The sequence below is a fragment of the Alicycliphilus denitrificans genome (genome assembly GCF_044792555.1).
GTDB classification, from domain to species: Bacteria; Pseudomonadota; Gammaproteobacteria; order Burkholderiales; family Burkholderiaceae_C; genus Alicycliphilus; species Alicycliphilus denitrificans_A.
Window position 1 is genome coordinate 1,123,268 of the sequence record NZ_CP126238.1, and the last position, 110,701, is coordinate 1,233,968.

General features: G+C 65.7%; 108 protein-coding genes and 1 riboswitch (2 of these 109 cut by a window edge). Of the genes, 68 read left to right on the plus strand and 40 right to left on the minus strand.

Going from position 1 to position 110,701, the window contains the following annotated elements; genetic code table 11:
- The 10 genes from P7644_RS05275 to P7644_RS05320 all read left to right on the plus strand — a co-directional run.
- Positions 1 to 142: the final stretch of a TatD family hydrolase gene (locus tag P7644_RS05275; protein WP_404303128.1), read on the plus strand. The gene continues 692 nt to the left of window position 1, outside the view; only the last 142 of its 834 coding nucleotides appear in the window; the start codon falls outside the window, past its left edge; its stop codon occupies positions 140 to 142.
- Between the two features lie 72 nt (positions 143 to 214).
- On the plus strand, positions 215 to 772 hold the full coding sequence (locus P7644_RS05280; RefSeq protein WP_404302037.1) for a DNA-deoxyinosine glycosylase: 558 nt from the start codon (positions 215 to 217) through the stop codon (positions 770 to 772).
- Positions 769 to 1,530 (plus strand): spermidine synthase, encoded by a 762-nt coding sequence (locus P7644_RS05285; RefSeq protein ID WP_404302038.1) that lies wholly within the window; start codon positions 769 to 771, stop codon positions 1,528 to 1,530. The genes P7644_RS05280 and P7644_RS05285 overlap by 4 nt, the downstream gene beginning before the upstream one ends.
- 29 nt (positions 1,531 to 1,559) lie before the next feature.
- Positions 1,560 to 3,353, plus strand: a complete 1,794-nt coding sequence (locus P7644_RS05290; RefSeq protein ID WP_404302040.1) for a GspE/PulE family protein — start codon at positions 1,560 to 1,562, stop codon at positions 3,351 to 3,353.
- Positions 3,354 to 3,491: 138 nt separating this feature from the next.
- Positions 3,492 to 3,980 (plus strand): tripartite tricarboxylate transporter TctB family protein, encoded by a 489-nt coding sequence (locus tag P7644_RS05295; RefSeq protein ID WP_404302041.1) that lies wholly within the window; start codon positions 3,492 to 3,494, stop codon positions 3,978 to 3,980.
- Positions 3,981 to 3,996: 16 nt separating this feature from the next.
- Entirely contained in the window at positions 3,997 to 5,508 is a 1,512-nt protein-coding gene (locus P7644_RS05300; RefSeq protein ID WP_404302043.1) for a tripartite tricarboxylate transporter permease, read from the plus strand.
- Positions 5,509 to 5,604: 96 nt separating this feature from the next.
- A complete protein-coding gene (locus P7644_RS05305; RefSeq protein WP_404302044.1) occupies positions 5,605 to 6,891 on the plus strand; it encodes a DUF3422 family protein in 1,287 nt (428 codons plus the stop codon).
- Positions 6,892 to 6,912: 21 nt separating this feature from the next.
- Entirely contained in the window at positions 6,913 to 7,743 is an 831-nt protein-coding gene (locus P7644_RS05310) for an SDR family oxidoreductase (protein ID WP_404302046.1), read from the plus strand.
- Between the two features lie 65 nt (positions 7,744 to 7,808).
- Positions 7,809 to 8,840 (plus strand): TRAP transporter substrate-binding protein, encoded by a 1,032-nt coding sequence (locus P7644_RS05315; protein ID WP_404303130.1) that lies wholly within the window; start codon positions 7,809 to 7,811, stop codon positions 8,838 to 8,840.
- A 46-nt stretch (positions 8,841 to 8,886) separates the two neighbouring features.
- Positions 8,887 to 11,493, plus strand: coding sequence for an EAL domain-containing protein (locus tag P7644_RS05320; protein WP_404302047.1), 2,607 nt, complete (start codon positions 8,887 to 8,889; stop codon positions 11,491 to 11,493).
- Here the strand turns inward: P7644_RS05320 and P7644_RS05325 are convergent.
- Positions 11,482 to 12,381 (minus strand): DMT family transporter, encoded by a 900-nt coding sequence (locus P7644_RS05325; RefSeq protein ID WP_404302048.1) that lies wholly within the window; start codon positions 12,379 to 12,381, stop codon positions 11,482 to 11,484. The two genes, P7644_RS05320 and P7644_RS05325, sit on opposite strands and share 12 nt — an antisense overlap.
- A 98-nt stretch (positions 12,382 to 12,479) precedes the next feature.
- Here P7644_RS05325 and P7644_RS05330 point away from each other — a divergent pair, with 98 nt between their 5' ends.
- The 3 genes from P7644_RS05330 to P7644_RS05340 all read left to right on the plus strand — a co-directional run bounded on the left by P7644_RS05330 (position 12,480) and on the right by P7644_RS05340 (position 15,311).
- Positions 12,480 to 13,466: a quinone oxidoreductase family protein gene (locus P7644_RS05330; protein WP_404302049.1), complete on the plus strand. Its 987-nt coding sequence runs from the start codon at positions 12,480 to 12,482 to the stop codon at positions 13,464 to 13,466.
- The gene (locus tag P7644_RS05335) at positions 13,463 to 14,278 is read left to right on the plus strand and encodes an NUDIX domain-containing protein (RefSeq protein ID WP_404302051.1); all 816 of its coding nucleotides are present in this window, start codon (positions 13,463 to 13,465) and stop codon (positions 14,276 to 14,278) included. The genes P7644_RS05330 and P7644_RS05335 overlap by 4 nt, the downstream gene beginning before the upstream one ends.
- Before the next feature lie 64 nt (positions 14,279 to 14,342).
- Positions 14,343 to 15,311: a bile acid:sodium symporter family protein gene (locus P7644_RS05340; protein ID WP_404302053.1), complete on the plus strand. Its 969-nt coding sequence runs from the start codon at positions 14,343 to 14,345 to the stop codon at positions 15,309 to 15,311.
- Positions 15,312 to 15,317: 6 nt separating this feature from the next.
- Here the strand turns inward: P7644_RS05340 and P7644_RS05345 are convergent, their stop codons facing one another.
- From P7644_RS05345 to P7644_RS05390, 10 genes are all read right to left on the minus strand, one after another.
- Entirely contained in the window at positions 15,318 to 16,988 is a 1,671-nt protein-coding gene (locus P7644_RS05345) for a Na/Pi cotransporter family protein (RefSeq protein WP_404302055.1), read from the minus strand.
- Positions 16,989 to 17,016: 28 nt separating this feature from the next.
- A complete protein-coding gene (locus P7644_RS05350; RefSeq protein ID WP_404302056.1) occupies positions 17,017 to 17,856 on the minus strand; it encodes a phosphodiesterase in 840 nt (279 codons plus the stop codon).
- Positions 17,853 to 18,914, minus strand: coding sequence for an ABC transporter ATP-binding protein (locus tag P7644_RS05355; protein WP_404302058.1), 1,062 nt, complete (start codon positions 18,912 to 18,914; stop codon positions 17,853 to 17,855). Before P7644_RS05355 ends, P7644_RS05350 begins: the two co-directional genes overlap by 4 nt.
- Positions 18,904 to 19,704 (minus strand): ABC transporter permease, encoded by an 801-nt coding sequence (locus P7644_RS05360; protein ID WP_404302060.1) that lies wholly within the window; start codon positions 19,702 to 19,704, stop codon positions 18,904 to 18,906. The genes P7644_RS05355 and P7644_RS05360 overlap by 11 nt, the downstream gene beginning before the upstream one ends.
- Before the next feature lie 23 nt (positions 19,705 to 19,727).
- Positions 19,728 to 20,537 carry an ABC transporter permease gene (locus P7644_RS05365; RefSeq protein WP_404302062.1) on the minus strand — a complete coding sequence of 270 codons (810 nt, stop codon included), beginning with the start codon at positions 20,535 to 20,537 and terminating at the stop codon, positions 19,728 to 19,730.
- The gene (locus P7644_RS05370; protein WP_404302064.1) at positions 20,534 to 21,547 is read right to left on the minus strand and encodes an ABC transporter substrate-binding protein; all 1,014 of its coding nucleotides are present in this window, start codon (positions 21,545 to 21,547) and stop codon (positions 20,534 to 20,536) included. Before P7644_RS05370 ends, P7644_RS05365 begins: the two co-directional genes overlap by 4 nt.
- A 47-nt stretch (positions 21,548 to 21,594) precedes the next feature.
- Positions 21,595 to 22,602: a LacI family DNA-binding transcriptional regulator gene (locus tag P7644_RS05375; RefSeq protein WP_404303132.1), complete on the minus strand. Its 1,008-nt coding sequence runs from the start codon at positions 22,600 to 22,602 to the stop codon at positions 21,595 to 21,597.
- Between the two features lie 103 nt (positions 22,603 to 22,705).
- Complete coding sequence (lspA, locus tag P7644_RS05380) at positions 22,706 to 23,203, minus strand: signal peptidase II (RefSeq protein ID WP_404302065.1); 498 nt, start codon at positions 23,201 to 23,203, stop codon at positions 22,706 to 22,708.
- Positions 23,203 to 26,058 (minus strand): isoleucine--tRNA ligase, encoded by a 2,856-nt coding sequence (gene ileS / locus P7644_RS05385; protein WP_404302067.1) that lies wholly within the window; start codon positions 26,056 to 26,058, stop codon positions 23,203 to 23,205. Before ileS ends, lspA begins: the two co-directional genes overlap by 1 nt.
- Before the next feature lie 93 nt (positions 26,059 to 26,151).
- On the minus strand, positions 26,152 to 27,195 hold the full coding sequence (locus P7644_RS05390; RefSeq protein WP_404302069.1) for a bifunctional riboflavin kinase/FAD synthetase: 1,044 nt from the start codon (positions 27,193 to 27,195) through the stop codon (positions 26,152 to 26,154).
- A gap of 163 nt (positions 27,196 to 27,358) precedes the next feature.
- Here P7644_RS05390 and P7644_RS05395 point away from each other — a divergent pair, with 163 nt between their 5' ends.
- Positions 27,359 to 27,916: an HNH endonuclease gene (locus P7644_RS05395; protein ID WP_404302071.1), complete on the plus strand. Its 558-nt coding sequence runs from the start codon at positions 27,359 to 27,361 to the stop codon at positions 27,914 to 27,916.
- Positions 27,917 to 28,248: 332 nt separating this feature from the next.
- On the opposite strand, the gene P7644_RS05400 is transcribed toward P7644_RS05395, so the two are convergent.
- The gene (locus P7644_RS05400) at positions 28,249 to 28,935 is read right to left on the minus strand and encodes a YceH family protein (protein ID WP_404302073.1); all 687 of its coding nucleotides are present in this window, start codon (positions 28,933 to 28,935) and stop codon (positions 28,249 to 28,251) included.
- A gap of 20 nt (positions 28,936 to 28,955) precedes the next feature.
- On the opposite strand from P7644_RS05400, the gene purN reads away from it, so the two are divergent.
- Positions 28,956 to 29,534, plus strand: coding sequence for a phosphoribosylglycinamide formyltransferase (purN, locus tag P7644_RS05405; RefSeq protein ID WP_404302074.1), 579 nt, complete (start codon positions 28,956 to 28,958; stop codon positions 29,532 to 29,534).
- A gap of 99 nt (positions 29,535 to 29,633) precedes the next feature.
- The gene (locus P7644_RS05410; RefSeq protein ID WP_404302075.1) at positions 29,634 to 30,905 is read left to right on the plus strand and encodes an RsmB/NOP family class I SAM-dependent RNA methyltransferase; all 1,272 of its coding nucleotides are present in this window, start codon (positions 29,634 to 29,636) and stop codon (positions 30,903 to 30,905) included.
- 113 nt (positions 30,906 to 31,018) lie between these two features.
- Here the strand turns inward: P7644_RS05410 and rpmG are convergent, their stop codons facing one another.
- From rpmG to trxB, 3 genes are all read right to left on the minus strand, one after another.
- Positions 31,019 to 31,189 (minus strand): 50S ribosomal protein L33, encoded by a 171-nt coding sequence (gene rpmG, locus P7644_RS05415; protein ID WP_013518066.1) that lies wholly within the window; start codon positions 31,187 to 31,189, stop codon positions 31,019 to 31,021.
- Positions 31,190 to 31,209: 20 nt separating this feature from the next.
- Complete coding sequence (gene rpmB, locus P7644_RS05420) at positions 31,210 to 31,443, minus strand: 50S ribosomal protein L28 (protein WP_003058229.1); 234 nt, start codon at positions 31,441 to 31,443, stop codon at positions 31,210 to 31,212.
- A gap of 158 nt (positions 31,444 to 31,601) precedes the next feature.
- Positions 31,602 to 32,555, minus strand: coding sequence for a thioredoxin-disulfide reductase (trxB, locus tag P7644_RS05425; protein WP_404302076.1), 954 nt, complete (start codon positions 32,553 to 32,555; stop codon positions 31,602 to 31,604).
- Positions 32,556 to 32,741: 186 nt separating this feature from the next.
- On the opposite strand from trxB, the gene P7644_RS05430 reads away from it, so the two are divergent.
- Positions 32,742 to 35,078, plus strand: a complete 2,337-nt coding sequence (locus P7644_RS05430) for a DNA translocase FtsK (RefSeq protein WP_404302077.1) — start codon at positions 32,742 to 32,744, stop codon at positions 35,076 to 35,078.
- A gap of 11 nt (positions 35,079 to 35,089) precedes the next feature.
- Complete coding sequence (gene lolA, locus P7644_RS05435) at positions 35,090 to 35,722, plus strand: outer membrane lipoprotein chaperone LolA (protein WP_404302079.1); 633 nt, start codon at positions 35,090 to 35,092, stop codon at positions 35,720 to 35,722.
- Here lolA and P7644_RS05440 read toward each other — a convergent pair.
- From P7644_RS05440 to P7644_RS05485, 10 genes are all read right to left on the minus strand, one after another.
- Complete coding sequence (locus P7644_RS05440) at positions 35,712 to 37,658, minus strand: FAD-binding oxidoreductase (protein ID WP_404302081.1); 1,947 nt, start codon at positions 37,656 to 37,658, stop codon at positions 35,712 to 35,714. The genes lolA and P7644_RS05440 overlap by 11 nt on opposite strands.
- Positions 37,659 to 37,670: 12 nt before the next feature.
- On the minus strand, positions 37,671 to 39,101 hold the full coding sequence (locus P7644_RS05445) for a cbb3-type cytochrome c oxidase subunit I (protein WP_404302083.1): 1,431 nt from the start codon (positions 39,099 to 39,101) through the stop codon (positions 37,671 to 37,673).
- Positions 39,098 to 39,601, minus strand: coding sequence for a hypothetical protein (locus P7644_RS05450; protein ID WP_404302085.1), 504 nt, complete (start codon positions 39,599 to 39,601; stop codon positions 39,098 to 39,100). The genes P7644_RS05445 and P7644_RS05450 overlap by 4 nt, the downstream gene beginning before the upstream one ends.
- Positions 39,601 to 41,181 carry a hydrogenase iron-sulfur subunit gene (locus tag P7644_RS05455; RefSeq protein ID WP_404302087.1) on the minus strand — a complete coding sequence of 527 codons (1,581 nt, stop codon included), beginning with the start codon at positions 41,179 to 41,181 and terminating at the stop codon, positions 39,601 to 39,603. Before P7644_RS05455 ends, P7644_RS05450 begins: the two co-directional genes overlap by 1 nt.
- A 14-nt stretch (positions 41,182 to 41,195) precedes the next feature.
- Positions 41,196 to 41,975, minus strand: coding sequence for an SCO family protein (locus P7644_RS05460; RefSeq protein ID WP_404302088.1), 780 nt, complete (start codon positions 41,973 to 41,975; stop codon positions 41,196 to 41,198).
- 93 nt (positions 41,976 to 42,068) lie between these two features.
- Positions 42,069 to 42,968, minus strand: a complete 900-nt coding sequence (gene cyoE, locus P7644_RS05465) for a heme o synthase (protein WP_404302089.1) — start codon at positions 42,966 to 42,968, stop codon at positions 42,069 to 42,071.
- Positions 42,969 to 42,985: 17 nt separating this feature from the next.
- The gene (locus P7644_RS05470) at positions 42,986 to 44,680 is read right to left on the minus strand and encodes a cbb3-type cytochrome c oxidase subunit I (protein ID WP_404302091.1); all 1,695 of its coding nucleotides are present in this window, start codon (positions 44,678 to 44,680) and stop codon (positions 42,986 to 42,988) included.
- 13 nt (positions 44,681 to 44,693) lie between these two features.
- A complete protein-coding gene (locus tag P7644_RS05475) occupies positions 44,694 to 45,233 on the minus strand; it encodes a cytochrome C oxidase subunit II (RefSeq protein ID WP_404302092.1) in 540 nt (179 codons plus the stop codon).
- Between the two features lie 13 nt (positions 45,234 to 45,246).
- Positions 45,247 to 45,402 carry a hypothetical protein gene (locus P7644_RS05480; RefSeq protein ID WP_404302094.1) on the minus strand — a complete coding sequence of 52 codons (156 nt, stop codon included), beginning with the start codon at positions 45,400 to 45,402 and terminating at the stop codon, positions 45,247 to 45,249.
- Between the two features lie 265 nt (positions 45,403 to 45,667).
- Positions 45,668 to 46,264 (minus strand): uracil-DNA glycosylase family protein, encoded by a 597-nt coding sequence (locus P7644_RS05485; RefSeq protein ID WP_404302095.1) that lies wholly within the window; start codon positions 46,262 to 46,264, stop codon positions 45,668 to 45,670.
- Positions 46,265 to 46,345: 81 nt separating this feature from the next.
- Here P7644_RS05485 and P7644_RS05490 point away from each other — a divergent pair, with 81 nt between their 5' ends.
- From P7644_RS05490 to P7644_RS05515, 6 genes are all read left to right on the plus strand, one after another.
- Positions 46,346 to 47,656, plus strand: coding sequence for a replication-associated recombination protein A (locus P7644_RS05490; protein ID WP_404302096.1), 1,311 nt, complete (start codon positions 46,346 to 46,348; stop codon positions 47,654 to 47,656).
- Between the two features lie 231 nt (positions 47,657 to 47,887).
- Positions 47,888 to 48,817: a branched-chain amino acid ABC transporter permease gene (locus P7644_RS05495; RefSeq protein ID WP_404302097.1), complete on the plus strand. Its 930-nt coding sequence runs from the start codon at positions 47,888 to 47,890 to the stop codon at positions 48,815 to 48,817.
- A gap of 12 nt (positions 48,818 to 48,829) precedes the next feature.
- Positions 48,830 to 49,906, plus strand: a complete 1,077-nt coding sequence (locus P7644_RS05500) for an ABC transporter ATP-binding protein (RefSeq protein WP_404302099.1) — start codon at positions 48,830 to 48,832, stop codon at positions 49,904 to 49,906.
- Between the two features lie 21 nt (positions 49,907 to 49,927).
- Complete coding sequence (locus P7644_RS05505; protein WP_404302100.1) at positions 49,928 to 50,710, plus strand: ABC transporter ATP-binding protein; 783 nt, start codon at positions 49,928 to 49,930, stop codon at positions 50,708 to 50,710.
- Positions 50,711 to 50,722: 12 nt separating this feature from the next.
- Positions 50,723 to 51,451, plus strand: a complete 729-nt coding sequence (locus tag P7644_RS05510; protein WP_404302101.1) for an ABC transporter ATP-binding protein — start codon at positions 50,723 to 50,725, stop codon at positions 51,449 to 51,451.
- A gap of 114 nt (positions 51,452 to 51,565) precedes the next feature.
- Positions 51,566 to 51,928: a DMT family protein gene (locus tag P7644_RS05515; RefSeq protein WP_404302103.1), complete on the plus strand. Its 363-nt coding sequence runs from the start codon at positions 51,566 to 51,568 to the stop codon at positions 51,926 to 51,928.
- Positions 51,929 to 51,954: 26 nt separating this feature from the next.
- On the opposite strand, the gene P7644_RS05520 is transcribed toward P7644_RS05515, so the two are convergent.
- A complete protein-coding gene (locus tag P7644_RS05520; protein WP_404302104.1) occupies positions 51,955 to 52,545 on the minus strand; it encodes an outer membrane beta-barrel protein in 591 nt (196 codons plus the stop codon).
- Positions 52,546 to 52,783: 238 nt separating this feature from the next.
- On the opposite strand from P7644_RS05520, the gene P7644_RS05525 reads away from it, so the two are divergent.
- The gene (locus tag P7644_RS05525) at positions 52,784 to 53,431 is read left to right on the plus strand and encodes a DUF47 domain-containing protein (protein ID WP_404302105.1); all 648 of its coding nucleotides are present in this window, start codon (positions 52,784 to 52,786) and stop codon (positions 53,429 to 53,431) included.
- 31 nt (positions 53,432 to 53,462) lie between these two features.
- A complete protein-coding gene (locus P7644_RS05530) occupies positions 53,463 to 54,473 on the plus strand; it encodes an anion permease (protein WP_404302106.1) in 1,011 nt (336 codons plus the stop codon).
- A 55-nt stretch (positions 54,474 to 54,528) separates the two neighbouring features.
- Here P7644_RS05530 and P7644_RS05535 read toward each other — a convergent pair whose 3' ends face one another.
- Positions 54,529 to 54,975, minus strand: coding sequence for a hypothetical protein (locus tag P7644_RS05535; protein ID WP_404302109.1), 447 nt, complete (start codon positions 54,973 to 54,975; stop codon positions 54,529 to 54,531).
- A gap of 22 nt (positions 54,976 to 54,997) precedes the next feature.
- On the minus strand, positions 54,998 to 55,519 hold the full coding sequence (locus P7644_RS05540) for a GNAT family N-acetyltransferase (RefSeq protein WP_404303134.1): 522 nt from the start codon (positions 55,517 to 55,519) through the stop codon (positions 54,998 to 55,000).
- 122 nt (positions 55,520 to 55,641) lie between these two features.
- Between P7644_RS05540 and rpsP the strand changes: the two genes are divergently transcribed.
- From rpsP to P7644_RS05570, 6 genes are all read left to right on the plus strand, one after another.
- Positions 55,642 to 55,893 (plus strand): 30S ribosomal protein S16, encoded by a 252-nt coding sequence (rpsP, locus tag P7644_RS05545; RefSeq protein ID WP_404302111.1) that lies wholly within the window; start codon positions 55,642 to 55,644, stop codon positions 55,891 to 55,893.
- A 93-nt stretch (positions 55,894 to 55,986) separates the two neighbouring features.
- Positions 55,987 to 56,559, plus strand: coding sequence for a ribosome maturation factor RimM (gene rimM, locus P7644_RS05550; protein ID WP_404302113.1), 573 nt, complete (start codon positions 55,987 to 55,989; stop codon positions 56,557 to 56,559).
- An 8-nt stretch (positions 56,560 to 56,567) separates the two neighbouring features.
- Complete coding sequence (gene trmD / locus P7644_RS05555; RefSeq protein ID WP_404302115.1) at positions 56,568 to 57,335, plus strand: tRNA (guanosine(37)-N1)-methyltransferase TrmD; 768 nt, start codon at positions 56,568 to 56,570, stop codon at positions 57,333 to 57,335.
- A 129-nt stretch (positions 57,336 to 57,464) separates the two neighbouring features.
- Positions 57,465 to 57,848 carry a 50S ribosomal protein L19 gene (gene rplS, locus P7644_RS05560; protein WP_404302117.1) on the plus strand — a complete coding sequence of 128 codons (384 nt, stop codon included), beginning with the start codon at positions 57,465 to 57,467 and terminating at the stop codon, positions 57,846 to 57,848.
- 119 nt (positions 57,849 to 57,967) lie between these two features.
- Positions 57,968 to 58,654 (plus strand): CoA pyrophosphatase, encoded by a 687-nt coding sequence (locus tag P7644_RS05565; protein ID WP_404302118.1) that lies wholly within the window; start codon positions 57,968 to 57,970, stop codon positions 58,652 to 58,654.
- Between the two features lie 46 nt (positions 58,655 to 58,700).
- On the plus strand, positions 58,701 to 59,687 hold the full coding sequence (locus P7644_RS05570) for a CobD/CbiB family protein (protein WP_404302120.1): 987 nt from the start codon (positions 58,701 to 58,703) through the stop codon (positions 59,685 to 59,687).
- Positions 59,688 to 59,755: 68 nt separating this feature from the next.
- Here the strand turns inward: P7644_RS05570 and rsgA are convergent, their stop codons facing one another.
- From rsgA to P7644_RS05585, 3 genes are read right to left on the minus strand one after another with little or no spacing between them, the layout of a single operon-like run.
- Positions 59,756 to 60,721 (minus strand): ribosome small subunit-dependent GTPase A, encoded by a 966-nt coding sequence (gene rsgA, locus P7644_RS05575; RefSeq protein WP_404302122.1) that lies wholly within the window; start codon positions 60,719 to 60,721, stop codon positions 59,756 to 59,758.
- A complete protein-coding gene (locus tag P7644_RS05580; RefSeq protein WP_404302123.1) occupies positions 60,718 to 61,059 on the minus strand; it encodes a 4a-hydroxytetrahydrobiopterin dehydratase in 342 nt (113 codons plus the stop codon). The genes rsgA and P7644_RS05580 overlap by 4 nt, the downstream gene beginning before the upstream one ends.
- Positions 61,056 to 62,375, minus strand: coding sequence for a M48 family metallopeptidase (locus tag P7644_RS05585; protein WP_404302124.1), 1,320 nt, complete (start codon positions 62,373 to 62,375; stop codon positions 61,056 to 61,058). Before P7644_RS05585 ends, P7644_RS05580 begins: the two co-directional genes overlap by 4 nt.
- Before the next feature lie 32 nt (positions 62,376 to 62,407).
- Here P7644_RS05585 and orn point away from each other — a divergent pair, with 32 nt between their 5' ends.
- The 4 genes from orn to P7644_RS05605 all read left to right on the plus strand — a co-directional run bounded on the left by orn (position 62,408) and on the right by P7644_RS05605 (position 67,917).
- The gene (gene orn, locus P7644_RS05590; protein ID WP_404302126.1) at positions 62,408 to 62,986 is read left to right on the plus strand and encodes an oligoribonuclease; all 579 of its coding nucleotides are present in this window, start codon (positions 62,408 to 62,410) and stop codon (positions 62,984 to 62,986) included.
- Positions 62,987 to 63,108: 122 nt separating this feature from the next.
- Positions 63,109 to 64,242: a branched-chain amino acid ABC transporter substrate-binding protein gene (locus P7644_RS05595; RefSeq protein WP_404302127.1), complete on the plus strand. Its 1,134-nt coding sequence runs from the start codon at positions 63,109 to 63,111 to the stop codon at positions 64,240 to 64,242.
- A gap of 267 nt (positions 64,243 to 64,509) precedes the next feature.
- Positions 64,510 to 66,333: a DEAD/DEAH box helicase gene (locus P7644_RS05600; RefSeq protein ID WP_404302128.1), complete on the plus strand. Its 1,824-nt coding sequence runs from the start codon at positions 64,510 to 64,512 to the stop codon at positions 66,331 to 66,333.
- 120 nt (positions 66,334 to 66,453) lie between these two features.
- Positions 66,454 to 67,917: a diguanylate cyclase domain-containing protein gene (locus P7644_RS05605; RefSeq protein WP_404302129.1), complete on the plus strand. Its 1,464-nt coding sequence runs from the start codon at positions 66,454 to 66,456 to the stop codon at positions 67,915 to 67,917.
- A 135-nt stretch (positions 67,918 to 68,052) separates the two neighbouring features.
- On the opposite strand, the gene P7644_RS05610 is transcribed toward P7644_RS05605, so the two are convergent.
- A complete protein-coding gene (locus tag P7644_RS05610; protein ID WP_404302131.1) occupies positions 68,053 to 68,355 on the minus strand; it encodes a c-type cytochrome in 303 nt (100 codons plus the stop codon).
- Positions 68,356 to 68,463: 108 nt separating this feature from the next.
- Here P7644_RS05610 and P7644_RS05615 point away from each other — a divergent pair, with 108 nt between their 5' ends.
- Positions 68,464 to 68,706, plus strand: a complete 243-nt coding sequence (locus tag P7644_RS05615) for a TIGR04438 family Trp-rich protein (protein WP_404303136.1) — start codon at positions 68,464 to 68,466, stop codon at positions 68,704 to 68,706.
- Positions 68,707 to 68,794: 88 nt separating this feature from the next.
- On the opposite strand, the gene ilvD (P7644_RS05620) is transcribed toward P7644_RS05615, so the two are convergent.
- Positions 68,795 to 70,522: a dihydroxy-acid dehydratase gene (gene ilvD, locus P7644_RS05620; RefSeq protein ID WP_404302132.1), complete on the minus strand. Its 1,728-nt coding sequence runs from the start codon at positions 70,520 to 70,522 to the stop codon at positions 68,795 to 68,797.
- A 225-nt stretch (positions 70,523 to 70,747) separates the two neighbouring features.
- On the opposite strand from ilvD (P7644_RS05620), the gene ilvD (P7644_RS05625) reads away from it, so the two are divergent.
- Positions 70,748 to 72,604, plus strand: a complete 1,857-nt coding sequence (ilvD, locus tag P7644_RS05625) for a dihydroxy-acid dehydratase (RefSeq protein WP_404302133.1) — start codon at positions 70,748 to 70,750, stop codon at positions 72,602 to 72,604.
- A 127-nt stretch (positions 72,605 to 72,731) separates the two neighbouring features.
- On the plus strand, positions 72,732 to 73,160 hold the full coding sequence (locus tag P7644_RS05630) for a PaaI family thioesterase (protein ID WP_404302134.1): 429 nt from the start codon (positions 72,732 to 72,734) through the stop codon (positions 73,158 to 73,160).
- 4 nt (positions 73,161 to 73,164) lie between these two features.
- On the opposite strand, the gene bfr is transcribed toward P7644_RS05630, so the two are convergent.
- Complete coding sequence (gene bfr / locus P7644_RS05635) at positions 73,165 to 73,635, minus strand: bacterioferritin (RefSeq protein WP_404302135.1); 471 nt, start codon at positions 73,633 to 73,635, stop codon at positions 73,165 to 73,167.
- Positions 73,636 to 73,732: 97 nt separating this feature from the next.
- Here bfr and lgt point away from each other — a divergent pair, with 97 nt between their 5' ends.
- Positions 73,733 to 74,542: a prolipoprotein diacylglyceryl transferase gene (gene lgt / locus P7644_RS05640; protein WP_404302137.1), complete on the plus strand. Its 810-nt coding sequence runs from the start codon at positions 73,733 to 73,735 to the stop codon at positions 74,540 to 74,542.
- Positions 74,543 to 74,649: 107 nt separating this feature from the next.
- On the opposite strand, the gene P7644_RS05645 is transcribed toward lgt, so the two are convergent.
- Positions 74,650 to 75,468: a type IV pili methyl-accepting chemotaxis transducer N-terminal domain-containing protein gene (locus P7644_RS05645; protein ID WP_404302139.1), complete on the minus strand. Its 819-nt coding sequence runs from the start codon at positions 75,466 to 75,468 to the stop codon at positions 74,650 to 74,652.
- A gap of 219 nt (positions 75,469 to 75,687) precedes the next feature.
- Complete coding sequence (locus P7644_RS05650; RefSeq protein ID WP_404302141.1) at positions 75,688 to 76,611, minus strand: pirin family protein; 924 nt, start codon at positions 76,609 to 76,611, stop codon at positions 75,688 to 75,690.
- 509 nt (positions 76,612 to 77,120) lie between these two features.
- Here P7644_RS05650 and P7644_RS05655 point away from each other — a divergent pair.
- Genes P7644_RS05655 through P7644_RS05675 form a run of 5 tightly spaced genes read left to right on the plus strand, consistent with a single transcriptional unit; the run spans position 77,121 to position 82,711 of the window.
- Complete coding sequence (locus P7644_RS05655) at positions 77,121 to 77,789, plus strand: GntR family transcriptional regulator (RefSeq protein ID WP_404302143.1); 669 nt, start codon at positions 77,121 to 77,123, stop codon at positions 77,787 to 77,789.
- Positions 77,786 to 79,246 (plus strand): malonyl-CoA decarboxylase, encoded by a 1,461-nt coding sequence (locus P7644_RS05660; RefSeq protein ID WP_404302144.1) that lies wholly within the window; start codon positions 77,786 to 77,788, stop codon positions 79,244 to 79,246. The genes P7644_RS05655 and P7644_RS05660 overlap by 4 nt, the downstream gene beginning before the upstream one ends.
- A 38-nt stretch (positions 79,247 to 79,284) precedes the next feature.
- Positions 79,285 to 80,307 carry a Bug family tripartite tricarboxylate transporter substrate binding protein gene (locus tag P7644_RS05665; RefSeq protein WP_404302145.1) on the plus strand — a complete coding sequence of 341 codons (1,023 nt, stop codon included), beginning with the start codon at positions 79,285 to 79,287 and terminating at the stop codon, positions 80,305 to 80,307.
- On the plus strand, positions 80,307 to 81,131 hold the full coding sequence (locus P7644_RS05670; protein ID WP_404302147.1) for an enoyl-CoA hydratase/isomerase family protein: 825 nt from the start codon (positions 80,307 to 80,309) through the stop codon (positions 81,129 to 81,131). The genes P7644_RS05665 and P7644_RS05670 overlap by 1 nt, the downstream gene beginning before the upstream one ends.
- A gap of 20 nt (positions 81,132 to 81,151) precedes the next feature.
- Positions 81,152 to 82,711: a malonyl-CoA synthase gene (locus P7644_RS05675; protein WP_404302149.1), complete on the plus strand. Its 1,560-nt coding sequence runs from the start codon at positions 81,152 to 81,154 to the stop codon at positions 82,709 to 82,711.
- A 105-nt stretch (positions 82,712 to 82,816) separates the two neighbouring features.
- Here the strand turns inward: P7644_RS05675 and P7644_RS05680 are convergent, their stop codons facing one another.
- Positions 82,817 to 83,260, minus strand: coding sequence for a universal stress protein (locus tag P7644_RS05680; protein ID WP_404302150.1), 444 nt, complete (start codon positions 83,258 to 83,260; stop codon positions 82,817 to 82,819).
- Positions 83,261 to 83,371: 111 nt separating this feature from the next.
- Between P7644_RS05680 and P7644_RS05685 the strand changes: the two genes are divergently transcribed.
- From P7644_RS05685 to P7644_RS05725, 9 genes are all read left to right on the plus strand, one after another.
- On the plus strand, positions 83,372 to 85,768 hold the full coding sequence (locus P7644_RS05685) for a heavy metal translocating P-type ATPase (RefSeq protein WP_404302151.1): 2,397 nt from the start codon (positions 83,372 to 83,374) through the stop codon (positions 85,766 to 85,768).
- 2 nt (positions 85,769 to 85,770) lie between these two features.
- Positions 85,771 to 85,908, plus strand: a complete 138-nt coding sequence (ccoS, locus tag P7644_RS05690) for a cbb3-type cytochrome oxidase assembly protein CcoS (RefSeq protein ID WP_404302152.1) — start codon at positions 85,771 to 85,773, stop codon at positions 85,906 to 85,908.
- Between the two features lie 63 nt (positions 85,909 to 85,971).
- Complete coding sequence (gene ccoN, locus P7644_RS05695) at positions 85,972 to 87,411, plus strand: cytochrome-c oxidase, cbb3-type subunit I (RefSeq protein WP_404302153.1); 1,440 nt, start codon at positions 85,972 to 85,974, stop codon at positions 87,409 to 87,411.
- A gap of 19 nt (positions 87,412 to 87,430) precedes the next feature.
- Positions 87,431 to 88,063 (plus strand): cytochrome-c oxidase, cbb3-type subunit II, encoded by a 633-nt coding sequence (ccoO, locus tag P7644_RS05700; RefSeq protein ID WP_404302154.1) that lies wholly within the window; start codon positions 87,431 to 87,433, stop codon positions 88,061 to 88,063.
- A 12-nt stretch (positions 88,064 to 88,075) separates the two neighbouring features.
- Positions 88,076 to 88,216, plus strand: coding sequence for a cbb3-type cytochrome oxidase subunit 3 (locus P7644_RS05705; protein ID WP_404302156.1), 141 nt, complete (start codon positions 88,076 to 88,078; stop codon positions 88,214 to 88,216).
- A gap of 29 nt (positions 88,217 to 88,245) precedes the next feature.
- Positions 88,246 to 89,160, plus strand: a complete 915-nt coding sequence (ccoP, locus tag P7644_RS05710) for a cytochrome-c oxidase, cbb3-type subunit III (protein WP_404302157.1) — start codon at positions 88,246 to 88,248, stop codon at positions 89,158 to 89,160.
- 86 nt (positions 89,161 to 89,246) lie between these two features.
- Entirely contained in the window at positions 89,247 to 90,689 is a 1,443-nt protein-coding gene (gene ccoG, locus P7644_RS05715) for a cytochrome c oxidase accessory protein CcoG (RefSeq protein WP_404302158.1), read from the plus strand.
- A 73-nt stretch (positions 90,690 to 90,762) separates the two neighbouring features.
- Positions 90,763 to 91,041, plus strand: coding sequence for a FixH family protein (locus P7644_RS05720; RefSeq protein ID WP_404302159.1), 279 nt, complete (start codon positions 90,763 to 90,765; stop codon positions 91,039 to 91,041).
- Positions 91,042 to 91,286: 245 nt separating this feature from the next.
- Entirely contained in the window at positions 91,287 to 91,574 is a 288-nt protein-coding gene (locus P7644_RS05725; RefSeq protein ID WP_404302161.1) for a hypothetical protein, read from the plus strand.
- 47 nt (positions 91,575 to 91,621) lie between these two features.
- On the opposite strand, the gene fnr is transcribed toward P7644_RS05725, so the two are convergent.
- Positions 91,622 to 92,362 carry a fumarate/nitrate reduction transcriptional regulator Fnr gene (fnr, locus tag P7644_RS05730; RefSeq protein ID WP_404302162.1) on the minus strand — a complete coding sequence of 247 codons (741 nt, stop codon included), beginning with the start codon at positions 92,360 to 92,362 and terminating at the stop codon, positions 91,622 to 91,624.
- Between the two features lie 170 nt (positions 92,363 to 92,532).
- On the opposite strand from fnr, the gene hemN reads away from it, so the two are divergent.
- From hemN to P7644_RS05750, 4 genes are all read left to right on the plus strand, one after another.
- Positions 92,533 to 93,915, plus strand: a complete 1,383-nt coding sequence (hemN, locus tag P7644_RS05735) for an oxygen-independent coproporphyrinogen III oxidase (RefSeq protein ID WP_404302163.1) — start codon at positions 92,533 to 92,535, stop codon at positions 93,913 to 93,915.
- A 3-nt stretch (positions 93,916 to 93,918) separates the two neighbouring features.
- On the plus strand, positions 93,919 to 94,641 hold the full coding sequence (locus tag P7644_RS05740) for a sulfite exporter TauE/SafE family protein (protein ID WP_404302164.1): 723 nt from the start codon (positions 93,919 to 93,921) through the stop codon (positions 94,639 to 94,641).
- A gap of 184 nt (positions 94,642 to 94,825) precedes the next feature.
- Complete coding sequence (locus tag P7644_RS05745) at positions 94,826 to 96,064, plus strand: HD-GYP domain-containing protein (protein ID WP_404303138.1); 1,239 nt, start codon at positions 94,826 to 94,828, stop codon at positions 96,062 to 96,064.
- Between the two features lie 2 nt (positions 96,065 to 96,066).
- Positions 96,067 to 98,541: an EAL domain-containing protein gene (locus P7644_RS05750; RefSeq protein WP_404303140.1), complete on the plus strand. Its 2,475-nt coding sequence runs from the start codon at positions 96,067 to 96,069 to the stop codon at positions 98,539 to 98,541.
- A gap of 253 nt (positions 98,542 to 98,794) precedes the next feature.
- Here P7644_RS05750 and P7644_RS05755 read toward each other — a convergent pair whose 3' ends face one another.
- Complete coding sequence (locus tag P7644_RS05755; RefSeq protein WP_404302165.1) at positions 98,795 to 99,157, minus strand: cell division protein ZapA; 363 nt, start codon at positions 99,155 to 99,157, stop codon at positions 98,795 to 98,797.
- Positions 99,154 to 99,375 (minus strand): DUF904 domain-containing protein, encoded by a 222-nt coding sequence (locus P7644_RS05760; protein ID WP_404302166.1) that lies wholly within the window; start codon positions 99,373 to 99,375, stop codon positions 99,154 to 99,156. The genes P7644_RS05755 and P7644_RS05760 overlap by 4 nt, the downstream gene beginning before the upstream one ends.
- Positions 99,376 to 99,411: 36 nt before the next feature.
- Positions 99,412 to 99,658, plus strand: a riboswitch (cobalamin riboswitch).
- Positions 99,659 to 99,741: 83 nt separating this feature from the next.
- Here P7644_RS05760 and P7644_RS05765 point away from each other — a divergent pair.
- The 10 genes from P7644_RS05765 to P7644_RS05810 all read left to right on the plus strand — a co-directional run.
- Positions 99,742 to 101,640 carry a TonB-dependent receptor domain-containing protein gene (locus P7644_RS05765; RefSeq protein ID WP_404302167.1) on the plus strand — a complete coding sequence of 633 codons (1,899 nt, stop codon included), beginning with the start codon at positions 99,742 to 99,744 and terminating at the stop codon, positions 101,638 to 101,640.
- A 7-nt stretch (positions 101,641 to 101,647) separates the two neighbouring features.
- The gene (locus P7644_RS05770; protein WP_404302169.1) at positions 101,648 to 102,991 is read left to right on the plus strand and encodes a cobyrinate a,c-diamide synthase; all 1,344 of its coding nucleotides are present in this window, start codon (positions 101,648 to 101,650) and stop codon (positions 102,989 to 102,991) included.
- Positions 102,988 to 103,572 (plus strand): bifunctional adenosylcobinamide kinase/adenosylcobinamide-phosphate guanylyltransferase, encoded by a 585-nt coding sequence (locus P7644_RS05775; RefSeq protein ID WP_404302170.1) that lies wholly within the window; start codon positions 102,988 to 102,990, stop codon positions 103,570 to 103,572. The genes P7644_RS05770 and P7644_RS05775 overlap by 4 nt, the downstream gene beginning before the upstream one ends.
- Positions 103,569 to 104,471, plus strand: coding sequence for an ABC transporter substrate-binding protein (locus tag P7644_RS05780; RefSeq protein ID WP_404302171.1), 903 nt, complete (start codon positions 103,569 to 103,571; stop codon positions 104,469 to 104,471). Before P7644_RS05775 ends, P7644_RS05780 begins: the two co-directional genes overlap by 4 nt.
- Positions 104,468 to 105,574 (plus strand): FecCD family ABC transporter permease, encoded by a 1,107-nt coding sequence (locus tag P7644_RS05785; RefSeq protein ID WP_404302172.1) that lies wholly within the window; start codon positions 104,468 to 104,470, stop codon positions 105,572 to 105,574. Before P7644_RS05780 ends, P7644_RS05785 begins: the two co-directional genes overlap by 4 nt.
- Positions 105,575 to 105,648: 74 nt before the next feature.
- On the plus strand, positions 105,649 to 106,356 hold the full coding sequence (locus P7644_RS05790; protein ID WP_404302174.1) for an ABC transporter ATP-binding protein: 708 nt from the start codon (positions 105,649 to 105,651) through the stop codon (positions 106,354 to 106,356).
- Positions 106,357 to 106,365: 9 nt separating this feature from the next.
- A complete protein-coding gene (gene cobO, locus P7644_RS05795) occupies positions 106,366 to 106,935 on the plus strand; it encodes a cob(I)yrinic acid a,c-diamide adenosyltransferase (protein ID WP_404302175.1) in 570 nt (189 codons plus the stop codon).
- Between the two features lie 22 nt (positions 106,936 to 106,957).
- Entirely contained in the window at positions 106,958 to 107,485 is a 528-nt protein-coding gene (locus P7644_RS05800) for a methylated-DNA--[protein]-cysteine S-methyltransferase (RefSeq protein WP_404302176.1), read from the plus strand.
- A gap of 207 nt (positions 107,486 to 107,692) precedes the next feature.
- Entirely contained in the window at positions 107,693 to 109,222 is a 1,530-nt protein-coding gene (gene gshA / locus P7644_RS05805; RefSeq protein ID WP_404302177.1) for a glutamate--cysteine ligase, read from the plus strand.
- A gap of 36 nt (positions 109,223 to 109,258) precedes the next feature.
- A protein-coding gene (locus tag P7644_RS05810) for an FUSC family protein (RefSeq protein WP_404302178.1) crosses the window boundary here: on the plus strand, positions 109,259 to 110,701 show its 5' portion. 738 nt of this gene lie beyond the right edge of the window; the window shows 1,443 of its 2,181 coding nt (coding positions 1–1,443); the start codon lies at positions 109,259 to 109,261; its stop codon lies beyond the right edge, outside the window.

The following is a 110,701-nucleotide window of genomic DNA, read 5'->3' on the forward strand; positions in this document are numbered from 1 at the left end:
CGCACGCAACAGCCCGGCCGAGCTGCCGCGCATCGCCGCCGTGGTCGCCGGGCTGCGCGGCATCTCCAGTGCCGAACTGGCGCGTGCCACGCGCGCCAACGCCTGTGCAGCGCTGCCGCGGCTGGCGCCGCTGCTGGTTTAGGTGTTTTTGGGCTCAAACGCTTATGCTAAAAGCGTTAACAGCTATGAAATTTATTGTGAACGGCAGGCAAACATGGCGCGTTCCGCATTGAGGGTACCCGCCACAGAGCGGCTGGTGGGCCTGCCGCCCGTGGTGGGCGCGGGCACGCGTGTGCTGGTGCTGGGCAGCTTTCCCGGCGTGGCCTCGCTCGCCGCGCGGCAGTACTACGGCCATGCGCGCAACCATTTCTGGCCCATCCTGGCCGCGCTGTGGCCGCAGCACCCGCTGCCGGGGCCGGGCGCATACGCGGCGCGCTGCGACTGGCTGCTGGCGCGCGGCCTGGGTCTGTGGGATGTGTATGCCGCCTGCGAGCGCGCGGGCAGCCTGGACAGCAGCATCCGCCACGCCCGGGTGAATGACTTTGCCGGGCTGCAGGCGCAGGCGCCGGGGCTGGCCGCCATCGCACACAATGGCGGGGAGAGCTTCCGCCATGCCGCCGCCGTGCGTGCCGACCTGGGGCTGGATGCCGGTGCGCGCATTCCATCGCTGCGCCTGCCGTCCACCAGCCCGGCCAACGCGTCGTGGAGCTTTGACAGAAAACTGCAGGCCTGGGGCCAGGCCCTGGCCGGATTTGGATTGATAACGCCTTGACTCGCAAAAAGAACCCCGCCGCCGAACTGCCCGAGGTCAGCGTCTCCGACGATGGCGAGGTGCGCCACCTGCACCTGGGCACGCCCTGGATCCAGGGCTCGATGCGCATAGCCGCGCCGTTTGACCTGGAACTTGAATATGTGCAGCGCATGATGGCCTGGCTGCTGTTCGTGCCGCCCCAGAGCGTGGCCAAGCGCCACGCCATGCAGCTGGGCCTGGGGGCTGGCGCCATCACCAAGTTCTGCCGCAAGAAGCTGCGCATGTGCTGCACCGTGGTCGAGCTGAACCCGCGCGTCGAGGCCGTCTGCCGCGCCTGGTTCAAGCTGCCGCCCGACGGCCCCATGCAGCGCGTGGTGCTGGCCGATGCGGCCCAGGAGATCCAGAAGCCGGAATGGCGCGGCATGGTGGATGCGCTGGCCGTGGACCTGTACGACCACCAGGCCGCCGCGCCCGTGCTCGACAGCGCCGAGTTCTATGCCGACTGCCGCGCCCTGCTGACCGAGGATGGCTGCCTCACCGTGAACCTGTTCGGCCGTTCATCGAGCTACGAGCGCAGCGTGGAACAGCTGGCCACGGCCTTCGGCGAGGATGCGCTGTGGGCCTTCAAGCCCACGCGCGAGGGCAATACCGTGGTGCTGGCCCAGCGCACGCCCACGCGGCCCAAACGCGCCGAGCTGCAGGCCAGGGCCGAAGCCCTGCAGGAGCGCTGGGGCCTGCCGGCCCCGAAGTGGCTGCGGGTCTTCAAGCCCGTGGCCTGATTAACACCACTTTTCCCCGTCCGGACTCCATGACCACAGCCACACGCCACGCCAGCGCCGACGCACCGGCCGACAACCAGGGCCCGCTGCAGTGGCGCCGCATCGTGGACTGGCTGCGCGCCGATGGCGTGATCAGCGCCGAGCAGGCACAGCGCACGATTGCCCGCTGCGCGCACGCCGAGAGCAGCCAGCACCCGCTGGTGCGGCTGGGCAACCTGAGCATGCTGCGCGCCAGTGACGGCAAGCCGCTGGACGTGGACCTGCTCACCGAATACCTGGCCCGGCGCTGCGGCCTGGCGTTTTTGCGCATCGACCCGCTGAAGGTGGACGTGGGCCGCGTGGCCGATGCCATGAGCGCCAGCTACGCCGAGCGCCACAAGGTGTTGCCGGTGCAGGTGAGCGGCAGCGAGCTGGTGGTGGCCACGGCCGAGCCCTTCGTCGACGACTGGGTGGCCGAGGTGGAGCGCCAGTCCCGGCGCAGCGTGCGCCGCGTGCTGGCGAATCCGCTGGACATCACGCGTTACACGGCCGAGTTCTACGCCCTGGCGAAGTCGGTGCGCGAGGCGCAAAAGAGCGGCGCCGGCGCGGGCGGCAGCAGCTTCGAGCAGCTCGTCGAGCTGGGCAAGACCAACAAGCAGCTCGACGCCAACGACCAGGGCGTGATCCGCGTGGTGGACTGGCTCTGGCAATACGCCTTCGACCAGCGCGCCAGCGACATCCACCTGGAGCCGCGGCGCGAGCAGGGCGTGATCCGTTTTCGCATCGACGGCGTGCTGCACAGCGTCTACCAGATGCCCATGGGCGTGCTCAGCGCCATGGTGGCGCGCGTCAAGCTGCTCGGACGCATGGACGTGGTGGAGAAGCGCCGCCCGCAGGACGGCCGCATCAAGACGCGCAACCCGCGCGGCGACGAGGTGGAAATGCGCCTGTCCACCCTGCCCACGGCCTTCGGCGAGAAGATGGTGATGCGCATCTTCGACCCCGACAACGCCGTCAAGGACCTGGACGCGCTGGGCTTCACGGCGCACGACGCCGAGCGCTGGGAGCAGCTCGTCAAGCGCCCGCACGGCATCATCCTGGTGACCGGCCCCACGGGTTCGGGCAAGACCACCACGCTGTATTCCACGCTCAAGCGCGTGGCCACCGAGGCGGTGAACGTGAGCACGGTGGAGGACCCGATCGAGATGATCGAGCCCAGCTTCAACCAGACCCAGGTGCAGCCGCAGCTCGATTTCACCTTTGCCGAGGGGCTGCGCGCCCTCATGCGCCAGGACCCGGACGTGATCATGGTGGGCGAGATCCGCGACCTGCAGACCGCCGACATGGCGGTGCAGGCCGCGCTCACCGGCCACCTGGTGTTCTCCACGCTGCACACGAATGACGCGCCGAGCGCCGTCACGCGCCTCATGGAGCTGGGCGTGCCGCCCTACCTCATCAACGCCACGCTGCTGGGGGTGCTGGCGCAGCGCCTGGTGCGCACGCTGTGCAAGCAGTGCCGTCAGGCCGACGAGGCGGCCAAGCCCGAGGCGCTGGCCGACATGATCCGCCCCTGGAAGCTCAATGGCGGCTACCGCGCCTACAAGCCCGTGGGCTGCGTGGACTGCCGCATGACGGGCTTTCGCGGCCGCATGGGGCTGTACGAGCTGCTCACGGTGAGCGAGGCGCTCAAGGGCCAGATCCACCAGGCGCCGTCCATAGACGCGCTGCGCCGCCAGGCGGTGCAGGACGGCATGCGCCCGCTGCGCCTGGCCGGCGCCCTGCGCGCGGCCGAGGGCCTGACCACGCTCGAAGAGGTCATTGCCGCCACCCCGCCGCTGGAGTGACGCGCCAGCCGCCATCGGCCCATGGGGCCGGGCGGGGCTATTGGGGAAAACTTGTAGCTGCCGGTAGGTGGAACCCACATCGAGACGCGGGGCACGCTACCCGACAATCGCCCGTCGCGTTCCTTTTGGGAGACATTTGTGAATATCAAGAGTCAGAAAGATTTCTTTTCCGGCCTCATGTTCCTTGCGGTGGGTGGTGGTTTCGCCTGGGGCGCTACCACCTACAGCGTGGGAACGGGCGCCCGCATGGGCCCGGGCTATTTTCCGTTGATGCTGGGCGTGCTGTTGGCCATCATCGGCGCCATCATCATGTTCAAGGCCGTCGTCGTGGAGACGGTGGACGGTGACAAGGTCGGAAAATGGGCCTGGAAGCAGATCTTCTTCATCATCGCCGCCAACCTGCTGTTCGGCGTGCTGCTGGCGGGCCTGCCCAGCCTCGGCGTGCCGGCCATGGGCCTGATCGTTGCCATCTATGGCCTGACCTTCGTGGCCAGCCTGGCGGGCCATGAGTTCCATTTCAAGGAAGTTTTCATCCTGGCTACCGTGCTGGCCGCTGGCAGCTATGTGGCTTTCGTGTGGGCGCTGAATCTGCAGTTCCCCGTCTGGCCCAGCTTCATCGTCGGTTGAATGGGAGACCTAGACCATGGAATTGCTTGAACATCTGTCGCTCGGTTTTGGTGTCGCGTTTACGTTCCAGAACCTCATTTACTGCTTCGTAGGCTGTCTATTGGGCACGCTGATCGGCGTGCTGCCCGGCGTGGGCCCCGTGGCCACCATCGCCATGCTGCTGCCCGCCACCTACGCGCTGCCGCCCGTGGCCGCACTGATCATGCTCGCCGGCATCTACTACGGCGCGCAGTACGGCGGCTCCACCACCGCCATCCTGGTGAACCTGCCGGGCGAATCGTCCTCGGTGGTCACCGTGATCGACGGCTACCAGATGGCGCGCAACGGCCGGGCAGGGCCGGCGCTGGCGGCTGCCGGCATCGGCTCGTTCTTCGCCGGTTGCGTGGGCACGCTGATCCTGGCTGCCTTTGCGCCGCCGCTGACCGAGGTGGCCTTCAAGTTCGGCCCGGCCGAATATTTCTCGCTGATGACCCTGGGCCTGATCGGCGCCGTGGTGCTGGCCTCGGGGTCGCTCCTCAAGGCCGTGGCCATGATCGTGCTGGGACTGCTGATGGGCCTGGTGGGCACGGACGTGAACTCGGGCGTGGCGCGCTACAGCTTCGATATTCCCGAACTGACCGACGGCATCAACTTCGTCGTGATCGCCATGGGCGTGTTCGGCTACGGTGAAATCATCGCCAACCTGTCCAAGTCGGACGAGGAGCGCGAGGTGTTCACGGCCAAGGTGCAGGGCCTGTTCCCCACGGCCGAGGACTTCAAGCGCATGTTTCCGGCCATGATCCGCGGCACGGCCCTGGGCTCGGCCCTGGGCATCCTGCCCGGCGGCGGCGCGCTGCTGTCGGCCTTCGCGGCCTACACCATCGAGAAGAAGACCAAGCTCAAGCCCGGCGAAGTGCCGTTCGGCAAGGGCAACATCCGCGGCGTGGCCGCGCCCGAGTCGGCCAACAACGCCGGCTCGCAGACCTCCTTCATCCCGCTGCTGACGCTGGGCATTCCGCCCAACGCCGTGATGGCGCTGATGGTGGGTGCCATGACCATCCACAACATTCAGCCCGGCCCGCAGGTGATGACCAGCAACCCCGAGCTGTTCTGGGGCCTGATTGCCTCGATGTGGATCGGCAACGCCATGCTGGTGATCCTGAACCTGCCGCTGATCGGCATGTGGATCAAGCTGCTGACGGTGCCCTACCGCTGGTTGTTCCCGTCCATCGTGCTGTTCTGCGCGATCGGCGTGTACTCCACCAACAACAACACCTTCGACGTGTGGCTGGTGGGTGCCTTCGGTTTCATCGGCTACCTGTTCTACAAGCTGGGCGTGGAGCCGGCACCGCTGCTGCTGGGCTTCATCCTGGGCCCGATGATGGAAGAAAACCTGCGCCGTGCGCTGCTGCTGTCGCGCGGCGACTGGAGCGTGTTCCTGACGCGCCCGCTCTCCGCCGGCCTGCTGGCCGCGGCAGCCCTGCTGCTGGTCATCGTGCTGCTGCCCGCGGTGAGCAAGAAGCGCGAAGAGGCTTTCGTCGAGGATTGATGCAGTCCTTCTGACGCGCCCCTGCATGCACGGCACCTTCGGGTGCCGTGCTGCGTTATGCGGGCTGCGTTGCGCAGACAATAACGGCCCATGCCCATGGATCACCTTCTTGCACAGCACCCGCAGCGCGCGCAGCTGCACAACGAAATTCATGCCCGTCCGCCCGAGGCGCTGGGCACGGCAGTGGCCATTGCGCATGTCGTGATGTGGGCCGATGCCGCGCAGCGCGAGGCCAGCCGTGCGCACCTGGCAAGCCTGCTGCGCGACCAGCACCAGGCCCTGCCGGATGCGCACAGCACGCATCTGCGCGCCAACCTGGGCGGCTTTCGCCTGCGCTGGGAGCTGCACACCGAGTTCGTCACCTGGACCTTCAGCGTGCCGCTGGCCGGTGAGGCCTGGAGCCAGGGCATGCCGGCGCCAGCCACCGCCGCCGTGCCGCGCGAGTGGCTGTCGCAGCTGCCCGGCCAATGCCTGTGCCAGCTGCAGCTGTGGGTGCTGCCCACGCGCGGGTTCGATGAGCCGCCGCAACTCTCCGAGCTGCTGCGCGAGGATTCCCTGGTGGCCTCCAGCGTGGCCCATGGCCATGGCGAGGTGTTCACCGACTTCTGCATCCATGCCGATGGCAGCTCGCGCATGCTGCTGCTGGCGGGCAGCATGGCGCCGCGGCGCCTGGGGCGGCTGGTGCAGCGGCTGCTGGAGGTCGAAACCTACCGCATGGCGGGCCTTTTGGGCCTGCCCGTGGCGCGGGAGGCGGCGGCCGTGCTCGGGCAGGCCGAGCATGAGCTGGCGGCGCTGGCCGACGCCATCCGCTCGGCCGACCGCGACATGGAGCCCGAGTTGCTCGACCGCCTGACGCGGCTGGCCGGGCAGGTGGAGAGCCAGTACGCCGCAACCCAGGCGCGCTTTTCCGCCAGCAGCGCCTACTTCGAGCTGGTGGACCGGCGCATACGCGACATTGCCGAATCGCGCCTGGGCGGCATGCAGACCATTGGCGAATTCATGGAGCGGCGCCTGAGCCCGGCGCGCAGCACCTGCGAGTGGGTGGCGCGCCGGCAAAATGCCCTGAGCCAGCGCGTCTCGCGCATCAGCAACCTGCTGCGCACGCGCGTGGAGATCGAGCAGCAGCAAAGCAGCCAGGCCTTGCTGGCCACTATGAACCAGCGTCAGGACCTGCAGCTCAAGCTGCAATCCACGGTGGAAGGGCTGTCGGTGGCGGCCATCACCTACTACATCGTCGGCCTGGTGAGCTACCTGGCCAAGGGCGCGCAGGCGCTGGGCTGGCCCTGGTCGCCCGAAAGCACGGCGGCCGTGGCCATACCGCTGGTGGCGGGCAGCGTGTGGTGGTCGCTGCGCAGTCTGCACCGGCGCATGTTCAAGCATTGACCATCAATCAAGGAGCGAAGAATGGACTTGGGGATAGCAGGCAAATGGGCCCTGGTATGCGGCGCCAGCAAGGGCCTGGGACTGGGCTGCGCCCAGGCCCTGGTACGCGAGGGCGTGAACCTGGTGATCGTTGCGCGCACGCCGGGGGCGTTGCAGGCGGCTGCTACGCAATTGATAGCTATAAGTGCTGATGCAGCAAGCGTAAGAGGCCAAAATGACTTAAAATCCAAGGTGCTCGCCGTGGCCGCCGACATCACCACGCCCGAGGGGCGTGCGGCGGCGTTTGGCGTGGCCGGCGGCCCGGGCAAGGACTTTGACATCGTCGTCACCAACGCCGGCGGCCCGCCGACCGGGGATTTCCGCGACTGGGACCGCGATGCCTGGATACGTGCCGTGGACGCCAACATGCTCGCGCCCATCGAGCTGATCCGCGCTACGGTGGACGGCATGGCCGCGCGCGGCTTTGGCCGCATCGTCAACATCACCTCCAGCGCGGTGAAGGCGCCGATTGACATCCTGGGCCTGTCCAACGGCGCACGCAGCGGCCTCACGGGCTTTGTGGCCGGGCTGGCGCGCAGCAGTATTGCCGCGCGCGGTGTGACCATCAACAACCTGCTGCCGGGCAAGTTCGACACCGACCGCCTGGCCGCCACGCTCCAGGCCGCAGCCGCCAAGACGGGCAGGAGCGAGCAGGAGGTGCGCCGCGCCCAGCAGGCCGCCATACCGGCGGGGCGCCTCGGCACGCCGCAGGAGTTCGGCGCCATCTGCGCGTTTTTGTGCAGCACACACGCGGGGTACATTACGGGCCAGAATTGGCTGGCCGATGGAGGCGCCTATCCGGGCGTTCTGTGAATGGTTCATAGCGGCGTTGCAGGGCTTGGGGAGCGACCGGTATGGGGGTATCCGTGGGACTGAGAATGCTGTGGGCGGCCGCCTTGGCCGCAGCCCTGTGTGCGGCGCCGGCGCATGCCGCAGCGCCCGAATACGCGTTCCGCGTGGTGGGCGGGCTGGCCGGGGTGAACCAATACACCCAGTGGGAAGAGCCCTTCTGGACGCGCGAGCTGCCGCGCATGAGCGGCGGGCGCTTCAAGGCCGAGATCGTGCCCTTCGACCGCGCGGGCGTGCCCGCAGAGGACATGCTGCGCCTGCTGCAGCTGGGCGTGGTGCCCTTCGGCACCGTGCTCCTGAGCAGCTTGACGGCCCAATACCCGGAGTACACCGCCCCTGATCTTGCAGGGCTCAATCCCGACATGGCCAGCGCCCGTGCCAGTGTGCAGGCGTTCCGGCCTTTTCTGGAGAAGAACCTGCGCCAGCAGCATGGCGTGCAGTTGCTCGCCCTCTATGTGTATCCGGCCCAGGTGGTGTTCTGCAAAAAAGCGCTTGCCTCGCTGGCCGACCTGGCGGGGCGGCGCGTGCGCGTGTCATCGGCGGGGCAGGCCGATTTCGTCGAAGCCCTGGGTGCCAAGCCGGTGCATACCCCGTTTGCGCAGATCGTTGCCCATGTGGAGTCGGGCAGTGTCGATTGCGCCATCACGGGCACGCTGTCGGGCAATGGCCTGGGCCTGCACCAGGTCACCAGCCATTTGCACAGCATGCCCCTCAGCTGGGGGATGGCCATGTTCGTGGCCAACCAAAGCGCCTGGGATGCCTTGCCTGCCGATCTGCGTACCCTGCTCGGCCGCGAGTTGCCCAAGCTGGAGGCGGTCATCTGGGATCAGTCCGAGAGCGACACCAGTCGGGGCATTGCCTGCAATACCGGCCAGGCCGCCTGCTCCCAAGGGCGCAAGGGCGCCATGGTGCTGGTGCCGGCGACCCCCCGGGATGAGCGGCTGAGGCAGGATATTTTTGCCGCTTCCGTACTGCCGCGCTGGCTGCAGCGCTGCGGCCAGCGCTGTGCCGAGGTCTGGGACCAGACCCTCGGGCCTGCCCGCAGGGTGAGTGCGTACTGATTGGCATCGCGGCAGTTCCATGCGCTTGAATCCGGTCCGCATCCCTTTGTTGATCTGGTTGCTGACGACGCTGTTCGTTGCGGTGCTGGCGAGCAGCGCCATGGGGCTCGTCTGGTCCATGCGCACGACGGCCGTGCGCAGTGCGGAGGGCTTGGCTGAGCACATGGTCTCGGGCGTGGAGGCGACGCTCAACCGCAACCTGCTGTCCCTTGATTTGCTGCTTTCCGGGGTGCAGAACTTATTGCAGGCGGGCGCGACCAGCGATGCGCAGGCCGATGGGCGCATGCTGACCATGATCTCGCGCGATAACCTGCTGGTGGGGCGCCTGGCCTTGCTGGATGCCAAGGGGCGGGTGCGCGCAGTCTCCGGCAATTTGGGACCCTTGCAGGACTTTTCGCTGCCCCCGTCGTTTTGGGCCGAGATGACGGCATCGAATACGCAGCGTCTGCACGTCAGCGCAATGGTGCAAAGTTTTGCCACGGCCCAGCCGGTGCTGTTTTTTGCCCGGAGCCTGAGCCTGGACGACGGGCCGCATTGGGTGGTGGCCGAAGTGCCGCTGACCAAGTTCACGCCGCTGGTGCAACGCAGTGACCCGTCAGGCTTTGAGATCCTGCTGGAGAAAACCAATGGGCAGCGCCTCTTCGCCCTGCCCGACCTGCCTGAATCGGGGGGGCTGGGCTTGCAGGGCCGCGACATCCCTTTCCCGGAGCGTGCCTGGAATGTGCCGGCGCGCATCAGCGGCGTCCCGGCGCTGGTGCTTGGGCGCTCCTTGCTGTACCCCGAGCTGCGTGTGTCGGTCAGCCTTCCCGTGGCCGTGGCCCTGGCACGCTGGAACGCGGAGCGCAATGCCGTGCTGGTGGTGGCGCTCGTGTTGTGTGCCGTGCTGCTGCTGGTGGCTGCGGTGGCCGTGAAGGTTTTCCGGAATCTGAGTGCCGCACGGCAGACCGTGGCTGCCTCCAAGGCCATGCTGGACCAGGCCCTGGAGGCCATGGAGGGCGGCTTCGTGTTGCTGGACAGGGAGAACCGATTGGTGCATTGGAATCGGCGCTATGAGGACATCTTTCCTGGGATGCGCGCGTGCCTGGCGCCGCAGGTGCCGTTTCGGGAGGTGCTGGTGCATGGCGCGGCCATCATCCTCCCGGCGGGCAGCGACGCCGAACGCCAGCAGTGGGTGGCGCAGCGCCTGAGCTGGTATGACGCTCCCACGCAAGTCCATGAGCTGGTGATGCCCGATGGGCGCCATATCCATGCGATGGCGCGCCCCACGTCCGAAGGTGGCAGGGTCATCACCTACCACGACGTGACCGATCTGCACCGCGCCAAGGAGGAGATCGAGAACCTTGCCTTCTACGATGCGCTCACCGGCCTGCCCAACCGCCGCCTGCTGCTCGAACGCCTGGGCCAGGCCATCGTGCAGGCCCAGCGCTCGGGAAGTGTCGGCGCGCTCCTGTTCCTCGACCTGGATCACTTCAAGGTCATCAACGACACCAAGGGCCATGAAATGGGCGATGAACTGCTCAAGCAAGTGGCCCAGCGCCTGCTGGCCCATGTGCGCGTGGCCGACACCGTGGCGCGCCTGGGGGGCGATGAATTCGTCGTCATGCTCAGCGACCTGCCGGCCAACTCCCAGGAGGCGGCAGCACAGGCGCAGCGCATTGCCGAAAAAGTGCTGCACAGCCTGGGAGAGCCCTTCCTGCTGGGTGACTACGCGTACCAGGGCGCTGCCAGCATCGGCGCCACGCTGTTTGGCGCCAGCGTGCAAAGCGCCACCGAGCTGCTGCGCCGCGCCGATATCGCCATGTACCAGGCCAAGGCCCAGCGTGGCAACGCCCTGTGTTTCTTCGATCCCGAGATGCAGACGGCCATCAACGAGCGCGCGCAGCTCGAAGCCGACCTGCGCCAGGCACTGCACGGCGATCAGCTGGTGCTGCATTACCAGCCGCAGTGCAGGGTGAACGGCGAGGTGGTGGGGGCCGAATGCCTGGTGCGCTGGCAGCACCCGCAGCGTGGTCTGGTGCCGCCAGGGCAGTTCATCCCGGTGGCGGAGGACAGCGAGCTCATCCTGGACATAGGCCAGTGGGTGCTGCAGACCGCATGTCGGCAGCTCGCCACATGGCAACAGCAGCCGGGCTGTGCCGGCCTGAAACTATCGGTCAACGTGAGCGCGCGCCAGTTTCGCCAGACCGGCTTCGTGCACCAGGTCGTCGAGGTGCTGCAAGCCACGGGGGCGCCGGCCCACCTGCTGACACTGGAGCTGACCGAATCCATGGTGCTCGACAACGTGCAAGACGCCATCGAAAAAATGCACCAGTTGCGCATCAAGGGCGTGCAATTTGCGCTGGATGATTTCGGCACCGGCTACTCATCGCTGGCGTACCTGACGAGCTTGCCGCTGCACATGCTCAAGATCGACCAGTCCTTCGTGCGCCACCTGGGCGAGCGGCCTGCGGACGATGCCATCGTGCAGACCATCATTGGCATGGGGCGCAACCTGAACCTGGAAATCACCGCCGAGGGCGTGGAGACCCAGGAGCAAAAAGACACGCTTGCCGGCTATGGCTGCGATCTGTACCAAGGTTACCTGCTCGGGCGGCCCGCGCCGCTCGAGCTGCTGCAGGAGCGGCTGCAGGAGCCCTTGGCCTCAGCGGCGTGAAGACACCACGATCCCACCCACGATGAGGGCAAACGCGGCGGCGTGGTACAGGTGCGGCGCCTCGCCCAGAAAGGCCGCCGACAGCACGGCCGCGAACAGCGGCGTGAGGTTGATGAAAAAGCCCCCCAGCACCGGCCCCGCGCGCTGCACGCCCACGCCCCAGAAGCGGTAGGCCAGTATGGCCGGGCCGATGGCGATGAAGGCCAGGCCCGCGGCCAGCGGCCAGCCCCAGGCGATCTGTGTGCGGCCCAGCGACCATTCCGCGCCCGCAAACGCGCCCGACCAGCCCAGACCGAAGACCATTTGCGCCATCAGGAAGGCCGCCCAGTCGCCACGCAGCCCCTGCGGCTCGCTGGTGCGCACCAGCAGCCAGCTGTACAGCGCCCAGGAGATGGTCGCCAGCACCATGTACAGGTCGCCCGGCACCAGGCGCAGCGCCAGCAGCTCGGTGAAGCTGCCGCGGCTCAAGACCAGCAGCACGCCCGCCACCGACAGCAGCGCGCCCGCCACCTGCCGGCGCGTGGCCGGCACGCCGAAGCACAGCGCGCCCACGGCCAGCATCCACACCGGCATGCCCGAACCCACCAGCGTCACGTTGAGCGGTGTGGAGGTCTGCAGCGCCAGGTACTGCAGCGCGTTGTAGCTGCCAATGCCAAACAGGCCCAGGGCCGCATAGCGGCGCCAGTGCGGCCACAGGCCGCTGGCCGGGCGCAGCACCCGCCAGGCCAGCGGCAGCAGCAGCGCAAAGGCCAGCAGCCAGCGCGTGAAGTTCAGCGTGATGGGCGGGATCAGCGTGTGCAGCGCGCGCCCCACCACGGCATTGCCGGCCCACAGGAGCGGCGCGGCGGCAAGCATGGCGATGGTGCCCGGGGAAAGTCGTTGCGTCATAGGGGCTGCGACTGTACGGCAAGAGCCGAGCCCCGCGCACGGCAAGGGGCGGCAAAACATGGCACGATCGCGCCGCACTACCTTGGAGACTTGAACCCATGACCCTCGCCGTACAAATCCGCCAGCATGGCGGCCCCGAAGAACTGCAGATCGTCGACGTGCAGGTGGGCGACCCTGGCCCGGGCCAGGTGCGCATACGCCACCACGCCGTGGGCCTGAACTTCATTGATGTCTATCACCGCACGGGCCTGTACCCCCTGAGCATGCCGGCCGGCATAGGCATGGAGGCCGCGGGCGTGATCGAGGCCGTGGGGGAGGGCGTCACGCACCTCAAGGTGGGCGACCGCGCCGCCTATGCCAGCCAGCCGCCGGGCAGCTACTGCGAGGCGCGCGTCATGCCCGCCAAGTGCATCTGCCGGCTGCCCGACGCCATCAGCTTCGAGACCGGCGCGGCCATGATGCTCAAGGGCCTGACGGCCCAGTACCTGCTGAAGAAGGCGCGTCCCGTCGAGGGGCTGGAGCCGGGCGACTTCGTGCTGTTCCATGCGGCCGCGGGCGGCGTGGGCCTGATCGCCTGCCAGTGGGCCAAGGCGCTTGGCCTGCGCCTCATCGGCACGGCGGGCTCGGATGCCAAGTGCCAGCTGGCCCTCGCCAACGGCGCGGCCCATGCCATCAACTACGCCAAGGAAGACTTCGCCGCGCGCGTGAAGGAGATCACCGGGGGCAAGGGCGTGAAGGTGGTCTACGACTCGGTGGGCAAGGACACCTGGGACAAGTCGCTCGACTGCCTGCGCCCCTTCGGCTTGATGGTCAGCTTTGGCAATGCCTCGGGCCCGGTGCCGCCGCTCGCGCCCGGCATGCTGGGCGTCAAGGGCTCGATCTATATCACGCGCCAGACCCTGTTCACGCACATCAGCACGCGCGAGGCCACGCAGGCCATGGCCGACGACCTGTTTGCCGTGGTCGAGAGCGGCCAGGTGAAGATCCACATCGCGCAGCGCTATCGGCTGGCCGACGTGCAGCAGGCGCACCGCGACCTGGAGGCGCGCAAGACCACCGGCTCCACCATCCTCACGCTGCCGTGATAGCCAGCGCCGCGCCCGCCTGGGTGGCCGCGGCACGCGCGCGTGCCCTCTGCGCCCCGGCCGCGCCGCGCATGGCGCTGCTGGTGGGGGCTGAGCGCGTGGGTTCGGTGGATGGGCGGATTTTTGATCAAATAGACCCCCAGCGCTTATTGGATAAGCGCTGTCAGCTATCAATAGTGTTGCATGAAGGTGCCCCGGCCTGGGCCCTCCCGGCCGGCGATGCCACGGCCGCGCTGAATGCGCTGGCCCTGGCGTTGCGCGAGGCCGGCCGCTGCGGCCCCTGGCGCGATGAGCAGCTGGCCGTCCGCAGTGCGGGCGGCCGGCGCCTGGCCACCGTGGAGCGCGGCGCCGTGCGCGTGCTGGGCCTGGCCACCGAGGCCGTGCACCTGGTGGGCTGCACGCGGGACGGCGCCATGTGGGTGCAGCAGCGCGCGCGCACCAAGGCCAACCATCCCGGCATGTGGGACACGCTGATGGGCGGCATGGTCTCGGCCGCCGACAGCCTGCCGCAGGCGCTGGAGCGCGAGACCTGGGAGGAGGCCGGCCTGCGCCTGGCGCAGCTCGATGCCCTGGCGCCGGGCGGCCAGGTGGACTTTGCCCTGCCCAGTGATGAGGGCGGCGGCGCCGGCTACATGGTCGAAACCATCCATTGGTACCGCGCCACGGTGCCCGATGGCGCCATGCCTGCCAACCAGGACGGCGAGGTGGAGCGCTTCGAGCGCCTGACGCATGCACAGGTGCAGGCGCGCCTGGCCGGCGGCGCCTTCACGCCCGAGGCCGCGCTGGTGCTGGCGGCGTTTTACGGCTGGTAGCTGTTTCGCCCCCGCATGGGCCACAATCCTGGCCCTGCGCATCCTGTCTCCAGCCGCTTTCCCCATGGCCCGTTCCCGACTGCTTCCCGACAACTTCACCCTGGCCCTCGTCGCCACCGTCACGCTGGCCAGCCTGCTGCCCGCCTCGGGCGGCGTGGGGGCCTTCTTCGAGAAGGCCACCGTGGCCGTGGTGGCGCTGCTGTTCTTCATGCATGGTGCCAAGCTCTCGCGCCAGGCCGTGCTTGCGGGCCTGGGCCACTGGCGCCTGCACCTCTTGGTCGTGGCCAGCACCTTCGTGCTGTTTCCGCTGCTGGGCTGGCTGCTGCGGCCGGTGCTGCAGCCCCTGGTGACGCCCGAGCTGTACCTGGGCGTGCTGTTCCTGTGCGTGCTGCCGGCCACGGTGCAGTCGGCGATCGCGTTCACGGCCGTGGCGCGCGGGAATATGGCGGCGGCCATCTGCAGCGCCTCGGCCTCCACGCTGCTCGGGATCGTGCTCACGCCGCTGCTGGTGGGCGTGGTGCTGCCCGTTGCCGCATCGACCCCGCAGGACATCCTGGGCAGCATCGGCCGCATCATGCTGCAGCTGCTGCTGCCCTTCGTCGCGGGCCATCTGCTGCGCCCCCTTGTCGGTGGCTTCATCGCGCGCCACGCGGCGGGGCTCAAGTTCGTGGACCAGGGTTCGGTGCTGCTGGTGGTCTACACGGCCTTCAGCGCCGCGGTGGTCGCCGGGCTGTGGCGCCAGCTGCCGCTGTCCGCGCTCGCCGGCCTGCTGCTGGTGTGTGCGGTGATCCTGGGCGCGGCGCTCACGGCCACCACCTGGCTGGCGCGGCGCCTGGGCTTTTCCAAGGAGGACGAGATCACCATCGTGTTCTGCGGCTCCAAGAAGAGCCTGGTGAGCGGCGTGCCCATGGCCAAGGTGCTGTTCGCCTCGCAGGCGGCCGGCGCCATCGTGCTGCCGCTGATGGTGTTCCACCAGATGCAGCTCATGGTCTGCGCGGTGCTGGCCCAGCGCTATGCGCGGCGCGGCCAATGAAGAGCATTACAGCCGCTCGTTCGGTGTGACCGGAACCTCCGCCGCCGCCGGGTGCAGGCGGGCAATGGCGGAGTTGGCCTCCAGCACCGGGTAGGCCACCGAGCACAGCAGCGAATTGATGCGCTTGAGGTCGCTGATGATGTCGATGTGCAGGGAGCTGGTCTCTATGCTCTGTATGGTGTTTTCCGCCAGCCGGTTCAGGTGGGTGGCGGCGTAGGCCAGCTCCAGCTCGCGGAAGCGGTTCTTCTCCTCCAGCAGCTTTTGCGCGTCGCGCACATTGCTGGTCAGGAACACGCTCATGGCCAGGCGCAGGTTGGCCACCAGGTGGTCGTGCATTTCGTTGATTTCCAGCAGGCCCGCCTGCGAGAACTGGCGCCCCTTCTTGATCTTTTTGTCCTCCACGTCCTGCAGCACGCGCTCCACCAGGTCGCCCACCTGCTCCATGTTGATGGTGAAGCTGATGATTTCCGTCCAGCGCCGGCCCTCGCCTTCGTCCAGCTCGGAGCGCGAGATCTTGGTCATGTAGTACTTGATGGCCGAGTACAGGCTGTCCACCTGGTCGTCCATGGCGCGCAGCTCGCCGCTCAGCTTCTGGTCATCGGTCTGCCACACGGTCTTCAGGCCATTGAGCATGGTCTCCACCAGGTCGGCCAGGTGCAGGGCCTCGCGCGCGGCGCAGGAGATGGCCAGCGAGGGCGTGGACAGGGCCGAAGCGTCCAGGTGGTGCGGGCGCGACAGCGCGGCCGACACCTCTTCCTTGGGGGTGATCTTGGCCACGGCCTTGGCGATCAGGCCCGTGAGGGGCAGGCACAGCAGCGTCACCATGGCATTGAAGGCCAGGTGGAACAGCACCACCTGGCTGACCTTGTCCGGCACCAGGGCCTGGATATGGGTGTGCCACAGGCCAATCGCCGGAATCATGACCAGCGCGCCCACCATCTTGAACAACAGGTTGCCGATCGGCACCTGGCGCGTCTGCACGCTGGCCCTGAGCGTGGTCAGCACCGCTAGCAGGCCGCTGCCCAGGTTGGCGCCCACCACCAGGCCCAGGGCCACCTCGGTGGGAATGCCGCCCGAGCCCGCCAGCGTGGCCACCAGCAGCACGGTGGCCAGGCTGGAGTAGGAGACGATGGCGAGTATGGCGCCGGTCATGATCTCCAGCGTGATGTCGCTGGTCAGCGCCATGAGCAGGGTGCGCACCACCTCGGACTGGGTCAGCACCAGCGTGGCCTCGGTGATCAGGCGCAGCGCCAGCAGCATCAACCCTAGGCCGATGAGCACGCGCCCCACGCGCCCGGCCTTGCCGTCCTGGCGCGTCACATACAGCACTACGCCGACAAAAATGCACAGCGGCGAGAGCCAGGACAGGTCCAGGGAGAACACCACTGCCATCAGCGCCGAGCCCACATCGGCCCCCAGCATCACGGTCAGCGCCGCCATGAGCGAGATCATGCCCTGGCCGACAAAGGCCGAGACGATCAGCGCCGTGGCCGTGCTGGACTGCACCACCGCCGTCACCCCCACGCCCGAGAGCACGGCCAGGAGCTGCGTGCGCACGCCGCGCGCGATCAGCTGGCGCAGGTTGGCGCCAAACACGCGCAGGATGCCCGTGCGTACCATCTGGATGCCCCACACCAGAAGGGCAATGGCGGCCAGCAGATTGAGAAGGTGCTTCATGTGGGCGGTGGGCGGCGGTGGAACGCTATCAGTCTATGAGCATGCCATTCTCGTGGAAAGGATAGGGGCCTTCAAAGATTCCCGAGGCCGCAAGGTGTGAAACCAGCCGCTGCCCGTCCCAGGCATGGACGCGCAAGGCCGGTGGCTCCAGCATCCAGGCAGAGGCGGCGTCGGGCTGCAGGTCCAGCGCCACCTGGTGTCCCGGCGCGGGGCAGGTGCTGGCGATGCTGCCGCCAAAGCGCACGTCGATGGCGCGGTGCAGGTGGCCGCAGATGATGCGCTCAATATTCGGGTGGCGCGCCACGATGGCCTCGAGCCGCTCGGCACCCTCGAGCAGGCCGATCTTGTCCATGTGTCCTATGAGCGTGCGAAACGGTGGGTGGTGCATGGCGATCACCACCGGCTCGCCCCGGCAGGCTGCCAGTTCGTGCTCCAGCCACTGCAGGCGCTTCTCGCACAGCACGCCATGGCTCTGGCCCGGCGCCACCGTGTCGAGGGCGATCAGCCGCAGCGGGCCCACCTTCACGCTGTATTGCACGAACTCGCCGCCACCCTGCAGATAGTCGTGCCGCGCAAAGCTGCGGCGCAGCTGCGCACGCTCGTCATGGTTGCCGGGCAGCAGGTACAAGGGCAGGGCGCCGAGTGGCGCCAGCAGCTCGGCCAGGTGCGCATATTCGGCCTCACGCCCGAAGTCCGACAGGTCGCCGGTGATGACGACCGCGTCCGGCTTTTGGCGCAGGGCCAGCACGCTGTCGACCGTGCGCCGCAGGTAGGGCGCGGTGTCGATGCGGCCATAGGCCAGGCGGCCGGGCTCGCGGATATGCGGGTCGGTGATCTGGACCAGGAAGGTGTAGGAGGGGGCGTTCATGGCTTGGACTCTGCGGTGCTCATCAGGTGTTGCGGATCGATGTGGATGCCGACCTCGTCGCCGCAGCGGTAGGGTGCGTCGCGAGCGACGTCGGCCAGCAGCGTGCCGGGCACGCCGGCTGCGGCGAGGCGCAGCTGCACGCGGTCGCCGAGGAAGCTGCGCTGCTCGACCCGCGCCACGCCCCAGCCGTCCTGGCGCGGACCGACCTGTATGTCTTCCGGACGCACCAGCAGGGCGGGTTGGTCGAGCGCTGGCGGGCAGGTCAGCGTCGCGCCGCCTATCGTCAGCACGCCGCGGGCCAGTGACTCGGGCGAGCGCTCGATGCGGTTCACCCGGCCGAGGAACTCGGCCACGAACGGATGGGCGGGCGCGCGGTACAGGTCTTCGCCGCGGCCGACCTGCACGATGTGCCCGGCGCGCATCACGGCCAGCCGGTCGGCAATGGCCATGGCCTCCTGCTGGTCGTGCGTGACGTGGATGGCGGTGATGTGCAGGCGCCGCAGTAGCTCGGCCAGTTCCTCGCGCAGTGATTCCTTGAGCTTGGCATCGAGGGCTGCCAGCGGTTCGTCGAGCAGCAGCACGCGCGGGCGCACGGCCACGGCGCGCGCCAGGGCCACGCGCTGGCGCTGGCCGCCCGAGAGCTCGCCCGGGCGCTTGGATTCCAGGCCATTGAGGCGCGTGAGCTCCACCAGCTCGCCCACGGCGCGCCGTTCCTCGGCGGCGCTCACGCCGCGTATGCGCAGGCCGTAGCCGATGTTGGCGGCCACGCTCATCTGCGGAAACAGCGCGTAGCTCTGGAACACCATGCCCACACCGCGCTGCTCGACCGGGCGGTGGGTGACGTCCTGGTCGCCGAACAGGATGCGACCGCCCGGGTCCAGAGTCTCCAGCCCGGCGATCAGGCGTAGTAGCGTGGTCTTGCCGCAGCCCGAGGGGCCCAGCAGCGCGAGCACCTCGCCGGGCTCGACATGCAGGCTGGTGGGCTGCAGGCCGCGTGTGCCGTCGGCATAGGTTTTGGAGCAGTGGTCGATCTCGACCGGTATGCGTTCAAGTTCCATAGCGTTTTTGCATGAGCTGGGCCAGGGCCTGCAGGGCCCAGAGCACCGGAAGAATGACGATGAAGAACACCAGCGTGTAGGCCGAGCCGACCTCTATGCGCATGGACGCATAGCTGTCGGCCAGGCCCACGGGCAGGGTGCGGGTGAGCGGCGTGTGCAGCATCCAGGTCAGGTTGAATTCGCCCACCGAGAGGGTGAACACCATCAGGCCGCCGGCCACGATGGCCGGAAACACGGCCGGCACCAGCACGCCGAGAAAGCGCTGGGGAAAGCTCGCGCCCAGCGTGCGTGCGGCCTCTTCCAGCGCGACCAGGTCGTTGCGCTGGAAGGCTGAGGCCACGGTGCGCACCATGAAGGGCAGGGTGAAGACGATATGGCCCACGAGGATGAAGGCAAAGCTCTGGCGGAAGGCGGCGATCTGGCCGTAGGCCAGAATCAGCGCCAGCGCCGTCGCCAGGCCGGGTACGGCCACGGGCAGGGTCAGCAGTTCCTCGAAGGCACGCGCGGCGCGCGAGCGGCTGCGCGCCAGCGCGTAGGCGCAGGGCACGCCAATGGTGGCCGTGACCGCCACGCTGGCCGCGGCGATGACCAGCGACCAGCCGACCGTGCCGCCATAGACCTCCCACACCTCCTGCAGCCAGCGCAGGGTGAAGCCGCTCTTGATGCCCACGCTGTAGTTGTTGACCAGACCGGCCAGCACCGACAGCAGCATGGGGGCGATCATGAACAGGCTGGTGAGCGCGGTGACCGCGAACAGGAACGGCGCGCGGTTGTGCGTTGCTTGTCGCATGCGATGAGTCCTTTTCAGTGGTTTCAGCGCAGGGCCTGGCCGCCGCCGAACTGGCGCGTCAGGAACAATGCCAGCCAGGTGACGAGCCCCAGGGCGATGGACAGCGATGCGGCGAGCGCGAAATTGGCGTAGTTGGTGAACTCGTTGTAGATGGTGATCGGCACCACCTCGAACTTGCTCGCCAGCGTGAAGGCGGTGCCGAACGCGCCCATCGACGTGGCGAACAGGATCGCGCCGCAGGCCACGGTGGTGGGCGCGAGCTCGGGCAACCACACGTCGCGCACGATGCGCAGGCGCGATGCACCGAGCGAGCGCGCCGCCTCCTCGAGCTGCAGGTCCATGGCCTCGGCCGCGGCCGCATAGGTGGCGATGGCGCGCGGCAGCGAGAAGTACAGGTAGGCCAGGAACAGGCCCAGCAAGCCGTAGGCGAAGGTGATGCGCTCGCCCACGAGCTGGTTGGACAGGTCTGCCACCAGGCCCTGGCGCCCGCCCAGCAGGATCACGAAGAAGCCGATGATCACGCCGGGAAACGACAGCGGCAGCGTCAGCAGCGCCAGCAGCAGGCGCTTGCCCAGAAAGCTGCGCCGCGCCAGGTAGATGCCCACCGTGGCGCCGATCACGAGGGTGGCCAGCGTCACGGCCACCGACAGCAGCAGCGTGTTGAGCATGCTCTCCATGTAGCGGCCATCGGTCAGCACCACGAAATAGGTGGCCCAGCCTTTCTCGGCCGGCAGCGCCAGCAGGCGCATCACCGGCAGCAGCCAGAAGGCCAGGAAGAAGGCGCCCGCCGGTGCCGCGCAGCCGGCGAGCAGCAGGCGCTGGCGCGGGCTCAACGCACTTCCTTCAGGTAGCGGGCGGAGAAGTCCCGCTGCGCGGCGGCCATGCCGGCGTAGTCCACAGTCTTGGCGCGGGCGTATTCCGCCGCCGGCAGGAATTGGGCCTGCACTTCCTTGGGCATGGCGCTGGCGCGCACCGGGCGCAGATAGGCCTTGGCCCAGATGGCCTGGCCCTCGTCGGAGAGCACGAAGTCCAGCACCTTTTTGGCCTCGGCCGGGTGCGGGGCCTTGTTCACCAGGCTCATCACGTAGGGCACGACCACCGTGCCTTCGGTGGGAATGACGAATTGCACGTTGGCGCGGTCCTTGTACTTGGCGCGGTAGGCGTTGAAATCGTAGTCCAGCAGGATGGCGATCTCGCCCGACAGCACGCGTGCGTACGAGGTCTGCTTGGGCACAATGGGCTCGTTCTTCTGTAGCGCCTTGAAGTAGTCGATGGCCGGCGCGAAGTTGGCGAGTGTGCCGCCGCGCGCCTCGTTGACCGCGACCGCGCCCACATAGCCGACGAAGGCCGAGGCCGGGTCGAGGTAGCCGACCAGGCCCTTGTAGTCGGGCTTGAGCAGGTCGGCCCAGGACTTCGGCACGGGCTTGCCCTTGAGCGCATCCACGTTGACCATGAAGCCCAGCGTGCCCGAGTGGATGCTGAACCAGTTGCCCGCCGGGTCCTTCATGCCCTCGGGAATGTCCTTCCAGTGGGCGGGCTGATAGGGTGCCACCACGCCGTCCTTTTGCGCCTGGATGGCGAAGGTCACGCCCAGGTAGGTCACATCGGCCACCGGGCTGCCTTTCTCGGCCACCAGCTGCGCCAGTGACTGGCCCGAGTTCTTGTTGTCCGCCGGCACGGTGATGCCGGTCTTGGCCTTGATGGCGCGCAGCTGCGTGCCCCAGTCGGCCCATTCGGTGGGGCAGTTGTAGCAAATGGCGGTCTGTGCCCAGGCGCCGGTGGCTGCCAGGCCGGCAGCTGCCAGCACGCCGATGCGGGCGAAGCGTTGCAGAGTTGAGGTCATGGGGGTTCTCCTTGGGGTGGGACGGGACGGATCGGATGGTGCGGCGCTCAGGCCGCAGGGCCGTTGACGGCGCCGCAGGACTCGCCGTCATGAAACTGGTAGGGCAGGCACAGGCTGTCGCCGGCGCCGGATGGGGTGCCGCGCACAATGGATTGCACGAGCAGTTCCACTGCATGGCGACCCATGTCGTGGTTGGGCTGGGCGATGGTGCTCAGGGCCGGAGTGAGGTCCTGGCCGATGGCGATACCGTCAAAGCCGATGATGGAAAGGTCCTGCGGAACTGTCAGTCCCGTCAGGTGTGCGGCACGCATGCTGCGTATCGCCAGCAGGTCGTTGGAGCAGAACAGGGCAGTGGGCCGTGCACGGGCGCGCAGGTGGCGCGACAGGGCCTCGACGGCGCTGGTGACGAAAGGCACCTCCAATACGGGCGGCGCATCCAGCCCGGCGGCGGCCATGCCGCGCAGGTAGCCGCGATAGCGCTGCTGCGCCCGGTCGGAGGCCGCCAGCGTCCCGCTGACCATGGCGATGCGCCGGTGCCCCAGGGCCACGAGCCGCGCCACGGCCTCGGCCGCCGCGGCCTCGCCATCCACCGAAACGCAGGGGTGGTCAGGATGGGCGTTGTAGGCCAGCACATAGGGCAGGCCCGTGCCGCGCAGGCGCTGCAGCGCCTGCGAATCCGAGGGGCTGGAGACGACCAGGATCATGCCGTCCACGTTGGCGGCCAGCAGCTGCGCAACGGCCTGCTGCTCCTGCGCCTCCTCGTAGCGCGTCATCACCGGCACGATGGCGTAGCCGCTTGCGGCCGCCGCCTGTGCAATGCCCTGCAGGCACTCGGCAAAGACCGGGTTCAGCAGGGTGGGCAGCACCACACCCAGCACGCGGCTGCGCTGGGTGCGCAATGTGCGGGCGCTGGCGTTGGGCTGGTAGCCGAGTTCGCGCGTCGCACGCTCCACCAGCTCGCGCGTGGCGGGTGCCACCTTGTCGGGAAAGTTGAACGCCCGGGACACGGTCGCGGCAGAAACGCCAGCGCGTGCGGCAACGTTGTGAATGTTCAGGGATTCCTTTGACATGGAGCTATGAAAACGATTTCATTGCACCACGCGAGTATGACGCCGCGATGACATGCGGATTGTTCGGGTTAACCCTGAGAATTGGAGGTCAGCGCTCGCGCCGCACGCGCAGCAGCTCGTCGAGGATCAGGCAGGCTGCGCCCACGGTGATGGCGCAGTCGGCCACGTTGAAGGCCGGGAAATGCCAGCCGCGCAGGTGAAAGTCCAGGAAGTCCACCACGTAGCCATGCTGCAGGCGGTCCACCACGTTGCCGATGGCGCCGCCCAGGATGCTCGATAGCGCGAAGCAGAACAGTCTTTGCCCCGGATGCGCGCGCAGCTGCCACAGGATGAAGATCGCCACCACCAGGGCGATGCCCGTGAACAGCCAGCGCTGCCAGCCGCCCGCATCGGCCAGGAAGGAGAAGGCCGCGCCCGTGTTGTGCGCGCGCACGACGTTGAAGAAGCTGGTCACGTAGGTCGCGTCGCCCAGCCGGTAGTAGCCCAGGATCAGCGTCTTCGTGAATTGGTCCGCGATGATCAGCAACGCGGACCAGGCGAGCCAGGGCCACAGGCTGGCGCTGCTGCCTTTCTTGGCGCCCGCCATCAGGCGTGCACCCGGTTTTCGCCGGCGCCGTGCAGGTTGCTGTCGCAGCGTCCGCACAGCGTGGGATGCTGGGGGTTGCTGCCCACGTCGGCGCGGTAGTGCCAGCAGCGCTCGCATTTTTGGTCAGAACTGGCTGCAACGCTTACCTGTAGGGCGTCACCAGCTACCAATGTGATAGTAGAGACGATGAACACGAATTTCAGATCCTCGCCCAGGCCCTGCAGCAGCGCATGGTCCTCGGGGGCCGCGGCGAGCGTCACCACGGCCTGCAGCGAGGAGCCCACCTGGCCGGCGCTGCGCAGGTTCTCGATCTCCTTGTTCACCGCGTCGCGGATGGCGCGCAGGCGCTGCCACTTGGCCAGCAGGGCCGCGTCGCCCGCGGGCAGCGTCTGGTAGGTCTCCTGGAAGATGGAGGCGCTCTGGCCAAACACCTTCCACGCCTCTTCCGCCGTGAAGGACAGGAAGGGCGCCATCCAGCGCAGCATGGCGTGGGTGATCTGATAGAGAGCCGTCTGGGCGCTGCGCCGCGCCAGGCTCTTGGGCGCAGTGGTGTACAGGCGGTCCTTGAGCACGTCCAGGTAGAAGCCGCCCAGGTCTTCCGAGCAGAACAGCTGCAGCTTGGCGACCACGGGGTGGAACTCGTAGACCTTGTAATGCGCCAGCATGTCCTGCTGGAACTCGGCCGCGCGCGCCAGCGCCCAGCGGTCGATCTCCAGCATGTCAGCGTAGGCCACGGCGTCCTGGGTGGGGTCGAAGTCGCTCACGTTGGCCAGCAGGAAGCGCAGCGTGTTGCGGATGCGGCGGTAGGCGTCGACCACGCGCGCCAGGATCTTGTCGTCGATGGCCAGGTCGCCGGAATAGTCGGTGGCCGCCACCCAAAGGCGGATGATCTCGGCCCCCAGCTTGCCGCTGGCCTCCTGCGGCGAGACGGTGTTGCCCAGCGACTTGCTCATCTTCTTGCCCTGGCCGTCCACGGTAAAGCCGTGCGTCAAGAGGCCGCGATACGGCGCGCGGCCGAAGATGGCGCTGGCCAGCAGCAGCGAGGAATGGAACCAGCCGCGGTGCTGGTCGTGGCCTTCGAGGTACAGGTCGGCCTCGGGGCCTTCGTCGTGGTGCATGCCGGCGTGGGTGCCGCGCAGCACATGCCAGAAGGTGGAGCCGGAGTCGAACCAGACCTCCAGGATGTCGGTGCTCTTGGTGTAGGCCTTGGCCTCCTCGGCGCCGAGGATTTCCTCGGCCGTGGCGCGGCTCCAGGCCTCGATGCCGCCTTTCTCAACGATGGCTGCCGCCTGGTCGATGATCTCCATGGTGCGCGGATGCAGCTCGCCCGAATCCTGGTGCAGGAAGAAGGGCAGGGGCACGCCCCAGCTGCGCTGGCGCGAGATGCACCAGTCGGGCCGGCCGGCAATCATGTCGCGCAGGCGCGCCTTGCCGTTCTCGGGGTAGAAGTGGGTGTGTTCGATGGCGTCCAGCGCGATCTGGCGCAGCGTTTTGGCAGGCTTTTGCGCCGGGTCGGTGAACACGCCCTCGCCCTCGTCCATGCGCACGAACCACTGCGCGGCGGCGCGGTAGATCACCGGGCTCTTGTGGCGCCAGCAATGTGGGTAGCTGTGGCTGATGGTCACGCTGTCGAGCAGGCGGCCCGCGACCTTGAGCGCGTCGATGATGACGGGCACTGCCTTCCAGATATGCTGGCCGCCGAACAGGCCCAGCTCCGGCGCGTAGACGCCGTTGCCCTGCACGGGATTCAGGATGTCCTCGTATTTGAGGCCATGGGCCACGCAGGAGTTGAAGTCGTCCACGCCGTAGGCCGGCGCGCTGTGCACGATGCCGGTGCCGTCTTCAGCCGTGGCGTAGTCGGCCAGGTAGACGGGCGAGATGCGGTCAAAGGCTTTCTCCACATGCGCCAGCGGATGCCTGAAGGGCATCAGGTCGAGCTTCTCGCCCAGGGCCGTGGCGATGACCTGGCCCGAGAGCTTCCAGCGCTCCAGGCATTTCTCGACCAGGGCGCTGGCGACGATGAGCAGGCCGCGTGCGGTATCGACCAGGCTGTATTCGAGCTCGGGGTTGACGTTGAGCGCCTGGTTGGCGGGGATGGTCCAGGCGGTCGTCGTCCAGATGACGATGAAGGCGTCCTTGCCGAGCCGCTCCAGGCCGAAGGCGGCGGCGAGCTTGGCCGGGTCGGCGGCAGGAAACAGCACGTCCAGCGTCTGGCTCTGCTTGTCCTGGTACTCGATCTCGAACTCGGCCAGCGACGAGGCGCAGTCAAAGCACCAGTACACGGGTTTCAGCCCGCGGTAGACAAAGCCGCGCTCCATGACCTTCTTCAAGGCGCGCAGCTGGCCGGCCTCGCTGGCGAAGTTCATGGTCTTGTAGGGGTTGTCCCATTCGCCGAGCACGCCCAGGCGCTGGAAATCCTCCATCTGCTGCGCGATCTGCTCGGCGGCAAAGGCGCGACCGCGCGCCTGCATCTCGTCGCGCGGCAGGTTGCGGCCGTGCTTCTTCTCGATGGCGTTCTCGATCGGCAGGCCGTGGCAGTCCCAGCCGGGGGTGTAGAGCGCGTCGAAGCCTTCGAGCTGGCGGCTCTTGATGATCATGTCCTTGAGGATCTTGTTCATCGCGTGGCCGATGTGGATCTGGCCGTTGGCGTAGGGCGGGCCGTCGTGCAGGATGAACTTGGGCGCGCCGCGGCGCGCATCGCGCAGCTTCTGGTAGGTGCCCTGCTCGTTCCACTCCTTCACCCAGCCCGGCTCGCGCCTGGGCAGGTCGCCGCGCATCGGGAAAGGGGTGTCGGGCATGTTCAGCGTGGCGCGGTAGCTGCTCACGGGGGCGTTCTTGGAGGTGGGTTCGGACATCGGGGGAAACCTTCAAATCAAGGGCGTTCCGGGCGCTGGGCCTGGAAGGGCGGTGCGAAAGCAGGGCGGTAGAGCGGGGCGAAGGCGGCCCCGTCAAATTCGGTCGCGCGTGGTCTGGCGGCGGGTTTCGGCGTGCGCGGACGCGAAGAAGGCACGGGCGTCCTCACAATCCTTGGCGATGCCGGCCGTGAGGGCGGCCAGGCTGTCGTATTTCAGCTCGTCGTGCAGTTTGTGCAGGAGTTCCACGCGCACGATTTTACCGTAGGCCCCCTCGGCGCCCAGGTGGGCGGGCCAGGTGAGGCAATGGGTCTCCAGCAGCACGCGCCCGCCGTTCACATCCTGGGGGTCCAGGGACGGACGCACGCCCAGGTTCGCCACGCCGGGCAGGGGCTCTTCGTGCAGGCCATGGACGAGCACGGCGAAGATGCCGCTGGCGGCCGGTTTCCAGTGCGCAAAGCGCAGGTTGAGGGTGCGAAAGCCGTCCTGGTGCGCGCCGCTGGCGGCCGAGCGGCCCAGCGCACGCCCGAGCTTGCGGCCATGCACCACATGTCCCGAGATGGCGTAGGGGCGGCCCAGCAGGCGCGCCGCGTCCTGCATGCGGCCGGCGCCCAGGGCCTCGCGCACGGCCGAGCTGGACACGCGCAGGCCGTGCACCTCATAGCTGTTCATGCGCGCTACCTCGAAGCCCTGCGCGGGGCCGGCCGCGTCCAGCATCGCGTAGTCGCCCGCGCGCTGGCTGCCGAAACGAAAATCGTCGCCCACCAGCAGGTAGCGCGCGCCCAGGCCGCGCACTACCACGTCCTCGATGAAGGCCTGGGCCGATTGCTGCGCCAGCCGCTCGTTGAACGGCAGCACGATGGTCTGCTGCACGCCGCAGCGCGCCAGCTCGGCGAGCTTGTCGCGCAGCGTGCCGATGCGCGCGGGGGCGAGTTCGGGGCGCCGGTGCAGGCCGGCGAAGTAGTCGCGCGGATGCGGCTCGAAGGTCAGCACGCAGCTTTGCACGCCGCGGTGCTGCGCCTCGCTGTTCAGCAGCGCCAGCATGGCCTGGTGGCCACGGTGCACGCCGTCGAAGTTGCCTATGGTGAGGGCGCAGGCGGGCGCCACGTCGGGATGATGGAAGCCGCGGAAGATCTTCATCGCAGTGCTTTTCTTTTGATAGCTTTTAGCGCAAGTCCATCAAGCGCTTGCCGCCTGTTTGTGATGAAAAGAGTATATTGTGCGCTACCGGCCCCACCCACAAGCGTGCGGCCGGCGAGACGTCAACGTTCCGATGCTTGTGCTCAAAGGCAGGAGGCAGGTGGTGAAGGTCTTGAAGCTGTCGGCCCAAGGGCTGCCGCAATCGTGGATCACGCTGGAGCAGGCGGTCACGCATTACGCCGCGGGCGAGGTGCGCTGGGAGATCGGCGCCCAGGTGGCGCTGTTTCGCGGCGGGCACAACGCCATCACGGGCGTGCAGTCGCAGATCGCCGTGAGCAGCATCATAGGCACGCGCGGCGTGCCCCAGATCAACCCCTTCGACCTGCGCCCCAGCCTCACCAACGCCAAGCTGTTCACGCGCGACCGCAACATCTGCGCCTACTGCGGCGGGCATTTCGAGGAGCCTGAGCTCACGCGCGAGCACATCGTGCCCTTTGCCAGGCAGGGCCTGAACCACTGGATGAACGTGGTCACCGCCTGCCGCTCCTGCAACCACCGCAAGGGCCCGCGCACGCCCGAGCAGGCGCGCATGCCGCTCTTGTACACGCCCTACGTGCCCAGCCTGTGGGAAGACTTCATCCTGCGCAACCGGCGCATTCTGGCCGACCAGATGGAGTTCCTGATGGCCCATGTGCCCAAGTCGTCGCGGTTGCTGAGCTGAGAGACGGAGGGCCTTTCCTCCTATGCCCGCCTTGCACGTCAAAACATCCCCGCTCATCGTTGCAAATGCTCGCCATAGCCCGAGCTATGGCTGTGCTTTGCGCCTCGCGCGGGAATGTTTTGACGCGCCTTTCGGGCACGAGGGAAAAACTCGCAGCCTCTGACGCCGGGCCGTGGTGGCGTCGGCGACACCCCATGCCGCTGTTTCTCGTCGCGCATTTCATCGTGCGGGAGCTGCTGACCTTCGTGCCTGCGCTCTCCACCTGGCTGCCGCATACGCTGGGTTTTTAGGCCCCTCTCTGGCCTGGCCGCCCGCGGCGATGGCCCGCAGGGTTACGGCGCCACGGTTTCTTCGGCTGGTATGCCCAGCTGTTCGCACAGCCGCTGCACGGTGGCGCGCAGCGCGGCCACCTCGGATTCGAGCGCCTCCACGCGCGCCTGCAGTGCCGGGCTTGCGGGTGCGCCGGCGCTGGTGCTGGCTGCCTGCAGTGCCTGCGCGTCCACCGGGCCGCACAGCAGCTGCGCCCAGCGTGACTCGCGCGCGCCGGGGGCGCGCGGCAGCAGCGTGACCAGCGGGCCGCCCTTGTCCTCGCTGCGCTCGGCCAGCTCGTCCAGGAAGGCCTCGACCGAGGAGGTGTCGGCAAAGCGGTGCCAGCGCTCGGCGTTCAGGCGCAGCTCGGCGGCGGTCTGCGGGCCGCGCAGCATCAACAGGCCCAGCAGTGCGGCGGCCTGCATGGGCACGCCAATGCCGCGCTCGAAGTTGTGCTCCCAGCGCGCCACGCGGGCGCCGCCTATCTCCACCACCAGGGTCTGCTGGCGCAGCGTTTCCAGGGCCTGCAGCAGGTCGTTGTCAGAGAGCTGCATCACCGGCTCGCGGCTGGTCTTCTGGTTGCAGCCGGCCAGCAGGCTGTTCAGGGTCAGGGGGTAGCTGTCGGGCACGGTGCGGGACTTTTCCAGCAGCGTGGCCAGCACGCGGGCCTCGGGGGCGGAGAGGGGGCGCTGTCGGGGGTCGAAGGGCATGGCGGGATAATCCGGTCTACATGAAAAATATCGTGATTTTGATCTCTGGCGGCGGCTCCAACATGGCCGCCATCGTACGCGCTGCCCAGCAGCAGGACTGGGCCGGCCGCCACGGTATCCGCGTGGCGGCGGTACTGAGCAACAAGGCTGACGCCAAGGGCCTGGCGCTGGCGCGCGAGCAGGGCATTGCCACCCAGGTGCTGGACCACAAGGCCTACGCCACGCGCGAGGCCTTCGACGCCGCGCTGGCCCAGGCCATAGATGCGCACGACCCGGCCCTGGTGGTGCTGGCGGGCTTCATGCGTATTCTCACGCCCGGCTTTGTGGACCACTTCGCGGGCCGGCTGGTGAACATCCACCCCTCGTTGCTGCCGGCCTTCACGGGGCTGCATACGCACCAGCGCGCGATTGACGCGGGCTGCCGGTTTGCCGGCTGCACGGTGCACGAGGTCACGGCCGAACTCGATGTGGGCCCTATCCTGGACCAGGCCGTGGTGCCGGTGCTGCCGGGCGACACGGCCGACAGCCTGGCGGCCCGCGTCCTGACGCAGGAGCACCTGGTCTACCCGCGTGCGGTACTGGCGCATTTGCTTCGGTAAGCGTAGCTGCCTGCGCTTGATGGATAAGCGTTACAGCCCATTTTGTTCATAAGCCCTGCGGATCGGGCGGCAGCGCTGCAAGATGGGACAATCGCGCCTATGCATCCTAAAGCCCTTGTAGACGCCTGCGCCGACCTGCTGCAGCAGGTTTTAACCTTCGAGCACCCGGCCGACGCCGTGGTGTCCCGCTTCTTTCGCCAGCACCGCCAGCTGGGCCCGCGCGAGCGCGCCACGCTGGCGGAGACGGCCTATGCCGTGCTGCGCAAGAAGCCCTTGTTCGAGCAGCTGGCGCGTTCGGGCTCCGGCCCCAGGGAGCGGCGCCTGGCCATCCTCGGTTTCTACGGCCCGCGCGACTTTCTGAAAAGCGCCCTCACGCCGCAGGAAAAGGACTGGGTCGATGCCTGCGACGCCGTGCGCGAGGCCGACCTGCTCGAACCCCAGCGCCACAACCTGCCGCAGTGGCTGGCAGAGCCGCTCAAGGCGCAGCTGGGCGATGAGTTCTGGGCCCTGGCGCGCAGCCTGCAGGAGCAGGCGCCACTGGATCTGCGCGTCAACGCCCTGCAGGTCAGGCGCGAGGATCTGCGCAAGGAGCTGGCCCAGGCTGGCATCCAGGCCGCGCCCACGCCGTATTCGCCCTGGGGCCTGCGCGTGCAGGGCAAACCTGCGCTGAACAAGCTGGAGGCCTTCACGCGCGGCGCGCTGGAGGTGCAGGACGAGGGCTCGCAGCTGCTGGCCCTGCTGCTGGACGCCAAGCGCGGTGAGATGGTGGTCGATTTCTGTGCCGGCGCCGGAGGAAAGACCCTGGCCATCGGCGCGCAGATGCGCAACACCGGGCGGCTGTACGCATTCGACGTGTCGGGCCACCGGCTCGATGCGCTCAAGCCCCGGCTGGCGCGCTCGGGCCTGTCCAACGTGCATCCGGCGGCGCTGGCGCACGAGCGCGACGAGCGCGTGAAACGCCTGGCGGGCAAGATCGACCGCGTGCTGGTGGACGCGCCCTGCAGCGGCCTGGGCACGCTGCGGCGCAACCCCGACCTGAAGTGGCGCCAGAGCCCGCAGGCGGTGCAGGAGTTGACGGCCAAGCAGGCCGCGATCCTGGCAAGCAGCGCGCGCCTGGTGAAACCCGGCGGGCGCCTGGTCTATGCCACCTGCAGCATGCTGCCCGAGGAGAACGAGGCCATTGCCGAGGCCTTTGGCGCGGCCCACCCCGACTTTGTGCCGCTGGCGGCGGGCGAACTGCTGGCGCAGCTCAAGGTGGAGCAGGCGGCCAGCCTGTGCAGCGGCGGCGCGGACGGCCAGCGCTACCTGCGCCTGTGGCCGCAGCGGCACCAGACCGACGGCTTCTTTGCCGCCGTGTGGCAGAAAAAATAAGCAAAAAATGGCTTTGGCGCTTGCGGGGCAAGCGCCAACAGCTATCAAAAATGCATGAAAAAAACCGCCAGGGCCTGCGCCGTGGCGGTTTTTTTACAAGAGCCGGGCTGTAATTACTTCAGCTTGGCTTCCTTGTACTCGACATGCTTGCGAGCCTTGGGGTCGAACTTGATGATGCTCATCTTCTCGGGCATCGTCTTCTTGTTCTTGGTGGTGGTGTAGAAGTGACCGGTCTCAGCCGTGGAGACCAGCTTGATCTTTTCGCGTCCGCCTTTAGCAGCCATGGTGTTTCTCCTTGGGGAAATTAAGCTTGGCCACGGGCACGCATGTCTGCGAGCACGGAGTCGATGCCGTTCTTGTCGATCAGACGCAGGGCAGCGCTGGAAACACGCAGGCGCACCCAGCGGTTTTCGCTCTCCACCCAGAAACGGCGGTACTGCAGGTTGGGCAGGAAACGACGCTTGGTCTTGTTGTTGGCGTGGGAAACGTTGTTTCCCACCATGGGCTTCTTGCCCGTGACTTCACATACGCGTGCCATGAGGACACTCCGATAGTTGCACGGCCGCCGGCCCTGGTGGCCGGCAACCTCACCTCGCCAGTTGAATCGGGTGGCGGTAACCCGGCCGTCTCCGGCCGCCAGGGCGCCCGAATCCAGCAAAGCCGCGCATTATAGCGCGGCCGAAAACTCCCGGCCTCTTACTCCTGTTGCTCCAGGAAGCGCTGGGCATCGAGCGCTGCCATGCAGCCCGTGCCGGCGCTGGTGATGGCCTGGCGGTAGACATGGTCCTGCACGTCGCCGGCGGCGAACACGCCGGGCACGCTGGTCTGCGTGGCGAAGCCTTTCAGGCCGCCCTGGGTGATGAGGTAGCCGTTCTCCATCTCCAGCTGGCCCTGGAAGATCTCGGTGTTGGGCGCATGGCCGATGGCCACGAAGCAGCCCTGGAGCTGGATGTCCTCGGTATGCCCGTCCTCGGTGCTCTTGATGCGGATGCCGGTCACGCCGCTGGCGTCGCCCAGCACCTCGTCGAGCGTGAAGAAGGTCTTGAGAGCGATCTTGCCGGCGGCCACCCGCTCCATCAGCTTGTCCACCAGGATGGGCTCGGCGCGGAACTTGTCGCGGCGGTGCACCAGCGTCACCTTGCGCGCGATGTTGGCCAGGTACAGGGCCTCCTCCACGGCGGTGTTGCCGCCACCGATCACGCACACGTCCTGCTCACGGTAGAAGAAACCGTCGCAGGTGGCGCAGGCCGACACGCCCTTGCCCATGAAGGCCTCCTCAGAGGGCAGGCCCAGGTATTTGGCCGAGGCGCCGGTGGCGATGATCAGCGAGTCGCAGGTGTAGGTGCCGCTGTCGCCGGTGAGCGTGAAGGGGCGCTTGGACAGGTCCACCTTGCCAATATGGTCGAAGATGATCTGGGTCTTGAAGCGCTCGGCATGCTCCAAAAAGCGCTGCATCAGCTCCGGGCCCTGCACGCCGTTCACGTCGGCGGGCCAGTTGTCCACCTCGGTCGTGGTCATGAGCTGGCCGCCCTGGGCCATGCCGGTGATGAGCACCGGGTTCAGGTTGGCGCGTGCGGCATACACGGCGGCGGTGTAGCCCGCCGGGCCGGAGCCGAGGATCATGACTTTGGCGTGTTGGGTAGTGGACATGGCAGAAGGTAATTGTTCGTAGTGGCCCGTTGATGGGCCGTGGAGGGCTGTCAGCGCGGCCATTGTAAGAAGCCCGCAATCACGGTGGGCAGGCAGGTGCAATGCCGGCTCCCGCCTCGGCCCGGGGCCGGCTGCGCCAGGGCTTGGCGCCACCCGCCATGGGGTAAGCTTGCGCGCTCTTATCCCATGACCTACTCCCTCAATACCCTCAACGCCTCGGCGGCGGGCAGATCGGCGCCGCGCTCGGCCGCGGCGCGCTTTGGTCACGAGCTCTGCCTCATCATCGGCCTGCTGGCCCTGGTCTTCTGGCTGCTGGCTCTCACCAGTTATTCCGCGCAAGACGCCGCCTGGTCCACCTCCGGCGCGGGCGACGGGCGGCCGCTGACCAACTGGGTGGGGCGCCTGGGTGCCTGGCTGGCCGATGGCAGCTATTTCGTGCTGGGCTTTTCCGTGTGGTGGTGCGTGGCCGCGGGCGTGCGCGCCTGGCTGTCGTCCCTGGCGCGCTGGATGCGCGGCGGCGATGCCGGGGCATCGGCCCATGGACCCTGGCTGCGGCGTGCCATGTTCTGGGGCGGCCTGGCCGTGCTGATGAGCGCCAGCACGGCGCTGGAGTGGTCGCGGCTGTACCGCTTCGAAGACCTGCTGCCGGGTCATGCCGGCGGCATGCTGGGCTATGTGACGGGCCCGGCGGCCATGAAGTGGCTGGGCTTCACCGGTTCGGGCCTCGCCGGCGTGGTGCTGGTGGTGTTGGGGGCGGCGCTGGTATTCCGCTTTTCCTGGGGGCATCTGGCCGAGCGCCTGGGTGGCCGCATCGACGCCCTGGTGCAGACGGGCCGCGCGCAGCGCGAGAAGGCCAAGGATGTGGCCGTGGGCCGGCGCGCCGCGCGCGAGCGCCAGGAGGTGGTGCAGGAGGAGCGCCACGGGATCGAGGCGCAGCACCCGCAGCCGGTGCACATCATCGAGCCCGTGCTCGCCGACCCGCCGCAGAGCACGCGCGTGGTCAAGGAGCGCCAGAAACCCTTGTTCAGCGACATGCCCGACAACCGGCTGCCGCAGGTGGACCTGTTGGACGCGGCGCAGACGCGCCAGGAAACGGTGTCGCCCGAGACGCTGGAGATGACCAGCCGCCTGATCGAGAAGAAGCTCAAGGACTTCGGCGTGGAGGTCAAGGTGGTGGCGGCCAGCCCCGGCCCGGTGATCACGCGCTACGAGATCGAGCCGGCCACGGGCGTCAAGGGCTCGCAGATCGTGAACCTGGCCAAGGATCTGGCGCGTTCGCTGTCGCTGGTGTCGATCCGCGTGATCGAGACCATTCCGGGCAAGAACTTCATGGCGCTGGAGCTGCCCAACGCCAAGCGCCAGACGATTCGCCTGGCGGAGATCCTGGGCTCGCAGGTCTACCACGATGCCAAGAGCCTCTTGACCATGGGTCTGGGCAAGGACATCGTAGGCGCGCCCGTGGTGGCCGACCTGGCCAAGATGCCGCACTGCCTGGTGGCGGGCACCACCGGCTCGGGCAAGTCGGTGGGCATCAACGCCATGATCCTGTCGCTGCTCTACAAGGCCGAGGCGCGCGACGTGCGGCTCTTGATGATCGACCCGAAGATGCTGGAGATGTCGGTCTACGAGGGCATCCCGCACCTGCTTGCGCCCGTGGTCACCGACATGAAGCAGGCGGCCCACGGCCTGAACTGGTGCGTGGCCGAGATGGAGCGGCGCTACAAGCTCATGTCCAAGCTGGGCGTGCGCAACCTCGCCGGCTACAACACGAAGATCGACGAGGCGCGCGCGCGCGAAGAAATCATCCCCAACCCCTTCAGCCTGACGCCCGAGCAGCCCGAGCCGCTGGAGCGCCTGCCGCACATCGTGGTCGTCATCGACGAGCTGGCCGACCTGATGATGGTGGTGGGCAAGAAGATCGAGGAACTCATCGCCCGCCTGGCGCAGAAGGCGCGCGCCGCGGGCATCCACCTGATCCTGGCCACGCAGCGCCCCAGCGTGGACGTGATCACCGGCCTGATCAAGGCCAACATTCCCACGCGCATCGCCTTCCAGGTGTCGAGCAAGATCGACAGCCGCACCATCCTCGACCAGATGGGCGCCGAGGCGCTGCTGGGCATGGGCGACATGCTCTACATGGCCAGCGGCACCGGCCTGCCGATCCGCGTGCACGGTGCCTTCGTCTCGGACGACGAGGTGCACCGCGTCGTCAGCTACCTCAAGGAACAAGGCGAGCCCGATTACATCGAAGGAGTGCTGGAGGGCGCAAGCGTGGACGGAGAGGACAGCGGCTTTGGCCTGGATGATGGCGAGGGCGGCGGCGAGAAGGACCCCATGTACGACCAGGCCGTGGAAGTGGTGCTCAAGGACCGCAAGGCCAGCATCTCCTACGTGCAGCGCAAGCTGCGCATAGGCTACAACCGCTCCGCGCGCCTGCTGGAAGACATGGAGAAGGCCGGCCTGGTCAGCGGCCTCACGACCAGCGGCCAGCGCGAGGTGCTTGTCCCTGCGCGCAGCGAATAGGAGGCCGGGCCATGAAAAAGACGATCACTGCTATTTTGATAGCTACTGGCGCCCAGTGGGCAAGCGCGGACGGCCTGAAAAGCCTTGAGAATTTCATGAAGACCGTCCACAGTGGCCGGGCCGATTTCACGCAGACGGTGACGGCGCCGCCGAAGGATGGCCAGGAGCAGCGCCCCAAGCAATCGAGCGGCAGCTTCGAATTCCAGCGCCCGGGGCGTTTCAAGTTTGTCTACAAGAAGCCTTTCGAGCAGACCATCGTCGCCGACGGCAAGACGCTGTGGCTGTATGACGTGGACCTGAACCAGGTGACCGAGCGCGCCCAGGCCCAGGCGCTGGGCAGCACGCCCGCGGCGCTGCTGGCCTCGGCGCCCGACCTGGCGGCGCTGCGTGCGGATTACCGGCTTGAGGCCGCGCCCGCGCAGGATGGACTGCAGTGGGTGCTGGCCAGCCCGAAGGCCAAGGATGGCCAGCTCAAGAGCGTGCGCGTGGGCTTCGAGGGCGAGCGCCTCGCGGCGCTGGACATCCTGGACAGCTTTGGCCAGCGTTCGCAGATCCGCTTCACGGGCATGCAGGTGAACCCCGCGCTGCCCGCCGGCAGCTTCCAGTTCAAGCCGCCCGCGGGGGCGGATCTGCTCAAGCAGTAGCGGCGCCCAATCCCGAGGGGGGCTGCTGCGGGACGGGAGCGGCCATCACGAAGGCGTCGGAGAAGCAGAAGTTCTCATCCAGCCCATGGGCGATGAAGGCCGGAACCGCCGTCTCCACCATGCGTACCGAGCCGCACAGGTAGACCTCGTTGCCGCTCAAGTTGGGGAAGTCCGCCAGCATGGCCTCGTGCACTAGGCCGGTGCGCCCGCTCCAGCCGTCCTCGGGCGCAGGGTCGGACACTACGGGCACCACGGTGAAGTTGGCGTGCTCGCGCTGCCACTGTTCGCACTGCTCCAGCATGTACAGATCCTGCGCCTGGCGCACGCCCCAGTACAGGCGCATGGGACGCTGCACGCCGCGCGCAAAGGCGTCCTCGACGATGCTCTTGATGGGCGCAAAGCCCGTGGCCCCGGCGATGAACAGGATGGGGTGCTGGCTCTCGCGCAGCGTGAACTGGCCCAGCGGGCCTTCGAAACGCACGTTGTCGCCCGGTTTCATGCCCTCGAACACATGGGTGGTCCAGCGCCCGCCCGGCACCAGGCGCACGTGCAGCTCTATCTGGCTGTTGGCCCCGGGGCGGTTGGCGAACGAGAACGCCCGGCGCTGGCCGTCCTCCAGCAGGATGTTGATGTACTGGCCGGCTGCGAATTGCAGGCTCTGGCCGGCCGGCAACTGCAGCATCACGCGCATCACATCGGGGCTCAGGCGCTCCATCTGCGCCACGGTGGCGTGGAAGACCTCCTGCGCCTGGGCGGTCGCCCCGGTGAAGCCGGCCACGTCGATGGCCATGTCCTCCTGCGGCACGGCGCAGCACATCAGGGCCTTGCCGCGCGCCTTGTCGGCGTCGGGCAGGGCCGTCTTCTGGTAGGGGCGATGCTCGAACCGCCCTTGCTCGATGGAGCAGACGCACAGGCCGCAGGCGCCGTTGCGGCACTCGTATGACAGGGCCAGATTCTGGCGCAGGCCGGCGTCCAGAATGGTTTCATCCGGGCGCACGGAGATGGTGCTCAGTGCACCCTGTTCGCCATGTATCTGCACGCGATACAGGCGCTTGTCGCCCCGCTTGAACTGCGGCGGCCACCAGGGCAGCAGGGCCACGACGACGGACACGCCTATCACCAGGGCCCAGACGCGGCCCAGAGGCCATTCGCTGAGCAGCGGGAAGATGGCCATGTAGAACCAGTCCAGCTCGATCTGGGTGGCGGCCTGGGACAGGTCGGTCTGCCCGCCCTGGCTGTGCACCGGTGCGACCAGCGAGAGCACCAACAGGGTCGCCAGCAAACCATAGACGATGGGGCCCGGGGGCATGGTGCGCGCCTTGGGCACGCGCTGCACGTGGATCCACATCGCCATCAGCAGCACCAGCGGAATGCCCAGGTGCATGAAGGACAGCAGCGTGAAGAAGCGCGCGCCCACATGCTCGGAGTACAGGAAGTTGCGCATCAGGCTGCCGCTGAAGATGGGCAGCCAGTCCAGCCATTCGAAGCTGGTGACGGTGACGTACTGGGCCAGTTGGTCCCAGGGCAGCATGTAGCCGTTGATGCCCGAGGCGTAGACCATCCAGATCAGCATCACCCCGGTGATCCATGAAAACCAGCGAAAGCCGTGGTACAGGTTGAAGGCAAAGTAGCGCAGCATGTGCAGCATCATGGTCAGCACCATGGCATCGGACGCGTAGCGGTGCACGCTGCGCATGATGCCGCCCAGCCACCACTGCTTGGTCGTGAGCGCAATCACCGAGGAGTAGGCCTCGGCCACCCCGGTTTCAAAAAAGATGTAGAGGTACAGGCCGCTGGCACCGACGATCCAGAACAGGTAGAAGGTGATGGCGCCCAGGTGGTAGAAGGGGTTGATGCGGTCGCCAAAGGCGGCATTGAACAGCCCTTCGGTGCGCAAAAACAGCCACTGCAGCAGGTCTTGGAGTTTTTTGATCATGGCTTGCTTTCTTTAGATGGACCGTGCCTGTGGCTGGCGCATGCTGCGCAGCACGACGACGACAAACAGCAGTCCGCCAATGATGGCGATCAGCCCGCCCAGGCCCATCAGGCCCATGCCGGCAATTTCGGCCGTGCTGCGCAGCACCTGGTCGCTGCCGGCCACCTTGCGCTGTACGCCGTAGCCGCCGGACCAGACCAGACCGATGATGTGCATGAGCTGGCCCAGGCCATAGGTCCATGGCTGCCAGGTGGCCAGGCGCCCCTGCGGGGCCTGGTAGCCGAGGGCGGGCAGGATGCGGTACACCGCGCCCATGAGTGCCAGGGTCACACCCACGATGCTGCCGTGGTAGTGCGCCGGAATACGTACGTTGCTGCCGTGGATGAAGACGCCGATCACACCGCCGGCGGCAAAGAGCAGGACCGAAGACAGCAGCGCCGCGCGCAATGGGCGCAGGGCCGGGTCCGATAGGCGCAGTGCCAGCACGCCAATCACGGCCGCCAGGGCCACGGGCACGATGGCCGGCCCGCCACCCAGGCGCATGGCCCAGGTCAGCAGGTTGCGGTGTTCCACCGACGCCACGTCATGCGCCAGGTAAGCCACGGGCGTGACGAAAACGCCCGCCAGCGCCAGCAGCAGCAGCAGCAGGGTGATGCGCGGGCTCAGCACGATGCGTGCCCCGCAGGCACTGGCCAGCCACAGCCAGGCCACGAGCATGAGCAGCGTCCAGGTGAACTGCAGGGCGTGGCCGCCGCCCCAGAACAGGATTTCGTAATATGCCTTGCCGTGCAGACTGGTGGGCAGCACGATCCAGGACCAGGCAAAGCACAGCAGCGCCACCGCGGTGGCCACAGCGGCGGCATTCAGACCAAAATTCAGCGCGCCGCGCCCGTCCAGCGGTTGCCCCATGCCTGGGGCCGCCCGTAGGCTGCGCAGCACCAGCAGCGTTGCGCCCAGGCCAAAGACCACCAGGCCGGTGAGAAACAGCGAGGATTCCAGCACCGGTATGTAATTGGCCATGATGGGCTCGCCCGGATTCAGAAAGGGTGCCAATGCCATGGCCAGCGTGCCGCTGCCCGTGATCCACAGTGCCAGCCAGCCCAGTCCGGTCGCACGGGCCTGGCCATGCAGGCTCCACAGCAACCCAGCCATGGCGACAAACCACACTAGCACCGACAGGTCCACATGCAGCACCAGGGCGATATGGAAAAAATTGCTCGTTGGCAGCCATTGGTTGACATAGGGCGTGCGTGAGGCAACGAGCAGCACGGAAAACAGGCCTGAGCCGATCAGGGCCGCGAGCCCGAGCCACAGCCAGCCGCGCGCCAGGGACAAGCGAGCATCGCGTGGCAGGCTGAGTTGGTAGCTGGCGCCCGATGGAGCGGCAAGCGTGTTGGCCGCAGCCGCGGGCTGTTCAGGAAAGGGGGGGGCATGGGTGTTCATTGCAGAACAATGCCTCCCTTGTCGGCGCTGAAGTCGATCACCAGCACCTGGGCGGGCTTGAGGGTGATGGTTTCTTCCAGCTGCGAGGTGAAGCCCTCGGCCTTTTGGTTGTCCTTGAAACGCACGGCAATCCGGTGCTGGCCTGCCGCAACGTTCAGGCGCTGGTACAGGGTGGAGGCGCCATCGCGTGACAGACCCGAAGGCGCAGAGGTGTGCGCCAGCACGGTCTTGCCGTCTATATCCACCTCTATGGACACGGGCGAGCGTTCACGCTCGCACTTCTGCGCCTTGCGCATGTTTGGCGGCATCTTGGCCTGCTCTTCGGCCGTGTAGGGGCGGCATTCGGCCACGCGAGCACCATGGTGGATGAAGCTGACCTTGATCTGGGCCATGTCTTCGGCAAGTGGGTGGTATACCGGCCAGCGCGAAAACACGCCCAGCGCCACGGCAAAACCGCCGTACAAAAGCGCTTGGCCAGTCCAGTTGAGTGCGCGGTTCATCAATGACTCTCCTCAGAAACAGGGGGGGTGCCGGTGTGGTGGCGTTGGCGCATGGCGTCCAGCGCTGCAGCCAGCGTGCGCTCATCTCCCGTATCGGTCCAGACCGCCCGCCAGCGGTCCTGCGGTACCGAGCGGCGCAGATGGGGTTCTCTCTCACCCGTCAGGCGCTCTGCTGTCCAGCGCTGGCCCAGGCGGTATTCGCAGCCCCCCTCGCGGCAGCCGTTGATGAGCACCCCATCGGCACCATGGCGCAAGGCGTATTCAATAAACGAAGGGGGCAGAGCCCCGGCGCATGCCAGATTGAAGTGCAGCACATCGGATGCCTGCCCTGGGGTGTGAGCGCCCTGGGCGCAGCCAAAAATGACAAAGCGTTGCGGGCCCGGCATGGCCTGCAGGCTTTGTATCAATTGGGCGCGCAAGTCGTTGACTGGCCATTGCGGCATGTCTATGCCCGTCACCAGTTGCTCGGCGCTGCGAAAGGGGGTGGAAGATGGGCAGGCGCCGGCACAGATGCCGCAGCTGGCGCACAGGTCGCTGTTCACCTGGGCCAGGCGCATGCCGGGCTTGCCGTTGGTGTGCGGCACCATGCTGATGGCGGAGTACGGGCAGTCGTCAAAGCAGCGACTGCAGCCGCTGCAATGCTCCGGATAGACCACGGCAACCGCTTCGCGTGTACGACCGGGCCATAGGGGCGGCAGTGCCAGGAGCACGAAAGCCAGGGTCAGCAGCACCCAGACGATGGTAGGTGATGTGGCATCGACAAGGGGATGGATGAACAGCAGCCACCAATCGAGCGCAAGGGCCGTGGGTTGACTGCGCAGGTCTGCCGGGCCCTGGCTTTCGACGGGCAGGAGCAGGGCCAGCAGCAGCAGGGTGATGAAGGCGCCCCAGGCCAGCGGACGCGGTGGAAACACCTTGGCCAGGCTGATGCGCTGTATGTGAAACCACAGGCCAAACACCATGAGCAGCGGCATGCCGATGTGGATGAAGATGAACAGGGTAAAGAGCCGGTCGCTGAGGTTCACATCACCCAGGAAATTGCGTGCCAGAGGTGCGGCAAGAAAGGGCAGGGCATCAATCCACTCGGCCGTGGCCACCACCGAATATTGGCCCAGGCGATCCCAATTGAGCCAAAAACCACCCACGGCGCTGACAAAGGCCAGGCCCACCAGGGGCACGCCCGTCCACCATATCGCCCGGCGCCAATGCCGGTAGCGTCCCAGCAGCCATTCGCGCAGGATATGCATGCCCATGACCAGGACAAAGGCGTCAGCCCCATAGCGGTGCAGGCCGCGCAGGGCCGTGCCAAGCATCCAGGGGACTTCGGCAAGTGATGCGATGGACTGGTAGGCGCCCGCGGCGGAGGTGTCCAAGACGATGTAGAGAATGCTGCCGCTGGCCACCAGCAACCATAGCAGCATGAAGCCTAGCGCACCCAGGTGTTTGAGTGGGTTGGCGCGCGCGCCAAAGACCGCGTCAACGCCATGCTCCAGCATCCGGTAGGCGCTGGCAAGGCGGGGTAGTGGCGATGGAGAGGCAACGGAACCCTCGGCGGGCAGGGCTGAACCTGGCAAAGACATGGCACTGGTGCGCATCAGGCGTTGCGCATCCCCTTGCTGCTGGCCATTTTGCGGCTGGAGCGCCATTCATTGATGAAGAAAATGATCATCAGCACGAAAAACATCACGCCGCCGGCAATCTGTATGGGTAGCGTGTAGTCCACCTTGTAAGCCCCGGTCTTTGGGTCGTACACGGTGCACAGTATGCGGACCCTGTCCATCAAGTGGTCAATCAACTCGTTGGACTCGACGGGCTGACCTGCCAGTAGCATCTTGAGCGGCTCGCCCAGCTCGGCGGGCACTACGCCCTCGCCATAGACCTGGCGCACGATGCGCCCCTCGGCGTCCAGAATGGAGACTTGCAGCACATGGTCAAACCCGGCGGGAGAGGCCTGAAACACGAAGCCGAAATCTTGAGCCAGGGCTGGAACGATGGCGGCCGGGGGGCTCAGGAACTCCCAGTTGGGCTGCTGTATGCCGTACTGCGTGGCAAAGGCCTTGAGGGCCTGGGGCGAGTCGGCGGGCTGGTTGAATCCAATGCTCACCACATTGAATTGGTTGGGCCCCACGCTTTTTTGCAGACCCTCCACGGTTTCTTGCAGCGAGCGGGTGGTGGTGGGGCAAACCTGGAAACAACCGGTATAGATGAAGCTCACCAGCAGTGGCTTGCCCCGGTAGGACGCGAGGGAGATGGGCTTGCCCTCGCGATTCAGAAGAATATGGTCACCGATCTTGCGGCCAATGGCAGCCTGACTGGTGCGCAGCGCTGCTTCGCGATCCAGCCCCAGATCGGTGGTGTCGGTGGAAGATGCCATGGTTGGTAGTGCCAGCACCAACCCCACAGCGCACGCAGCGACTGAGCGGTGGATACGAAGCAAATGTAACCAGGCCATGGCATGTGTCCCGTATCAGCGCAGCAGCGCGTCAATGCTGGCAGCAACCAGCAGCAGGCTCAACTGCACCAGCGATGCAAAAAAGGAGCCCATGGCCGTGGCGCGCTCGGGCTTGCGCGCTAACTGCCAGGATTTGCGCACAAAGTGCAGGCCGCCCACCAGCGCACCTATGCCATACACCGGCCCTGCACCGTAGGCCAGGGGCGCCAGTGATGCGAGGAACAGGGCAATGGTGCTCAGGAGCACTGTGCGTGCGGCACGTTCCGGCCCCACGACCACTGGCAACATGGGCACACCGGCCTGAGCGTAGTCTGCACTGTTGGCAATGGCCAGACTCCAGAAATGTGGGGGCGTCCACAGAAACAGCACCAGTGCCAGCAACCAGGGCAGGGGGCCGAGCGCCGGGTCGATGGCAGCAGCTCCTGCCAGGACGGCAAAACTGCCAGCCAGGCCGCCAATAACGATGTTCATGGCAGTACGGCGCTTGAGCCACAGGGTGTAGACCACCCCGTAGAAAAATGCGCCTAGGAACACGTGCAGGGCCGCCACGCCGTTCAGCACCAGCCAGGCTGCAGCCACCGCCCCCGCCAGCAGCACGGCCATTAAGACCAGCCAGGCGGGGTGGTGCGGCAGGGCGCCTGTGACGAAGGCGCGTTCGCTGGTGCGCTTCATCAGGCGGTCGCTCTCGTACTCCACATACTGGTTGAACGCTCCCGCACTGGCCGATGCCAGCAGCACGGACAGCGCCAGTACCAGCGCCTGCACGAAGCTGGGCGCGGGCCCTGGTGTCACAGCCATGCCTACGAGCGCGGTGATCATGATCAGCACGCCGATGCGCAGCTTGAACAGCGAGATGACGTCGCGCGCCAGCTGTGCTGTGCTGCGCCCTGCGGGCTTGAGCGTTGTGGTATGCATAGCAGCAGGGCTCCGGATCAGCTCAGACTCCACAGCTGGCCGAGGTACTTCCAGTTCACAAAGTAGTACAGCACAAAGGTCACGAGGAAGAACATGGCCAGCACGAAGGTGCCGGGTGCCACGAAACCAGCCGAGCCGTAGGTCTGCGCTGCTGCCGTGGGGGCGGCACGCGAAAGTGGGGTGAATTTCGGGCTGGTAGCACCAGCATCGAGCTTCTTGCCCCACAGCAGCGAACCGACGGTCACGTAGATGTAGATCGCGCCACCTGCGATGGCTGCTACGCCGCCGATGCCGACCAGACCCATCATCAGATAGGCGGCACCGGGCCACTCATAGGCCAGGGCGTTGCCGCTGAAGGCCATGTCCCAGTGGCGGCGCGACACACCCAGCGTACCTGCTCCCATCATGACCAGGCAGAAGAAGTACATCGAGAAGCCGAACAGATAGGGCTGCAGCTTGGCCAGGCCAGGCGCGATCATCTCGCGCCTGAACAGCGAGGGGATCAGGAAATACGTCAGCGCCATGAAGGTCAGCGTGGTTCCAACCACCACGGTGGCGTGGAAGTGGCCGGGCACGTAGATGGTGTTGTGGATCAGCAGGTTGAGCTGCTCGGTACCCATCATCACGCCGGTGGTGCCACCCAGGAAACCAAAGCCTACCAGGGCGATGAACACGCCGGAGAAAGTGGGGTTGCTCCAGGGCGCCTTGCGCAGCCACTCGAACAGGCCCTTGTTGTAGCCGCGGGCGCGTTGGGCCACTTCCATGGCGCCAGGAATGGACAGGGCGTGGATCATGGAGCCCAGCACGGCAAAGTACATGAAGTAGCTGGTGTTGACCACCTTCCACTCGGTGCTGACACCGGGATCGGCGAGGATGTGGTGGGCGCTGGCCAGCTGCAGGAACAGGATGTACAGCAGGAAGGCGCCACGGCTGACGCGCTCGGACATCGGCTTGGCGCCAAAGGCGATCGCGGCGACGGCATACCAGATGGAGATATGTGCCGCCACATTGATCTGCTGCGACGAGTGGCCAAAGGCCCACCAGACCACGCGGTAGACCAGCGGGTCGACACTTTCGAGCAGTCCGATGGACACAAAGAAGGTCGGCACCAAGATGAAGGCACCCGACAGGATGGTGAACACCGCAATGATGGCTGCCGTCGTGGCACCGAAGGTAACCAGCGGGACGGAGCCTTCGTAGGTCTTGTCGCGCCTGGCGACGACTAGCGTGCCGAAGAAGACGAAGCAGGCAATCAAGGCGCCCACGGCAAACAGGATCAGGCTCAGGTAGAACGACCAGTGCGCCATCATGGGCACGTAGGAGGTCATCATCACGCTGGACTCACCCTGGAAGACCGCGATGTTGTTCCACACCGCGCCGATGAGCATGAGCGCAAACGCCATCCAGGCTATTTTTGGTGTGGCGAGGCGGCAGCGCAAAAGTGTCGATGAGGCAAAGTACAGGACGGCGACCTCGAAGAAGATGATCCAGAAGATCAGCATGTCGATGCCGTGGGCGGTGAGCACCATGTAGAAGGTGTCAGCGGGCAGCCAGTGGACTGCGGGCCAGCGGGTAAGCACCACGCCAATGGCAAGCAGGCCACCCACGAGTAGGGCGACCACGGCCATGAAGGCGTTGGCAATCATGAGTTTCTCGGCGTGAGCCTCGAATTGCAGGCCCGTGCGCGGGCAGGTACGGTAAGTGGTGGTCATTAGGAGTCTCCGCTTACTTCACGTAGATGCGACCCAGCATTTCATGGTGGCCGATGCCGCAATATTCATTGCAAACCACGGAAAAGGTGCCGGACTCGTTGGGCGTGACCTTGATCACGTGTTCATAGCCGGGAACGACCTGGATGTTGATGTTGGTCGGCTGCAGCGAAAAGCCGTGGTTGTAGTCCATGGATGTGAGGTGAAGCTTGTACGTTTTGCCTTTTTCCAACTCGAGAATCGGCCAGAAGTTCCACAGGCGAGCAATCATGTACACGTCAGCACCTTCGGGAGGTGCTACGACCGGGATGTTCTGCTCGGTTTCGGTGCGCACGGTCCATTTGTCGACCGCGGCTTGCGCTTGGGCGGAAAATTTTTCAGGACTGGTTTTGTAGGTTTCGGTGGCCAGGTTCTGTTTTCCGTAGATATGCCAGCCCACCATCATGAAAAACATGACCATGCACCAGACAAAGGAAATGATGATCCAGACGGCCTCGACACGGTCGAGAGGGTGTTTCCACCACAGCCGCTCAGCGGGAGGGAGTATTGCGCTCATGGGGTGGTTCCTCTTACTTGGCCAGTGGAATGGTCAGGATGTCTATGACGCCCCATAGGTTGTATACAACCATGGGGATCATCACACCCAAAAACAGTAGCAGGAATGGGCTATCCAGCAACTGCTGGATGAGTGGAACTTCTTCGTTCTCATCGTCATGGTGGCTCATGGTCTTCTCCTTGTTAGGCTTTTCAGCGGCCCGAATTCTTGACTGCCATACTGGGTTGACACATGAACTATGTCAAGGTTTGGCGTTTTGGTGGATTAAGGGAAAACCCTTGGTTTGGGGTTTTTGCTGTTGATTATTGGCTGCTGTCTGGGCAAGTTTGAGACTGTTTTTCGAGGGGAGACAGTGACTTTGATCACGAATGCAATAGTGTCAGACTAGCTTGTCGGAGATCAATTTAATTTTGATTTATGTCAATTAATAGCTGTTATTCCTTTGAGGCCAGTACTGCCGCAATACGGGCCCGTATCAGCGGCAGCAACTCGGCCTCGAACCAGGGATGGCGCTTGAGCCAGCCATTGTTGCGTGGGCTGGGGTGGGGCAGGGCTATGGCGTGCGGCCAGTGGCTCCTCCAGTCCCGCACGGCCTCAGTCACGCTGCGGGGGGCATTGGGCATATGCCAGGCGAGTGCATATTGGCCAAGCACAACGGTGAAAGTGATTGTTGGCAGCCGCGTCAGTAATTGCGCGCGCCAGGCGGGCGCGCATTCGGGGCGTGGCGGCGCGTCGCCAGATGGGCCCTTGCCGGGATAGCAAAAGCCCATGGGCAGGATGGCGACAAGGGCCGGGTTGTAGAACTGCTCGCGTGTCAGTCCCAGCCAGTTGCGTAGCCGCTCGCCACTGGCATCGTCGAACGGTATGCCCGAGACATGCACCTTGCGCCCTGGCGCCTGCCCCGCGATGAGGATGCCTGCGCTTGTGCCTGCCTGCAGCACGGGCCTGGGGCCCAGTGGCAGGTGGGCCGCGCAGATCGTGCAGGCGCGCACGCGACGCAGCAGGCCGTCGAGCGATTCGGTGTTGGGCATGGCGGTCTCCCGTTGCGAGCCATTGTCGGTCATGGACTCCCGGGCCCGCTACCATTGCTCACTCGCCTTGTCTCGCCTGCCATGAAGTCAGCCGCCACTTATCAACCCCTGGCCGAACGCCTGCGCCCGCGCTCGCTGGCGCAGGTCATAGGCCAGCAGCATGTGCTGGGGCCGGGCATGCCGCTGCGCCTGGCGTTCGAGTCGGGTCGGCCGCACAGCTGCATCCTGTGGGGACCGCCGGGTGTGGGCAAGACCACCATTGCGCGCCTCATGGCCGCGGCGTTTGACGCGCAGTTCATCAGTATCAGCGCGGTGCTGGGCGGGGTGAAGGACATACGCGATGCCGTGCAGTTGGCGGAAAGCGCCCGTGACGGGCTGATGGAGCAGCGCACCATCGTCTTCGTCGATGAGGTGCACCGTTTCAACAAGAGTCAGCAGGACGCCTTTTTGCCGCATGTGGAAAGCGGCCTGTTTACCTTCGTGGGGGCGACGACCGAGAACCCCTCGTTCGAGGTCAACTCTGCCCTGCTGTCGCGCGCCGCGGTCTATGTGCTACAGCCCTTGAGCGGCGATGATTTAAAGCAAATTGTGGTCAAGGCGCAGGCCTGTCAAGCGCTACCAGCTATTGAAGATATAGCAATTGAGCGTCTGGTGGCCTATGCCGACGGCGATGCCAGGCGCCTGCTCAACACCCTGGAAACCCTGGCCATCACGGCCGAGCAGGCCGGCATCGCACGCATCGAGGATGCCTGGGTGGTGCGCGTGCTGGGCGAGCGCATGCGCCGCTATGACAAGGGTGGCGAGCAGTTCTACGACAGCATCAGCGCGTTGCACAAGTCGGTGCGCGGCTCCGACCCCGACGCCGCGCTGTACTGGCTGGTGCGCATGCTCGACGGCGGGGCCGATCCGCGCTACATGGCCCGGCGCATCGTGCGCATGGCCTGGGAGGACATCGGTCTGGCCGACCCGCGCGCCATGCAGCTGGCCAACGAGGCGGCCCAGACCTACGAGCGCCTGGGGTCGCCCGAGGGCGAGCTGGCCCTGGCCCAGGCCGTGATCTACCTGGCCGTGGCGCCCAAGAGCAACGCCGGTTACATGGCCTATAACAAGGCGCGGGCCTTCGTGAAGCAGGACGGCACCCGCCCCGTGCCCCTGCACCTGCGCAACGCGCCGACCCAGCTCATGAAGCAGCTCGACTACGGCAAGGACTACCGCTACGCGCATGACGAAGAGGGCGGCTTTGCCGCAGGGGAGAGCTATTTGCCCGAGGGCATGGAGCCGCCGGGCTTCTACGCGCCCGTGCCGCGCGGGCTGGAGATCAAGATCGGCCAGAAGCTCGATGAACTGCGCGCGCGCAATGCGGCGGCGCAGACGAAGCCCGCGCAAGGCTGACATCGGCCGGCGCTGTTTTCCGCCTTTGCGCCGCAGGCTGATCCGTTGCAAAACCAGGGAAAACACCGCCTCTGCGCGCCACGGGCGGGGCCTTTTCCCGTGACAAAATTTCACCACCAAACCCGCCCCAACCCTTGCTGGGCGGGTTTTTTGCTAAATGGCAGACGGGCCCACAAGGCTGTACCGATTGGCGGTGCCTGCTCTCAAGCCGGTCGACACAAAGGACTTTTTATGGACATTTTGCTGCAGCAGATCATTAACGGTCTGGTCCTGGGCAGTATGTACGCCTTGATAGCCCTGGGCTACACCATGGTGTACGGCATCATCCAGCTCATCAATTTCGCCCACGGGGAGGTGCTCATGATCGGGGCGCTGACCAGTTGGAGCTGCATCGGCCTGATGCAGGGCGCCATGCCTGGTGCACCCGGCTGGCTCATCCTGCTGCTGGCCACGCTGATCGCCTGCGTGGTGGCGGCGGCGCTGAACTATTCCATCGAAAAAATCGCCTACAAACGCCTGCGCAACAGCCCGCGCCTGGCGCCCCTGATCACCGCCATCGGCATGTCCATCCTGCTGCAGACGCTGGCCATGATCATCTGGAAGCCGAACTACAAGCCCTATCCCACGCTGCTGCCGGCGGCGCCGTTCCAGGTTGGCGGCGCCGTGATCACCGTCACCCAGGTGCTGATCCTGGCGGTGACGGTGCTGGCGCTGGCCTCCATGGTCTACCTCGTGGGCTACACGCGCCTGGGCCGCGCCATGCGCGCCACGGCCGAAAACCCGCGCGTGGCGGCGCTCATGGGCGTCAAGCCCGACATGGTGATCTCGGCCACCTTCATCATCGGTGCGGTGCTGGCGGCGATTGCCGGCATCATGTGGGCCGCCAACTACGGCACGGCCCAGCACACCATGGGCTTCCTGCCGGGGCTCAAGGCCTTCACGGCGGCGGTGTTCGGCGGCATCGGCAACCTGGCGGGGGCCGTGGTGGGCGGCGTTTTGCTGGGCCTGATCGAGGCCATAGGTTCGGGCTACATAGGCCAGCTCACCGGCGGCGTGCTGGGCAGCCATTACACCGACATCTTTGCCTTCATCGTGCTCATCATCGTGCTCACGCTGCGCCCCTCGGGCCTGCTGGGCGAGCGTGTGGCCGATCGCGCATAAAGGAGCCACGGCATGAAAAACAACAAGATCCAATGGATCCTGGGCGGCATCGCGCTGCTCGTGCTGCCCCTGGTGCTGCAATATTTCGGCAACGCCTGGGTGCGCATCGCCGACCTGGCGCTGCTGTACGTAATGCTGGCCCTGGGCCTGAACATCGTGGTCGGCTACGCCGGCCTGCTGGACTTAGGGTACGTGGCCTTCTACGCCGTGGGCGCCTACATGTTCGGCCTGCTGGCCTCGCCCCATCTGGCGGAGAACTTCGCCTGGTTCTCGCAGCATTTCCCCGATGGGCTGCACCTGTCGCTGTGGGTGGTGATTCCGCTGGCCCTGCTGCTGGCGGCCGGCACCGGGGTGCTGCTGGGCATTCCGGTGCTCAAGCTGCGCGGCGACTACCTGGCCATCGTGACGCTGGGCTTTGGCGAGATCATCCGCATCTTCATGAACAACCTGGACCACCCGGTCAACCTCACCAACGGCCCCAAGGGCCTGGGGCAGATCGACTCGGTGAAGATCTTCGGGCTGGATCTGGCGCGGCGGCTGGAGCTGTTTGGCTTCGACATCAACTCCGTCACGCTGTACTACTACCTGTTCCTGGCGCTGGTGTTGATCACTATCGTCGTGTGCTACCGCCTGCAGGATTCGCGCATCGGCCGTGCCTGGATGGCGATTCGCGAGGACGAGATCGCCGCCAAGGCCATGGGCATCAACACGCGCAACATGAAGCTGCTGGCCTTCGGCATGGGCGCCTCGTTCGGTGGCGTGTCTGGTGCCATGTTCAGCGCCTTCCAGGGCTTTGTCTCGCCCGAGTCCTTCAGCCTCATGGAGTCCGTGATGATCGTCGCCATGGTGGTGCTGGGCGGTATAGGCCATATTCCCGGCGTGATCCTGGGGGCCGTGCTGCTGTCGGCGCTGCCCGAGGTGCTGCGCTATGTGGCGGGGCCTTTGCAGGCCATGACCGATGGACGGCTGGACTCCTCCATCCTGCGCCAGCTGCTGATTGCCCTGGCCATGATCATCGTCATGCTGCTGCGCCCGCGCGGTCTGTGGCCTGCGCCCGAGCATGGCAAGAGTCTGAGCAAAAAGTCCTGATACCACGGGTAGAGCAAGAACATGACAGACATATCAAAAAACGTGGTGCTCAAGGTCGCCGGCATCAGCAAGCGCTTCGGCGGGCTGCAGGCCCTGTCGGGCGTGGGCCTGAGCATAGAGCGCGGCCAGGTCTATGGCCTGATCGGACCCAACGGCGCGGGCAAGACAACATTCTTCAACGTCATCACCGGCCTGTACACGCCCGACGAGGGTACGTTCGAGCTGGCGGGCAAGCCCTACGAGCCCACGGCGGTGCACAAGGTAGCGCAGGCGGGCATTGCGCGCACCTTCCAGAACATCCGGCTGTTTGCCGAGATGACGGCACTGGAGAACGTGATGGTGGGGCGGCATATCCGCACCCACTCCGGGCTGTTGGGTGCGGTGCTGCGCACCAAGGGCTTCAAGGCCGAGGAGGAGGCCATCCGCGCCCGTGCTCAGGAGTTGCTGGACTATGTGGGCGTGGGCAAGTACGCCGACTTCAAGGCGCGCACGCTGTCCTATGGCGATCAGCGTCGCCTGGAAATCGCCCGCGCCCTGGCCACGGACCCCCAGCTGATCGCGCTGGACGAGCCCGCCGCCGGCATGAATGCCACCGAGAAGCTGCAGCTGCGCGAGCTGATTGACCGCATCCGCAAGGACAACCGCACCATTCTCATCATCGAGCATGACGTCAAGCTCATCATGGGCCTGTGCGATCGTGTCACGGTACTGGACTACGGCAAGCAGATTGCCGAAGGCACGCCGGCCGAGGTGCAGAAGAACGAAAAAGTGATTGAGGCCTACCTGGGCACGGGCGGGCACTGAAGGACAACGAATATGGCCGAAAAATCCAAGCAAATTCTGCTGCAGGTCAAGGGCTTGAAGGTGGCCTACGGCGGCATCCAGGCGGTCAAGGGCGTCGATATGGAGGTGCGCGAGGGCGAGCTGGTCACGCTGATCGGCTCCAACGGTGCCGGCAAGACCACCTCCATGAAGGCCATCACCGGCACCCTGGGGCTCAACGATGGTGACATCGAATACCTGGGGCGCAGCATCAAGGGCCGTGGTGCCTGGGATCTGGTGAAGGATGGGCTGGTGATGGTGCCCGAGGGGCGCGGCGTGTTCGCGCGCATGACCATCACCGAGAACCTGCTCATGGGCGCGTATACGCGCAATGACAAGGCCGGCATTGCGGCCGACGTGGAGAAGATGTTCACCATCTTCCCGCGCCTGCGCGAGCGCAAGGACCAGTTGGCCGGCACCATGAGCGGCGGCGAGCAGCAGATGCTGGCCATGGGGCGCGCGCTCATGAGCCAGCCGAAGGTGCTGCTGCTCGACGAGCCCTCCATGGGCCTGTCGCCCATCATGGTGGACAAGATCTTCGAGGTGGTGCGCGATGTGTACGCGCTCGGCGTGACCATCGTGCTGGTGGAGCAGAACGCCAGCCGGGCGTTGGCGATTGCCGATCGCGGCTATGTCATGGAGTCCGGCCTGATCACCATGACGGGCGCGGGGCAGGAGCTGCTGTCGGATCCGCGTGTGCGCGCGGCCTATCTGGGCGAGTGAGGCGATCCGCGTCAAACGCAAGGCACCGCCCTGGCGGTGCTTTTGTTTTAATAGCTGCTTGCGCTTGCTGGGTATGCGTTAAAGTGCGATTTGACTTGTAAATACGACTGCGCCATGCATGCCCTGCAATCCCTGCCTATCCCGCTGCAGACCATCTTGCTGCTGGTGGCCAGCAACGTCTTCATGACCTTGGCCTGGTATGGGCACCTGAAAAATCTGGCCACCGCGCCCTGGTACGTGGCGGCGCTGGTGAGCTGGGGCATCGCGCTGTTCGAATACCTGCTGCAGGTGCCTGCCAACCGCATCGGCCACACTCAATTCAGCGTGGGCCAGCTCAAGATCATGCAGGAGGTCATCACGCTGACCGTGTTCGTCCCCTTTGCGGTGTTTTACATGAACGAGCCGCTCAAATGGGACTACCTCTGGGCGGGCTTGTGCCTCGTGGGCGCGGTGTATTTCATCTTCCGTAGCGCCTGAGCCGCCCGTTCCGGGCGCCGGGCCCGTCAATAGCTGTACTGCAGGCCCAGCGTAGCCGTGTCCACGTCGGAATTGCGGTCGGCAAAGTGCAGGCGGTGGCGCTCCCATTCCAGCACTGCCGACCATTGCGGCGTGAAGGCCCAGCGCAGGCCTGCCCCATAGGACAGGCCAAAGCCGCTGTCCTTGCCTGGTTGCACGCCGTAGCCCCCAAAGCCCTGGGTGTTGGTGCGCCCATAGATGCTGCCCAGCTTGCCCAGCAGATCAAGCTGCGTGCTCAAGGGCAGGCGCCCGACCAGGCTCAGGCTCAGTCCTCGAGCACTGGTGCTGCCGCCGATGCGGCGGGCCTTGCCCATGTCCAGGTAGCTGAGCTCCAGCCCCAGGTTGGGGTGGAAGTAGGCGCCGGTGTACAGCTTGATGGCCGTGTCGCTGTCGTCGAAGGTGAAGCCACCACCGCTGCGCAGGTCATATTTGGCCGTGCCGCCGCCCAGGCCCACATAGCCGCGCTGCGCGCCCGGCAGCAGGGCGGGCTCTGTGCCCTGGTGCGTCTGTGCCTGGCTGACCATGGTGCCGCCGCCGAGCAGGGCGGCGCACAGCAGTATGCAAGATATTGATTGCATGGCCCCTCCTTGTGAGACGAGTGGTTTTTGCATCTCAATCTACGGCGAACCAAGAGGGGGGGAGTGTGCGCTCTGACGATGCCTGCGTGTAGGAATAATCCGACGGCAATACGGATTTGCCCTTGCATGCTGGAGGTCTTTCGGCCAGCCGGCGGTTAAACTCGCGTTTTTCGCAGATTTGTCACACGATGGTCAACTCTGCGTTGTACTACGCACGAAGGTTCGATCAGGAGTCGACATGTTGTTTGGAAAGCTGTTGCCCCGCGAGGGCAATTTTTTCGAGATGTTCAACCAGCATGCCGACCGCATTGTCGAAGCGGCAAGGGCGTTTTCGCAGCTGGTGGCCAATTACAGTGATACCCACCTGCGCGACCAGTACAACCAGGATGTGGACAACGCCGAGCGCGCCGCCGACCGTGTGACGCACGAGGTCAACCGCACGCTGCACCAGACCTTCATCACGCCCATTGATCGCGAGCAGATCCACTCGCTGATCAACACCATGGACGATGTAGCCGACCTGATCCAGGACTCGGCCGAGGCCATGGCGTTGTATGACATCCGCCACATGACGGACGAAATCACGCGCCTGACGGACCTGAGCGTCAAGTGCTGCGAGCGCGTGCGCGATGCCGTGAAGCTGCTGTCGCGCATTGCCGACCCGGCCGTGGCCGAGGCCGCGCTCAAGACCTGCGAGGAGATTGATCGTCTGGAGGGCGACGCCGACCGCGTGCTGCGCAGCGCCATGAGCAAGCTGTTCCGTGAGGAAACCGACGTGCGCGAGCTGATCAAGCTCAAGGCCATCTACGAGCTGCTGGAAACCATCACCGACAAGTGTGAGGACGTGGCCAACCTGATCGAGGGCGTGATCCTCGAGAACTCCTGAAATCCAGGCACAACCCCTACTTGTTACAACCATGGAAACGGTACAAACCGCCCTGTGGGTCGTGGTCGTGCTGGTGGCGCTGGCCATCCTGTTCGACTTCATGAACGGGTTTCATGATGCGGCCAACTCCATTGCCACCGTGGTCTCCACGGGGGTGCTCAAACCCGCGCAGGCCGTCGTTTTTGCGGCATTTTTCAATTTTGTCGCCATCTTCGTGTTCCACCTGAGCGTGGCCGCCACCATCGGCAAGGGCATTGCCGATCCGGGCGTGGTGGATACCCATGTCATCTTTGGCGCCCTGGTGGGTGCCATCACCTGGAACGTCATCACCTGGTATTACGGCATCCCCAGTAGCTCTTCGCATGCGCTGATTGGTGGCATCGTGGGCGCAGTGGTCGCCAAGGCGGGATCGGGAGCGCTGCTGGCCAGCGGCATCATCAAGACCGTGGCCTTCATCTTTGTATCGCCACTGCTGGGGTTCGCGCTGGGTTCGTTGATGATGCTGCTGGTGGCCTGGGCGTTCCGGCGCACGCGGCCCAATAAGGTGGACAAATGGTTCCGCCGCCTGCAGCTGGTGTCTGCGGGAGCCTACAGCCTGGGCCATGGGGGCAACGATGCGCAAAAGACCATAGGCATCATCTGGCTGCTGCTTATCGCAACGGGCTACGCCTCGGCCGGCGACACCGCGCCGCCCACCTGGACCATCGTGTCCTGCTACGCCGCCATCGGCCTGGGCACCATGTTCGGCGGCTGGCGCATCGTCAAGACCATGGGCCAGAAGATTACCAAGCTCAAGCCTGTGGGCGGCTTCTGCGCCGAAACCGGCGGCGCCATGACGCTGTTCCTGGCCACCATGCTGGGCATCCCGGTGTCCACCACGCACACCATCACCGGCGCCATCGTCGGCGTGGGTTCCACCCAGCGTGCCAGCGCCGTGCGCTGGGGCGTGGCGGGCAACATCGTCTGGGCCTGGATTCTGACCATCCCGGCCAGCGCCTTCGTGGCCGCCATCGCCTACTGGGTGAGCCTGCAGTTGTATTGATAGCTATTTATTTTGTAGCTTTTTGCGCTTGATGGGTAAGCGTTTGGCGCCGGTTTCATTGTGAAATCTTGCGCGCCTCCTCAATCTGATATTCGTAGTAGCGCTGCAGGCTGAAGGCAATGCTGGCCATCAGCACGGCCGTACCCACCAGCAGTGACAGCGCTACGGCAAACACCGTGAACCAGTTGGTGCGCCCGGGCGCTGCGTCGGCTGCGGCGGCGTGGTTGTAGCGGGCATTCCATTTTTCGGGCGGCGTCAAGCCATAGACGATGGCGCAGAGTGCGCAGCCGGCGATCGTGAACCCCAGCAGCGGGATCAGCAGCCAGCTGAGCTGGTCGTCCTGGCCCCATTGCTGCACGCGCTGTATGCCATACACCCCGAGCGCCGTGGGCAGGGGCAGCAGCCAGCCGAGCATGTCGCTAAAGCCATGCAGGTAAAAGCGGTGCAGCCCCAGGGGGCCGCCCACAAAGGCGAGCCAGGTGGCGATGGTCTTGTTTTTCATGGCGTGGATTATTCGCGCGGCATCACTCGGGGGCTGTGGCATCGCCCGCGCCCAGGGGTTTTTCCATGAGCACGATGTCGCGCCAGGCACCGAACTTCCAGCCCACCGAGCGCATCACGCCCACTTCGGTGAAGCCTGCGGCGCGGTGCAGGCCGATGGAGCCGACGTTGGCCGAGTCGCCGATCACCGCCAGCAGCTTGCGCACCCCTGCGGCCTGTGCCTGCGCCGCCAGCGTATCGAGCAGCAGGCGGCCCAGGCCCCGGCCGCGCGCTTCGTCGGCCACGTAGACCGAGTCCTCGGCCGAATAGCGGTAGGCGGGGCGCGGCTTGAACCAGTTGCAGTAGGCAAAACCCAGCACCCGGCCGCCTTCTTCGGCTACCAGGTAGGGCAGGCCCCGGGCCAGCACGTCGGTGCGCCGCGCCGCCATGTCCTGGCTGCTCGGCGGGTCGATCTCGAAGGTGCCGGTGCCGTGCAGCACATGGTGGGCGTAGATGGTGGTGATGGCGGCCAGGTCGTCATCCCGGCTGGCGCGGATAGTGGGCATTGGCATGGATGTGGATATAATTAGCGGCTTTGCTGCGTGTCGCTGGCCGGGTGGCCAAGTCGCGTGTCTCAAACGCCGCAAAAACAGTGCAGTAGTTGCTGCAACCACCCGAAGGATTCATTATGGTCGTCATTCGACTCTCCCGCGGCGGCTCCAAGAGCCGTCCGTTTTTCAACATCGTCGTCGCCGACAAGCGCGTGCGCCGCGACGGCCGCTTTATCGAGCGTCTGGGTTTCTACAACCCCACCGCCAAGGGCGGTGAAGAGGGCCTGCGCATCGCCCAGGACCGCCTGACGTACTGGAAGAGCGTGGGCGCGCAAGCCTCCCCCACCGTGGACCGCCTGATCAAGCAAGCCGCCAAGCAGGCCGCCTGATCCGCACGCATCCCCGAAAAGGGCGGGCCCCGTTGGATAGCTGACGGGCCCCGCCTTTTTTTCATGCCCGATTCTTTTCGCCCCGCTTCTCTCATGCCTCAGCCACCTACCCTGGAAGCCGCCGAACTGCCTCTCGATGCCGTGGAGGTTGGCCGTATCGCCGATGCCTGGGGCGTGAAGGGCTGGTTCAAGGTGCTGCCCTACAGCAGCGACCCCGAGGCGCTGCTCGCCTCCAAGACCTGGTTTTTGCAACCGGCGCAAAAGGGTGGCAAGAGTTTCTTTTCTGGCACCATGCTGCTGCCGATTCGCCAGGCGCGCACGCATTCCGACTCCGTTGTGGCCTGGGCCCATGGCGTGGATGACCGCGACGGCGCCGAGGCGCTGCGCGGCGCACGCATCTTCGTGCCGCGCGCCAGCTTTCCTGCGACGGGCGACGACGAGTATTACTGGGTGGACCTGATCGGCCTGGCCGTGCTCAACCGCGAGGGCGTTCTGCTGGGCACCGTGCGCGAGCTGCTGGCCACCGGCCCGCAGACCACGCTGGTGCTGGCCTATGAACATGAAGGCAAGCCGCAGGAACGCATGATCCCCTTCGTCTCCGCCTATGTGGACAAGGTGGATCTGGCCGGCCGCTGCATCACCGTGGACTGGCAGCCCGACTATTGAAGGCTGTCATGCGCTTCGACGTCATCACCCTGTTCCCCGAGTTGTTCGAGCCCTTCCTCGCCAGCGGCGTGACGCGGCGCGCCTATGCCTCGGGTCAGGTGCAGGTGCGCTTGTGGAACCCGCGCGACCATGCAGAGGGCAACTACCGGCGCGTGGACGACCGCCCGTTCGGCGGTGGGCCGGGCATGGTCATGCTGGCCGAGCCGTTGGCGCGCTGCCTAGCAGCGATCCGCGCCGACCGTGGCGAGGCTCAGGAGGCACAGGCGCCGCTGGTGCTGTTCTCGCCCATAGGACGCAGGCTGGACCATGCGGCGGTGCAGGACTGGTCCGCCGGCGCGGGCGCCATTCTGCTGTGCGGGCGCTACGAGGGCGTGGACCAGCGTTTCATCGACGCCCATGTCGATGCGCAGATCAGCCTGGGCGACTTTGTGCTCTCGGGCGGCGAGATCGCGGCCATGGCCCTGCTCGATGCCGTGGCGCGGCTGCAGCCGGGCGTGCTGCACGATGAGGGCAGCCACCAACTCGACAGCTTCAATCCGGCCCTCGACGGCCTGCTGGACTGCCCCCACTACACCCGGCCCGAGCAATGGGCCGGCCGCAGCGTGCCCGCGCCGCTGCTGTCCGGCCACCATGCGCAGATCGAGCGCTGGCGCCGCGACCAGCGCCTGTTGATTACGGCGCGCCACCGCCCCGATCTGCTGCAGTCCGCGCGTGAGCGCGGCCAGATCACGCGTGCCGACGAGGAGCTTTTGGCGCAAAGGCCGGACTTGCTATAATCGCTGGTTCTCGATCCTCTGGCCGGCCGCTATAGGCGCATGCAATGCATGCCAAGCCGATAGCCACAAGGCGCCAATTGGGGCGCCGCAGCCAATCCTGGCGCGTCCATGATCGTTGGAAACGAAACCATGAATCTGATCCAGATCCTCGAGCAGGAAGAAATTGCCCGCCTGAACAAGACCATCCCCGCATTTGCGCCCGGCGACACCGTCATCGTGAGCGTGAACGTGGTCGAAGGCAGCCGCAAGCGCGTGCAGGCCTATGAAGGCGTGGTGATCGCCAAGCGCAACCGTGGCCTCAACAGCGGCTTCACCGTGCGCAAGATCTCCAGCGGCGAAGGCGTGGAGCGTACGTTCCAGACCTACAGCCCGCTGATCGCCGGCATCGAAGTCAAGCGCCGCGGCGACGTGCGCCGTGCCAAGCTGTACTACCTGCGCGAGCGCAGCGGCAAGTCGGCCCGCATCAAGGAAAAGCTGCCGTCCCGCGTCAAGGTGGCGGCCGCCGCCGTGTAATCCGGCCAGGCCAGCATCACGCTGCAAAACCGCTACAGTGCGCAGGCCTGTAGCGGTTTTTTAATTCCTGGTCCTGATTCGTGAGCTCCTTGCGCCCCACTGGTTCTGACGCAGCGACGATGATCTCGTCCCTGTCCTCGCTGCCCGACTTCGACCCGCGCTCCGTGCCCCTCGTGGGCGTGGATGCGGGCCTGCCGGCGGTCCCCGCGGCGGCGCAGACCCCTGCGGCATTGCGCCAGCGCTTCGCCGCGCCGCCCCCGTGGACGCCAGAGATCGTGCGCGAGAAGAAGTTCGTGGAGCGCGCGCCCGCGCACGCTGCCGTGCTGGTGCCCATCGTGCAGCGCGAACGGCCCACGGTACTGCTCACCGAGCGCACTGCACACCTATCCACGCACAAGGGCCAGGTGGCCTTTCCTGGCGGGCGCACCGATCCCGAGGATCTGGATGCCGCTGCCACCGCCCTGCGCGAGGCGCATGAGGAGGTGGGGCTGGAGCCCGGCCGCGTCGAGGTGCTGGGCAGCCTGCCCATCTATGTGACGGGCTCCTCCTTCATCGTTACACCCGTGGTGGCCCTGGTGCGGCCCGGCTTTGCGCTGCAGCCCAACCCGCATGAAGTGGCTGATGTATTCGAGGTGCCGCTCGATTTTTTGCTCAATCCGGCGCACCATGAACGCCATGCCCTGGAGTGGCAGGGCCTGCGGCGCGAATGGTTTGCCATGCCTTACCAGGACGGCGAGCGCCAGCGCTACATCTGGGGCGCCACGGCGGCCATGCTGCGCAACTTCTACCGCTTCATGCTGGCGTGACACGGCACCGGATGGCTTGGTAGCAGGCGCCGCTATCATTGCCGCCATGAGTTTCTTCGCCATCCTGTTCGCATTGCTCATCGAGCAGGCCAGGCCGTTGGCCCGCAGCAATCCCATCCATGCCGGCCTGCGTGCCTGGGCGCTGTCGGTGTGCCGTAGTTTCGATACCGGGCAGTCGCCGCACGGCTGGGTGGCCTGGGGCCTGGCAGCCGTCGTTCCGCCGCTGGCCGTGCTGGCCGTGCACTGGGCGCTGCTGCATTGGCTGGGCTGGCCCCTGGCCCTGGCATGGAGCGTGGCCGTGCTCTACATCACCTTGGGTTTTCGCCAGTTCAGCCACCATTTCACGGCCATACGCGATGCGCTGGAGGTGGGCGATGCGGCCGAGGCGCGTACGCGACTGGCGCAGTGGAAGCAGGTGGACGCCAGCGAACTGCCGCGCAGCGAGATCGTGCGCCATGTGATCGAGTATTCGGTGATTGCGGCGCACCGCCATGTGTTTGGCGTGCTGGCCTGGTACTCCATCTTTGCGGCCTTGGGTTTGGGGCCGACCGGGGCGGTACTGTACCGGCTGGCCGAATTTGTGGCGCGCTACTGGGGGCCGCATTCGCGCGTGGTGACGGCCCATCCGCCCAGTGAGTCGCTGCAGCGTGCATCGGCGCGCGCCTGGATGGCGATCGACTGGCTGCCCGCACGCCTGACGGCCCTGAGCTTTGCCGTGGTCGGCAGCTTTGAAGAGGCCATAGAAGGCTGGCGCTTTCATGCCCAGCGCTTTCCCAATGACAACGATGGCGTGGTACTGGCGGCCACGGCCGGAGCCATCAATGTACGCCTGGGTGGCGAGGCGCTGCGCAGCCGCGCCGATGTGCTCCCACCCGGCTTCGAGGCGGGTGCCGATATCGGCGACAGCGACAGCACCCCCGGGCGCGAGCCCGATGTGGGCCACCTGCGCAGCGTGGTCGGCCTGGTGTGGCGCTCGGTGGTGGTGTGGATGCTGCTGCTGGCGCTGCTGACCCTGGCGCGGCTGCTCGGGTGATGCTGTTTTTTTTGTAGCTTTATGCGCTTTATGGGTGAGCGCTACGGCCCGATTTCATCTGAAATTCTTCAGTACAGACTCTGGCTCAGCTCCGCAAACAGCTCGCCATAGATGCGGTAGCGCTGTGGACTGATGGCCTGCGCATCCTGGCCCTCGCGCACCTGGGCCATCACGGTGCAGCCGGGCTCGTGCAAATGGGTGCAGTTATAGAACCGGCATTCGCCCGCGTGCGCCGCGATGTCGGGCATGCAGCGCGCCAGGTCGGTGGGCGCGAGGTGGCGCAGCCCGAATTCCTGAAAGCCTGGCGAGTCGATCAGCGCCGTGGTGCGCGCGTCGTCGATCCAGTACAGGCTGGTGGTGGTGGTGGTGTGCCTGCCCGAATTCAGCGCCTGCGAGATCTCGCCTGTCTGCGCCGCGGCACCCGGCACCAGCAGGTTGACCAGGGTGCTCTTGCCCGATCCCGAGGGGCCCAGCACCAGCGTGGTCTTGCCGGCCAGCAGCGGCAGCAGCGCGTTGCGATCCACCGCGCCAGACTGGGTCAGCGACAGTGGCAGCACGCGGTAGTGGTGCTTGGTATCGTGGTCGCCGCCCATGTGGCGGTAGGGCCAGAGGCGCTCCCAGGCGCGCGCGAAAGGCTCCACCAGGTCGCTCTTGTTCAGGGCGATCAGCGGCGTGATCTGCGCCGCCTCGGCCGCGATGAGCGCGCGTGCGAGCTGGCTTTCGGAGAACACCGGCTCGGCCGCGATCAGGATCAGCACCTGGTCCAGGTTGGCGGCGAAGGACTTGGTGCGCACCTCGTCCTGGCGGTAGAACAGGTTGCGCCGCTCCAGCACCTTTTCAATCGTGCCTTCGTCGCCGTGGCCCCGCCCCTGGCCGGGTGCCGCGGCCTGCCACAGCACGTGGTCGCCGACCACAGCCTGGCTCTTCTTGCCGCGTGGGTGGCAGATGCGGCGCGCGCCGTCGGGCGTCTCCACCACGCAGTGGCGGCCGTGGCTGGCCACGACCAAGCCCTCCAGGCCTGCGCTGCGGCTCATGCTGCAGCCAGCAGCGCATCGATGCGCGCGGCGCAGTCGATGTCGGTAGCCGAGAGGCCGCCTACGTCATGCGTGTTCCAGCGCACTACGCAGCGGTTGTAATGCACCGATAGGTCGGGGTGGTGGTCCTGCGCGTGGGCGATGAAGGCCACGGCGTTCACGAAGGCCATGGTCTCGTGGTAGTTGGCGAAGCGGTAGGTCTTCTCTATCGCCACATTGGCGCCGTCGCCGGCAAGCGTCCAGCCCTGCAGTTCGGCTAGTTTTGCTACTATTTCAGTAGCTTTCAGCGCACGCCTGGTCTGTGTAGACCAGTCTTTTTTTGGAAACATCGAGGTCATGGCTGCATGGCCAGGCGCGCCAGGCGCTCCGTGGCAGGAGGGTGGGAGTAGTAGAACTTCACGTACACCGGGTCGGGTGTGAGCGTGGAGGCATTGTCCTGGTAGAGCTTGAGCAGGGCCGAGGCCAGGTCGGCGCCGCTCGCCTGCTCCGCCGCATAGGCATCGGCCTGGAATTCGTGGCGGCGCGAAATCTGCGCCATGAGCGGCGAGACGAACAGCGTGAATACGGGAGCGGCCAGCAGGAACAGCAGCAGCGCCAGCGCGTCGTTGGGCGCCGAGCCGGGCAGGCCCGGCAGCATCAGGTTGGGCTGCACGCCCAGGCCCGTGTAGAACCAGCCACGCGTGGAGAGCCAGCCCAGGGCCGCAAAGCCAGCCAAGCTGATGGCAAACATGCCCACCAGGCGGCGCGTGATGTGCTTGTGCTTGAAGTGACCCAGCTCGTGCGCGAGCACCGCCTCCACCTCGCCCGGGGCCAGCTGCTTGAGTAGCGTGTCATAGAACACCACGCGCTTGGCCGCGCCAAAACCGGTGAAATAGGCGTTGGCATGCGCGCTGCGGCGGCTGCCGTCCATCACGAACAGGCCCTTGGCGGCGAAACCGCAGCGCTGCATCAGGGCCGTGACGCGGGTCTTCAGCGCCTCGTCTTGCAGCGGCTGGAACTTGTTGAACAGCGGCGCGATGAAGAGGGGGAAGACCACCATCAGCAGCAGGTTGAAGCCCATCCATACCCCCCAGGCCCAGAGCCACCACAGCGGGCCCGCCGCGCCCATGAGCCACAGGATCAGCGCGGCGATCGGCAGGCCGATCACGGCGCCCAGTAGGGTGGACTTGGCGAGGTCGGTGAGCCATAGCCGCAGCGTCATCTGGTTGAAGCCGAAGCGCTGCTCCAGGCGGAAGGTCTGGTAGAGCGTGGCCGGCAGGTTGATGGCGCCTTCGACAAGCGCGAAGCCGGCCAGCAGCGCCAGCTGCTGCGTCATGCCGCCGCCGAGCCAGGACAGCAGCGCCTGGTTCAGCGCGTCCAGCCCGCCCAGCAGGGTCCAGCCCAGCACCACGGCGGTGGCCAGTGCCATCTCCAGCAGGCCGAAGCGCGCCTTGGCAACGGTGTAGTCGGCGGCTTTCTGGTGCGCGGCCAGGGTGATGCGGCTGGCAAAGGCCGTCGGCACGGCGCCGCGGTGGCGCGCCACATGGCGGATCTGGCGCGAGGCCAGCCACAGGCGCAGCGCCAGGCCAGCCAGCAGCAGGGCGGCGAATACCAGCGTCGTCAGGGTCGAGGGTGTGAGCAACTGGGCTGGTGAGGGGGCAGAGGAGGGCGACATGAGCGTGGAAGTTTACGGCGACAATTCGCGCCATGTCTGAAACTGCCAACCCTATAGCTTGCGAGCTTGCCAAATCCGACCAGAACCTCGTCTGGCTCGACTGTGAAATGAGCGGGCTCGACCCGGAAAAGGAACGCCTGCTGGAGATCGCCGTGGTCGTCACCGGCCCCGGCCTGGAGCCGCGCATCGAAGGCCCGGTGTTTGCCATCCACCAATCCGATGCCGTACTCGACGCCATGGATGCCTGGAACAAGGGCACGCACGGCAAGAGCGGCCTGATTGATAGGGTGCGCGCCTCCACCATCAGCGAGGCCGATGCCGAGCGCGAGCTGATCGACTTCCTGTCGTGCTACGTGCCCAAGGGCGCGGTGCCCATGTGCGGCAACAGCATAGGCCAGGACCGGCGCTTTCTTGTCAAGTACATGCCCAAGCTGGAGGCGTTCTTTCATTACCGCAACGTGGACGTGAGCACGCTCAAGGAGCTGGCCAAGCGCTGGAAGCCCGAGGCCTACAACGGCTTCAAGAAGGCGCAGCGCCACACTGCCCTGGCCGACGTGCACGAGTCCATCGACGAGTTGCAGCACTATCGCCAGCAACTGCTGGCATTGTGAAAGTGCATTGCGCAGGTAGATAATCCGCTCCCGTCTCTATCCAGACATCCCGCCCGCAGGGCCAGGGCGATCCGCCTGGCACCCGAGGGCACTTTTGCGCAATCTCTACCGGAACGTTCGCCATGCAAAACTTCTTTCTGAAACCCACCCTCGTGGCCGCAGCGGCCCTGGTTGGCGCCGCCGGCGCCTTCGCCCAGGAGCAGGTCGTCAGGATCGGCCATAGCGGCCCCCTGTCCGGCCCCAACACCTTCGCCGGCCGCGATAACGACAACGGCGTGCGCCTGGCCATCGAGGAGCTGAACGCGCGCAAGATCAGCGTGGGTGGCAAGACGCTGAAGTTCGAACTGGTGTCCGAGGACGACCAGTGCGACGCCAAGGCCGGCGTGGCCGTGGCGCAGAAGTTTGTGGATTCGGGCGTGCGCTACGTCATGGGCCCATACTGCTCAGGCGTGACCATTCCCGCCTCGCGCGTCTACGACGGCGGCGGCACCATGGTGTCCACCGTAGGCACCAATCCCAAGATCACGCAGGCCGGCTACAAGAACCTGTTCCGCATCGTCGCCAGCGACGTGCAGGCCGGTGCCAACATGGCCACCTATGCCGCCAACGTGCTTAAGGCCAAGAAGGTCGCGGTGATCGACGACCGCACGGCCTTCGGACAGGGGCTGGCCGATGAGTTCTCCAAGGAGGCGCAAAAGCTCGGCCTGACAGTGGTCGGCCGCGAGTTCACGACCGACAAGGCCACCGACTTCATGGCCATCCTCACCAACATCAAGGCCAAGCAGCCCGAGGCCATCTTCTACGGCGGCTACGCCCCGCAAGCCGCGCCCATGGCGCGCCAGATGAAGCAGCTGGGCATCAATGCCAAGCTGCTGGGCGGCGACACGCTGTGCAGCCCCGAGATGACCAAGCTTGGCGGCGACGCCGTCGACGGCGTGGTCTACTGCGCTTACGCCGGCATGCTGACGGAGAACGACGCCGGCGCCAAGGCTTTCCAGGACAAGTTCAAGAAGCGCTTTGGCCAGAACCCCGACGTCTACGGTCCGTTTTACTATGACCAGGTCATGAACATTGGTGAGGCCATGCAAAAGAGCGGCTCCATCGATCCTGCCAAGGTCGGCGCCTACATGCATCAGCAGGCCTACAAGGGCGTGATGGGTGAGTACGCCTACGACGACAAGGGCAACCGCGTGAAGGCGCCCGTGGTCGTCATGACCTTCGAGGGCGGCAAGGCCAAGCCATTGGCCAGCTACTGAGTTATGTGCACGGCTTGCGGGAAAACCCCAGTCGTGTCATAATTCAAAGCTTGCACCGTCACTGAGGCGGTGCAATTTTTTTGTGCATCTCCCTTCACACACCGGGCACAGCACGCCAGCGTACTTCTAAGCACGCGGCGCCTTGCAATCAATGCCCACCCAGGTCGTCCGCTGCGACCTTTGGTTTCGTTTGATGGTTGATGTTTTGTAACCATCGAGCGAAGCCTGCCCAGGTAGCGCCTGCGGCCGTCTTCGTGTGAGCAAATCATGACTGAGCAAGTTTTGGTGCAGGGCGAGTGCGCGCCTGCAGATTCCACTATTTCCACCGCCAACGCAGCGCCGCAGGCGACCCTGCCAGAGGGCTTCGTGCGCCTGGGACTGGCACCCGAGTTGGTGCAGGCCGTGGCCGACCTGGGCTACACCCAGCCCACGGCCGTGCAGGAGCAGGCCATTCCGCTGGCCATGGGCGCGGGCGATGAGGCGGGCCGCTTCATCGACCTGATGGTCTCCAGCCAGACCGGCAGTGGCAAGACCGCGGCCTTTCTGCTGCCCGTACTGCATACGCTGATTCGCCAGCAGGCCGAGGCTGATGCCGCTGCGCGCGCCGAATTCGAGCGTGCTGCCGCCGAAGCCGCCGCGCGTGGCGAGGCCGCGCCTAAGCGCCCCAAGCGCAAGAACCCCACGCAGACGCGCAACTTCAAGGCCGCCACGCCCGGTGCCTTGGTGCTGTGCCCCACGCGCGAGCTGGCGCAGCAGGTGGCCCACGACGCCATCGAGCTGGTCAAGCACTGCAAGGGCCTGCGTATCGCCAACGTGGTGGGCGGCATGCCCTACCAACTGCAGATTGCCAAGCTGCAGAATGCCAACCTGGTCGTCGCGACGCCGGGACGCCTCTTGGACCTGCAGCGCTCCATGCAGATCAAGCTCGACCAGGTGCAGTTCCTGGTCGTGGACGAGGCCGACCGCATGCTGGATCTGGGCTTCTCCGACGACCTGGCCGAGATCAACCAGCTCACCAGCCAGCGCCAGCAGACCATGATGTTCAGCGCCACCTTCGCGCCGCGCATCCAGCAACTGGCCATGCGCGTGATGCACGAGGGCGGCGCCAGCGTGAAGAAGATCCAGATCGACAACCCGCAGGAAAAGCACGCCAACATCAAACAGATGCTGTACTGGGCCGACAACGCCCAGCACAAGCGCAAGCTGCTGGACCACTGGCTGCGCGACGCCTCCATCGACCAGGCCATCGTGTTCGCCAGCACCCAGGTGGAGTGCGACGGCTTGGCCAATGACCTGCAGCAGGACGGCTTCAGCGCCGTGGCCCTGCACGGCGCCCTGAGCCAGGGCCTGCGCAACCGCCGCCTGATGGCGCTGCGCAATGGCCAGGTGCAGATTTTGGTGGCCACCGACGTGGCCGCGCGCGGCATCGACGTGCCCACCATCACCCATGTCTTCAACTTCGGCCTGCCCATGAAGGCCGAGGACTACACGCACCGCATCGGCCGCACGGGCCGCGCCGGCCGCGACGGCCTGGCCGTGACCTTTGCCGAGTTCCGCGACCGTCGCAAGATCTTCGACATCGAGGGCTATAGCCGTCAGTCGTTCAAGGCCGAGGTGGTGGAGGGGCTGGAGCCTGCACAGCGCTTCCCGCAGGGCGGGCGCCCCGACTTTGGCGGCCGTGGCCGCGAGGGCGGCGGACGTGGGCGTGACCAGCGCTTTGGTGGCGCTGGCCGCGGTCATGGCGACCGCGGTGGCCATGGTGACCGTGGCGGTTTCGGTGACCGCGGCGGCTTCGGCGATCGCGCTGGCTTCGGTGACCGCAGCGGGCGTGGCGAACGGCCTGCCCATGGCGGCCGTCGCGACGGCGAGGGCTATGGTCGCAAGGGCGGCTTTGGTGAAGCGCCCCGTTTTAATGAAGCGCCTCGCTTTAACGAAGCGCCCCGCTTTGGCCGTGGCGAGGGCGCTGCTCCGCGCGGCGACTTTGGCCGCAAGCCTGAGTTTGCCCGTGGCGGCTTCGCCAAACCCCAGGGCGCCGGCAAGCCCTTCACGCCGCACGATGCGCGCAAGCGCCCGGCGCGCACGGGACGTTGACAAGGTTGATTGCCAGCCTGTCTGAAGCGTGATCCAAGCCAGCCTCGACAACGAGGCTGGCTTTTTTCCATCAAGGCAGGTCCGACGATGTCGATAATTCCTCAGGTTCTGGAGTTGTGCATGCCGTCTGCCCCATCGTTATCCACCGATTTCGAACACATGTTCGAGCTTGCCCCCGTCTCCCTCTGGCTTGAGGACTACAGTACCGTGCAGCGGCTGTTTCAGCAGTGGCGCAGTGCCGGTGTGGTCGATGTGGTGCAGCACCTGCGCCGGCACCCCGAGTGCATCCAGGCGTTCGGCGCCGGCATCCGCCTGCTGCGCGTGAACCGGCGCACGCTGGAGCTGTTTGCCGCGCCCGACCAGGCGACGCTGGAGGCATCGCTGGGCCAGGTGTTTCGGGGCGATATGTATGAAAGCGCCATCGCCGAGATCGAGCAGTTGTGGAATGGGGAGCCCGAGTTTGCCAATCAGACGGTGAACTATGCGCTGGATGGGCGGCGCCTGGATGTGCGCATCCGTGGACGCATCCTGCCCGGCTACGAAGAGTGCTGGAGTCGGGTGCTGGTGTCGCTCGAAGATGTGACCGAGCAGGTGCAGTCACGCCGACGGCTGCAGCGCAGCGAGGACTATGCGCGCGGGCTGTTCGAGCATTCGCCTGTATCGCTGTGGGTCGAGGACTTCAGCGTCGTCAAGCGGCTGCTGGACGAAGTGCGCGCGCAGGGCATATGCGACTTCAGGACCTTTCTGAAGGTGCACCCCGAGTTTGTCGAGCGCTGCATGCGCGAGATCAGGGTGGCGGACATCAACCAACTCACCCTGTCGATGTTCGGTGCGAGCAGCAAGCAGGTCCTGCTGGCAAGCCTGGACCGGGTGTTCCGTGGCGAGATGCGCGAATCGTTTGCCGAGCAACTGATCGACCTGTGGGATGGCAAGCTGGTGCAGCAGCGTGAGGTGGTCAATTACAACCTTGCCGGAGAGCCGCTGCATATTCACATGCAGTTCGCGGTGCTCGAGGAGCGCCGCCACGACTGGGGCATGGTGCTGGTGTCGCTGGTGGACATCACCGCACGCAAGAAGGCCGAGGCCTATCTGGAGTATCTCGGCAAGCATGATGTGCTGACCGGCCTGCGCAACCGCGCCTACTATGTGGAGGAGCTCAATCGCCTCACGCGCAAGGGGCCCTTGCCGGTGGCGGTGATCGCCATCGATCTCAACGGCCTGAAGGTTGTCAACGACGAGCAGGGCCATGCCGCAGGCGACGCCATGCTGCGCCGCACGGGCGAGGTACTGGCCAAGGCCGTGGATGCGCCGACCTGCGCGGCGCGCATCGGCGGCGACGAGTTCTGCGTGCTCATGCCCATGACCGACGAGCGCGGCGCGCAGGCCATGGTGGATCGCATCGCCAGCCTGCAGGAACTCAACAACCAGTTCTATCCAGGGCAGGCACTGAGCCTGTCCATGGGCGTGGCCGTTGCGTTATCTGGCGACCAGATCGAGGCCGCCGTGAACCAGGCGGACCAAGCCATGTATGCCGAGAAGTCGCGTTACTACGCGGCCTTGGGACGCAATCGCCGCCACGGTTGATACGGCCAGCAGCCCGCTTCCACACTTTTTTACAATGGCGGGAGTGCCTTGGCTTGCGTGACAAAAAAGCCGCCGTGCATGATGCGCGGCGGCTTTTGTTGTGGCGCCCCGAAGGGCGCCTGGGCTTGCAGGCGATTACTTGAGCGACAGAATCCAGCTCACCAGCTTCTTGGCGTCGGCTTCATTGACCTGTGTATTGGCCGGCATGGGTACGGGGCCCCACACGCCTTTGCTGCCCTTCAGCACATGCTCAACCAGCGTGGCTTCGGCGCCCTTGCCGGCATATTTCTTTGCCACTTCCTTGTAGGCCGGGCCTACCATTTTCTTGTCGATGGCGTGGCAGGCCATGCAGTTCTTGGACTTGGCCAGGGCCTCATCAGCCATGGCGGGAGCTGCGACGGACAATGCCATTGCGAGCGTGATCAGGGAGCGTTTCATCGCGTGGTTCCTCTAAGGGTTGGGGTACATTTGGCCTTCAATCGAATTGTAGTGTTCACGGTTGACGGGCTTCAAACAAAAATTCGCATGGTATTAGGGGATGCGATCATGTATGCGTTGCTTTTGGGCATCTTGCTGATACTGCTCAAATATCTGTCAGTTGGTCCGGTGGCCGCCTGGTCGTGGTGGTGGGTGCTCTCACCCTTCGCGGTAGCCCTGGCCTGGTGGGCCTGGGCCGATGCCACGGGCTATACCAAGCGCAAGGCCATGGAGAAGATGGATCAGCGCAAGCGGGACCGTATCAACAAGCACAAAGAAGCCCTGGGCATGAGCAAGCGCCGCCCGCGCTGAATGCCACGGCAACTGGCCCGCAGGGCATGGAGCCGCGGGCGCTTCTTTGTCTTGGCGTTATCTTTGTGCACTATTACAAATGTAGCTATCAACGCTTTATGTGTAATGGTTTTAATCGGTTTTCATTGAAATCATCGAGCACGGCACCCCGGCTTGCGCTGGAGGCGTTGAAGGCAAACTTGGCCTGCACGCCGCGTGTGTAGCGTGGCGCAGGTGGCGTCCATTCGGCACGGCGGCGCGCCAGTTCCGCGTCGTTCACGTTCAGCTGCAGCAGCAGCCGGTGCGCGTCTATGGTGATGCTGTCGCCCTCGTGCACGAAGGCGATGGCGCCGCCGACGAAGGCCTCGGGCGCCACATGGCCCACCACCATGCCCCAGGTGCCGCCGGAGAAACGCCCGTCGGTGATCAGGCCCACGCTTTCGCCCAGGCCCTCGCCGATCAGGGCGCCCGTGGGCGCCAGCATCTCGGGCATGCCGGGGCCGCCCTTGGGGCCCAGGTAGCGCAGCACCATCACGTCGCCCGCCTGGATCTTGCCTGCCAGGATGGCGGCCAGGGCCGACTGCTCATCGTCGAAGACGCGCGCGGGGCCGGTGATGACCGGGTTCTTGAGCCCGGTGATCTTCGCCACCGCACCCTCGGGGCTCAGGTTGCCCTTGAGGATGGCCAGATGGCCTTGTGCGTAAAGCGGCTGGGTGATGGGCCGGATCACGTCCTGGCCGGCGGGCGGCTCATCGGGCACGTCCTTGAGGGTTTCGGCAACCGTCTTGCCGGTGATGGTCATGCAGTCGCCGTGCAGCAGGCCGGCGTTCAGCAGCATCTTCATCACCTGCGGGATGCCGCCGGCCTTGTGCAGATCCACGGCCAGGTATTTGCCGCTGGGTTTCAGGTCGCAGAACACCGGCACCTTTTGGCGCATGCGCTCGAAGTCGTCGATGCTCCACTCGACCCCCGCCGCGTGGGCGATGGCCAGGAAGTGCAGCACGGCGTTGGTCGAGCCGCCCACGGCCATGATGACGGCCACCGCGTTCTCGATGGCTTGGCGCGTGACGATGTCGCGCGGCTTCAGGTCGTGGCGTATGGCCTCGATCAGCACCTTGGCGGACTCCTTGGCGGAATCGGCCTTTTCCTGGTGCGGGTTGGCCATGGTGGAGGAGTAGGGCAGGCTCATGCCCAGGGCCTCGAAGGCGCTGCTCATGGTGTTGGCGGTGTACATGCCGCCGCAGGAGCCGGTGCCGGGAATGGCGTGCCGTTCGATGTCCTTCAGTTCCTGGTCGCTGATCTTGCCGGCCGCGTTCTCGCCCACGGCCTCGAACACGCTCACGATGTTCAGGTCGCAGCCGTGCAGGCAGCCCGGCTCTATGGTGCCGCCGTAGACGTAGATGCTGGGCACGTTGGCGCGCAGCATGCCCATCATGCCGCCGGGCATGTTTTTGTCGCAGCCGCCGATGACCACGCAGCCGTCCATCCACTGGCCCTGTACGCAGGTTTCGACGCAGTCGGCTATCACCTCGCGGCTGACCAGGCTGTACTTCATGCCCTCGGTGCCCATGGCCATGCCGTCGGAAATCGTCGGCGTGCCAAAGGTCTGCGGGTTGCCCCCGGCCTCGCGTATGCCCTGCACGGCGGCGTCGGCCAGGCGCTGCAGGCCGCTGTTGCACGGCGTGATGGTGCTGTGGCCGTTGGCCACGCCGACCATGGGCTTGTCGAAGTCGGCCTCGGTGTAGCCCATGCCGTAGTACATGGAACGGTTGGGAGCGCGTGCCTTGCCCTGGGTGATGTGGGCGGAGCGGCGGTTCAGGGGCATGGGATCGGTCATGGCAGTCCTGGCGCAGTGTGGAAGTGGCAGGTAGTTTGGTCTTGCGCGCCGCGGCTGTCCAGCGCGCGGCCGCGCCGGGCCTGACGCCGGTGTGGGCTGCGCACGTGCGACATAATCAATCGGTTTGCCCATGGCGGGGCTCAAGAGGTTTCCGCCGCGGCGCGCGCAGGCCCCCAAGCGCACGGGCCACAGATTTCCTCCAGTCCATCCTCTCCCGCAACCACGATGCCCGCATACCGTTCCAAGACCTCCACCCACGGCCGCAACATGGCAGGGGCCCGCTCCCTGTGGCGCGCCACCGGCATGAAAGACGAAGACTTCTCCAAGCCCATCATCGCGGTGGTCAATTCCTTCACGCAGTTCGTGCCCGGCCATGTGCACCTGAAGGACCTGGGCCAGCTCGTGGCGCGCGAGATCGAGGCCGCGGGCGGCGTGGCCAAGGAGTTCAACACCATCGCCGTGGACGACGGCATCGCCATGGGCCACGACGGCATGCTGTACTCGCTGCCCAGCCGCGACATCATTGCCGACAGCGTGGAATACATGGTCAACGCGCACTGCGCCGACGCCATGGTCTGCATCTCCAACTGCGACAAGATCACCCCCGGCATGCTCATGGCCGCGATGCGCCTGAACATTCCGGTGATCTTCGTCTCCGGCGGCCCGATGGAGGCCGGCAAGGCCAAGCTGTCCGTGCCCGGCACCAGCACCATTGCGTTCAAGAAGCTTGACCTGATCGACGCCATGGTCATGGCCGCCGACGACAAGGTCAGCGACGCCGACCTGGCCGAGGCCGAGCGCAACGCCTGCCCCACCTGCGGCTCCTGCTCGGGCATGTTCACCGCCAACTCCATGAACTGCCTGACCGAGGCGCTGGGCCTGTCCCTGCCCGGCAACGGCACCGTGGTGGCCACGCACGCCGACCGCGAGCAACTGTTCAAGCGGGCCGGCCGGCGCATCGTGGAGCTGGCGCGCCAGTACTACGAGCAGGACGACGAGCGCATCCTGCCGCGCGCCGTGGGCTTCAAGGCCTTCGAGAACGCGATGACGCTGGATATCGCCATGGGCGGCTCCACCAACACCATCCTGCACCTGCTGGCGATCGCGCAGGAGGCCGGCATAGACTTCGGCATGGCCGACATCGACCGCCTCTCGCGTGTCGTGCCGCAGCTGTGCAAGGTGGCGCCGAACACCGACAAGTACCACATCGAGGACGTGCACCGCGCGGGCGGCATCTTCGCCATCCTGGGCGAGCTGGAGCGCGCCGGCCGGCTGCACACCGACGTGCCCACCATCCATGCGCCCACGCTGGGCGAGGCGCTGGCGCAGTGGGACATCACGCGCACGCAGGACGAGGCCGTCAAGACCTTCTACATGGCCGGCCCCGGCGGCGTGCCCTCGCAGGTGGCCTTCAGCCAGAACGCGCGCTGGCCCAGCCTGGACCTGGACCGCGCCGCGGGCTGCATCCGCTCGTATGAGCACGCCTTCAGCAAGGAAGGGGGCCTGGCCGTGCTCACCGGCAACATTGCCCTGGACGGCTGCGTGGTCAAGACCGCGGGCGTGGACGAATCCATCCTGGTGTTCGAGGGCCCGGCCCATGTGGTCGAGTCGCAGGACGAGGCCGTGGCCAACATCCTGGCCGACCGGGTTTTGGCCGGCGACGTGGTGGTGGTGCGCTACGAAGGCCCCAAGGGCGGCCCCGGCATGCAGGAAATGCTCTACCCCACGAGCTACATCAAGTCCAAGGGACTGGGCAAGGCCTGCGCGCTGCTGACCGACGGGCGCTTCTCGGGCGGCACCTCGGGCCTGTCGATCGGCCACTGCTCGCCCGAGGCAGCGGCCGGTGGCGCGATCGGCCTGGTGAGGAACGGCGACCGCATCCGCATCGACATCCCCAACCGCCGCATCGACGTGCTGCTCAGCGACGATGTGCTGGCACGCCGCCGCGCCGAGCAGGACGCCCTGGGCTGGAAGCCCGTGCAGCCGCGCCCGCGCAAGGTGTCTGCCGCGCTCAAGGCCTATGCAAAATTGGTCACCTCGGCCGACAAGGGCGCGGTGCGCGATCTGTCGCTGCTGGACTGACGGGACCGAGCTTCTGTTTTGTGAGCTGTCTACGCTTGTGAATAAAAGGTTTCAGAACGATTTAATCTTTAAATCATTAAAAATCAAGCGTGGATAGCTCTTATTTTTGCTGCAAACCCTTGACGCCATGAACTCACTGCATGAACGCATCGCCGCCAGCTTCAACGCCCAGGGCCTGATGAGCACGCTGGGCGCCCGCCTGGTGCTGGTGCAGGACGGCGAGGTGCATATCGAGCTGCCCTTCTCCAGCCACCTGACGCAGCAGCAGGGCTTTGTGCACGCCGGGGCCATCACCAGCATTGTGGACAACGCCTGCGGCTACGCGGCCCTGACCAAGTCCGCGCCGGGCTCAGAGGTGGTCACGGCGGAGTTCAAGACCAACTTCATGCGGCCCGCTATCGGCGAGCGCTTTGTCGCCGTGGGCAAGGTGCAGAGCGCGGGGCGCATGCTCACCGTGTGCAGCGGAGAGGTGCGCGCGTATTCCGGCGCGGGGCCCGATTACAAGGTGGTGGCGCTGATGCAGGCCACCATGGTCAGCGTGCCGGCCAACGCCTGACGGATCAAGCCTCGGCCTGCGATTGCAGGTAGTTCTGCAGGCCCAGCTTGTCGATCAGCCCGATCTGCTTTTCCAGCCAGTAGGCGTGGTCTTCCTCGGTGTCGCGTAGCTGGGCCAGCAGCATGGCGCGGCTCACGTAGTCACGGTGTGTCTCGCACAGGGCGATGGCGGCCTTCAGGTTCTTTTGCACCGCGTACTCGGTGTCCAGGTCCTGGCGCAGCATCTGCTGCACCGTGTCGCCGGGTGTGAAGGTGTGCGGGCGCATGTCGGGCTTGCCTTCCAGCACCAGGATGCGGCGCAGGATGGCGTCGGCGTGCTGGGTTTCTTCCTGCATCTCGTGGTCCAGGCGTTCATACAGGCGCACGAAGCCCTGATCCTCGTACTGGCGCGAGTGGATGAAGTACTGGTCGCGCGCCGCCAGCTCGCCGCGCAGCAGCTCCTTGAGGCAGTCGATGACGTCGGGGTGGCCTTGCATGGTGTTGATCTTGTGTGGGTTGTGACCAGCGAAGTATCGTGCGTATTCAGTGACCATTCAAATGGGACTGCGGTACACCTGCGGCACAATCGCCGCCATGCTGATGTACCCGCATATTGACCCCGTGGCCCTGCAGATCGGCCCCGTGGCCATCCACTGGTATGGCCTGACCTACCTGGCCGCCTTTGCGCTGTTCATGGTGCTGGGCCTGCGCCGCCTGCGGCATGAGCCCTATGCCTCGCTCACGGGAGATCAGGCCTGGTCGCGCAAGGATGTGGAGGACATCCTGTTCCTTGGCGTGCTCGGCGTGGTGGCCGGCGGGCGGCTGGGCTACTGCCTGTTCTACAAGCCGGGCTACTACCTCTCCCACCCGCTGGAGATCTTCTACGTGTGGCAGGGCGGCATGAGTTTTCATGGCGGCCTGCTGGGCGTGATCGGTGCCATGCTGTGGTTTGCCCATTCGCGCCGCAGGCCCTGGTTGCAGGTGGCCGACTTCGTGGCGCCCTGCGTACCCACGGGGCTGGCGGCGGGGCGCATAGGCAACTTCATCAACGGCGAGCTGTGGGGGCGCTTTGCGCCACAGGATCTGCCCTGGGGCATGGTGTTTCCGCAAAGCGGCTCCATGCTGGCGCGCCACCCCTCGCAGATCTACCAGGTTTTGCTCGAAGGCCTGCTGCTCTTCGTGCTGCTGTGGCTGTATGCAGGCCGTCCGCGCAAGCGCGGCGAGGTGGCGGCGGCCTTCCTCGTGGGCTATGGCGTGCTGCGCTTCGTGGCCGAGTATTTCCGTGAGCCCGACAGCTTCCTGGGCCTGCTGTCGCTGGGCATGAGCATGGGGCAGTGGCTGTGCCTGCCCATGGTGCTGGGCGGCGTGGGGCTGTGGTGGTGGGCGCAAGGGCGATCGGCGTGACGCCACCGCCCGTGGTGCAGTGTTTGACGCTATACAGCACATAAACAGTGCCGTTGAACACAGGGCGCGTGGCAAATCCTCGCGCTAGCTGCGGCTATCACTGCGGTTTACGCCTTGCTCTGCGTCTGGGCCACGAGTAGGACCATCAGATCTTCGGTGGCGGCGAGCACGCGCTCGCTGCCCTCGGCCACCTGCTGAGCGCCCGCGCGCATGGCGGCGGGCTCCTTGCTGGCAAACAGGGCTTGCTGATAGGGCTCCCATGTGCGGCGTACGCGCGTGGCGGCGGCCTGCACGGCCGGCGTCACATGGCGCGAGGCTTCCAGTTGCGCCAGTACGGCCGTGAAATGTGCGCGACTCAGGTGCATTTCCATGTCTGCCGGCGCTTCGTACAACTCCCAGGTGCGGTAGAAATAAAACTTGGCCAGTCGCTGCGACAACATGCGCTGGCGCCCGGCCAGGCCGATCAGGTGTTCCAGCAGCGAGCCGGTGCTGTTGGAGTAGGACACGGTGAGATAGTGGGCCGCACTTTGCAGCGTCTCGTTGGCGTCGTACAGCGCGGCCGCGCCGGTGCGGTTGGGTTCGCCGGTCAGAAGTGCCTTGAATTGCGCCCAGAGGGTTTGTAGCTGTGGCAGGTTGGCCTGCACGGCCGGGTTGGGCTGGAAGGTCTTGAGCGCTGCCAGGTGCGCCTCGTAGCGGGTGATGGATTCCTGCAGCAGCGTGCGGGCGCTATCGCTGGCAATCGACTGGCCCCACTGCAGATAGGCCTTGGTGCAGCGCTGCGACAGCATGCGCAGGCGCCCGGCCATGTCGATGGCGTGGGGCGTGTCCAGCCGCTGGGCCGGTGTGGCCTGGGCGAATGCCGCACGGGGTAGGGCGGCGAGTGCCGCGCCGCTGACGAGACCCGCGCAAAACTGGAATCTGTCCATGAGAGCCTCCCGCTGAAAGAAGGAGGGAGAAGGAACCGGGCTTTCGGCACCTGGTCCGTCTCCCCCACTCCTGGCCGTCATCGCAGCCAGTATAGGGTGGCTGCCTGGGTTTCAGTGCGCCGCCGTCTCGCGTTCCTGCAGGGCACGCCACGGCGCCGGTGCCGGACTTGGGCAGGACATCCGGCGCGCACTCTTGCCGGCCACGGGGTGCTAAAAGGGTTAGCTATGGCCGCTGGCGCGCACCCGCGCGCCGCTCAGGCTGGGCGCGGGCAGGGGTTGGGCCAGGCTGCCGGGGCGCACCGGCGCAAAGCGGCCGGCATTCCAGTCGTCCAGCGCCGCCTGCAGTTCGGCCTGGCTGCGCGCCACCAGGTTCCACCAGATGAGGACGTCTTCGCCCAATGGCTCGCCGCCCAGCAGCAGCCACTGCGCGTCGGCGTCGCATTGCGCGTCAAGCTGACTGCGGCCGGGTGCGAAGTAAAGCCACTCGCCGGGCGCGATGGCTGCGCCGGCCAATCGCACGCAGCCGCGCAGGGCCATGGCGGCGTATTCAAATTCGGGCCGCAGCGCCAGCGTGCTGTGCGCCGCGCCGGTGGACGCAAGGTCGATACCCACCAGCGGCGTGTAGACCCGTGCCGGGGCGCTCTGGCCAAAGGCGCTGCCCGCAAGCACGGTGGCGCGCCAGCCGCCGGTGTCCAGCTGCGGCAGGTCGGGGTAGTGGTCGAACGTCGGCTCGCACCAGCGCTGCTCGTCAGGCAGGGCGATCCACAGCTGGGCCGCGTGCATGCGGGAGCCATCGAGCAGCGAATCCTCGGTGTGCGCTATGCCGCGTCCGGCCGTCATCAGGTTGACCTGGCCGGGGCGCACGATCTGCTCGTTGCCCAGTGAGTCGCGGTGCACGACCTCGCCCTCGATCATCCAGGTGAAGGTCTGCAGGCCGATGTGCGGGTGTGCGCCGACATGCATGCCCTTGTCCGGCGCGAATTGCACCGGCCCCAGGTGGTCCAGAAAGCACCAGGCGCCCACGGTGCGCCGCTCGCGGTGCGGCAAGGCGCGCACGATGCGCGTGTCCGTGCCGATGACGGCGGCGCGTGCGGCGTAGCGCTGGGGGGCGATATCCCCGGGGTGCGAGGTGTTGTCGGTCATGGTCGTCCTCCTGGTTTCTCGGCTCGCGTGCGGGAACCGCCCGCGGTTGAAATCGCCGGCAGCAGCCCATTTTTGGCTTTGCCGCTCTTCGTCACGAAGCCCCGCTGCGGGTGGCTGCCCACGCCGCATGGTCCGGCAGCAGAAACAGGCTGCGCTCGGCCACGCCTTCGCTACTGTAGCTCTCAGCGGTGCCGCTTCGTCACGATGCGCTTGCACGGGCGCGGTGCAGGCATGCGTGGGCTATCGGCTTCATCCAATCCTCTGGCTATGTGGGGGCTATAAAACTATTTTTATAGCGCCATGCGCATATTAGGTAAGGGTTTTTTGTGTTTTCCCATCCCATTTATCAGACTTGCGGCGCTTATGCCGTGATGCCGGCAAGGTAGGCGATAACCCCCATCGCAAGTGGCGGCCGTTGTTTGATAATTACAGAAAATTATGCGTAATCATGAGTCATTCGCCTTGTTTCGCGGGCTGTTGAAGACCGCCTAGTTCGACCATTGCCCTCCATGCGCAGCGTTGCCGATTCCCTGCACCACCAAGCCGCCGAAAAGCTGCGCCAGCAGATTTTTGCCGGCGAGCTGGCACCGGGCGGCTTCGTGGACGAGGGGGCGCTGTGCGAGCGCCTGGCCGTTTCGCGCACGCCGCTGCGCGAGGCGCTCAAGGTGCTTGTCGCCGAGGGCCTGCTGCGCCATGAGCCGCGCCGCGGCTGCTTCGTGGCCGAGATCACGGAGCGCGACGTGGACCAGATCTTTCCGGTGATTGCGCTGCTGGAGGGGCGCGCCGCGTTCGAGGCCGCCGAGCGCGCCGGGCCTGCCGACATCGCGGCGCTGGAGGTGCTGCACCAGCGCTTGCGCGCGCACGCCGAGGCGGGACGCATCACCGAGTATTACGAGGCCAACCACGCCATCCACGAGGCCTTCATTACCCTGGCCGACAACCGCTGGCTGGCCCAGGTGATTGGCGACCTGCGCAAGATCCTGCGCCTGGCGCGGCACCAGACGCTGCATGTGCCGGGCCGGCTGCAGCAAAGTCTGGCCGAGCATCTGCAGGTGTTCGCGGCCCTGAAGCGGCGCGACGCCGAGGCCGCCGAGCAGGCCATGCGCCACCATCTTTTTGCCCAGCGCGAGGCACTGCGCGAGCTGGCCCGCAACCATCCCTCCCGGATCGCACCATGAACGCCACCCAGACCTGGATCTCGCGCAACGTGGGCCGCCTGCGCTCGGCCGGTGGCAAGGCCGCTGCCGGCAAGGAGGGGGAGGGCGCCGCAGCCACGTCCAAGCCCGCACAGGAGCGCAGCACGCACGAGCGCCTGCAGGCCACGCTGCGCCGCGGCAGCGAGGCGCTGTCGCCGCGTGCCCTGCGCCAGTTGCTGGCCCAGCTGCAGGACGTGGTGGCGCCGCGCGTGAGCGAGATCGAGGGCGGGCGCCGCGCCCAGGCCGTGGCCGCCTGGCATGCCGGGGCCAGTCCCGAAGAGCGGCGCGATCTGTGGCTGTTGATGAGCGAGCAGTTCGTGCCCGATGCCGCGCGCATGAAGAGCGCGCAGCAACGCTATGAGGCCGCCATGGGCACGGCAGATGGACCCCAGGCCGAGGCCCAGCTGCGCCGCGCCCTGAATTCGCCGCGCACGCGCCTGTTGCAGCGCTTTGCCGCCTTCCCCGAGGGCCTGCGCTTTCTGGTGGACCTGCGCGCCGAGCTGCTGCCGCAGCTTAAGGGTGACAAGCGCCTGCTGCCGCTGGAGGCCGAGCTGGAGCAGCTGTTTTCCACCTGGTTCGACGTGGCCTTCCTGGAGTTGAAGCGCCTGTCGTGGGACTCGCCCGCGTCCCTGATCGAAAAGCTCATCAAGTACGAGGCGGTGCACGACATCCGCAGCTGGGATGACCTGAAGAACCGCCTGGACAGCGACCGGCGCTGCTACGGGTTCTTCCATCCGCGCCTGCCCAACGAGCCGCTGATCTTCGTGGAGGTGGCCCTGGTGGGCGAGATTTCCTCCAGCATCACGCCGCTGCTGGACGAGTCGGCCGCACCCTCGGACATACGGCGAGCCACCACCGCCATTTTCTACTCCATCAGCAACACCCAGGCGGGGCTGCGTGGCGTGAGCTTTGGCGATTCTCTGATCAAGCATGTGGTGGACACCCTCACCGCGGAGTTTCCGCGCCTGCGCACCTTTGCCACCCTCTCGCCCATTCCCGGCTTTCGTGCCTGGCTGCAGAAGAATTGTGCGGCGCAGCTGGATTTGCTGGACGCCAAGCACCTGGCCGAACTCGGCCGCGCCGTGGGCTTTGAGCCGCCGCAGGCGGCGCATGTGCTGGCCGCGGCCGACAAGGCGCTGGACCTGCCCGCCAAATCACCGCTGCGCCAGCTGCTGCAGCAGTGGGCCGCGCGCTATCTGGTGCGCGAGCTGCAGGATGGCAAACCGATGGACCCCGTGGCGCGCTTTCACCTGGGCAATGGCGCGCGCGTGGAGCGGCTCAACTGGGCCGGCGACCCTTCGGCCAAGGGTCTCAAGCAGTCCTTTGGCCTTATGGTCAACTATCTGTACGACTTGAAACGCATCGACAAGCACCGCGACCTGCTGGCCCAGGGGCATGTACCGGTGTCGGGCGACATCGAAAGCCTGTGCCGCGGCTGAATACATTCACCACTTGCATAACAGAAGGAGACTAGGCAATGCACGAAAGCATCGACACCACCCGCATCGCAGCCACCCCGCGCCGGCGCGACATGCTGCGCGCCGCCGGCGCGGCAGGCCTGGCCCTGACCGCGGGCGGTGCCTGGGCGCAGAGTGCGGGCGGTTGGCCGACGAAGCCCGTGAACCTGATCGTGCCCTTCCCGGCGGGCGGCGGCACGGATGCGTTTGCGCGCCCGCTGGCGGCGCAGTTCGCCAAGTCCACGGGCAAGACGCTGGTCATCGACAACCGTGGCGGCGCCGGCGGCACCGTGGGCGCTAGCGCGGCCGCCAAGGCGCAGGCCGATGGCTACAACCTGTTCATGGGCGGCGTGCACCATGTGATCGCGCCCTCGATGTACCCCAGGCTGGATTACGACATCGAGAAGGATTTCGTCCCCCTGGCCCTGGTGGCCAACGTGCCCCAGGTGCTGGTGGTGAATCCACGCAATGTCACCGTGAACCATTTCAAGCAGTTCCTGGAGCTGCTGAAGGCCAGCCCGGCCAAGCTGAACTACGCCTCGGCGGGCTCGGGCACCTCGCACCACCTGGCGGGCGAGCTGTTCAAGCTGCAGACCGGCACCTTCATCACCCATATCCCTTACCGCGGTGCGGGCCCGGCGCTGCAGGACCTGATCGCCGGCAACGTGGACATGATGTTCGACGGCCTGGGCTCGTCCGCCGCGCACATCAAGGGCGGGCGCATCAAGGCGCTGATGGTCTCGGGACCTAAGCGCAACCCGGCCTTCCCCGACGTGCCCTGCGCCGCCGAGGTGGGGCTGCCGGACTACACCGTCTCCACCTGGTACGGCCTGTGGGCGCCCAAGGGCACGCCGGCCGACGTGCAGGCGCGCATCGCCGAGGAGATCCGCAAGCTCGGCCAGGCCGAGGAGATCAAGACCGTCTGGGCCGGCAATGGTGCCGAGTTCGGCACCCTGTCGCAGGCCGAGTTCGGCAAGCTGGTCGGCAGCGAGGTCAAGCGTTGGGCGCAGGTGGTCAAGGCCTCGGGCGCCAAGCTGGAGTGATGCGGGCCGTGGTTGCCGAAGTCATTGCCGCCCCGGCTGGGGGCGAGGCCGCGGGCCGCGGCGTGGTGCGCGTGGCGCTGCGCCACGACGGGCGGCTCAATGCCATGTCGCGCGCCATGTGGCGCCAACTTCGTTTCGTTTTCGAGAGCATCCAGTGCAATGCTGGCGTGCGCTGTGTCCTCATCGAAGGCGCAGGGGAGGCGTTCTGCGCGGGCGGCGACATCTCCGAGTACCCGGCGTTTCGCTTCGACCCCGCGCAACTGCGCGGCTTTCATGAGGACGAGGTCTGGGGCGGCCTGGCGGCCATGCTGGCCTGCGACGTGCCCATCGTGGCGCGCATCGCCGGCCCCTGCATGGGCGCGGGCGTGGAGATCGCCAGCTGCTGCGACGTCCGCATCGCTGAGGCGGACGCACGCTTTGGCGCGCCCATCGCCAAGCTGGGCTTTCCGATGGCGCCGCGCGAGGCGGCCCTGGTGGCCACGGCCATGGGCGACACCACGGCGCGCCAGATGCTGCTGGAGGCCGCCACCTTCGGCGCCGCGGAGATGGCCCAGCGCGGCTTTTTGAGCCGCGTCGTGCCGGCCGAGCGGCTGGAGGCCGAGGCGGTTGCGAGCGCGCTGCGCATTGCCGCGCTGGCGCCGGCCGCGGCGCGCATGAACAAGCAGACCCTGCGCACATTGCAAATGCAAAAAATGGCACAAACGCCCATGCAACAGGCGCAAACAGCTATGGATAGCGTAGCTGATCCCTATGCCTATGCCGACAGCGCCGAGCACCGCGAGGGCATCGGTGCCTTTCTGGCCAAGCGCCCACCCGTCTTCTGATTTATTGGCTTGTACCTACCATGAGCAATTCCGACCAGAACCTGTTTGGCGCCCTGCGCGCCGCCTTCCCCGCGGACCTGGAGCAGATCGCCGTCGAGGCCGCCACGGCCAGCGGCGAGCCGCTGCTCTACACCTGGCGCGACCTGGAGCGCGCCAGCGCCCGCATCGCCAACCTGCTGGACTCGCTGCAAATTCCCGAGGGCAGCCGCATCGCCGTGCAGGTGGAAAAGTCGGTCGAGGCCATGATCCTGTACCTGGCCACGCTGCGCGCGGGCTACGTCTTCCTGCCGCTGAACACCGCCTACCAGAGCGCCGAGATCGAGTACTTCGTCGGCAACGCCGAGCCGGCGGTGGTGGTCTGCACCCCGGGCAACTTCGGCTGGGTGTCGAAGATCGCCTTCAGCGCGGGCACGCAGCATGTGTTCACGCTGGGCGACGACCGCACGGGTAGCCTGCTGGAGCGCGCCGCGCATTTTGGCGATGCGCATCAGATCGTGGCGCGCAAGGCCGACGACCTGGCCGCCATCCTCTACACCAGCGGTACCACGGGGCGCAGCAAGGGGGCGATGCTCACGCACGGCAACCTGCTGTCCAACGCCCAGGTGCTCAAGGACTACTGGGGTTGGAAGCCGGGCGATGTGCTGATCCACGCGCTGCCCATCTTCCACGTGCACGGCCTGTTTGTGGCCATCCATGGCGCGCTGATCAACGGCAGCAAGATGATCTGGCTGGCGAAGTTCGAGCCCAGGGTGGCTATCGCCGCCATGGCGCGTGCCACGGTGTTCATGGGGGTGCCCACGCTGTATGTACGCATGCTGGCCGAGCCGGCGCTCACCAAGGCTGCCGCGAGCCATATGCGCCTGTTCATCTCGGGCTCGGCGCCGCTGCTCATCGAAACCTTCAAGGAATGGCAGGAGCGCACCGGCCACACCATCCTGGAGCGTTACGGCATGAGCGAGACCATCATGCTGACCTCCAACCCCTACGCCGCCGACGCGCGCCACGGCGGGCAGGCCGAGCGGCGCGGAGCCACCGTGGGCTTCCCGCTGCCCGGAGTCGGCCTGCGTGTGGTTGGCGATGAGGGTGACGAACTGCCTGTGGGCGAGATCGGCAACATCCAGGTGCAGGGCCCGAACGTGTTTCAGGGCTACTGGCGCATGCCCGAAAAAACGGCGGAGGAGTTCACGGCCGATGGCTGGTTCAAGACCGGCGATGTGGGCAAGCAGGACGAGCGCGGCTACGTGAGCATCGTGGGCCGCAGCAAGGATCTGATCATCAGCGGCGGCTACAATGTCTACCCGGCCGAGATCGAGGGCTACATCAACGAGCTGCCCGGCGTGGCCGAAAGTGCCCTGGTGGGCGTGCCGCACTCGGACTTCGGCGAAGTCGGCGTGGCGGTGGTCATTCCCAAGCCTGGTGCCAAGCTCGATGGCGAGGCCATCATCGGCCAGCTCAAGAGCCAGCTGGCCAACTTCAAGATCCCCAAGCGCTGCTTCGTGGCCACCGAGCTGCCGCGCAACACCATGGGCAAGGTACAGAAGAACCTGCTGCGCGAGCAGCACAAGGGGCTGTTCGCCTGAGGGCGCGCGGCGGCAAGAAACGTAAAAGGCGGCCATGGCCGCCTTTGCTATTTTATAAATAGCTTCTAACGCTTGATGGTAAAGCGCTAGAGCCTGATTTAATGCTTAGCGCAGCACCAGCACCGGAATATGCGAGTGCGTCAGCACATGCTGCGTTTCGCTACCCAGCAGCAGGCGCTTGAGGCCCTTGCGGCCATGCGAGGCCATGACGATCAGGTCGCAGTTGTGCTTCTTGGCGGCGGCGATCACGGCCTCGGCAACCAGATCGGACTTGGTCACTACGGCCTTGACGCTCACGCCTTCATCCGAGCCGCGAGCCTTGACCTTGTTCACCAGTTCCTGGGCAGCGTCGCCCCATTGTTTCTCGATGCGTTTGACCTCCGCCGTTTCCACTGGCAGGCTGCCGTCGAAATAGCTGCGCGGATAACGCGGCACCACCTTAAGGGCAACCACCGATGCGCCCGTCAGGCCTGCCAGTGACAGGCCGCTCTCCACAGCCTTTTCCGACAGGGGAGATCCGTCCGTGGCGATCAGTATGCGTTTGTACATGAGTTGCTCCTAATATCTGGTTGAAGTTGCGAACTAGCATAGGATAGCTCACGTTCTCCGCCTTGATTCATGTCAAGAGGGTTTCCTCGCGCTGCAGATAATCTTCGATCTATGTCAAATCAACCCGCCGGTTCGTCGGCGACCGCTGAGCCTGTGGTGGCACCTGATCCTGCTGTGCTGCTGGACGATCCGCAGGAGTGGGCGGCCTTTGGCAGGCCGTGCGCTAGCCCGTCTCCGGGCGCGTCGCCCACTGATACCCCGTGGGAGTCCCATGTGGTGCTTGAGGGCATGCATTGCGCGGCCTGCGCCTTGACCATCGAGGACGCTCTGCGCCGGGTGCCTGGCGTGAGCGAGGTGGATGTGAGTGCCGCCACACGCCGTGCGCGCGTGGTGTGGAGTCCGTCGCAGGTGCTGCCTTCGCAATGGATGCAAGCCGTGCGCAAGGCCGGCTACCAACCCCTGCCGGCCATGGATGCCCTGGCGCGCGAGCAGCGCCAGCGTGAAAACCGCCGAGCCCTATGGCGCTGGCTGGTCGCCGGCTTTTGCATGATGCAGGTCATGATGTACGCCTGGCCCGCCTACCAGGCCATGCCCGGGGACCTGAGCACCGAGATGGAGCAGTTGCTGCGCTGGGCTTCCTGGGTCATCAGCCTGCCCGTGGTGTTGTTTGCCTGCGGGCCGTTCTTCTCCAGCGCGCTGCGTGACATACGCCAGCGCCGGGTGAGCATGGATCTGCCGGTGGCGCTGGGCATGCTGATCACCTTTGTGGTCAGTATGCTGGGTACCTTCGACCCGACGGGGCCGTTCGGGCGCGAGGTGTACTACGACTCGCTGACCATGTTTGTCTTTTTCCTCCTCACGGGCCGCTGGCTGGAGCTGCGCCTGCGCGACCGCACGGCCGGGGCCCTGGAGGCCGTCATGAACCGCCTGCCCGACAGCGTGGAGCGGCGTACGGCCGAAGGTGACTTTGTGCGCGTGGCGACGCGGCGCCTGCAGGTCGGCGATGTGGTGCGGGTGCTGCCCGGGGAGGCCTTTCCGGCCGATGGTCGCCTTCTGAGCGGGAGCACCCAGGCTGACGAGGCCCTGTTGACCGGCGAGTCCACTCCCGTCGGCAAACACCCCGGCAGCTCAGTCACCGCAGGCAGCTTCAACCTGCGGGCGGCGGTGGAGGTGATGGTCGAGGCCTTGGGCGCACAGACGCGTTTTGGCCAGATCGTGCTGCTGATGGAAAGCGCCTCACTACAAAAACCACGCCTGGCACAGCTGGCCGACCGGGTGGCTCGCCCTTTCTTGGTCGGGGTGTTGCTGGCGGCTGCTCTGGCGGCTGCCTGGTGGTGGCCTACTGATCCCAGCCATGCATTGATGGTGGCGGTGGCCGTGCTGGTGGTCACCTGCCCCTGCGCGTTGTCGTTGGCTACGCCGGTGGCCATGCTTACCGCCGCAGGCACGCTGGCGCGCAGAGGGGTGCTGGTGCGCAACCTGCAGGCACTGGAGGCCCTGGCTCATGTGGATACGGTGGTGTTCGACAAGACGGGGACGCTGACCCGTGACCGGCTGGCGGTAACCGACATCGAGGTGGCGCCTGGTGCCGGGCTCACGCCAGAACAGGCTCTCGGGCTGGCGGCCATGCTGGCGGGCCATTCTTTGCATCCGGTGTCGCGGGCGTTGGTCTCCGCGGTGCAAGAGCCGGCGTTGCAAGATGGCGCGTGGCGCGTGGATGCCGTGGAGGAACTGCCAGGCGCCGGACTTCAGGCGCGTGGGTGGAAGGCGGAAGGGCAGGAAGAAATGATCCTGCGCCTGGGTTCGGCTCTGCATGCGCGTGTCCCGCAGGCAGGCAGCGCCCGGCAGCAGGTGGTGCTATCGGTCGAGCAGGCGGGGCAAATTTCCGAACTCGCGCGTTTTGGCTTGAGTGAAGAGTTACGCCCCGAGGCCGCCGCAGTCGTGCAGCAGTTGCGCGCTGCTGGAGTCGCCGTTGAACTGCTGTCCGGCGATCAAGGCGCGGCCGTTCAACGCGTGGCGCAGCGCACAGGCATTGAGGCCGCCCGGGGTGGTTGCACGCCGCAGGACAAGCTGCAGGCCCTGCAGGCCCTGCAGGCGCAAGGCCACCGAGTGGCCATGGTGGGTGATGGCCTCAACGATGGCCCGGTGTTGGCTGGTGCGCACGCATCATTCGCATTTGGCAAATCTGTTGCGTTGGCGCAATCCCGTTCTGACATCGTTGTTTTAGGTGACAATCTTGCCCTCGTGACCCAAGCCTTGCTGCTGGCGCGGCGCACCATGCACATCGTGCGCCAGAACCTGTGGTGGGCCGCCGGTTACAACGCGGTAGGTGTTCCGTTGGCCATCGCCGGTTACATGCCTGCCTGGTTGGCCGGGCTGGGCATGGCGCTCAGCTCGCTGCTAGTGGTTCTAAATGCCGCGCGTCTGGCGCGTGCCGTCGGAGGCGAGGCCATTGCCGTCAGCGCCCAGGCGCCGCTCTCGACGCATGGGCCCATGGGGGTGGCCTGATCATGGATATTTTGTATTTGCTGATTCCCCTGTCTGTCGTGCTCGTGCTGTTTGTGCTGGCAAGCCTGTGGTGGGCGGTTTACCGGGGGCAATTTGAAAACATCGAACAAGAGGGGGAGCGCATTTTGAGAGGTGATTGATGTTGATCAATAACCATAATGCGAGTCCGGTTGAAACTTTCCTGCTTATCAATGAGGTAACCGATGGAGTCATCACAAACAAAAGTCGCGCATTACGACGATACCGTCGTACGCCAGTTTTCTATCATGGCAGTCGTTTGGGGGGTGGTTGGCATGCTGGTTGGCGTGTTCATCGCTGCCCAGTTGACCTGGCCTGAACTAAATTTCGGAATACCATGGTTAAGTTATGGCCGCCTGCGTCCGCTGCATACCAATGCAGTGATTTTTGCCTTTGGTGGCTGCGGTCTGTTTGCCACCAGCTATTACGTGGTGCAACGCACCTGCCAAACCAAGCTGTTTGGTGGACCGCTGATTCCGTTTACCTTTTGGGGCTGGCAAATCGTCATTGTGGCTGCCGCCATCAGCCTGCCCTTGGGCTATACCACTGGCAAGGAATATGCTGAACTGGAATGGCCGATTGACATCCTGATCGCTCTGGTCTGGGTGGCTTACGCAATCGTGTTTTTTGGTACCGTGGGCCAGCGCAAGGTCAAGCATATCTATGTGGCCAACTGGTTCTTTGGCGCTTTCATTCTGGCTGTGGCCCTGTTGCACATTGTCAACAGCGCGGAAATTCCGGCCGGCTGGATGAAGAGCTATTCGGCCTATGCCGGCGTTCAGGATGCCATGGTGCAGTGGTGGTATGGCCACAATGCCGTGGGCTTCTTCCTGACTACGGGCTTCCTGGGCATGATGTACTACTACATCCCCAAGCAGGCCGCCCGCCCGGTATACAGCTACCGCCTGTCCATCGTGCACTTCTGGGCGCTGATCTTTACCTACATGTGGGCCGGCCCGCACCATCTGCACTACACAGCACTGCCTGACTGGACACAGTCCGTAGGCATGGTGTTCTCGCTGATTCTGCTGGCGCCCAGCTGGGGCGGCATGATCAACGGCATCATGACCCTGTCGGGCGCCTGGCATAAGCTGCGTGACGATCCCATCCTGCGCTTCCTGATCGTGTCGCTGTCGTTCTACGGCATGTCCACCTTCGAAGGTCCGATGATGTCCATCAAGACCGTTAACGCCTTGTCGCATTACACCGACTGGACCGTGGGGCATGTGCACTCCGGCGCCCTGGGCTGGGTTGGCCTGGTGACCATGGGGTCGCTCTACTACATGATCCCGCGCCTGTTTGGACGGGAAAAAATGCACTCCATCAAGGCCATTGAAATCCACTTCTGGTTGGCCACTATCGGTATCGTGCTGTATATCGCCGCGATGTGGATTGCCGGGGTGATGCAGGGCCTGATGTGGCGTGCGGTCAATCCCGATGGCACCCTGACCTACACCTTTGTCGAGAGCGTCAAGGCCACCTATCCGTTCTATGCGATCCGCTTCTTGGGTGGCGTACTGTACCTGGGCGGCATGATCATCATGGCTTGGAACACTTGGATGACTGCAATCTCTGGCCGTTCTGTCAAGGTGGCCATCCCAGCCGTCAATCCGGCACACGCTTGAGATCCAAGGGAAATTGTCAATGTCTAACGCATCCAATAAATCGAGTTCTGGCTTCACCCACGAGAAGGTAGAAACCAGCAACTTCCTCATGATCGTGCTGATTTTGGTAGTGATCGCTATGGGGGGGCTGGTGGAAATCGTTCCGCTGTTCTTCCAGAAGTCCACCACTGAGCCGGTCCAGGGGCTCAAGCCCTATACGGCACTGCAGTTGGCCGGGCGTGATATCTATCAGCGTGAAGGTTGCTACAACTGTCACTCGCAGATGATCCGCCCGTTCCGTGCTGAGACTCTGCGCTATGGCCACTACTCGGTGGCTGGCGAATTTGTCTACGATCATCCGTTCCAGTGGGGCTCCAAGCGTACAGGCCCGGATCTGCATCGTGTGGGCGGCAAGTACAGCGATGAATGGCACCGCATTCACCTGATCAATCCCCGTGATGTGGTGCCCGAATCCAATATGCCGGCCTACCCCTGGCTCGAAAAGAACCAAGTGGATGCCGCCAGCATGGCGCCACACATGCGTGCCTTGCGCCGGGTGGGTGTGCCCTATAGCGATGAGGAAATCGCCGGTTCGGCTGAAGCCGTAAAGGGCAAGACCGAGATGGAGGCGGTGATCGCATACCTGCAGGTGCTGGGCACCGCACTCAAATAAAGAGAGCTTGCCATGGATATCACCACCATGCGCATCGTGGTCACGCTGGTTTCGCTGGCGTGTTTTCTGGGCATTTGGTATTGGGCCTACACGGCTCGCAACCGTGCCCGGTTCGAGGAGGCGGCGCAGCTGCCCTTCGCCAATGACGATTGATTGCTCCAACCGATATCAAGAGAAAACCCATGAGCGATTTCACCAGTAATTTCTGGTCTATTTATGTGGCCGGGATCACCCTTGCCGGCATCATTGCCTGTGCTCTTCTGCTGTGGCTGACCTCTCGCAAGAAGATCGAGTCGGCAGCCGACAACACCACGGGCCATGTCTGGGATGTGGACTTAAGGGAAATGAACAACCCTATGCCCCGTTGGTGGATGTGGTTGTTTGTCATCACCATTGTGTTTGGCATTGCTTATTTGGCTGCTTATCCTGGCTTGGGTACTTTCAAGGGGCAATTGGGCTGGACGCAGGTGGGCGAGTATCAAGCTGAAGTCGATAAGGCCAATGCCGAGTTGCAGCCGTTGTATGCACGCTTTGACAATATGAAAACCGAGGAAATGGCTGCCGACCCAGCAGCCATGGCCATTGGTGAGCGCTTGTTCATGAACAACTGTGCCCAATGCCATGGCTCGGACGCGCGCGGTAGCAAGAGCTTCCCTAACCTTAGTGACAATGATTGGTTGCATGGTGGTACGTCGGACGACATCCGCAAAACTATTCATGATGGACGCATCGGTGTGATGCCTCCCATGGCAGAAGCGGTGGGTTCCCCCGAAGATGTACGCAACTTGGCGCAATATGTGCTGAGTCTGTCGGGCAGTCCGCATGACTCGCTCAAGGCATCGCTTGGCAAGTCCAAGTTCACGGCTTGTGCGGCCTGTCATGGCATGGACGGAAAGGGCAACACCGCCATGGGTGCCCCTAACTTGACAGATGACATCTGGCTGCACGGCTGGGGCGAAGCGAGCATCACGGCTATGATCAACAATGGCAAGACCAATCAGATGCCCGCACAAGCCGGCAAGCTGACGGATCAGCAGATCAACGTGTTGACCGCCTATGTTTGGGGCTTGTCCAGCAAGTCCGGCGCCCCTAAATAAAGCGTCTTTATTGGCCGGCAACCCCTATCCGGGGTGCCGGCTTTTTTGTATTTTGCAAGCGTGTCTTGCATTGAAAAAAATCCACCATGAAGCCAGCCCAAGGAAAACCACGCAAGGTTATCCCCATTGCGGCAGCCCCCGCTGAAACGCCTAAGGCTGATTCCGTATCCTTGTACGAGGCACAGAAGAAGGTCTACCCGCGCTCCATCAGCGGCTTGTTTTCGCGTTGGCGCTGGATCATGGTGTATGTCACCCAGCTGATTTTTTATGGTTTGCCCTGGCTGCAATGGGGCGAGCGACAAATGATGCTGTTTGACTTGGGTGCCCGGCGCTTTTATATCTTTGGCTTGGTGCTGTATCCACAGGATTTTATTTATCTAACCGGTTTACTCATCATCTCGGCCCTGGCGCTGTTTTTGTTCACTGCGGTCGCAGGGCGGCTGTGGTGCGGATTTTCCTGCCCGCAGACGGTTTATACCGAAATATTCATGTGGATTGAGCATAAGATCGAAGGTGATCGAAGTGCTCGTATTCGACTGGACAATGGGGCCTGGACTTTTGAAAAAATATGGAAAAAGTCGCTCAAGCAGTTGGTTTGGGTCACTGTGGCCTTTTGGACCGGGTTTACGTTTGTTGGCTACTTTGTGCCCATTCGTGAATTGGGCGGGGAGCTTTTGGCGCTCCATGGCTCTTGGCAAATTTTTTGGGTATTTTTCTACGGATTGGCGACCTATGGTAATGCAGGCTATTTGCGTGAGCAGGTCTGTAAATACATGTGTCCTTACGCACGCTTTCAAAGTGCGATGTTTGATAACGATACGCTCGTCGTTACCTACGATCCGGAGCGGGGCGAACCTCGTGGACCGCGCACCAAGATCGTAGATTACAAGGCCAAGGGGTTAGGAGATTGCATCGACTGTTCGTTGTGCGTGCAGGTTTGTCCCACTGGCATTGATATACGAAATGGTTTGCAGTATGACTGCATTGGCTGCGGGCTATGCGTGGACGCTTGCAACACGGTGATGGATAAGATGCAATATCCGCGCGGGCTGATTCGATTCTCCACGCAGAATGGCGTAAAGAACCATTGGACTCAGTCGCAGATGCTCAAGCGCGTGCTACGTCCCCGGGTGCTGTTTTACACCGGTATCTTGGTGGCACTCTGCCTGGGTATGGTGGCCAGCCTAGTGGTGCGCACGCCCCTGAAGGTGGACGTGGTACGAGATCGTGCGGCGTTGTCGCGCGTCGTGGCAGGTGGAAAACTTGAAAACATTTACCGTTTGCAGATCATGAATGCTACCGAAGGAGCACAGCGTTACGTGATCGATGCGCGTGGGTTGGAGGGGCTGGAAGTGGTTTCCGAGCCGGAAATTAATATTGGCCCCGCGGAGTCGCGCTGGGTGGTCGTGCGCCTGCAGATCCCCTATGGATCTGCGGCGCCAGGTTCGCACACGGTGTATTTCGATATAGGGGCACAGGGCAACAAGGCGCAGGTGGCAGAAAAATCTGTGTTCCTAGTGCCGCGTTGAGGGTGGCGTATAGCGCAAACCGATTCCTATCAAATTTTGCATGGCGTCCATGAGAGCCAAGGAGTTCGCAGTCATGTCTGCAAGTTCATCGAAGAATAACGCGCAAGGATCCCAGCCTTGGTGGAAATATGGCCATGTCTGGCTAATTATTGCTGGGCCTGTGATCGTGGTCATCGCCGGTTTTGTTACGCTTTGGCTTGCACTTGCGCAGCCCGATCCGGTATTGGCCGAAGACTATTATCAGCGCGGCCTTGACATCAACAAGACATTGAAAAATTCGGAGATGAGCATGACGCCCGCAACCAAGGGGCGCAACCACGCCGCTACGCCAGTCCAGGATCAACCACGCTGACGAGGTGGCCTAGGAGGCTGTCGGACTTGGAAATCACCCGCTGCAAATCGACCGCAGCGGCCCATTTTTCACCGTCTTTTTGCCCAATAGCTCGGCTATTGGGCTGCAAATCCGGCAAAAACTGGTCTCGCTGGGGCCGATTTTCGCTTTCGGCGCTCCAAGCCCGACAGCCTCCTAGGGGGAATCCGGGGTGCGATTACTTCCCACATAGTGCTAGGCTGTCAGCGCAGCAAGGAGGTACTTCGATGTGGATGCAGCGTTTGATGTGGATTGCCTGGCCGGCATTTCTGATGGCTGGTGCCATGGAAATGGTAGTGTTTGCGTTTGTCGACCCCGAGGCATTGCAGTGGTTTGATCAGCCTGTGAACCTATCGAGGCAAGGTGTCTACACCATTGCGTTTTTCGTATTCTGGCTGATCATCATGGCATCGAGTGCGCTCACCACCCTGCTGTCGTTTTCACCCTTTGAGCTCAATCGCTGCCCAGTACCGTCGGGTGAAAGGCCGGAGGATTGCGCCAAGTATGTGTCTTGACCTAGCTATATCGGTCCGATGGATTATTTTTTAGTTTGGTACGGGTCTTAATGACAGGATTGCTGGTTGTTGACGATCCGCTTCAGGGCGTCAGTGTTCGCAATGCGTACATGGCGTTGCTTGACCTCCACAATGCCTTCCTCCACGAATTTGGAGAAGGTGCGGCTGACGGTTTCGAGCTTGAGGCCTAAATAACTACCGATTTCCTCGCGTGTCATGCGCAATACTAGTTCCGACTGCGAGAACCCGCGTGCATGCAGTCGCTGCACCAGGTTTAGAAGAAAGGCTGCGAGGCGCTCCTCGGCTCGCATGCTGCCCAGCAACAGCATGACGCCGTGTTCACGGACAATTTCCCGGCTCATGATTTTGTGTACATGGGTCTGCAGAGCCGTTACTTCGCGCGACAGCTCTTCGATACGCTCGAATGGCATCACGCAGACCTCGGCGTCTTCAAGGGCTACTGCGTCGCAAGTGTGGCGGTCGTTGACGATTCCGTCTAGGCCAATGATCTCGCCCGCCATCTGAAAGCCGGTCACTTGGTCACGCCCATCTTCCGTGGCCACGCAGGTTTTGAAAAAACCGGTACGAATGGCAAACAGAGAGGTGAACGGCTCGCCGTTGCGAAACAATGTGCTGCCTCGTTTGATCTTGCGGCGTATCGCAACGATGTCGTCGATGCGCTTGAGTTGCTGCTCATCCAGCCCCACAGGCATGCACAGCTCGCGCAAGTTGCAATTTGAGCAGGCTACTTTGATGGCTTGGGAGGAGTGCATGGAGACACGGTTCATGGTGCGAGCTTACATCGGAATGCTAACGAGACGAGGCATGCCACATTTGTTGAAATACTTTGATCCAAGGCTAAATTGTCGCCAACTCGACTTCGAGAGTGCTTGATTGATGTCAAGGACGCCGATGGGACTCTACGGCACAGTGCGTTCGAATTGCAAGGAATTCTTTCATGACCGTCGTTACAACCGAGCTCTTGCGTCGTTTTGATGTTTCGGGGCCGCGCTATACCTCCTATCCCACGGCCGACCGTTTTGTGGAGGCTTTTGGCGAGAAAGAGTACATCCTGGCGCTGCAGCAGCGTCACGTAGGGTCTGTGGCCAAGGCTATGCCTCTGTCGCTTTATGTCCACATCCCGTTCTGCGAGTCGCTGTGCTACTACTGCGCGTGTAACAAGATCATTACCCGCCACCCCGAGCGGGCTGAGGTGTACTTGCGCTACCTGAGCCGTGAGATTGACTTGCACACGGCGCACTGCGGTGTTGGTCAACATGTTAGCCAGCTCCACTTTGGCGGTGGAACCCCGACGTTCCTGTCTGATGACGGCTTGCGCGAGCTCATGGGTATGCTCAAGCGCAGTTTTGTTCTGGTTCCTGGGGGTGAATACTCCATTGAGGTGGATCCCAGGACAGTGGATGAGCAGCGGCTCGCCCTGTTGGCGGAACTGGGCTTCAACCGGCTCAGTTTCGGGGTGCAGGACTTTGATCCCGAGGTGCAAAAGGCAGTGCATCGCATACAGCCCGCCGAAAAGGTGTTCAGCCTGGTTGAGAGTGCGCGCAAGCTTGGCTTTGAGTCAGTGAATGTGGATCTGATTTATGGTCTACCCAGACAGACGCCAGAGTCTTTCGACCGTACGCTGGAGCAGGTGGCCCAGTTGCGCCCCGATCGCATCGCACTCTACGCCTACGCCCATTTGCCCGAGCGCTTCAAGGCCCAGCGGCGCATCATCACCTCGGAGCTGCCCATGGCCTCGGCCAAGGTATCCATGCTGGCGCGCTCCATTGACGCATTCATGAATGCCGGTTACGTCTACGTGGGCATGGATCACTTCGCTCTGCCTGAAGATGCGTTGGCGGTGGCCAAGCGCCAGGGGCGGCTGCATCGTAATTTCCAGGGGTACAGCACACAGCCCGATTGCGACTTGATCGCTCTCGGAGTCTCAGCGATTGGGCGTGTGGGAGCGACATACAGCCAAAACGTGAAGACGCTTGATGACTATTACGACGCCATCAATCATGGGCATCTGCCCGTCGTGCGCGGCCTGGCCTTGACCAAGGACGATTTGGTGCGCCGTGCGGTCATCATGGCCTTGATGTGCCAGGGCGAGTTACTGTTCGAGCCGATGGAGCAGTCCTGGCTCATCGACTTCCGGCACTATTTTGAAGCGGAACTACGGCAGCTTCAGGAGATGGAACAACAGGGTCTTGTGGTTATCAACTCTGAGGGCGTGACGGTGACTACCATGGGGTGGTTTTTTGTGCGTGGCGTGGCCATGGTGTTCGACAAGTATTTGCAGGCTGACCGTAACCGGGCTCGTTTTTCGCGCATCATCTGAGCCATGTTATTGGCTTTGGCATCGACGGCATTTCTCATGGGTTTGATAGGCGGGACGCATTGTCTCGTCATGTGTGCGGCACCCTGTGCAGCATTGACGGGGGCGGGTGCCGCGCCAGCCGGCGAGGCGCAGGTAGTGCGCTGGATGTCGCGTACAGGTGTGGTGCAGCGTACGGCGAGCTTCCACCTGGGACGGTTGGCGGGCTATGGGGTGGCAGGCGCACTGGCCGCTTTTGCCATGGAGCGGCTGGCGTGGCTGAGTCAGAACAGCGCAGCTTTGCGCCCGGTCTGGACTATGTTGCATGTGCTGATCCTAGCTTGGGGCTTGCTGATGATGCTGCAGGCACGGCAGCCTGCTTGGTTGGAAAGTGCCGGTCGCTCTGTCTGGGGCAAGGTGCGAGCACTGGTGTCGCGCCCCGGGGGGCTATTCGTGACAGGACTGGCTTGGGCGTTGCTGCCTTGTGGCTTGCTCTACACCGCTTTGCTCACCGCAGCCCTGAGTGGCAGCGTGCCGCGTGGCGCGTTATGCATGGTGTTGTTTGGCATCGGCAGCGGGGTCTGGCTGGTTGCCGGGCCTTTGGCATGGCGGGGCCTTCGGGTGCGCCTGAATGGTATGGCAAGCTCCTGGGGCTCCAGGCTGGCTGGCCTGGTGCTTTTCACTCTGGGTGCTTGGGCTCTGTGGATGGATGTGGTGCACGGACAACCTGCACCTTGGTGTTTGCCCTGACTCACCAGCCATACATGCACGGTTGTGCGGATCGCGCCACGGATGTAATAAACATGTGGTTTGCGTAACTGCAATAATGTTTCGTCACGAAGGGTGGATTCGGATAAGCATCCGCTGAGCCCATGCCAACTGAACCGAAGTGCACCAGTCTGTTTCGATCGATATCGACGCGCTCCAAGTGGGCATGTTCATCCAGCTGGAGATGAGTTGGATCAATCACCCTTTTCCGATGAGCAGCTTCAGGATCTCTTCGCCGGAACAGATTCGTGTGCTGCGCGAGATTGGGGTGAAGTCCGTTCGCTATGTCCCTGCCAAGAGTACCTTTAGTCCTCTGACGCTGAAACCGTCTGCGGCACAGGCAGACAGGCGGGCGAATGATGCAGCTGAGCATGTAAGCGATGTCATGGATCAAGGGGGATTGAAAGAAAAGGATCTCGTTGCCGCATACAGATCCAGCCAGCAACGCTGCCAACAGCGATTTCTTGAGGCCACCAGCGCGTCTATCGCCGTTTTTTCCAGTGTGCACTCCGTGCCGCAGCAGGCGCGCGAACGGGCCGATTCCTTGATCGCTGCATGTGTTGCGGATCTTCTTGCGCAAGGGCCATGTGCTGCGCATTTGCTGACAGGCAGTGTCGGCCAGCATTCTGCCGTCCATGCGGTGAACGTGGTGGTATTGGCTTTGCTGCTGGGGCAGTCACTGGGCATGCAGGCGCAGGAGTTGCGCGGCCTGGGCGTCTCAGCCTTGCTACATGATCTCGGTAAGGTGAGTCTGCCGGGACACATTGGAGAGCCAGGCTCCTCGCTTGGGGCTGCTGACATGCAGCGCTACCGAGACCATGTGGGGCTGTCGGTGGAGCTGGGGCAGCGCATGGACCTGCCCAGCGATGTACTTATAGCCATTGCTCAACACCATGAAATGGCCGACGGTAGCGGGTTCCCACTACACCTCATGGCCGAGGATATCAGCCGCTGGGGGCAGATTCTGGCGCTGGTCAATCGCTATGACCGCTTGTGCAACCCATTGCACGGAGAGCTGGCGTTCACGCCTCACGAGGCCGTAGCCAGGCTTTTTGCGCTGCAGCGCGAGTGCTTTGATGAAGCGGTGCTTGCGGCCTTCATTCGCATGATGGGCGTGTACCCGCCGGGTTCGCTGGTGCAGCTTGTGGACGGGCGCTTTGCCATCGTGGTGATCGTCGATCCCTCGCGCCCGTTACGCCCCTGCGTTGTGCCGTATCAGCCAGATGTGCAGCGGGACGACGCGCCTTTGCTGAACCTGGCACGTAACCCCGAGTTTGGTATTTTGCGCAGCCTCAAGCCGGTGCAATTGCCGCGCGAAGTGCTGGATTATCTGCGGCCTCAGCCGCGGATTTGCTACTTTTTCGAGCCTGCTCAGGACGTGCTGGAGCGGGAGAATCGTTCGTGAATATCGGCAGGCAACCGTTTGAGGCCATATGGAATGGTCTAAGCCTGGCTGCCTGGCTGGTGGATGCCTCCACCCTGCAGATCCTCCAGGCCAATGAGGCGGCTGCGCGACTGGTGGGGCGGCGTGCGGTGGACATGGAGGGCATGCCAATTCTCGAGCTGGCGGCTACGCCAGAGGATCAAATCTACTGGAGTCAGGCCAATACAGATATTGCGGCCGGTATCCATTCGCATAGCTGGGTGCGCAACATACGCAGCGGGGCATTGGTGCCGGTGGATCGCTGCGTACTTGCCATTCATGCGCCGACCGTCACCGATGCGGTGCGGTGCCTGCTACTGACCATGCAGGATCGATCTGAGCATGAGGCCTCGCGCCTTGAACTGGAGGCCCTGCTGTCGGAGCTGCGCGCCACCCTTGATTCCGCCGCCGATGGTGTCCTGACCTGTAATCTGCATGGGCAGATGCGCGCCTTCAACCAACGTCTGGTGCACATCTGGCAGGTGCCACACGAGCTGCTGCTACGGCGCGACGATGCGGCGATATGGGCGCATATGGAAGATCAGGTACTTGATTCTGAGGCTTACCGTGTCCGCCGGACTGCGATTGCGCATGAGCCCATGCGGGAGAGTGCCGATATCCTGCGGCTACGCAATGGCATGACGGTGGAGCAGCGCTCCGTGCCGCAATTCATCAGGGGCCGCCCTGCAGGGCGGGTGTACTCGTTTCGCGATATCACCCAGCAGTCGGCAGTCCAGGCCGATTTGCGACTGGCGGCCAGGGTGTACGAATCGAGTCTCGATGCCATCTTCATTGCGGACAAGCACAACGCGATAGTGCGCATCAATGCAGCCTGCGAGCGACTGCTGGGCGCTTCAGTGGCAGGTGTGATCGGCCAAGTGGCAGCCAGGCTTTTCGCACCGACGCAGAATCACTGCGCCTTCATGTCTGGCGTGCAGCAGGCTTGGCAGCAGGAGGGCTTTTGGGAGGGCGAGTTGCGGCTGCGTCAGGGGGATGATGGCCAATGCAGTGTGCATTTGTCCTGGGTGGCTCTGCGTGATGATGAGGGAACCGTTAACCAAAGCATAGGCTTCATGCGCGATCTGACGCAGCAGCAGGCCGCAAAGCAGCGGATTGAGGAACTGGCCTACAGTGATGTGCTCACCGGGCTGCCCAACGGGCTGTTGTTGGCTAAAAAGGTGGCGGCGGCCATTGATGCGTCTCGTGCCATTGGCGACAGCTTTGCCATTCTGTTTCTGGATCTGGATCGCTTCAAGATCGTCAATGACTCTTTGGGGCACTCCTTTGGCGATCGTGTGCTGAAGTTGGTGGCGGAGCGGCTGCAGCGCTGCCTGCGCCAGTCCGACATGCTGTGCCGCTCGGGTGGCGATGAATTCGTCATCCATCTGCATGGCGCCGATGCCGGCGTTGCCGAGGCCGTGGCACGTCGCATGCTTGATGAGATGCAGTACCCATTCATGCTCGATGGTATGGAGTTTTCCGTCCAGTGCAGCATTGGCCTGTCCTTGTTCCCCCAGGATGGAGGTTCGTTTGAGGAACTCATCAAGCAGGCCGATACCGCCATGTACCAAGTCAAGGAGCGCGGGCGCGGCAGTTACGGCTTTTACCAGCCGCAGATGAACGCCAACCTGCTGTCGCGCATGAAGATGGAGCACGCCATGCGCCAGGCGCTGGGGCTGGGTCATGTGTTGGTGCACTACCAGCCCCAGGTGGAGATCGCCACGGGGCGTATCGTGGGAGCGGAGGCGTTGGCCAGGTGGACGGATCCCGAACTTGGCGCGGTATCGCCCGGTACATTCATTCCGTTAGCAGAGGAGTCGGGCTTCATCGTCACCCTGGGTGCCTGGGTGATGGAGCAGTCCATCAAGGAGGCTGCCTACTGGATGAGCTGCGGGACTCCCTTGGTCGTGTCGGTAAATGTCTCGGCGCTGGAGTTCAGGCAGGCTGGCTTCGTGGAGCGCATCACCGCGTTATTGGGCCGCTATCAATTACCGGCACAGCAGTTGGAGCTGGAGTTGACGGAAAGCGTTTTGCTGCACGATGCCCAGGAGATGGAGCAGGTGCTGGCAGCCTTGACCAGCATGGGGCTCAAGCTCGCGATCGACGATTTTGGAACGGGCTATTCCAGCCTGGCCTATTTGAAGAAGCTGGCCATTCATCGGCTGAAAATCGACAGGACATTCGTGAGCGGATTGCCTGATGACGAGGGCGATCGCGCCATCGTCCAGGCCGTTGTCAGCATGGGCCGGGCCCTGGGCTTCAGTGTGGTCGCAGAGGGTGTGGAAACGCAGGCCCAGCGCCTGGCGCTGCACGACATGGGCTGCGAGTACTACCAAGGGTATTTGTGCGCGCCGGCCTTGCCTGCGGCAGAGTTCCGTGCACGGACGGCGGGTCCGGCTGCTGATTCGAAGCGTGTGCTCCAAAGGGCCTCGTGTCTCTTGCCTGCCGCAGAGCGCTGAATCGATGGCTTGCGCGGGCAGAGGAATAGGTGTCTGCAAATGCCACCGGACCGGCATCCTGAACCGGGGGTTCAGGTGGGCGAGGGCAGCCAGGCGTTGGGTTCATCTGACGCGAGATGATCACGCTCACCAGGCAATGTACCAAGCCCGTGCTCGTTGAGCATTGGTTCAAGGAAATATAAAGCCCGGCAGCACCGCAGACCGTTTCATTGTAATGGCTGCGTGCATTGGCAGCGGCCCTGCAGCCTGCCGGTTACAACAATCGTCCATCCTCGTCCAAGGCTTCATCCAGGCGCAGCAGCAACTGTTGCAGGCGCTGTTCTTGTGCGGCCGGCAGGGGTGTGTCTTCAGCATGGATGATGGCTTGCGCCGCGGGGGTGTCGCGCTGCTGCGTCGCAGCGGCCAAGTCGGCGGCTTTGCGATCGGCGATCTCAAAGGCCAGGTTGAGTGCCGCCAGTACGGCGATGCGTTCGCGTGCACGTACCTTGCCGGCGTCGCGAATGCGCGTCATGGCCGTGTCCACGCGCTCCACGGCTTCGAGCAGGCGCGCCTCGTGGCCCTCAGGGCAGGCCAGCAGGTAGCTTTGCTGCAGGATCTGAACCTCGATCTGATTCATGGCGCATCCTTGGACGGATTGTTTTCGGGCAGGCGCTCCAGCAGGAGATCGACCCTGGCGCGCGCGGCGCTGAGGCGGGACTTGAGTGAATCACGCTCCTGGGTCAGGGTGGTCACCTGCTCGGCCAGCAGGGCGTTGGTGCGCTCCAGTTCCGCGTGGCGCAGCAGCAGGCGCTCGACGCGCTCTGCAATCAGATCGAGAGGGTGGGGTGTGACCATAGAGCCCTTCATTGTAGAGCTGTGCGTGGGTTTTCCCGTAAAATCCACCGCGTTGGTGCTCGCTGCCGTGGTTCGCACGGCCGCAGTTCAACGGGAAGCAGGGAGGGGCTCTTCGCCATGAAGCACACCCCGAGCCTGCGCTGCCCCCGCAACGGTCAGCGGATGAGTCGCATGCCGGCTCCGCTTTCATTTACACGCCACTGGGTGCCTTGAACAAGCGCCTGGGAAGGCCATGAAAGCTGCTCCGCCAGCCCGGATACCGGCCAACATGGTGGTGGTGCGTGCCTGCCGAGAGCAGGCGCGTGCGGCCGTATCACCCAACGCTGGCGGGGAGGCTGGCACGGGTTTCTAGCTGTAATTTTCCCTATGACGAATCCGTCTTTTTGCGAGTGCGCTGTAGCGCCCGTGCGCGTGCGTTTGCGCCATTCGGTGCTGGCCCTGGCTGCCATGTCGGCCTGCGCGGCCCAGGCCCAGGAGGGCAGCGTGCAACTGGCGCAGAACCTGCGCGCTCCTTCCCTGAACGAAGTGGTGGTCACGGCCACGCGCAGCGCACAGCCCCTGTCCGACATCGTGGCGGACGTGTCCGTCGTGGACCGCGAAACCATCGAGCAAAGCGGCGCCACCGGCCTGGCGGATGTGCTTGCGCGCCTGCCGGGTATAGAGGTGGCGCGCAATGGCGGACCGGCCAGCAGTACCAGCCTGTTCCTGCGCGGTGCCGAGACGCGCTACACCGCTGTCTATATCGACGGCGTGCGTGTGGATTCACAGGCGGGTTCGGGCGGTGCCCCCTGGGAGGCGATTCCGCTGTCCCTGATCGACCGCGTGGAGGTGCTGCGCGGCCCCGCTGCCGCCATCTATGGCTCGGACGCCATCGCCGGTGTGGTGCAGATCTTCACGAGGAAGGGCGAGGCCGGCGTGGCGCCCTATGTGGGCGTGGGCGCGGGCAGCCATCGCACCTGGCGCACCGAGGCCGGCGTGAGCGGCTCCAGCGGCACGGTGGATTACGCGCTGGGCCTAGCACGCGAGATCAGCAAGGGCTTTGACGCCACGACCAAGGACAACCGAAACAACAACCCCGACCGAGACGGCTACCAGGCCACCAGCGCCAATGCGCGCCTGGGCCTGCAAATCAATGCCGCCCACCGCGTCGAAGGCATGCTGCTGTACAACGATTCCAACAGCGGCTACGACGCCAGCAAGACCGCCGATGACCGCAGTCTGCACCGCCTGCGCACGCTGGGCCTGAATTGGCAGGCGCAGTGGAGCAGCAACTACAAGACGCGTCTGAGCATCACGGATTCGCAGGATCGCTACCAGACCACGCCCTCGCCCTACCTGACCGATACCCGGCTGCGCGGCTACCTGCTGCAGAACGAGTGGCGCTACGGCGTGCACCAGTTCAGCGCCGCGCTGGAGCGCCGTGAAGACGAGCTGGTCAACAACCCCATAGACCGCAGCCGGGCGCAAAACGCGCTGGCGCTGGGCTATGGCCTGCACAGCGGTGCGCATACGCTGCAGCTCAACGCGCGCCACGACGACGACAGCGAGTTCGGCGGTAAGAGCTCGGGCAGCGCGGCCTATGGCTACGAGTTCGTGAAGAACTGGCGTGCCACGGCCTCGGCGGGCACCGCTTTCCGTGCGCCCACGCTGTACCAGCGCTTCAGCATGTACGGCGACGCGACGCTGCAGCCTGAAACCAGCCGCAACGTGGAGCTGGGTGTGAAATGGGCGCAAGGCCCCCATGCATTCTCGGCCACGGCCTACCGCAACAAGGTCAGCAATCTGATCAACTGGGTCGGCGGCGCCGGCCCCTGCCCGGGTGGCTCCGGCCCCTTCCCCGGCTGCTACGACAACGTGGGCCAGGCGCGCTACGAGGGCATCACCCTGGCCGGCGGCACCCGCGTAGGTCAGGTGCAGCTGCGTGGCTCGGTGGATTGGCAGAACCCCAAGAACCTGGACACCGGCAAGCTGCTGGCGCGCCGTGCCCGGCGGCACGCCAGCTTCGGCGCCGACACGCTGCTGGCGGGCTGGGCGCTGGGCGGCGAGGTGCAGGCCTCGGGCCAGCGTTACGACGACGCGGCCAACAAGACCCGCCTGGGCGGCTACACCCTGCTCAACCTCTACGCCAGCACCCGTCTGGCGCGCGACTACCAGGTCGTGGCGCGCGTGGACAACCTGGCCGACAAGGACTACCAGACGGCGCGCACCTACGCCACGCCGGGCCGCACGTTTTACGTGGGCCTGAAGTGGGCGCCGCAGTATTGAGCCGGCCATGAGCACCGTGGCCCGTTGCCCCGCCCTGGTCATTGCCGCCTGCGCCTCCGGCCAGGGCAAGACCACCGTCGTTGCCGCGCTAGCGCGCCTGCATGCACGGCGCGGCCGGCGCGTGCGCGTGTTCAAGTGCGGGCCGGATTATCTGGACCCGCACTGGCACCGTCTTGCCAGCGGCGCGTCGGTGGAGCAGCTCGACCTGTGGATGACGGGCGCGCAAGACTGCGCCGCACGCCTGCATGCCGCCGCGTACGACGCGGACCTGATCCTCATCGAAGGTGTGATGGGCCTGTTCGACGGCGTGGACAGCGTGGCCGACCTGGCCGGGCGCTTCGGCATACCGGTGCTGGCCGTGATTGACGCCTGGGCCATGGGCGGCACGCTGGGCGCCATTGCCCATGGCCTGAAGGCCTTTCGCCCCGGTCTGCCCTGGGCGGGCGTGCTCGCCAATCGCGTGGCGGGCGATCGTCACGCGCAGCTGCTGCAGGACGGCCTGCGGGACGGCGCCGACTGGCTGGGCGCGCTGCCGCGACTGGAGGGGGAGGGCGGCGGGCCGCTGCTGCCCGAGCGCCACCTGGGCCTGGTGGCAGCGCAGGAGCTGCCCGACGCAATGGTGCGCCTGGACATGGCCGCCGACGCCCTGGCCGCCACGCCGCTGGGCCAGATGGATACTGCCGCGCTGCAGCGCTTTGCCGTGGATTTCGCCCCGCAAGCACCGGCGCCGGTGCCGCCGCTGCTGGCCGGCCGCACCGTGGCCGTGGCGCGCGATGCGGCCTTTGCCTTCATCTACCCGGCCAACCTGCAGACCCTGGAGCGCCTGGGTGCGCGCCTGGCGTTCTTCTCGCCCCTGGCGGGTGAGCGCCTGCCGCCCTGCGACGCCGTCTGGCTGCCCGGCGGCTATCCCGAGCTGCACGCCGAGCCAATCGCCGCCAACCAGGGCCTGCAAGCCGACCTGCGTGCCCATGCGGCTGCGGGCAAGCCCCTGTGGGCCGAATGCGGCGGCATGATGGCGCTGGCCGAATCCATTCTTCTGCCCGATGGCCGCACGTTGCCCCTGTGGGGCCTGCTACCCGGGCGCGTGACCCTGCAGCGGCGCCTGGCCGGCCTGGGGCCGCAGCAACTGGCGCTGCCCCAGGGCATGCTGCGCGGCCATACCTTTCACTACTCCACCTTCGGCTGCCACGCTCCCGTGGCCACGCGCACGGCGCGGCCGGGGCAGGGCGTGGCGCCGGATGCGGGCGAGGCCGTGTACCGCCTGGGCAGCGTGCAGGCCAGTTACTTTCACGCCTGGTTCGCGTCCAGCCCGGCGGCCACGGCGGCCTTGTTTGGCGCAGGGGCGGCATGATGGACGTGGCGCGCAGCGAACTCATCCTGGGCGGGCAGAAAAGCGGCAAGTCGCGCCGCGCCGAACTGCTGGCGCGTCAGTGGCTATCCGAATCACCCGCGCACCGGGCGCTGCTGATCGCCACCGGCCAGGCCTGGGACGATGAAATGCGCCAGCGCATAGAGCGCCACCAGCGCGACCGCGCCGCGCGCGTGCCCGGGCTGGCGACGCTGGAGGAGCCGCTGGATCTTGCCAGCGCCCTGCAGTGCCACGGCAGCGCCCAGACCCTCATCGTCGTGGACTGCCTGACGCTGTGGTTGACGAACTGGCGGATGCCCATTGAGCAATCCAAGCCAAATCAGCCTGAAACGCCCGACTGGAAAGCGCAAGAAGCTCTCTTTTTGGAAGCAATCCGGCAGACTCCCGGGCCTGTTGTACTGGTGGGCAACGAAATCGGCCTGGGGGTCATTCCGCTGGGGCGCGAGGTGCGCGCCTTCGTCGACGCGCTGGGCGTGCTCAACCAGCGGGCGGCGGCGGCCTGCGCGCGCGTCACCCTCATGGCCGCGGGCCTGCCACTCACCCTGAAAGAATGCGAGCCATGAAGCCCACGCCGGTCAAGCGCATCCTCATCGTCGTCGCCGTGCTGCTGGCGCTGCTGCTGCTCATGAGCAGCCTGGCGCAGGCTCAGGCCGTGCAGGTCACCGATGACCGGGGCCGTGTCATCAAGCTCGCCAAGCCGCCCGAGCGCATCGTCACCCTGTTGCCTTCCCTTGCCGAAACCGTGTGCGCGCTGGGCGCATGCCAGCGCCTGGTGGGCGTGGACCGCTACACCAACTGGCCCGACGGCGTGAAGCAACTGCCCCAGGTGGGCGGCGGGCTGGATCCGAACATCGAGGCCGTCGTCGCGTTGCGCCCGGACGTGGTGCTGATGGCGACCTCCTCGCGCGCCGCCGACCGCCTGCAGGCGCTGGGCATTCCCGTGGTGGCGCTGGAGCCCAAGACCCATGCCGACGTGCGGCGCGTGCTCGGCAAGATCGGCCAGCTGCTCGGCGTCCATGATGCCCAGCAGGTCTGGCGCGGCATAGACGCCGGCGTCGCCGCTGCCGCCCAGTCCCTGCCGCCCGCGGCGCGCGGCCTGCGCGTGTACTTCGAGGTCAGCCCCGGCCCGTTCGGCGCGGGCGAGGGCTCCTTCATCGGCGAGACCCTGGCGCGCCTCTACGCGCGCAACATCCTGCCGGCCACGCTGGGCCCCTTCCCCAAGCTCAACCCCGAATATGTGGTGCGCGCCGACCCGGACCTGATCATGGTCGGCGCGCGCAGCGCCCAGGGCCTGCTGGCCCGCCCCGGCTGGGACCGCCTGCGCGCGCTGCGGGACGGCCGGCTGTGCCAGTTCTCGGCCGAGGAGTCCGATGTGCTGATTCGCCCCGGCCCGCGCATGGCCGAGGCCGCGCGCCTCATGGCCGCCTGCCTGCAGCGCCATGCCCCAGGGGGTGCGCGATGAGCGAGACAGTGGCGCTGCACGCCCAGGCCGGGCCCCGGCGCTGCGCCGTGGCGCGCTGGCTGGCGCCTGGCCTGGCGCTACTGGGCGCGGTGCTGGTGCTGCTGGGCCTGGGCGTGGGCAGCACCGGGCTGGAGAGCCTCTGGCCGCTCTTGCGCGGCGCCGCCCGGGGCAGCGCCGAGGGCGCCATGGCCTGGCAGATCGTCTGGGACATCCGCCTGCCGCGCACCCTGGGCGCCTGGGCCGCCGGGGCCCTGCTGGGCCTGGCCGGGGCCGTGGCCCAGGGGCTGTTCCGCAATCCGCTGGCCGACCCGTACCTGCTGGGCAGCGCTTCGGGCGCGTCGCTGGGCGTGGCGGCGGCGCTGGCGCTGATGGGCGGGGCGGGCGGCATGCTGGGGGCCTCCGGCACGGCGGCCGTGGTGTCGGTCTATTCCGGCCACTGGCTGGTGCGCCTGGGGCTGACCGGCGCGGCCTTCGTGGGCGCGGTGGCGGCCGTGCTGCTCACCCTGGTGCTGGCGCGCGGCGTGCAGCACACGCTGCGCCTGCTGCTGGCCGGAGTGGTGGTGGGCGTGGTGCTGGGCGCCTGCACCTCGCTGATCCTGCTGCTCTCGCCTGATTCGCTGCAGGCCATGCAGGGCTTTCTGCTGGGCTCCACCGGCTTCGTCGGCTGGACCTCGTGCCTGCTGCTGCTGGCCGTGTGGCTGCCTTGCCTGGGCGCGGCCTGGGGGCTGTCGCGCTCGCTCGATGCGCTGGCGCTGGGCGAGGCCACGGCGCACAGCCTGGGCCTGCCGCTGGCGCCGCTGCGCGCCGCCCTGGTGGCGGTGCTGGCCCTGGCCACGGGCACGGCGGTGGCGCAGACCGGCCTGATCGCCTTCGTGGGCCTGGCCGCGCCGCACCTGGTGCGCGCCGTCGTCAGCGTGCCCCATGGCCGCCTGATGCTGCTGGCCAGCCTGATGGGCGGCGCGCTGCTGGCCGGCGCCGACCTGCTGGCGCGCGGTCTGCTGGCGCCGCAGGAGCTGCCCGTGGGCGTGCTCACCGCCGTGCTCGGCGGCGGCTACCTGCTGTGGCTGATGCACCGGCGCACGGCGCCCGGGGGGCTGTTGTGACTGCTGCACAAAAAATAGCTGTTGGCGCTTACCAGATAAGTGCTGGCGCCGGAAAAGACTGCATATTGCAAGGCATGAGCCTGCAGATCGCCGCCGGGCGCTGGACCAGCATCGTCGGCCCCAACGGCGCGGGCAAGTCCACGCTGCTGAAGGTCCTGGCCGGGCTGCTGCCCGCGCGCAGCGGCCGCGTGGAGCTGCTGGGGCGCGAACTGCACGCCTGGCAGCGGCGCGAGCGCGCGCGCCGGCTGGCCTGGCTGGGCCAGAACGAGGCCGCCGCCGACGACCTCACGGCGTACGACGTGGCCATGCTCGGCCGACTGCCGCACCAGGGCTGGATGCAACCCGCCAGCAGCGCGGACCATGCCGCCGTGGAGCAGGCGCTGCGCGCCACCCAGGCCTGGGACTGGCGCGAGCGCGCGCTTGGGGCACTATCGGGCGGCGAGCGCCAGCGCGTGCTGCTGGCGCGCGCCCTGGCGGTGCAGGCCCCGGTGCTGCTGATGGACGAGCCGCTGGCCAACCTCGACCCCCCGCACCAGGCCGACTGGCTGCAGCTCATGCGCGCCCTGGTGGCGCGCGGCCACACGGTGGTCAGCGTGCTGCACGAAATCTCCCTGGCGCTGCAGGCCGACGACATGCTCATCATCGACCGCGGGCAACTGCGCCACCACGGCGCGGCCGGCGACGGCGCCACGCACCGCGCGCTGGAGCGGGTGTTCGACGGGCGCATCGCCATCCACCGGGTGGCGGGCCAGTGGCTGGCCCTGCCGCACATCAACGTTTGAAGGAATCCCATGCAGATCGAAACCCCACCCGCCGAGAAACCCTACGACAAGGCCGAGGGCGAGCGCCGCGGCCTGGTCATCGTCAACACCGGCGACGGCAAGGGCAAGAGCACGGCCGCCTTCGGCCTGGCGTTCCGCGCCACGGGCCGGGGCAAGGCGGTGAAGGTGTTCCAGTTCATGAAGGTGCCCAGCGCGCGCTTTGGCGAGCACCGCCTGGCCGAGCAGGTCGGCCTGCCCGTCGAGGGCCTGGGCGATGGCTTCAGCTGGAAGAGCAAAGACCTGGAGCATTCCGCGCAGCTGGCGCGTGACGGCTGGGCCAAGGCCAGCGCCGCCATCCTCTCGGGCGAGTATTTCCTCGTCGTGCTCGACGAGATCACCTACCCGCTGATCTACGGCTGGCTGCCGCTCTCCGAGGTGCTCGCCACCCTGGCCGCGCGCCCCGGGGACGTGCACGTGTGCCTGACCGGCCGGCGCTGCCCCGAGGAAATCATCGCCGTGGCCGACACCGTGACCGAGATGAAGCTCGTCAAGCATGCCTTCCAGGCCGGCGTGCCGGCGCAGCGCGGCATCGAGGACTAGAAGCGGCGAGGGGCAAGACGCCATGGGCCTGCTGTCCTGCACCATTCCCACCCCCCTGGGCGACATGCTGGCCGTGGCCTGCGCGCAGGGCCTGTGCCTGCTCGAATTCGTCGGCCAGCAGGGCGTAGCGCGCGAGCTGGCCCAGGTCGAGGCCGCGCGCGGCGGCGCCGCACAGACGGGCGACAGCCCCATCCTGGCGCAGGTGCGAGCCGAGCTGGCGCAATACTTCGCCGGGCAGCGCCAGCGTTTCGGCGTGCCCCTGGACCTGGTTGGCACGCCGTTCCAGCTGGCCGCCTGGCAGGCGCTGCTGGGCATCCCCTACGGCCAGACGCGCAGCTATGCCCAGCAGGCCAAAGGCATCGGCAAGCCCACGGCCACGCGCGCCGTGGCGGCCGCCAACGGCGCCAACAAGGTGTCCGTCATCGTGCCCTGCCACCGCGTCATCGGCAGCGACGGCAGCCTGACCGGCTTTGGCGGCGGCCTGGCGCGCAAGCAGGCGCTGCTGGCGCTGGAGGGTGGCGCCCCGCAGCAGAGCCTGCATGGGTTTTGAACACCGCCGCCCTGGACAGGCCTGGGGTAGCGAGCGCGGATCAGGTCGCCCTCCTGACACCGCGGACGGGCAGCTTTCGGGCCTCTTTTCTTGATGAAACACAGCGCCAGTGCCCCTGCAAGGCGCTGGCGCTTGCGCTGGGTGTCAGCCAGGCGGCGGCCCGGCGTGCTAAGTTCAGCCCCTTCCCAAAAAAAGCAAGCGCAAATAATGAGCACTCTGCAAGAGAGAATCGCAACCCTGCCGCAAGAGCGGCTGGCGGGCATGCGCCGTGGCATAGAAAAAGAGGGGCTGCGCGTGCTGCCCACGGGCGGCCTGGCGCTTACGCCGCACCCGCTGGCGCTGGGCTCGGCCCTCACGCACCCCTCCATCACCACCGACTACAGCGAGTCGCAGATCGAGCTCATCACGGGCGCGCATCAAAGCGTCGAGGGCTGCCTGGACGAGCTTGTCGGCATTCACCAGTACGTGCTGCGCACCCTGCGGGATGCGGGCGGCGAGATGCTGTGGGTCAGCAGCATGCCCTGCGGCCTGCCCACGGACGAGACCATTCCCATAGGCCGCTACGGCAACTCGCACATCGGCCGCGCCAAGAGCATTTACCGCATGGGCCTGGCGCACCGCTACGGGCGGCGCATGCAGACCATCTCGGGCATCCACTACAACTGGTCGCTGCCCGGCGTGACGAGCGAGGAATACTTCGCGCTGATCCGCAACTTCCGCCGCCACGCCTTCGTGCTGCTGTACCTGTTCGGCGCCTCGCCCGCGCTGTGCCCCTGCTTTGTCGAAGGCCGCCAGCACAGCCTGCAGCCCATGGGCGATGGCGGCCGGGCCCTGCATCTGCCGCACGCCACCTCGCTGCGCATGGGACGCCTGGGCTACCAGAGCGACGCCCAGGCCAGCCTGAACGTGAGCTACAACGGCCTCAAGGGCTATGCCGACTCGCTCTACGAGGCGCTGACCCGGCCCTACCCGGCCTACGAGGCGATCGGCATACGAAACATCGGCGGCGACTACAACCAGCTGGGCACCAGCCTGCTGCAGATCGAGAACGAGTTCTACGGCACCATCCGCCCCAAGCGCACTGTGCAGCGCGGCGAGCGCCCGCTGCACGCGCTGCGCGAGCGCGGCGTGGAGTATGTCGAGGTGCGGCTCATGGACCTGGACCCGTTCGAGAGCGTGGGCATCACCGCCGCCACCATGCGCCTGCTGGACGTGTTCCTGCTGCACTGCCTGCTCTCCGACAGCCCCCCGGACACGCCGCAGGAAATCGCCGAGATCAAGCACAACCAGCACCAGACGGCCGAGCGCGGGCGCGAGAGCGGACTGATGCTGCAGCGGCGCGGCCAGAGCGTGCTGCTGACCGACTGGGCCGCGCAGGTGCTGGGCGAATGCGCGCCGCTGGCCGCCGCCCTCGATGCCGGGCAGGGCGGGAGCGACTACGCGGCGGCGCTCGCCCAGGCCCGGGCCGTGCTTGCGGACGCCAGCCTGGCGCCGTCGGCGCGGGTGCTGGCGGCTATGCGCGGGCAGCACGCGTGCGACTTTGAGGCGTTTTCCTTTGCCCACTCGTGCCAGGCGCGCGACGCGCTGCTGGCCCGCCCCTGGGATGCCCGGCAGCAGGCGCATTACGAGGCCCTGGCCGCGCAGTCCCTGGCCGCGCAAAAGGACATAGAGGCGGCCGACCGGCTGCCCTTCGAGGACTGGCGCCTGCAGTACATGGATCCGCTGCAGCTCGGCTGATCCCTCCCCAGTCCAGGCGGGACGCTGCATTCGGCCATGCCCATGCCCCTACAGCCCCGCCTGCGCGCAGCCCTGCGGGTGCTGCTGTCGCACTACGTTGCCAATGGCGCGGCGGCGGCGCTGGGCTTGCTGGTGATCTCCTCCCTGATGCACCTGCTGGGGGGCAGCGCGGCGGCCTCTGCCGCGACCGTGGGGGCCATCGTCGCCATTCCGCCCGACATTCCCGCACCGCGGCGCGGCAAGCTGCTGCACATGCTGCCCGCGCCGCTGCTGGCGCTGCCGCTGTTCTTCGTCGTGCAGCGCCTGCACGGCGAGCCCTGGCTGCTCGGGCTGCTCATCGTGCCGGCGAGCTTTTTCGCCTTCCTGGCCATGGCCTGGGGCAAGCGCGGCGCGCCCGTGGCCATTGCCGCCGTGCTGGCGCTGGTGTTCTCCATGGCCGTGCCCGCGCCTGCCGGGGGCGATGGCTGGCAGTCGGCCCTGAGCAGCAGTTTTTACTTTGGCCTGGGCGCGCTGCTGTACCTGCCTTGGGGCGTGCTGGCCAACCGGCTGCTCAACGGCCGCTACCGCGTACAGATGATCGCCGACGTGCTGCTGTCGCAGGCGGCGCTGATGCGGCTGCAGGCGCTGCAATTCACGCCCATGCTGGCGCTGGGCGAGCGCGCGAATCCGCTCATGGGCGGGCTGCTGCTGCGCCAGGCGGCGCTGGCCGACCAGCTGCAGTCGGCGCGCGACATCGTGCTGGAATCGCCCGGCAGCGCCCGCCAGCAGCAGCTGGCCGGCATGCTGCTGTGCGCGCTGGAGATGCGCGACCATCTGCTGGCCAGCGCCCTGGACCTGGAGGGGCTGCGCACCCAGCCCGAGCTGGCCCAGGCGCTGTCGCGCCAGCGCGGGGTGCTGGTGGCCCTGGCGGCGCAGCTGGAGCGGCTGGCCGATGCCTTGCTGCTCGGGCAGATGCCCGCGGCGTTCGAGAGCCTGCGCGCCGGGCTTGAGCTGCCGCCTTTGCCGCCCGGCGCTGGCTTTACCCCGGCGCGACTGGCGCAGGCGCTGTCGCACCGCATAGGCCATATCCATGACGAAGCGGCACGCCTCACGGCCCTGGCGCGCGGCGAGACCACGCCCGACCTGGCCCTGGTGCGTGTGTACTGGCAAATGTTCGTCAGCCCCACGGGCTGGGGCTGGAAGCCCTTCTTCGGCCTGTGGCGCTGGCGTGCCGCGCCGCTGCGCCACGCCATGCGCGCGGCGCTGGCCATTGGCGCGGGCTATGCGCTGTCGCAGCTCCTGCCCTGGCGCGAGCATGCCTACTGGATCGTGCTGACCATCATCGTCGTGCTGCGCGGCAGCCTGGCGCAGACGCTGGAGCGGCGCAACGAGCGCGTGGCGGGCACCTTGCTAGGCTGCCTGCTGGCCTCGGTCGTGCTGGCGGCCGAGCTGCCGCACTGGGCGCTGCTGGCCTGCGTCACCGTGGCGCAGGCCGTGGCC

Excerpts from the sequence above, each read along its gene's own strand:
- P7644_RS05645 (WP_404302139.1), bottom strand. The coding sequence starts at position 75,468 with ATGGACAGATTCCAGTTTTGCGCGGGTCTCGTCAGCGGCGCGGCACTC.
- P7644_RS05760 (WP_404302166.1), bottom strand. The coding sequence starts at position 99,375 with ATGGTCACACCCCACCCTCTCGATCTGATTGCAGAGCGCGTCGAGCGC.
- P7644_RS05445 (WP_404302083.1), bottom strand. The coding sequence starts at position 39,101 with ATGAACACCCATGCCCCCCCCTTTCCTGAACAGCCCGCGGCTGCGGCC.
- P7644_RS05340 (WP_404302053.1), top strand. The coding sequence starts at position 14,343 with ATGGCCCGTTCCCGACTGCTTCCCGACAACTTCACCCTGGCCCTCGTC.
- rpsP (WP_404302111.1), top strand. The coding sequence starts at position 55,642 with ATGGTCGTCATTCGACTCTCCCGCGGCGGCTCCAAGAGCCGTCCGTTT.
- rsgA (WP_404302122.1), bottom strand. The coding sequence starts at position 60,721 with ATGAGCCGCAGCGCAGGCCTGGAGGGCTTGGTCGTGGCCAGCCACGGC.
- ccoO (WP_404302154.1), top strand. The coding sequence starts at position 87,431 with ATGTCTAACGCATCCAATAAATCGAGTTCTGGCTTCACCCACGAGAAG.
- P7644_RS05705 (WP_404302156.1), top strand. The coding sequence starts at position 88,076 with ATGGATATCACCACCATGCGCATCGTGGTCACGCTGGTTTCGCTGGCG.
- P7644_RS05725 (WP_404302161.1), top strand. The coding sequence starts at position 91,287 with ATGTGGATGCAGCGTTTGATGTGGATTGCCTGGCCGGCATTTCTGATG.
- P7644_RS05520 (WP_404302104.1), bottom strand. The coding sequence starts at position 52,545 with ATGCAATCAATATCTTGCATACTGCTGTGCGCCGCCCTGCTCGGCGGC.
- P7644_RS05740 (WP_404302164.1), top strand. The coding sequence starts at position 93,919 with ATGTTATTGGCTTTGGCATCGACGGCATTTCTCATGGGTTTGATAGGC.
- ccoP (WP_404302157.1), top strand. The coding sequence starts at position 88,246 with ATGAGCGATTTCACCAGTAATTTCTGGTCTATTTATGTGGCCGGGATC.
- P7644_RS05440 (WP_404302081.1), bottom strand. The coding sequence starts at position 37,658 with ATGATCAAAAAACTCCAAGACCTGCTGCAGTGGCTGTTTTTGCGCACC.
- fnr (WP_404302162.1), bottom strand. The coding sequence starts at position 92,362 with ATGAACCGTGTCTCCATGCACTCCTCCCAAGCCATCAAAGTAGCCTGC.
- rplS (WP_404302117.1), top strand. The coding sequence starts at position 57,465 with ATGAATCTGATCCAGATCCTCGAGCAGGAAGAAATTGCCCGCCTGAAC.
- P7644_RS05300 (WP_404302043.1), top strand. The coding sequence starts at position 3,997 with ATGGAATTGCTTGAACATCTGTCGCTCGGTTTTGGTGTCGCGTTTACG.
- P7644_RS05325 (WP_404302048.1), bottom strand. The coding sequence starts at position 12,381 with ATGACGCAACGACTTTCCCCGGGCACCATCGCCATGCTTGCCGCCGCG.
- P7644_RS05755 (WP_404302165.1), bottom strand. The coding sequence starts at position 99,157 with ATGAATCAGATCGAGGTTCAGATCCTGCAGCAAAGCTACCTGCTGGCC.
- cobO (WP_404302175.1), top strand. The coding sequence starts at position 106,366 with ATGCAGATCGAAACCCCACCCGCCGAGAAACCCTACGACAAGGCCGAG.
- P7644_RS05800 (WP_404302176.1), top strand. The coding sequence starts at position 106,958 with ATGGGCCTGCTGTCCTGCACCATTCCCACCCCCCTGGGCGACATGCTG.
- P7644_RS05475 (WP_404302092.1), bottom strand. The coding sequence starts at position 45,233 with ATGAGCGCAATACTCCCTCCCGCTGAGCGGCTGTGGTGGAAACACCCT.
- P7644_RS05515 (WP_404302103.1), top strand. The coding sequence starts at position 51,566 with ATGCATGCCCTGCAATCCCTGCCTATCCCGCTGCAGACCATCTTGCTG.
- P7644_RS05650 (WP_404302141.1), bottom strand. The coding sequence starts at position 76,611 with ATGACCGACAACACCTCGCACCCCGGGGATATCGCCCCCCAGCGCTAC.
- lspA (WP_404302065.1), bottom strand. The coding sequence starts at position 23,203 with ATGGCGGGCGCCAAGAAAGGCAGCAGCGCCAGCCTGTGGCCCTGGCTC.
- P7644_RS05345 (WP_404302055.1), bottom strand. The coding sequence starts at position 16,988 with ATGAAGCACCTTCTCAATCTGCTGGCCGCCATTGCCCTTCTGGTGTGG.
- rpmG (WP_013518066.1), bottom strand. The coding sequence starts at position 31,189 with ATGGCTGCTAAAGGCGGACGCGAAAAGATCAAGCTGGTCTCCACGGCT.
- P7644_RS05430 (WP_404302077.1), top strand. The coding sequence starts at position 32,742 with ATGACCTACTCCCTCAATACCCTCAACGCCTCGGCGGCGGGCAGATCG.
- P7644_RS05510 (WP_404302101.1), top strand. The coding sequence starts at position 50,723 with ATGGCCGAAAAATCCAAGCAAATTCTGCTGCAGGTCAAGGGCTTGAAG.
- P7644_RS05720 (WP_404302159.1), top strand. The coding sequence starts at position 90,763 with ATGTCTGCAAGTTCATCGAAGAATAACGCGCAAGGATCCCAGCCTTGG.
- P7644_RS05450 (WP_404302085.1), bottom strand. The coding sequence starts at position 39,601 with ATGAACCGCGCACTCAACTGGACTGGCCAAGCGCTTTTGTACGGCGGT.
- P7644_RS05390 (WP_404302069.1), bottom strand. The coding sequence starts at position 27,195 with ATGAAGATCTTCCGCGGCTTCCATCATCCCGACGTGGCGCCCGCCTGC.
- P7644_RS05580 (WP_404302123.1), bottom strand. The coding sequence starts at position 61,059 with ATGACCTCGATGTTTCCAAAAAAAGACTGGTCTACACAGACCAGGCGT.
- P7644_RS05680 (WP_404302150.1), bottom strand. The coding sequence starts at position 83,260 with ATGTACAAACGCATACTGATCGCCACGGACGGATCTCCCCTGTCGGAA.
- P7644_RS05600 (WP_404302128.1), top strand. The coding sequence starts at position 64,510 with ATGACTGAGCAAGTTTTGGTGCAGGGCGAGTGCGCGCCTGCAGATTCC.
- bfr (WP_404302135.1), bottom strand. The coding sequence starts at position 73,635 with ATGCAAGGCCACCCCGACGTCATCGACTGCCTCAAGGAGCTGCTGCGC.
- P7644_RS05665 (WP_404302145.1), top strand. The coding sequence starts at position 79,285 with ATGCACGAAAGCATCGACACCACCCGCATCGCAGCCACCCCGCGCCGG.
- hemN (WP_404302163.1), top strand. The coding sequence starts at position 92,533 with ATGACCGTCGTTACAACCGAGCTCTTGCGTCGTTTTGATGTTTCGGGG.
- P7644_RS05525 (WP_404302105.1), top strand. The coding sequence starts at position 52,784 with ATGTTGTTTGGAAAGCTGTTGCCCCGCGAGGGCAATTTTTTCGAGATG.
- P7644_RS05460 (WP_404302088.1), bottom strand. The coding sequence starts at position 41,975 with ATGGCATCTTCCACCGACACCACCGATCTGGGGCTGGATCGCGAAGCA.
- rimM (WP_404302113.1), top strand. The coding sequence starts at position 55,987 with ATGCCTCAGCCACCTACCCTGGAAGCCGCCGAACTGCCTCTCGATGCC.
- P7644_RS05480 (WP_404302094.1), bottom strand. The coding sequence starts at position 45,402 with ATGAGCCACCATGACGATGAGAACGAAGAAGTTCCACTCATCCAGCAG.
- ccoS (WP_404302152.1), top strand. The coding sequence starts at position 85,771 with ATGGATATTTTGTATTTGCTGATTCCCCTGTCTGTCGTGCTCGTGCTG.
- rpmB (WP_003058229.1), bottom strand. The coding sequence starts at position 31,443 with ATGGCACGCGTATGTGAAGTCACGGGCAAGAAGCCCATGGTGGGAAAC.
- P7644_RS05280 (WP_404302037.1), top strand. The coding sequence starts at position 215 with ATGGCGCGTTCCGCATTGAGGGTACCCGCCACAGAGCGGCTGGTGGGC.
- orn (WP_404302126.1), top strand. The coding sequence starts at position 62,408 with ATGTCTGAAACTGCCAACCCTATAGCTTGCGAGCTTGCCAAATCCGAC.
- P7644_RS05775 (WP_404302170.1), top strand. The coding sequence starts at position 102,988 with ATGATGGACGTGGCGCGCAGCGAACTCATCCTGGGCGGGCAGAAAAGC.
- P7644_RS05585 (WP_404302124.1), bottom strand. The coding sequence starts at position 62,375 with ATGTCGCCCTCCTCTGCCCCCTCACCAGCCCAGTTGCTCACACCCTCG.
- ileS (WP_404302067.1), bottom strand. The coding sequence starts at position 26,058 with ATGTCCGAACCCACCTCCAAGAACGCCCCCGTGAGCAGCTACCGCGCC.
- P7644_RS05745 (WP_404303138.1), top strand. The coding sequence starts at position 94,826 with ATGTTCATCCAGCTGGAGATGAGTTGGATCAATCACCCTTTTCCGATG.
- P7644_RS05785 (WP_404302172.1), top strand. The coding sequence starts at position 104,468 with ATGAGCGAGACAGTGGCGCTGCACGCCCAGGCCGGGCCCCGGCGCTGC.
- cyoE (WP_404302089.1), bottom strand. The coding sequence starts at position 42,968 with ATGCATACCACAACGCTCAAGCCCGCAGGGCGCAGCACAGCACAGCTG.
- P7644_RS05605 (WP_404302129.1), top strand. The coding sequence starts at position 66,454 with ATGCCGTCTGCCCCATCGTTATCCACCGATTTCGAACACATGTTCGAG.
- P7644_RS05315 (WP_404303130.1), top strand. The coding sequence starts at position 7,809 with ATGCTGTGGGCGGCCGCCTTGGCCGCAGCCCTGTGTGCGGCGCCGGCG.
- P7644_RS05660 (WP_404302144.1), top strand. The coding sequence starts at position 77,786 with ATGAACGCCACCCAGACCTGGATCTCGCGCAACGTGGGCCGCCTGCGC.
- trmD (WP_404302115.1), top strand. The coding sequence starts at position 56,568 with ATGCGCTTCGACGTCATCACCCTGTTCCCCGAGTTGTTCGAGCCCTTC.
- P7644_RS05780 (WP_404302171.1), top strand. The coding sequence starts at position 103,569 with ATGAAGCCCACGCCGGTCAAGCGCATCCTCATCGTCGTCGCCGTGCTG.
- P7644_RS05610 (WP_404302131.1), bottom strand. The coding sequence starts at position 68,355 with ATGAAACGCTCCCTGATCACGCTCGCAATGGCATTGTCCGTCGCAGCT.
- P7644_RS05330 (WP_404302049.1), top strand. The coding sequence starts at position 12,480 with ATGACCCTCGCCGTACAAATCCGCCAGCATGGCGGCCCCGAAGAACTG.
- P7644_RS05355 (WP_404302058.1), bottom strand. The coding sequence starts at position 18,914 with ATGGAACTTGAACGCATACCGGTCGAGATCGACCACTGCTCCAAAACC.
- P7644_RS05540 (WP_404303134.1), bottom strand. The coding sequence starts at position 55,519 with ATGCCCACTATCCGCGCCAGCCGGGATGACGACCTGGCCGCCATCACC.
- P7644_RS05505 (WP_404302100.1), top strand. The coding sequence starts at position 49,928 with ATGACAGACATATCAAAAAACGTGGTGCTCAAGGTCGCCGGCATCAGC.
- ccoN (WP_404302153.1), top strand. The coding sequence starts at position 85,972 with ATGGAGTCATCACAAACAAAAGTCGCGCATTACGACGATACCGTCGTA.
- P7644_RS05685 (WP_404302151.1), top strand. The coding sequence starts at position 83,372 with ATGTCAAATCAACCCGCCGGTTCGTCGGCGACCGCTGAGCCTGTGGTG.
- P7644_RS05615 (WP_404303136.1), top strand. The coding sequence starts at position 68,464 with ATGTATGCGTTGCTTTTGGGCATCTTGCTGATACTGCTCAAATATCTG.
- gshA (WP_404302177.1), top strand. The coding sequence starts at position 107,693 with ATGAGCACTCTGCAAGAGAGAATCGCAACCCTGCCGCAAGAGCGGCTG.
- P7644_RS05570 (WP_404302120.1), top strand. The coding sequence starts at position 58,701 with ATGAGTTTCTTCGCCATCCTGTTCGCATTGCTCATCGAGCAGGCCAGG.
- P7644_RS05290 (WP_404302040.1), top strand. The coding sequence starts at position 1,560 with ATGACCACAGCCACACGCCACGCCAGCGCCGACGCACCGGCCGACAAC.
- lgt (WP_404302137.1), top strand. The coding sequence starts at position 73,733 with ATGCTGATGTACCCGCATATTGACCCCGTGGCCCTGCAGATCGGCCCC.
- P7644_RS05530 (WP_404302106.1), top strand. The coding sequence starts at position 53,463 with ATGGAAACGGTACAAACCGCCCTGTGGGTCGTGGTCGTGCTGGTGGCG.
- P7644_RS05410 (WP_404302075.1), top strand. The coding sequence starts at position 29,634 with ATGCATCCTAAAGCCCTTGTAGACGCCTGCGCCGACCTGCTGCAGCAG.
- ilvD (WP_404302133.1), top strand. The coding sequence starts at position 70,748 with ATGCCCGCATACCGTTCCAAGACCTCCACCCACGGCCGCAACATGGCA.
- purN (WP_404302074.1), top strand. The coding sequence starts at position 28,956 with ATGAAAAATATCGTGATTTTGATCTCTGGCGGCGGCTCCAACATGGCC.
- ccoG (WP_404302158.1), top strand. The coding sequence starts at position 89,247 with ATGAAGCCAGCCCAAGGAAAACCACGCAAGGTTATCCCCATTGCGGCA.
- P7644_RS05470 (WP_404302091.1), bottom strand. The coding sequence starts at position 44,680 with ATGACCACCACTTACCGTACCTGCCCGCGCACGGGCCTGCAATTCGAG.
- P7644_RS05790 (WP_404302174.1), top strand. The coding sequence starts at position 105,649 with ATGAGCCTGCAGATCGCCGCCGGGCGCTGGACCAGCATCGTCGGCCCC.
- P7644_RS05350 (WP_404302056.1), bottom strand. The coding sequence starts at position 17,856 with ATGAACGCCCCCTCCTACACCTTCCTGGTCCAGATCACCGACCCGCAT.
- P7644_RS05770 (WP_404302169.1), top strand. The coding sequence starts at position 101,648 with ATGAGCACCGTGGCCCGTTGCCCCGCCCTGGTCATTGCCGCCTGCGCC.
- P7644_RS05495 (WP_404302097.1), top strand. The coding sequence starts at position 47,888 with ATGGACATTTTGCTGCAGCAGATCATTAACGGTCTGGTCCTGGGCAGT.
- P7644_RS05765 (WP_404302167.1), top strand. The coding sequence starts at position 99,742 with ATGACGAATCCGTCTTTTTGCGAGTGCGCTGTAGCGCCCGTGCGCGTG.
- P7644_RS05565 (WP_404302118.1), top strand. The coding sequence starts at position 57,968 with ATGATCTCGTCCCTGTCCTCGCTGCCCGACTTCGACCCGCGCTCCGTG.
- P7644_RS05500 (WP_404302099.1), top strand. The coding sequence starts at position 48,830 with ATGAAAAACAACAAGATCCAATGGATCCTGGGCGGCATCGCGCTGCTC.
- lolA (WP_404302079.1), top strand. The coding sequence starts at position 35,090 with ATGAAAAAGACGATCACTGCTATTTTGATAGCTACTGGCGCCCAGTGG.
- P7644_RS05675 (WP_404302149.1), top strand. The coding sequence starts at position 81,152 with ATGAGCAATTCCGACCAGAACCTGTTTGGCGCCCTGCGCGCCGCCTTC.
- P7644_RS05305 (WP_404302044.1), top strand. The coding sequence starts at position 5,605 with ATGGATCACCTTCTTGCACAGCACCCGCAGCGCGCGCAGCTGCACAAC.
- P7644_RS05655 (WP_404302143.1), top strand. The coding sequence starts at position 77,121 with ATGCGCAGCGTTGCCGATTCCCTGCACCACCAAGCCGCCGAAAAGCTG.
- P7644_RS05670 (WP_404302147.1), top strand. The coding sequence starts at position 80,307 with ATGCGGGCCGTGGTTGCCGAAGTCATTGCCGCCCCGGCTGGGGGCGAG.
- P7644_RS05595 (WP_404302127.1), top strand. The coding sequence starts at position 63,109 with ATGCAAAACTTCTTTCTGAAACCCACCCTCGTGGCCGCAGCGGCCCTG.
- P7644_RS05455 (WP_404302087.1), bottom strand. The coding sequence starts at position 41,181 with ATGTCTTTGCCAGGTTCAGCCCTGCCCGCCGAGGGTTCCGTTGCCTCT.
- P7644_RS05630 (WP_404302134.1), top strand. The coding sequence starts at position 72,732 with ATGAACTCACTGCATGAACGCATCGCCGCCAGCTTCAACGCCCAGGGC.
- ilvD (WP_404302132.1), bottom strand. The coding sequence starts at position 70,522 with ATGACCGATCCCATGCCCCTGAACCGCCGCTCCGCCCACATCACCCAG.
- P7644_RS05360 (WP_404302060.1), bottom strand. The coding sequence starts at position 19,704 with ATGCGACAAGCAACGCACAACCGCGCGCCGTTCCTGTTCGCGGTCACC.
- P7644_RS05485 (WP_404302095.1), bottom strand. The coding sequence starts at position 46,264 with ATGCCCAACACCGAATCGCTCGACGGCCTGCTGCGTCGCGTGCGCGCC.
- P7644_RS05490 (WP_404302096.1), top strand. The coding sequence starts at position 46,346 with ATGAAGTCAGCCGCCACTTATCAACCCCTGGCCGAACGCCTGCGCCCG.
- P7644_RS05400 (WP_404302073.1), bottom strand. The coding sequence starts at position 28,935 with ATGCCCTTCGACCCCCGACAGCGCCCCCTCTCCGCCCCCGAGGCCCGC.
- P7644_RS05535 (WP_404302109.1), bottom strand. The coding sequence starts at position 54,975 with ATGAAAAACAAGACCATCGCCACCTGGCTCGCCTTTGTGGGCGGCCCC.
- P7644_RS05370 (WP_404302064.1), bottom strand. The coding sequence starts at position 21,547 with ATGACCTCAACTCTGCAACGCTTCGCCCGCATCGGCGTGCTGGCAGCT.
- trxB (WP_404302076.1), bottom strand. The coding sequence starts at position 32,555 with ATGTCCACTACCCAACACGCCAAAGTCATGATCCTCGGCTCCGGCCCG.
- P7644_RS05310 (WP_404302046.1), top strand. The coding sequence starts at position 6,913 with ATGGACTTGGGGATAGCAGGCAAATGGGCCCTGGTATGCGGCGCCAGC.